This is a genomic window from Rheinheimera sp. UJ63, assembly GCF_021568285.1.
Classification (GTDB): Bacteria; Pseudomonadota; Gammaproteobacteria; order Enterobacterales; family Alteromonadaceae; genus Alishewanella; species Alishewanella maricola.
This window is the reverse complement of the sequence record NZ_JAKGTQ010000002.1, coordinates 1-115,343: the sequence shown is the minus strand read 5'-3', so window position 1 is coordinate 115,343 and position 115,343 is coordinate 1. Positions and strand designations below refer to the sequence as shown.

Sequence of the window (115,343 nt, the reverse complement as noted above, 5' to 3'; positions counted from 1 at the left end):
AATTCGTGTCGCCGCGTCACGCATTTCAGCATTCGCTAACACCGAAGCAAGCTGCACGCCCAATGTTACCAGAAAGGATTCTTCATCTTCGCTAAATACCCGTTCAGCCGCTTGTTGAATGGTCAAAACGCCGAGTACTTTACGATGATGAATAATGGGGCAACCTAAAAAGGCCGAAAAGCTGTCTTCGCTAACTTCAGGAGTGACTTTAAAGCGAGGGTGTAAATGGGCTTGTGCCAGGTTAATGGGCTCTTCACGCTGCCCCACCCAACCAATCAAACCTTCGGAAAAACCAATAGCCACTTTACCCACGGCATCTTGATTTAAGCCGTCAGTGGCCATCAACATAAAATGTTGTTGCTTATAATCCGCCAAATAAACCGAGCAACACTCGGTTTCCAACGCATGCTTAACGCTGCTAACCAAGCCAGCCATAGCTTTGTTTAGTATCGGCTCTTGTGCCACATCCTGAACAATTCGCCGCAGCTGGCCTAGCATAGTAACCTCATTTCACGTGCAGGTTTTATTTCAAGTTTTTCGTTTTATACTGTCCCGGCGAACAAACGGCAAAGCGACCGGAGCGAATTCTTTCATAACCTTGCGATACACTTCCCGTTTAAAGGAAACCACCTGCCGCACCGGATACCAATAACTGACCCATCGCCAACTATCAAACTCCGGATGACTGGTTTTCGCCAGATTGACATCCTCTTCCCGACAAATCAAACGCAGTAAAAACCACTTTTGTTTCTGTCCAATACACACAGGATTGCTGTCTTTGCGGATCAGCCGTTTCGGCAACTTATAGCGTAACCAATGTTTGGTTGTCGCAATAATTTCCACATCTTCAGGCCGCAGCCCGACTTCTTCATGCAATTCGCGAAACATGGCTTCTTCCGGTGTTTCACCGTCATCAATGCCACCCTGTGGATATTGCCAGGAATGTTGACCATATCTTTTCGCCCAAAACACCTGTCCATGGGTGTTACAAATCACTATGCCGACATTGGGCCGGAAACCCTCGGCATCGATCACACAAACCTCAAGCGATGTTAAATCTGCTATGTAGAGGATTCTTTCACAAAGTCGTCTTGGCGGCAAACGGTATTTTTCAATCACACCCCATAAGTTATCCACAGATAACGCAGCAAGCAGCGCGTGAATGTGAGCTTTTTCACAGATGCTGTGCATAAAGCTGTGACTAAGCCCCAGTTAGCCACTTAATAACTCGAAACCCGCAAATAACTTCAAACAAAACCTTGTCATTTTCTCTATATATTTCATGCAATTAATTATATTTAGCGCTTTTGAAATACCAAATACTTTTGTGCATAAGTCGGTTTGCTGCCTTTTTAAACAGCCAAAAGCCTTAAATAATGCTAGGGTAAAAGCAGTAATGTTCAAAATAGCGCAACATGTCTGCAAAACCACAATCTACTGCCGAACTTCTGACTAACTGCCAACGTATTGCCGGTTTAACGCTGGGGCAATTAGCAGCAGAATTATCGCAACCTGTCCCCAAAGATCTGCGTAAAGATAAAGGCTGGGTCGGTCAACTCATGGAATTAGCCTTAGGCGCGAGCGCAGGTTCACAGGCTTTGCCTGATTTTCCAGAGTTAGGTATTGAATTAAAAACACTGCCCATTGATCACAGCGGCAAACCACTGGAAAGTACCTATGTGTGTGTGGCGCCATTAACGGGTAACATTGGCCAACATTGGGCGGATTCTTGGGTTTGTCAGAAATTACAGCGAGTATTATGGTTGCCCATCTTGGCTGAGCGACAACTTCCCCTACATCAACGGATTATAGGCCAAGGTTTTTTATGGCAACCGAATGCTGAACAAGCGGCTATTTTGCAACAGGATTGGGAAGAGTTAATGGAGTTAATTAGCCTAGGCGGTATCGCTAATATTCGAGGGGCTCACGGTAAGGCCTTGCAATTACGGCCTAAGGCAGCCGATAGCAAAGCGCTAACGAAAGCGATCGGTGCGCATGGCGAACCGATCCAGACTTTACCGCGGGGTTTTTATCTAAAAAGTCACTTTACTCAGGCTATTTTACAGCAAGAATTTCAACTAGCGGATCGGTAATACAAATTTACTAAACATCCGATCAATATCTTCTTGAGTACGCAAAGCATTGGCTTTTTCCACTACATCACGGGTTAAGTGTGGCGCAAAGCGCTCAATAAATTCGTACATGTAGGTGCGTAAAAATGCGCCTTTTCGAAAACCAATTTTGGTGGTAGACGCTTCAAATAAATGCCCTGCTTCGATCACGACTAAATCTTTGTCTAAGTTCGGATCAATCGCCATTGAAGCGATCACGCCAACGCCCAGACCCAAACGCACGTAAGTTTTAATGACATCGGCATCGGTAGCGGTAAAGACAATATGCGGCTCTAAATTTTTCGCGGCAAAAGCGCGATCGAGCTCTGAGCGCCCGGTAAAACCAAAAACATAAGTGACGATAGGAAAACGGGCCACATCTTCAATTTGTACTTTGTGATCCAGTTGCGCAAGGGGATGATCTTTTCCCACTATAATACTGCGATTCCAATGATAACAAGGCAGCATCACCAGATCGTGGTATAAGTGCAGCGCTTCAGTGGCAATGGCAAAGTCGGCATCACCGCGTGAAGCGGCTTCAGAAATTTGCTGAGGTGTACCTTGGTGCATATGCAGCGAGACCTTGGGGAACTTCTGCATAAAATTACCAATCACCGGAGGCAACGCATAGCGGGCCTGCGTATGTGTCGTCGCAATATTGAGTTTACCTTGATCGGGTAAGGTGTGCTCTTTAGCGATGGCTTTAATATTGTCAACTTTCGCCAATATTTGCTGGGCTATTTCAATCACTTCGCGACCAGCAGGTGTAACATGCGTCAAGTGTTTACCACTACGTCCAAATACTTGAATGCCTAACTCGTCTTCTAACATCCGTACTTGCTTACTGATACCAGGCTGTGAGGTAAATAAACTTTCTGCCGTAGAAGAGACATTAAGGTTATGATTCATTACTTCGACAATATAACGCAGTTGCTGCAATTTCATTAATTGACTTCCTTACCCGGTAACGGTCAACAATCTGGATAGCCCAAATATTCCAATAGTTTTGTATAATAGCACTATCTATAACATTTTGTTTTAGCAAATAGTCGAGGTTGCTGGCTAAAAATAGCTGGCTTATGGTGCGATTTTTGCTAGTCTAAAGTTGATTTTGTAAAGCTGAGCGGAAAAATGACGCGTAGACTTATCACTACGCAGGCAACGCTGCGGCTTATCGCACCGAAAAATAGAAGGCAGAGGTATCGATGGTATTTTCCCTAATCATCACGCTAATCTTAGCACTGGTGATTATCGCCATTACAGTCAATGTGGTGCAGCAGCATAAAGAGAAAATTCAAAACTTAAAACGTGCTGAATTCACTAAATTGCGTCATGCATTAGAAGAAACAGAAGAAATTTTGTTTAACTCTACGAATGTGCCGATGTCTAACGGTATTTCCTTAATGCTGATGCGCCGGGTCAGCTATTTGTTAAAAGCCATGAAACAGCTCGAACCCGAGCAGCGGGACTTACGCCAGCGCCTAGAAGATACTGAAAACCGCATCGAAGAATTGAAAAATAATACGGGGGCTGTTGCAGATAATATCAGCCTACCTGATGATGATCAGCAATGTATCGCCATGTTCAAAGCCATTAAAAAGCTCAGAACCATGCTAAGAGCAGAGCACGCTCGAGGGAAAGTGGAAACGCAATTGGTGGTAGACGAGGACGCACGACTTGATCTGTTGCAATTACGTATTACTGTCGAGACACAAATTAAGCGCGGTAAGAGTGCCCGCACCAATAAGATGATGGGCTCGTCTCGGCAATACTATGAAAAAGCATTAAAACTACTCGCAGCAACCAATCATCAAAACGACTATGTGAGTCAGCGCCAAGCCGAAGCGCAGCAGCAGTTAGCTGAGATCACGGCAGAGTTAAAAAGCGGTAATGCCAAAGACATCGCAGAACGTAGCGATAAAGATAACAAAGATCTCGATGAGCTATTTGCTCCCAAAAAGAAATGGTAAGGCCAAGGCCTTACCATTTGCGCTTATCCATCTAACGTTTTAGTGCCCATGTTATAAGGCAAAGCATCTAAAGCTTATTTCTCTGTGACAACCCAGCGACCATTTTCATACCATGCCGCCCAACCGGTGGCTTTGCCTTCATGTTCCGTCATCACATATTGCTGCTTAGTCTTACGACTCCAGCGAACAATAGCAGGGTTACCAGCTTTATCGTTAGCAGGCGCATCAGCCAAGTAATAAAACTTCGGTGAAATACGCTCACGGAATGTTTTAAGCTCACTCACTAGCGGCGCTCGGGTTTCGCGTGATTTCGGAAAGGTTGCCGCGGCTAAAAATAAACCGGCCGCACCATCGCGCAACACAAAGTACGTATCCGACTTTTCGCACTTTAATTCAGGTAAATGAACAGGATCTTCTTTTGGTGGCGCCGCTTCACCGCTGCGTAATAATTTTCGGGTGTTTTTACAGTCTGTATTGGTACAACCGAAATATTTACCAAAACGGCCCGATTTGAGCTGCATTTGCGCGCCACATTTATCACATTCAATTTCAGGGCCTTCATAGCCTTTCAGTTTAAACTGCCCGGCCTCAACCTGATAACCATCACACTCAGGGTTATTACCACAGACATGCAATTTACGCTGCTCGTCAATCAAGTAGCTGTCCATAGCTGTACCGCATTTGCTACAACGTTTCTTCTGGCGAAGCACTTCCGTTTCAAGTTCATCGTCAGTGACATTAACCGCTTCTTCACCCGAGACTAAATTCATCGTCGTGGTGCAGCGCTCTTTTGGTGGCAAGTTATAGCCTGAGCATCCTAAGAACACCCCTGTAGATGCGGTACGAATACCCATTTTACGACCACAGGTAGGACATTCAATATCGGTTAAGACGAACTGATTCACCCGCATCCCACCCTCTTCTGGGTCAAGTTCAGCGGTTTTCAGTTTACCGGTAAAACCTTGATAGAACTGATCAAGCGTTTTACGCCAACTTAACTGCCCTTTGGCAATATCATCGAGTTTCACTTCCATGTTGGCGGTAAAGTCGTAATTCATCAGATCATCAAAGTTTTCAACTAAACGATCGGTAACGATTTCACCCATTTTTTCAGCATAAAAGCGTTTATTCTCTACCCGAACATAGCCACGATCTTGAATGGTCGAAATAATCGCAGCATAAGTCGATGGCCGGCCAATACCGCGTTTTTCTAACTCTTTAACTAAACTGGCTTCACTAAAACGCGCGGGCGGCTTAGTAAAGTGCTGCGCACCGTGCAGTTCTTTTAAAGTAAGTTGTTCACCGGTGCGCACATCCGGTAACTCATTATCTTCATCGCCTTTGCGTTTCATCGCCGGCTGAACTTTAGTCCAACCATCAAAACGTAGCACGCGCCCTTTGGCTTTTAATTCAAAATCTCCCGCTGCAACGGTAATGTTGGTCACGTCGTATTGTGCTGCAGGCATTTGGCAGGCAACAAATTGCCGCCAGATCAGCTCATATAATTTTCTGGCATCGGCTTCCATATCAGTGAGATCAGACGCCAGCACCGTGACTTCAGAAGGACGTACAGCTTCGTGCGCTTCTTGAGCATTCGCTTTACTACCATAACTGATAGGATCGGCAGGGAGGTAGGCTTTACCAAATTTTTGCTCGATATAATCACGACAATTCGCCACAGCTTCTGTGCTTAAATTGGTCGAATCGGTACGCATATAAGTAATATGCCCGCCTTCGTATAGCCGCTGCGCTAACATCATGGTTTTTTTCACACCATAACCCAGCCGCGTACTGGCCGCCTGCTGCAATGTCGAGGTAATAAACGGCGCTTGAGGTTTGCTGCTACTGGGCTTATCTTCCCGATCTAAAACCTGATACTGGGCTTTATTTAATAACGACAGGGCTTGATCCGCTTGCGCTTTGTTTACCGCCGAGAACGTTTTGCCCTGATATTTGCTGACCGCTAATTGTAAGGCTTGTTTAGAAGCCGTAATGGTGTCAGCGTCAATGCTCCAATACTCTTCTGGAACAAAGGCTTTAATTTCACGCTCGCGTTCAACCACCAAGCGCACAGCCACTGACTGCACACGGCCAGCAGATAAACCACGGGCGACCTTTTTCCATAACAGCGGTGAAACCATAAAGCCGACAACGCGATCAAGAAAACGTCGAGCTTGTTGGGCATCAACTTGGTCAACATTAAGCCGACCTGGCTGCTCAAAGGCTTGAGTAATGGCGTTTTTTGTTATTTCATTAAACACCACGCGTTTAAACTTACTTTCTTCGCCACCGATAATTTCACGAAGATGCCATGCAATGGCCTCTCCCTCACGGTCTAAGTCTGTTGCGAGATAAACGATGTCGGCTTTATCAGCCAGCGTTTTTAGCTCTTTCACGACCTTTTCTTTGCCAGGCAAAATTTCGTAGCGTGCTTTCCAGCCATGCTCGGGATCAATACCCATTCGATCAACCAGAGCTTGGTAGGCCTTTTCGTCTTTACTAAGCGTTTTATCGGTAGCCTTAGCTTTATCTTTGCTACTGCTCGTAGGTAGATCCCGAATATGACCCACGCTAGACTTGACGATAAAGTCATTGCCCAGATACTTATTAATGGTTTTTGCTTTTGCCGGTGATTCGACTATTACCAGTGATTTCGCCATTTTAAACCCAGAGATCCCCTATTACAGCACCATTTTGTGGTGCCCTTTTTTAAACGTATATCCGCAAACCGCTGTTGTGACAAGTGTCTAAACTGATTATTATGCAAATAGGCCACAATTATTCTGCGATAAGGCCTGTCACTCAGCAAAAAATGAAGCATAACATCTCGCGGTCGTAAAAATAACAAAAACAGCACCGCAACTAACAAAGGATAAGAAAAACTATGCAAGCTTATGAAGCAAATTTCGATGGGCTCGTGGGCCCGACGCACAATTATGCCGGTTTATCAGTTGGCAATGTGGCGTCTTTAAACAATGCCAAAAATCATTCAAGCCCCAAACAAGCTGCTAAACAGGGCTTGCAAAAAATGAAGGCATTACATGACCTTGGCATGGTTCAAGGGGTGCTTGCACCGCAAGAACGTCCCGATTTGGGCATGCTACGCCGCTTAGGTTTTAGTGGCAGTGATGCACAAGTTATGCAAGACGCCGCCGCAAAGGCACCTGAAATTTACCGCGCAGTGTGTTCTGCATCCAGTATGTGGACCGCCAACGCAGCAACCGTTTCACCCAGCGGCGATACGCCAGATAAAAAAATTCACTTTACCCCAGCAAACCTGACGAACAAATTTCATCGTTCACTTGAACCAACGACCACCGGTCGTATCCTGCAAGCGATGTTCAGTGACAATAAGCACTTCGCGCATCATCTGCATTTACCTGATAATGAGCACTTTGGCGATGAAGGCGCGGCTAATCATACACGTCTGTGCAGTGACTATGGGCAAAGCGGACTTGAACTCTTTGTGTATGGCCGTTATGCCTTTAATCAAAGTAAACCGGCACCACAGCGCTATCCAGCTAGGCAAACAATCGAAGCCAGTCAAGCTGTAGCACGTTTACACAGGCTAACCGAGGCTAACACCGTCTTTATGCAGCAAAACCCTGAGGTGATTGATCAGGGCGTATTTCATAATGATGTTATCGCCGTTGGTAACCGTAACGTGCTGTTTTTTCATGAGCAAGCTTTTTTGAATACAGCGGCCAGCTTACAAGAGATCAAACAAAAGTTTCCTGGTGATGCCCAGCTGCACTTTATCGAAGTCAAAAATCAACAGGTCTCGGTGGCTGATGCCATCCGTACTTATTTATTTAACACCCAATTGATTAATCTGCCGTCGGGAGAAATGGTGATTATCGCGCCAACAGAATGCCAAGAGCATGCTGGCGTGTATCGTTACCTTACTGACTTGTGCCAGCAAAATACCCCGATTAAAAACGTACATTATTTTGATGTGAAGCAAAGCATGCAAAATGGTGGTGGCCCTGCTTGCTTGCGTTTAAGAGTGGTATTGAACGAGCAAGAACGTCAAGCGGTTAACCCTGCAGTGATGATGAACGATAGCTTATTTGCTAACCTTAATAGCTGGGTTGATAAACATTACCGTGATCGGTTATCAGAAGCTGATTTAGCCGATCCACAACTCATCATCGAATCACGCACTGCCTTGGATGAATTGACGCAATTACTTAAGTTGGGTTCGGTGTATAGCTTTCAGCGATAATCGTTCAGCGTTTAACTGAGTTAAATTTTTAACTATTTTAAATAACAAATAAAAAAGGAGCCGTTAAGGCTCCTTTTTAGTTTTACGCTCTTTTATCTGTCATCACGGACAGGCACTGAAAGCGAGCTGACTAAACCAGAAGGTGATGTCACGCTAATGGTTAAGAAACCATCAAGCTTTTCATTACCTGTAGCTGGTTCTCTAGTTAAACCAAAAGAAATGCTAACAGGCACTCTGCTGGTGGTGTTCGGGAAGGTATATGAATCAGCACCCACGAACACACCATTATCTGCACTTAACGCCACCGTTGTACCTAAAGGCATTGGATTATTGTAAATATCAGAAATAAACAATCTTAAAGAAACTGAAGGCGCAGCTCCTGAAGATAGATCGATTGCTGAAACTTCACATAATTTCCGACTTGTTGGGTCAGATTGAACCTCTAAAACTTCTGGACTTAACGGATCACTATTCACCCTAACAGGAGTAGCAGTAACACCATTAATTACAGAACAATCAGCTGCATATGTCGTTAAACGGAAGAACGCTTCTGCTCCAGACATCACAATTTCTTGGTTTTGGAACACATTGACTAACTGACGAGTACATAAGCCTGCATCCGCATCTTCCTGACGACACAATAGACCATTGTATTGACCATTCGCCGCGTTGAATAAGGTGTCATTATTGAAGTCAATAAACTCTTCAAATTGATCCCCTTCCGGCGTTGCTGGTGAACAAGGGTTTGCCGTATCGTCACAGCTGCCGCCACGGAATTGACCATCTTCGTTGTTATCAATATAAGCTTCGGTTAAATCATAGGCTGCAACATATTCACCCGTATCAAAACGACCATTACCATTTAGGTCAGCAAATGATTCTTCACCAATTGAATAAGCCAATATCGTCGCTCTGCCACCTAATGGTTGATCAAAAGTCACAGTGTCATTTCTAACAATACCCAACGGACATGGCTTACCACCGTCACACTTAGCGACAATAGTATTGGCAAAACCGGTAGTAAACGGTCTTGGATTTTGACTACGCCATTTCACCGCACAACGACCATTGGTTGTGGTACAGCTTGACTCCACTGAACCGCCTTCAGTGATAAAGTTGACTGCCGTACCATCAGGCACTGGATTATTAAAGTGATCCGCTAACGACACGGTTAAATCTACTTCATTGCCATCAAAGTCTAGCGCGTGCACGTTGAATGCAGAACGCGCAACAGAAAAGCTATTTTGATCTGCCAACCCTGTGCTGACCGTCAACACATCAGAAGGCGCAGTGACAACGACAGTACCACTAGTAACCGTTTGCTCACTTCTAGCGATAACTCGGGTTGGTGTAGGTACAATACCCGAACGTACCACAGTCTGCACGATACCATCGCCGTTAGTGAAGCCATTAGCTTGAGCTAATTCTAACCCACCTAAAGCCGTTGCAAGAGTGAAGTCAACTTGTCGACCTGCTACTGGGCTGCCGTTTTCATCAATCAAGCGGAAACGTACGATAGAGGTTTCAGTACGGTTTGCACCACCAGTGCCTTTAAGGGCAATAATAGGTGCAGACACATCTAAGAACTCTAACGATCCAATAGCCGCTTCAGAAACATCCACTACCACAGTACCACTGACCGTATTACCACCGGTGATAACCGTCGCGGTAATTAAGTCACCACCTACACAGCCAGATGCTCTGTAAGTTGAACGGGCAACACCACCAATACTGGTAACAGATTGATCCATTACCGCTAAACCGGCTTGTACACAACCAGAGGTAAATTCTACTCCCAATGGCGGAATATAGGGTTGACCGTTTCTTGAGATATCAACAGAGATCAAGGTTGTTGAACCCGCCGCTAAGGTATCACCTACCGCTAAGCTTGATGACACCACAATATCGACATCTACCGCACCAATTTCAAATGCTTTAGTCCGTGTTGTCGCAAGTGCGGTAACGGAAACTTCACCCGCGCCCACATCTCTACCCGCCACTAAATCTAACAAGGCAATACCGTTTGCATCCGTAATTGCTGTGCCAGTTCTCGGACTGATAGAACCTAACGTAGTAGTCGCTGACACTAAAGTTTGCGCTAATGGCGTACTCGCACCTTCACGCAGCACTTCAATGTACAAGATACCTGGCTGTTCTGCAGAAATGCTGGTGGTCTCAATACAGTTATTAGGATCACGGTTAGTTCTGAAATCACTCGGGCAGCTTGTTAATAGCCTGAAGTTTACAGTGGCATTAACCTGATTAGGATCAACCTCATCACCACGAGTATAGAAACCAATCGACGATGTTACCGCTTCATATTGTGCCGTTACTGTACCGGCACCCTCTGCTGTACCTGCAACCAAACTAATTCTGGCCTCGCCGAGCGCATTAGTTAACGCGGTACCCGTAGATGGACGTAAACTGCCTAAAGAAGAACTAAAGCTTACAACTTTATTAACAACCGGGTTAGCATCTTTATCGCGAACGGTTGCGATAACCTGACCACCGTTAGCCGCACTGATTTCACTGGTGTCAGTTCCTGACACACTGGAAACAAGCCGTAATTCAACAGTAAAGTCAGGAGAGTCACCCGGTAGCGGCGTATCACCAGCACTCGTAAACGTAAAGGCGTCGCTCGTTATGGTCACGCCACCCGTTGTTTCAAACCGAGCCACAATCTCACCTGCACCCGCCGTGTTGCCAGCAAGCAAGTCTAGGTAAGCCACACCTGTAGCATCTGTCATCGCACGTCCTGAAGATGGATTAATCACACCAACAAAACGAGACTCAACCGTAATCAATTTGAAAGCTGCAGCTACTCCGCCTTGAGTCAACGTGACTTTAACGCGACGAGGGTTAGCAAAATCAACATCTCTGACAACAGTATCCGTTGATGCTTCTACCAATTCAGCAGTAATGCTGGTTTCAGCAGACTGATCACCGTTTGACTCAAACACATAAGGTAATGATAAGACTTGTTCATCCGCAGCTTGATAAGTTGCAGTAACGAGACCTGCTCCTGGTACAGCACCAGCAAACAGAGTAATTTGCGCTACGCCATTACTGTCTGTTCTTGCAGTACCTACTGAAGGAATGATTTCACCTACGTTATTTGCTAGCTCAAAGGTGATTAACTGGTTTTCTAAAGGAATGCCATCAAAGGTCAAGGTTGCACGCAAATTACCCTGATTATCTTTGCTTACATTACGAGTAGGATTGCCAGCACCATCAAGCATCGTCAATGTCAGTAAATATTGGCTCAGCACTTCATTACCCAGCGTAGAGAAACTTATGGTTTCTTCTACCCCTTGATAACGCGCTGTTAACGTACCCGCACCTTCTACCGTACCGGCGGTTAAGCGTACTTGCGCCACACCATTGCTATCTGTTAACGCTGTACCAAATGCCGGCTGGATACGTCCCAGCGTACTGCTGAAACTCACCACCTTGTTTACAACCGGTTGGCCATCTTTATCCACAACCGTCGCCTGCACCACACCCGGTGTCGCTTGCGAAATCTCGGTGATGGGCGCACCCGCACTGTTTGTCAGCGTTAAGCTAATCGCAAAGTCTGGTGACGTACCTGGCACCGGCGTATCACCCGCCGAAGTAAAGGTAAAGGTATCAGAGACAATCTCGGCGCCTTCGCTGTTCGTGTAACGCGCTTGCGCTTCACCAGCACTGGCAACAAAACCGGCCAGTAAATCCACCCGAGCAATACCATTCGCGTCGGTCATTGCCCGACCTGTCGTAGGATTAATCTCACCTGCGCCTTCCACGCTAAATGTCACTAAACGGAACGCCACTGGCGTACCATTTTCGGTCACTAACGCTTCTAACTTACGCGGGGTGGCATACGCTACATCGCGAACTGCTGCACCTGCTGCATCCAGCAAGCTTAATGTCAGTGCACTCACTACAGTGTCATCACCCAGTGAGTCAAAGATAAACGGCAGCGCTAATAAGCTCTCACCATTAATCACGACCTCTGCATTGACTTGACCGCTACCCGCCACTTGACCGGCTAATAAGCTCACTTCCGCCACACCATTCACATCGGTACGCGCTGTACCACTGGCCGGTGAAATCACACCCACCGCAGATGAAAGACTAAAACTAACAAGTTGATCGGCTACCGGCGTGCCGTTCTGCGTTAAAGTGACTTGCACGCGACCCGGCGCTGCCCGCGATACTTGACGCGTTGCTGCACCTGCCGCGTCCACAAGATTTAACGTCATTAGATAAGAGCTCACGCCCTCATTGCCTTGGGTACGGAAACTCAGTGTCTCTTCTACCCCTTGATAACGCGCTGTTAACGTACCCGCACCTTCTACCGTACCGGCGGTTAAGCGTACTTGCGCCACACCGTTGCTATCTGTTAACGCTGTACCAAATGCCGGCTGGATACGTCCCAGCGTACTGCTGAAACTCACCACCTTGTTCACGACCGGCTGGCCATCTTTATCCACAACCGTCGCTTGCACCACACCCGGTGTCGCTTGCGAAATCTCGGTGATGGGCGCACCCGCACTGTTTGTCAGCGTTAAGCTAATCGCAAAGTCTGGTGACGTACCTGGCACCGGCGTATCACCCGCCGAAGTAAAGGTAAAGGTATCAGAGACAATCTCGGCGCCTTCGCTGTTCGTGTAACGCGCTTGCGCTTCACCAGCACTGGCAACAAAACCGGCCAGTAAATCCACCCGAGCAATACCATTCGCGTCGGTCATTGCCCGACCTGTCGTAGGATTAATCTCACCTGCGCCTTCCACGCTAAACGTCACTAAACGGAACGCCACTGGCGTACCATTTTCTGTAACGACCGCTTGCAGGCTGCGAGGTGTTGCATAGGCCACATCACGAACGAGTTGGCCTGTGGTATCAAGTAAACTTAATGAAATAGAACTGACAACCCGGTCATCACCCAGTGAATCAAAAACAAATGGCAATGCCTGAATATTGACACCGGCAATAGTAACCACAGCACTTATCTGACCGCTACCTGCAACTTGGCCTGATAGAAGACTGAGTTCGGCTACGCCATTAGCATCTGTTCTTGCTGTACCACTGACCGGTGAAAGCTGACCAATATTTGAATTTAATGAAAAGCTGACTAACTGATCAACAACAGCTGAACCATTACGAGTAAGTGTTGCTTGGATCTTACCCGGTTGAGTTCTAGAAACTGTGCGAATATCGTTATTCGCTGTGTCTTTGAGGTTCAAAGACAATACATAAGGGCTGATAACTTCATCACCGGCACTTGTAAAGCCAAGATCTTGAGATTTTGCCTGGTAGCTTGCTTCGATTGAGCCCGCGCCACTAATCGTGCCTGCAGTAAGAGTAACCGTCGCCTGACCAAGTTCATTGGTTAATGCTGTACCAAAAGCGGGTTGAATGCGGCCTAAAGAAGAAACAAAAGAAACGACTTTATTGACGACCGGTTGGCCTAAGCTATCCCTAACGGTGGCAACAACAATACCGGGCTGTGCGTTAGAGATCTGGTTAATTGTATTACCTGCTTGATTCGTCATCGCAAGATTAATACTAAAAGCGGTTTCATCACCTTGCACAGGTGTATCTCCGGCTGTAGTAAACACAAACGGACTAGCACTCACGGTTTGCGTTGTTGTTGGAGCAAATCTCGCCGTTAATGTACCTGCGCCAGCTTCTGTACCGGCAATTACGTCTATGCGCGCAATACCATTAACATCCGTCATAGCTGAACCATTATTAGGGTTAAGTACACCCAATGAACCCAGTTCAAACTGAATAAGTTGGAATGCACCTGGCTGACCATCGATCAGCAAACGCGCTTCAGCAATGCCCGGTGAAAAATGCGATACCGAACGTGCAATAGTGCCATCATGCTTTAACAACGTCACAGAAAGCTCGGCTGACAAGCCACCTGTTACCACAGCATCGAAAACATAAGGGGCAGAAGAAACCGTTTGAGACTCAGAAGCCTGATAAGAAGCGGTTACTTGAGAAGAGCCTGCCGTTTCACCGGCTTGCAATTGAATTTCGGCTATACCGTTTTCATTGGTTCTGGCCGTTCCCTCAGTTGGGGATAACTGACCAACGTTACCATCTAACGTAAATCGAACTAATTGATTGGCTAGGGGTTGATTATTTTTTTTCAGCGTTGCCCTAAGCTTACCAGGCGCAGCAGTGGAAACTTGACGGACTTCTTGCCCTGCAGCATTAGTCAACGTTAATGCCAAAGTATAAGTGTCAGTAGCGCCGGTTCCACCAGAACCTGAACTACCACCACCACTTTCGAGCGTGCCACCACCACCACAAGCGGACAAGCCCAAACATACAAAAAGTATCCATAACAGCCGGATGTTTAACATGAAACTCTCCCTAGCACTTCTTTTATAGTTTTGTTAATTTTGCATCTTAAACCATTAATTATCCAGCTGGCAGGGTTAATTTAAAAAAAATTTCTATCTCTAGTGACCAAAGCTGGCACAAACTGGTAGTCTTAGTGCTTTATTACAACAAAAAAACCACTATATATGACGTCAAATAATAAAAAACTCAGTCTTACCTTACGTATTGTGATTGGTATGGTAGCTGGCCTTGCAGTCGGTTTCTTCTTTCAATTTTTACTGGGTGGTGCCGAAGAGCGCAATTTGGCATTGCTTGGTCTGGATATTCCCTTAAAAGCTTTTTTTGTTGACGGTATTTTTCATGTTGGCGGCGAAATATTTATTGCCAGCTTAAAAATGCTGGTGGTGCCGTTGGTATTTGTGTCCTTAGTTTGTGGAACCTGCTCGTTATCTGACACCTCTAAACTTGGGCGTTTAGGTGGTAAAGCCATCGGCTTATATATGATCACCACCGCTATCGCCATTAGCTTAGCGATTGGCGCAGCCTTGTTAACTGGCCCAGGTTTGGGTGTGGAAATGCAAAGCGATCAAACCTTTGATGTTAGCTCTGCCCCAACGTTAGCGCAGGTCTTTATCAATATCTTCCCAAGTAACCCAATAGAGTCAATGGCTTCAGGCAATATGCTGCAAATAATCGTTTTTGCCGTGTTATTTGGCCTAGCCGTGGCCTTGTCAGGCAAGCCGGGTGAGCGGATTGCCGCACAGTTTAATGATTTTAATGAAGTGATTATGAAGCTGGTCACTTTACTCATGAACTTAGCCCCCTATGGTGTGTTTTTCCTGATGGCGAAACTTTTTACCACGCTGGGTTTAGAAACTATCGGCAGCTTAGTCAAATACTTTGGCGTAGTGCTTTTTGTATTACTGTTTCATGGGTTTGTGGTTTATGCCTTGCTGTTAAAGTCACTAACGGGTTTAAACCCGATTATCTTTTTAAAGAAAATGCGCGATGCCGCGTTATTTGGCTTTAGTACTTCAAGCAGTAATGCCACGCTGCCAGTGACCATGGAAACGGTCAATAAAAAGCTCGGTGTCAATAACAGCATCAGTTCATTCACAGTACCACTAGGCGCTACTATCAATATGGACGGTACTGCCATTATGCAGGGTGTTGCCACTGTCTTTATCGCTCAGGTGTTTGGCGTCGATTTAAGTCTTGGCGATTTCTTGATGGTGATTTTAACTGCGACCTTGGCCTCAATCGGCACGGCTGGTGTGCCGGGGGTAGGTTTAATCATGCTGGCGATGGTATTACAACAAGTAGGCTTACCGGTTGAAGGTATCGCGTTAATTATTGGTGTGGATCGCTTACTGGATATGACGCGCACCGCAGTAAACGTGACCGGTGATGCGATGGTGTCCTGTGTTGTCGCTAAAAGCGAAGGAGAGTTTAATGCAGCTATCTATAACAATCCAAACGCTGGTGAGAAAGAAGAAACCATCGATTTCCATCATTTAAGAGATTAACGTTTAGCGCTACCCGCTGCTGCTGCGGGTAGCGCTTTTCCCCAACTTTATGCCTGAACTAAATACACTTTTTCACATAAACGTGATGTTTCAAAACGACGCCGAGCAAAGCCTTGCCCCGTAATATCCACTTGTTCTAGCAATTGGATCTGTCGCTTTGCAAAGTGCTGCTCTATCTCAGCGCTAGTGACACTAAAAGGTGGCCCCGCTTTTTCCTCCTCGGGGTATTCTAAGCTGATCAGCAGCAACACTGCGCCCTGCTCTAACCAGTTATCTAATTTTTCAACATAACGTTGTCGCATTTCCAAAGGCAACGCAATCAATGCTGCGCGATCGTAGATAAGGTTATTGGCGTTAACGCGACTATCAGGCAGTTGAAAGAAATCACCTTGTAATAGTTGTAACGCCTCAGCTTGAAAACGAATAAAGCCCTGCTCGGCTAATGGATGTGCGGTTGTAACAGTATGCGCCAGCTGATTTTCAGCAAAAAAAGCATGACAAGCGATATCCGACAACTCAATACCCAGAACCGGCCGCAAAGCCTGACAAAATAGCAAATCAGGGCTTTTACCACACAACGGAACCACGATTTCAGTTAGCCTAGGCTGCTCGGCCAAGATCTGCGGCAACCAACGCTGCAACAGTGGATGCGGTTGTGCTAATTGAAAGCCGAGTTTATTTTGTTGCCAACACGCCTGCCAAAATGCTGCGTCCATGTGTTACCACCAACGGCGTTGTTGCAGATTTTGCCAGATGCCACTAGCGAAGCTCGCACCACCTGCGCCCAATTTATCTGCCAAGCCTTTTTTCAATTGAAACTTCACCTGTAGTACTTTTCGCTGGGCAAACATACTACACAAGTAATCATCACTGGTTTGCAATTGATCTACCAATGCTAAAGCAAGGGCTTGATAGCCAAACCAATGCTCTCCCGTAGCCACTTTGTCGATATCCAGCACTGGCCGCTGCTGGCTGACAAAGTCTTTAAATAGCACATGGGTTTCTTCTAATTCTTGCTGAAATTTTTCACGGCCTTTTGCGGTATTTTCACCAAACAAGGTGACGGTGCGCTTGAATTCACCCGCGGTGAACTGTTCAAAATCAACATCGTTTTTCTTTAATAATTTATTGAAATTAGGTATTTGTGCAATCACACCTATAGAGCCAATAATCGCAAAAGGAGCCGCCAGTAGTTTATCGGCCACGCAGGCCATCATATAGCCACCGCTTGCGGCTACTTTATCCACGGCTATAGTGAGTGGGATCTTTTGCTGCTTAAGTCTGTCTAACTGCGAGGCGGCTAAACCATAACCATGCACCACACCACCGCCACTTTCAAGCTTTAACAACACCTCGTCTTTTGTGGTGGCTACTGCCAAAATGGCGCTGATTTCTTCGCGTAACGCATCGGTTTCTTTCGCATCCATACTGCCATTAAAATCAATGACAAAGAGTGTTGGCTGCGGTTGTTTCTTTTCTGCTGATTGGGCTTTTTGCCATTTCTTGAAGGCTTTTTTATCCATCAGTTGCTGTTGTAACAGTTGCTGATTGTGCTGATACGCTTCACTGAGATCCGTGATAGACAACTGACCTTTACGTTGACGTGTTTTCATCGCAGCGCCTGCCATAATGGCCACCACAATCGCAAACGCCACCACTAAGGTGGCAACCTTCGCCAGAAAAATACCGTATTCATACAAAAATGCCAAAGCCTGTCTCCTTACAATGAATAATAAAGGTGCATCATACCCTAAAAGCAACAGCCCGGTGCAAGTGCAACCGGGCTGTAGTTAAACGCTAAGCGAAGCTTAGTTTGCAATCACCGAAGTATCTTGAATACCAATCTGTGTACCACGACTTAAAAAGAACGTTACAGCTTGATATTGCATTTCACCGGTAGCGGCTGCACTGCTCGCAGGGCTTAAAATTGAGCTGTGTGCACCCGCGTTAAAACGGGTAATGGCATTGCCTGTTAACGCGACACCTGGCGCTTGAGCTGGCACTGAGCCTGCACTTAATAAACGTGCCAGTGGTTCTGTACCGGCTAATGCCATACGGCCATTTGCTAACGCCGTTAATGGATTAAAGAAGCCATTCGGAACAACTTGGTCTGGCAATCTATCCGCACCATTACCCACCACTTCAATCATAAAAGTGGGTGTGCCGCTGCTAACTAAGGCTTTAGCATAGTTGTTTGGATCGCCACTATCCGTTACGGTTTGCGCAGCAAAAGCAAACTGACTAAAGGTGGATGTGATAAGTGCTTGCTGTGCCGTGTTACCTGTTTGACTTAAGCTGGCAAGATACTGATTAACCACTGGTGCAGCACAAGTGGGCCAAGTAGCGGCAGTTTGTGCGGTCGGCGCACCACAATCGGTGTTAGTTGCCACGTAAGAAATAAACCCACTAGATAGTGGTTCTCCCGCACCTAACATCACACTGGCTTTAATCAGTGGGCCAAATTGTGGCGAGTCTAATAAGAAGTTGGCAATACCACCACCTGGCATTGCTAATACCGAGCTTTCAACTTTAAATGCAGCATCTAACGCCGCATTACCAGTGGTGCTATTAGCTAAAGCCACCATGCTCGCACCTGTAATGCCCCCTAACGAATGCCCTAAAAACTGTATGCGGCTTTTATCAATGGTCACACCGGTAAGGTTATTTAAAGCAAAACGCAGCGCCAACATATCCGCAATACTTTGACGTAAATTATCCCGTGTCACCAACAAATTGCTCAGATTCATATAATCAGTTGCAGAGTTAGTGGAGGCATTAAACGTTAAGTTGCCGGTCTCAGTTGCTTGGGTAAAACCACGGCTGCCATGCAACGGGTGATCAATGGCAATAGTGGCAAAACCTTGCGAAGCTAAGGCTCCTGTAACAGCGAGCATATCTTCTTTTTTAGAAGTAATACCATGCTGCAAAATCACCACTGGCCAACCGGCTTCAGGCATTGGAATAACATTACCATCAGGCACGGTCATCTGCACACCAACGGTTTCATAACTGCGGATAGCAGGGATCACGTTAAACTTAGTTAAATGACGAGCACTATCCACACCCAGATCGCGTAGCGCACCTGAAGTCACCGCCTGACAAAAACCATCATTTTCGGAGACAGGCGTGGCGGGTTTCATACTAGCAGGTAAGGCTGCAATAATAGCACCACTGTCACAACGTGCAGTCCATCGCGTGTTTAACGGCGCGGTCATGTTTGCTTCAGAAGGTTTACCTAAAAAGTACGGCAGCGTTAAGCTACCTTGATACAAACGGGTGATAGTAAAAACTGGCTGGCTGGCGAAAGCAGGGTTAAGTTGCGATACCGTCAAACCGGTGTTTTGCATAGCCAAACCGGAAGGCGCATAACCTGTTGGTGTTGGCGAGCCCATCAGTTGCTTTAAGTTAGCTAATACCGCACCCGTAGATTGCGTGGTAATGGCCGCGGAATAAATAATACTGGTTTTAGGTAAGCCTTGATCGCGCACCATCACGTTTTCAAAGCTGTTAATCACACCTTGTAAGGCACGCTGAGAATCCGTGGCCAATGGTAAAGTGCTCAGGTCTTGTTTCACTAACTCGTAAGTGGTTGAAGGTTTAATTGCTGCACCAGTGCTGTCTTTTAAACCGTTAGTTAACGCCAAAAGGTAAGTCGTGGCAGACTCAAGCGGTTTTAATGGTACTACAGCCACACTGTTACCACTGCCGGCAGAAACAAAATCAACGCCGTATTGTAATTCAGCAACAATTTTACAGGCGGCACCACGTGGTACGGCACGACAATCGGTCTCAGGAGAAGCAGGATCGCCCATTACGGCTTTAAAAATACGTACAGAGCCAGGTGCTGCCGCCGAGTCCCTATTTAACGTCACACCAGCAGGAAAGCTTAAGGCAATGGTAAACGGATTTTGCGTAGACCATCCATCTAAGGCGCCAAGGGCAGTTTCTGGGAAAGAGTAATCAACATCAGCATTATTTCTTGGCAGTCCCAAGCTGTCTCTCTCTCGTGGCATATACAGTGTTCCATCACTGTATAACTTATCTCCAAATAAGTTTTCCGAAGGAAATTGAAACAATAAATCATTCGGAACGGAAATTATACTGTTAGCGGGGTCAAATATAACCCGTGCACTCGGTGTTACCGTGCCTTCAACCGCCACATCTTGTTTGATATCTTCTATTGAATCACCACAGCCAGCTAAACCTAAAGCGGTGATTACTGCAATGCTTATTGCCAATCTCTTCATTTTATCTCCCCTGTCCATCACTGGTATTTTTTATTGCAAAGCATAAGTTTGCTTCACTTATTTTGAATTAGAGTGACTGCCCTAACGAACAGCTACGACCAGTTAAAGTTAACTCAAACTTTAGCAAATCGCTAGAGCAAAAAGACAGATAACCTGAAGTTTCATTAAGAAGAGTGCAAAAGCGGGTTTTTCCAAGTATCCTGTTGCCGTTTTTTTCAGTCAGGGGCTCCGTTAATGCAAGCACCACAACACTACTCTGCGCCCGCCGGCGCACTGCTTAATAAAGTTATTTTAGTTACTGGCGCCGGTGATGGCATTGGCAAAACCGCCGCTTTAACCTATGCCCGTTTTGGGGCGACGGTTATTTTATTAGGTAAAACCACCCATAAATTAACCGCGGTATACGATGAAATTGTGAATGCGGGATATCCTGAGCCAGCCATCATCCCGTTAGATTTAAAAGGCGCGACCGCAAAAAATTATCACGACATGGCGGCTACCATTAAAGCCGAGTTCGGTAAGCTCGATGGCGTATTACACAATGCAGGAATTTTAGGCGTGTTGTCGCCGTTCGAGCATATTAATTTAGCCAGCTGGCAAGACATTATGCAAGTCAATGTCACAGGCGCCATGCTGATGACACAGGCGTTAATGCCTGTTTTAAAGTTAAGTCAGCAAGCGTCTGTCGTGTTTACCTCTTCTGGCGTGGGTCGGCAAGGTCGAGCGTTTTGGGGGCCATACGCGGTATCAAAGTTTGCTACTGAAGGTTTAATGCAAATTATTGCCAGCGAGTATGAAGACACCACGGTACGCTGTAATTGTATTAACCCCGGTGCCACCCGTACCAGTATGCGCGCGCGTGCCTACCCAGGTGAAGATGCGGCAACGTTAAAAACACCAGAAGATTTGATGTGGTTGTATTTGTTTTTAATGTCTGACGATAGTATTGGTATTAATGGCCAATCGTTAGATGCACAGATTAAATAAACAGACATAAAAAAACCGGCAATGCCGGTTTTTTTATGTCTTATCGTTGCCGTATTAACGTGGCTCTAATATCTCAGCACCGTTTTCAGCAGCCCAAGCATTCCACACGACCACTTTACTATTAAAGTTGGCGGTAGCTTGCTCTGTGGCTTCATCTAATAACCGTTCAATATCTTTAGCGAACTTTTTGTCGACTTTATTGACCGGCACAACTTCAATACCCCGTGCTTGTAACCCTTTTTTCATAGTATGAGTACGAAGTAATTGTAATTGGCCGTCTTCAACATAGAAATACTGGCTGGCTTTGTTTAAGGTTTTAAACTTTGGTTTAACCGGACGTTTTGATTCTTTGGCTACACTGACGCTCTCTTCTGGCATCACATCTTGTACTTGCTTATAGCCAAGCTGTTCCAACGTAAATCCTTTTTCGCGGGCAAAACGTTCGATTTCACTGATGGCGTCAATTTCAGATTGGCGTTCAACCAATACTGAATTTAATGTGTCTAACACATCATTTAATTTAGCCAGCGTTAATTCTTTTGCGGCTTTCTTTAATTCACGCTTATCAAGCAATAACGACATTTTAATACTCCCAAGTAATATTACTGCTCTAGAATATCGAATAAATTAAAATAATTAAAGTAATTCTTGCTTATTCAATAAATTAATCCAAATTATTATTCAGCTGGCGTTAATAAAAGTCATCTTGAATAAATAAAACCAGCTAAATAATGTAATAGCATAAAAGTTTTAACTATTAATCTTATCATTTTGTTACTTTAACGCTTAAATACCCTTTTTAATTTCCGTGACAACGCCCCTAATAGTTGGGTAGGATCACAGCGTTCTCACTCGTATTGCCTGCTGGTCGGGCTTGTCAGCAGCAAAAAAATCGTTATTGTGGCGCATCACGCCTTCAGTTGGATTGTTTAATGCCAAATTTCAAAGAATTATTTATCAACAATCGACAATGGGCGGATCGGATTGAACGCGAGCAACCCGGCTTTTTTAAACAGTTATCAGAGCAACAAGCCCCTGAATACTTGTGGATTGGTTGCTCGGATAGTCGTGTGCCGGCGAATGAAATTGTCGGTTTGATGCCTGGTGAATTGTTTGTACACCGCAATGTTGCCAACTTAGTGGTGCATTCAGATATGAATTGCCTTTCTGTGTTGCAATACGCTATCGAAGTATTAAAAGTAAAACATATTTTAGTGGTGGGCCATTACGGCTGTGGCGGTGTGCGGGCAGCCATGATGAAACAGCGTGTTGGCTTCGTCGATAACTGGCTGCGTAATGTTAAAGATGTTTATGCCATGCATCGTGACGAACTAGATTTAATCGAGGACGAAGACCAGCGTGTCAATCGACTGATTGAGCTTAATGTGATGGAGCAGGTGCGTAACCTGTGCCACACCACCTTTGTACAAGAGGCATGGGAGCGCGATCAGGCTTTAACCGTGCATGGTTGGGTATATAGTTTGCGTAACGGTCGAGTGAAAGACTTACGAGTCAGTCACTCAAGTATTGATCAAATTGATGAGATCTATGCGCTCGATTTACATGACGATCCCAGTTTAGCAGACTAAACACCGTGCGGGCGCAGACATGCGCCCTATAAAATCACGGTTTTATTACCGTGTACAAACACCCTATCCTCTGTAATAAATTGTAGCGCCTCACTTAATGCCGCCTTTTCCACATCACGGCCGGCTTTTTCCATATCCAGTGCGCTGTAGCTGTGATCTACCGCGGCCACTTTTTGCTGAATAATTGGCCCTTCATCGAGCTGCTCATTAACAAAATGCGCGGTTGCTCCGATGATTTTCACCCCACGCTCAAAGGCTTGTTGATAGGGCTTAGCGCCAATAAAAGCCGGTAAAAAACTATGATGGATATTCACGATACGATTCGGATAATGCGCGACAAAATTGGGCGTTAAAATCCGCATAAACTTGGCGAGAATAAGATAGTCAGGCTGATAAGGTGTGATCACCTGTAACAACGCGGCTTCGTGCTCAGCTCGGCTTCGCCCTTGATGGCTAATAAAATGATACGGTAAATCAAAACGCTGCGCCAATGCGGCTAATTCAGGATGATTACCAACAACCGCCGCGATATTTAATGATAGTGAGCCATCATACACCTTCATCAAAATATCACCCAAACAATGCGCTTCTTTTGTGACCAACACGACAACTTTTTTCGCCTGCCGGCACAACAAACTGCGGCTACTGCCTGGCGGTAAAGCCCGATCCAAATCTTGTAATAAGGTTTGCTCGTTAAAAATGCCGTCTAATTCGGTACGCATAAAAAATTGACCGGTTACCGGATCAACAAATTCAGTATTACGAATAATATTCAGTTGGTGCTTGTAACAAATATTGGTGATCTGCGCGATCAGCCCTTTTGAATCGGGACACTCAGTTAATAAAATACGCTGTTCCATAATGACACTAATTCAATAATAAAAAGACCTATGTATTGTGACAACTTAAACGTCTAGCGTCAAAGCCATTTAGACTTCTGATAGTAAAGGGCAAGTTTACTTGTTGTTTTAACGGGGGGCTTGCATAATAGCTGATTGTTTTTCTGCTTATTAACCAAGATATTTCTGAAGATGGCTCAGTATCAATTTAATAGCATCGGCTATATTAAATCACCCTATAAACAAAAGTTTGCCATCCCACGGCAGCCAGGTTTAATCGCAGAAGCCTGTGGCAGTATCGAATTAGAAGCTGACTATGCCGATGAAGGGATCGTGCGAGGTATTGAAGCCTTTAGTCACCTCTGGTTAGTCTTTGTTTTTCATGAAACGGCAGACAAGGGTTGGTCGCCGTTAGTCCGCCCCCCTCGGTTAGGTGGCAACACCCGAAAAGGCGTATTTGCTACACGCGCCACCTTCCGACCTAATCCAATTGGCTTATCGGTCGTAAAACTAGATGGGGTCACTCGAAAAAATGGCAAATTACAGATTTTGATCAGCGGCTTAGATTTGTTAGATGGCACGCCGATTTTGGACATTAAACCTTATTTGCCCTATTCTGATGCGCTACCTGCTGCAAATGGTGGCTTTGCCGATGCCGCACCAGAGACCATGATGACCGTATCGATGTCAGAAAATGCTGAACAATTTTGCCAGCAACAAAAACACTATCCGCATTTACGTACTTTTATTGAAAAGGTTTTAAAACAGGATCCACGGCCACCCTATAAAAAACAACGGGCTGACATTCAACATTATGGCATGACCCTATACGAATTTAATATTAAATGGACCGTCGACGGAGAACACAACCATGTTACTGAAATCATGCAGCTACCTTAGCTTATTGGCCACCAGTTTTATTTGCTTCGCCCTGCCCGAGCTGCCTGAGCCTGTCAGTAACAATGCCGTAGCAGCCACCACAGTTCGAGGTAAAACCTATCTGCTTTCTGCAAGCGGCATAGGCCCAGCAAAAACCAGCGCACAGATCCATGATAAAGTGTGGTTACATACGCTTGGCGAATATAACTGGACAACCCTACCTATCTTACCCAATCAACAACGGCTTCAAGGCCGCATTGGGGCCAGTGCCGTGGCCTTAAACAATAATTTTTTCATTCTGGGCGGCGCTTTTGTACAAAGCGATGGTAAAACCACGACAGCAGCAGATAGCTATCGGCTCGATCCCATCACCCGTCGCTATACGCGTTTAAATGATATGCCGGTACCGGTCGATCATGCGGCCGCCGTGGCTTATCAAAATCGTTACATTTATCTCATCAGTGGTTTTAGTGAATACGGTGCCGTTAATGTGGTGCAGTTATTTGATAATTACACCCAGCGCTGGTCGCAAGCTACGCCATTTCCGGGTAAACCCGCCTTTGGTTTAGCTGCTGCTGTTGCCGCAGATCAATTGATTGTCTGTGATGGCGTAACCTTGGACTATCATCAAAGCAGCCCACAGCAACAACCGGTGGCTGAATGTTGGGCTGGAAAGCTGGGTAACAATGCCAATAGCATCGCTTGGCAAAGCATTCCCCACCCCACTGGCGATGCTCGCTACCGTTTAGCCGCGGCCACCGTTAAGATCAACGGCGAAGAAATGGCCGTGTTTATCGGCGGTAGTAATGTGCCTTATCAACTGAATGGTCGTGATTATCAAAATCTAGTTGCCAGCCCCAGTGCTGCTGTTTGGTTATATTCCCCAAAACAACAACGTTGGTTAGCTGCTGAAAATACAACGGCGATAATGGATTTAAGAGGTTTAATCGAGTTACCTGATGGTTTATACAGCCTTGGCGGCATGCTTTTAGAGCAAGAAGTCACAAATAAGCTCATTAAACATCAGATTAAACTTCTGCCCGAGTAGATCCGTTGTTAGAATGAGGGCAATTTTTTAAGTCTTTTTTACAGAGAGCCTCATGCGCACCAGTCAGTATTTATTATCTACGATGAAAGAAACGCCAGCAGATGCCGAAGTTATTAGTCACAAATTAATGCTTCGCGCCGGTATGATCCGCCGTTTATCTTCTGGTTTATACACTTATTTACCTACTGGCGTTAGAGTGTTGCGTAAGGTAGAGCAAATTGTTCGTGAAGAAATGAACAATGCCGGTGCCATTGAAGTACTGATGCCCATGGTACAACCGGCTGAACTGTGGCAGGAATCAGGCCGCTGGGAGAAAATGGACGCCGAGTTATTGCGTTTTCAAGACCGTCATCTGCGCGATTTCGTATTAGGCCCTACACATGAAGAAGTGATTACTGATCTGGTACGTCGCGAAATCACCAGCTATAAACAACTGCCGCTGAGCTTATATCAAATTCAAAACAAATTCCGCGATGAGCGTCGGCCCCGTTTTGGTGTGATGCGCGCGCGTGAGTTTTTAATGAAAGATGCTTATTCATTTCATTTAAGCCAAGACTCATTACAACAAACCTACGATGCCATGTACCGCGCTTACTGCAATATCTTTAATCGTCTTGGCTTAGATTATCGGCCTGTGCTTGCCGACACCGGCGCGATTGGCGGTAGTGTCTCGCACGAGTTTCATGTGCTGGCCTCGTCTGGCGAAGATGCCATTGCCTTCTCGGATACCAGCGATTATGCCGCGAATATCGAAATGGCCGAAGCAAAAGCGCCGGCGGGTGAACGCCCAGCCGCAACGCAAAGCATGCAAGAAGTTGCCACACCAAATGTCGGCACTGTTGCTGCCGTAGCAGAGTTATTAAACATCAGCGAACAGCAAATTGCGAAAACCTTATTTGTTGTTGGCGTTGCCAAAGATGATGCACCGGCATCCCTAGTTGCATTAGTGGTTCGCGGCGATCATGAGCTGAATGAAGTTAAAGCGGAGAAATTACCGCAAGTTGCCGTACCCCTGCAATTTGCTAACGAACAGCAAATTCGTCAACTGGTTAACGCAGCACCTGGCTCAGTAGGTCCTGTGGGTTTAACCATCCCGGTGATTGTTGACCGCAGCGCCGCACACCTTGCTGATTTTGTTGTGGGTGCCAATAAAGACGGCTACCATTTAACCGGCGTCAATTGGGATCGCGACATCACTGATTACCAGGTTGCCGACCTTCGCAATATCGTTGAAGGCGATCCCAGCCCTTGTGGTTTTGGTCACTTAGTGATTAAGCGTGGTATTGAAGTGGGTCATATCTTCCAATTGGGTGATAAATACTCTCAAGCGCTCAAAGCCGGTGTATTGAATGAAGAAGGTAAACACCAAATTATGACCATGGGCTGTTATGGTGTGGGTGTATCACGCATTGTTGCCGCCGCGATTGAACAGAACCACGACGAATACGGTATTATTTGGCCTGACGCAATAGCGCCCTTCCAAGTGGTGTTGATCCCAATGAATATGCACAAGTCAGTGCGTGTAGCTGAAGCCACTGAGCTGTTATATCAACAACTTAAAGCTGCGGGTATTGACGTACTCTTTGATGATCGTAAAGAGCGCCCGGGTGTGATGTTCGCCGACATGGAACTGATTGGTGTGCCTCACAGCATTGTGATTGGCGAGCGTAACCTCGATAACCGTCAGGCCGAATACAAAAATCGCCGCACGGGTGAAAAGCAGCTGTTAGATTTAGACCAATTAGTCAGTCAATTTACGGGGTTGCTTAAATAACACCTACAACAGCAGTTTCGACTCATGGCGGGCTGCTGTTTTATTATCGCTTGGCGAGCTTAGCGCGTGAAATACCCTAGGCTCGCATCATCACGTAGTTGTTATACTTGTTTTAAAGGTATTTTAACGTAACTCACACCATTACTTTCGGCTTGAGGCAGTTGCCCAGCGCGAATATTCACCTGTACCGAAGGATAGATCAGTCGCGGTACAGCTAAGGTTTTATCGCGTGTTTCACGTTTTTGCACAAAATCTGCTTCAACGGTGTCAGCTTTCACATGGATATTTTGCTGTTTTTGTTCTGCTATCGTCGTTTTAAAACGTAATTCACGACCATTCGGTTGATAATCATGGCAAACATAAACAACCGTTTCTGCTGGCAACTGATATAAACGCTGGATAGAACGGAACAAGATATGGGCATCACCACCCGGAAAATCACAACGTGCCGTACCGCCATCAGGCATAAACAGTGAATCACCTACAAACACATTGCCAGCAATCAAATAACTGACACTGTCGTTGGTATGGCCCGGTGTATTCATCACCGTCGCGGTAACCGAGCCGATGTTAAAAGTTTCACCATCCGCAAATAACTTATCAAAATAATCACCCGTACCTATTAATTCTGCATCAGCGATATTAAAAACCATTTTGAACGTTTGCTGAACCTTACGGATCCCCTCACCAATCGCAATGGGTGCTGCTGTTTTTTGCTTTAGATAATGCGCGGCAGAAAGATGATCAGCATGAGCGTGGGTTTCTAAAATCCACTGTAACTGCCAGCCTTGCTCAGCTAAGTACGCTAAAATGTTATCCGCTGCCTTCGTGCTAACCTGCCCTGCAGCAGCATCGTAATCTAATACTGGATCAATCACTGCCGCTTTTGCCGTTGCTTTATCGACAACCACATAACTGCAAGTTGCGCTATCATTATCAAAGAACATTTCAATATGCAGATTATCCAGGTTACTCATTTTTCAGCCCTTACTTTAGTTAATGCTAAATTTTGATTGCAGCTTAACGAAAAAGCCCATAGAATGCAATTCTGTTATATATATATTCCATAAAAGAATATAGGAGTGGCGATGTTGGTATTAATAGGTGCTTTAATCATCGGGCTTAGCTTGGGGTTATTTGGTTCAGGTGGATCGATCCTGACCGTACCGGTGTTGTTGTATTTGGTTGGCATGCCCGCCTCATTGGCCATCGCATCGTCGCTATTAATAGTAGCGCTGATCAGCTTGTTTGGTTCAATCCACAATATGTTTCGCCGTTTAATCAGTTGGCGCCATGTTTTATGGTTCGGTGTACCCGGCATGTTAGGGACTTATGGTGGCGCTTGGCTAGGCACCTTAGTGGATAGCCGCTGGCAGTTATTAGTCTTCGCGTCATTAATGGTGGTTGCGGCAATAATGATGTGGCGCAGTAAAGTCACGATCATTGATCAACCCAAAACGTTTCATCATATTAAGGTCATTGCCGATGGTTTAGTGGTCGGTGCGATCACCGGTTTTGTGGGGGTTGGAGGAGGCTTCTTAATCGTCCCCGCATTAGTATTATTGGCCGGGTTACCCCTACATATCGGCGTAGCAACCAGCTTAATGATCATTGCGTTAAAATCGTTGGTCGGTTTTGCAAAATACTACAGTGTGTTTCATGCGCAAGGCTTGGTATTTGACTGGCACGCCATCACTATCATGGTTGTGGCCGGTATTTTGGGAAGTTATGTTGGCGGTTGGCTCAATCGCAGATTACCGAAAGCGATCTTACAAAAAGGCTTTGCTGTATTCTTGGCGATCATGGCGGGTGTCGTGATTTATCAATCTGTTTTATAAACTGTTTTTGGAGGATTTATAATGAAAACAGCACAACAATTAGTGGCCGAAGCAAAAGAACGTATCAAAGAAGTCGATATTCAGCAACTGGCGGCGCAGCGAGAAAAACAGCCATCAACTCGTATTATTGATGTTCGTGAGCCTGCCGAATTTGCTCAGGCACACATCAGCAGCGCCGTTAACTATCCACGCGGTGTATTAGAAATGCAATTGGCCAACCACCCCGCCGTCGCTGCGTCAGGTTGTGCCGCAGAGTTAGCCTTAGCGCAATTAGCACAAGAGCCGTTGTATTTGATTTGCCGTTCAGGCGCTCGCTCGGCTTTAGCCGCGGAATCGTTGCAGAACATGGGCTTTACTGATGTCTACTCGGTCGCGGGTGGCATGGTTGCCTGGCAAGAAGCCGGCTTACCCGTCACACAATAAGGAGTCGTAATGGAAAATTTCACCCCGATATCTGCGCTCATTGGCGGCAGTTTAATTGGCTTTGGTGCATTGTTAATGATGACCATGTTAGGACGTATAGCGGGTATCTCTGGTATAGCCAGCCAGCTTATTTTTGAACGTGATGGTCGAGGCTGGCGGTTTGCGTTTGTGGCTGGCCTTTTAGTTGCACCACTACTGGTAAGCTTTTTTATGCAAGATCTCACCTTTACTACACCTGACTTAAACACTAAAACCTTAATTGCCGGTTTATTGGTGGGGTTAGGCACGGGCTGGGGCAGCGGTTGTACCTCAGGTCATGGTGTTTGTGGTATCGGTAGACTATCACCGCGATCGATTAGCGCTACCTTAGTCTTTATGGCAGCAGGTGTGCTGGTTGCAAGCTTATTTTAAGCAGGAGAAAATATGAAAGCATTAGTGGCATTTTTATCCGGCTTATTGTTATCTGCGGGTATCACTATTTCAATGATGATCGATCCCGCAAAAGTACTTGGTTTTCTCAATGTACTGGATAACTGGGACCCAAGCTTAGCGTTAGTCATGGGCGCGGCTTTAGTGGTTTATTCTACTGGTTTTTACTTTAGCCAAAAAAGAGCGGCCCCTTTTTTAGAAAAGGCTTTTTATCTGCCTAAGAGCACCAAAGTAGATCGCCAATTATTGTTAGGGGCACTGATTTTCGGTGTCGGTTGGGGCCTATTAGGTTATTGCCCTGGCCCTGCTATTGCCGCTTTAACCTCAGGTAGCACGGGTACCATCGGTTTTGTGCTCAGCATGGTGTTCGGTTGGTGGCTCACTCGCAAAATTAAATTTAACTAAATCGATTTCCTCTTTAACGCTGATCTTAACCACGAGTTTTTTGCTCATGGTTAAGATCTAGCGCAAAAAACCTGCAAAAAAATACCCCGCGACACAGCATGAAAAGAGTAAACTTCCCTCTTGTTAAAAATATTTCATGCCCTAAATCATAAGCCACGCAAATGGCACAACGTTTTTACGGGGCAATGGCCTTAAGCGCGTTTTTTGCTAAAGCCTTAATTCCTTAGCATGATGTTACCGCTTAAGTGCTGTGCATAATTCGCACGCTATAGCATGCACAAAAGCACAGTAACGCAACGAACTGATGCTTCCGGTTATCGGGTTAGGGGTGAGAGATAAGGTCAGTGCTATGCTTAAAGATTGGCACATACCATAAACTAGGTTATTGTTTTACATTGATAACAGCGCAAACCTACCGCCTTTGCCTTTCACGTTCTGCACTGTTACACAATACCCATGCTGGGCTAAGCCAGCATCTTTACTGGAGCGGGTTATGACACTTTACCATCTGATCGAGCAGCGATTCTTTTTTACCTTAACCCGAAAGATAGTGGGTAATGTGCTGTTTATTGCCCTGTTCTTTGCGCTGGCGATGTATCTTGCTTACCCTAGTACCGGTAACAAACAACTTTGGTGGCTGTTGCTCGTTGTTGGCAGCGCCGCTTATAGTTTTACTATCTTCTATTTGTGGCATTTAATTGTTCGCCCGGTGCAGGCTTTAGTCAAAAATTTACACGACAGTAATCGCTCTGGCGCGGATCTTAGCCAACGTTTACCCGCCTTCACCTTTGATGAGTTTCGCACCTTATCGGATGAATTTAACCAATTCGTTAGCCAACTTAGCGACGTGCTTGGCAATGTGCATCAACAGGCGCGCAATACACATGAGATCAATGAGCAGGTGTCTATTGCGGTAAAAAGTACCCGCAAAAACCTACAAGAAACCGAGCAACGCAATACCTTAATTCGCCAAGAGAGTGAACAAGTTATCGACTATTTAACGAACATCGTCCAAAGCAGCGATCAAATGGGCGAAGTAACACAACTTGCGGTAAGTAAAGCTCAAGTTGCCAGCACGCAAATGCAGCAACTTAATCAACAACTGGCGGCGATTGCTCGACTGCTTGACTCTTTTGCCGCCACTATTAATGGTCTACAAAAAAACTCAGAAAATGTTCGACAGATTTTAGTTATGGTTGAAGGCTTCTCGGATCAAACCAATTTACTGGCTTTAAACGCCGCTATCGAAGCGGCGCGAGCGGGCGATGCGGGTCGTGGTTTTGCCGTTGTTGCCGACGAAGTGCGAACACTGGCAGCCAAAGTGAATGAGGCAACAAAGCAGATTTCAGGTTTTTTGAATGATATGGAGCGCTTGGTAAAAGAAACAAAAGAAGAATCCATTAGCTTAAATCAACAAGCACAAGATGCACAAAATCAGATTAATGAAACGAATCAAGAATTTGCTTTATTGCAGCAAGAACTGCTAACGGCTCAGGGTGGTATGAAAACCATCACCGGCAGCGTATCTAATCTTGAAGAAAAATATCAACAAACCCATGAGCATTTAAGTGCGATCCAGCAGATCACCAATCAAGCTTATCAACAAATGGCTTCCATTGACGATGCCGCTAAAAGCTTGTTAGAGGGTACTGCCACCACAGAGCAACAACTCGGGCGTTTTGCGCGTAAGGCCAGCTATTGAATACGCTGCTCGCTAAGATGTTTATGCCGCTGTTTAACATGATAAAGTTGCCTGTATGAAACAAGTGTTCGGCAGGGCGAATCGTCATAAAAAATCGCTATTACTTTGCGCATTAGCCGCGTTTATTGCCAGCGCAGTATTGCTAGTCGAGTATTATCATCGTAATTACGCTGAACTGATGCAAATTCATCAGCATGAACGCCTCAGTCAGCAGTTATCCTCGGTTCGTGCCAATATTGAGTCTGAATTAAATTCCAATATTTTTTTAGCCGATAGTTTAGCCACACTGATTTCGGTTAATCCGCAATCTGATAACGAACAATGGACGCGCATGGCTGAAGCGTTATATTTAAAGTCCAGTAGTCTGCGCAATATCGCTTTAGCTCCCGATAACGTGATCCGCTTTGTCTATCCCTTAACAGGTAATGAAAGTGTTCTAGGCTTTGATTACCGCCAGTCACCCGAACAACTCCGCACTGTCGAATTAGCTAAGCAGCGACAAGAGGTTTTTATTGCCGGGCCGCTAACATTAATTCAAGGCAGCCAGGCCATTATTGCGCGGATGCCTATCTTCACCGATCCGCCGTTTAATCAGCGGTATTGGGGTACCTGTAGCGCGGTCATCGAAATAGACAAACTGTTCAAGTTAGCCGGTGTGAATGAGCTTGCTGCACAATCTCGACTGGCGATCCGAGGTAAAGATGGTTTAGGTGCTAAGGGCGAGGTGTTTTTCGGTGATGAAAGCGTGTTTGCAGAGGCTTTTAGCAGCGAAACGATCCGGTTGATCAACGGCAGCTGGTTGATAGCGATTGCCGAATTACCCGGAACATCTTACAACGGCCCTGCATTAGCGTCGTCATATATTCGTGTAATTGGGTACGGTTTTAGTTTGTTATTACTGCTGGTTTTTATAAGCTTATTTTATAGTTACCATTTAGCACGAATTAACTCGCTGCAAGATCCTTTAACCTTATTACCCAACCGGCGTTTCGCGATGAAATGGTTAGAGACGCTCATTAACTCCCGAGCTGAATTTTGTATCATTAGCTTAGACTTAGATAAATTCAAACTGATCAATGATCGCTTTGGGCATGCGGTTGGCGATCAATTTTTACAAGAAGTTGCCAGGCTACTCCAAATTAATTTACGCAGTTCTGATGTTGCTTGCCGCTTATCAGGCGATGAATTTTTAGTGATTATGCCACGCATTAGCAAGCAGCAAGATATTCAGCCTATCCTGCAAAAAATTATGACCAGCTTTAAACGCGCGACTTTTTTCGCCAATGGTCAGTCAGTTGCATTTGAGCTAAGCCTCGGCACCGCCTTTTTCCCCAGCGACGCACAGGATCTTGAGTCATTGCTTCACCAAGCCGACGTAGCCATGTATCAACAAAAAGCAAATCACAAATTGTCTCAGCACGAGTAAAGACAAACCTAGTCGCGTTGGATTGCTTAATAGCAGGCTATTGGTTCAGTACCACTCGTGCGTCACTCACGGCGGATACGTATTCGCTGATGCCAATACCCTACACAGCGTTAATTCGCTATCTATGCTTATGTGAACCATACTTAAAGGCGAGTCTAACCCTATGCGTTCCATCTTAGCGTTAATCACAATACAGTGAGCACTGGCCGATAGCACGACCACTCCACAGATTAAAATAGAGGATTTAAAGATGATTACCTTCACGACACCCAGTTGGAGTGCGCTATCTTATTTACAACAGTCCGGTGAACAGATGTTGCAAATGATGAACTGTAACACGCAAACCTATATGGCCGATTCAGCGCAGACTATTAAGAAATCTACCGGTATTATCCCTGCTGAAGACGTGGCAACGGCCATCGCGCTATTGCAACAACGTAGCCGCCTTGCTGATGAAGTCCAACAACAGCAAGATGACATGCAGCATGAATTAGCTGAATTACCTGCTGAACTACAAGAAGAACCCTTGCCTAGCGCATCAACTCGCGCCTTTCCACTGTTAGAGCTTCTCCAAGCCGCCCATAACGCGCAAGAGCCAGTTATCTGGCACCATTCTACATAACTCCACCTGCAAAACCGAACACCGCACTGTCATTGCGACAAGGCTCAATTCCAGACACAACCAAGCAGCATGATGCTGGTGACTGCTGCCTGATGATTCAAACCAGAAATTGGTGAAGTACTGATAACCCGAACACACGCCTCGCCGCCTGATGTCAAAAACCACGCAAAGTGTCCAGCCGTTTCAATTTATCGGAACAACTCGTTGTAATCTTTTACAGCACAATCTTCAAACAAAGAGGCTAGCCAATGTATTGCTGATCTTTAACTTTAATAGTCACAAGCATTTTCTTTAAAATACATACTTTTGGCGGCGCAAAAGAAAGTATCTCGCCCACAGCGAAAAGGTTAAACGCTCCGTAAAGCTTCGACTGGAGCACGCGGTAAATACATCCGTGTACGCTCCTCTTTTTCATCCCTGAAAAAGACGTCTTAAGCCAACGTTTACTTCGCTATTAACTGATCTATAGAGTCTTAATATCTGCCCCAAAGCTTACTCTGGATTTTAGTCCCCTTAGAGCGAGCCGACTGAGTATCGTTGGCCAAGGTTTTAAGAAAACGGGTGTTTGAGTGCGGCGACGAAGCATAGCGCGAGTTACGTTTTCGCCTTGGACAACGCATGAGCAGTCGGGCTTTCGAGCGGAAGTGGGAATTTTCTTTGGTGACTTTCTTTTGGCGACGCAAAAGAAAGTATCTCGCCAACGGCGAAAACGTTAAGGGTCTTGGGGGTCTTGGTATATGACCCCGAAGCTTGCTTTTATAACAGTAACCGACTGAACTACCGCTCACTTATTTGTAGGCACAAAAAAACCAGCATTAGCTGGCTGATTTAGATGAAAATGGCGGAGCGGACGGGACTCGAACCCGCGACCCCCGGCGTGACAGGCCGGTATTCTAACCGACTGAACTACCGCTCCGCACTGGAGTGAGCTTACGCTCAATGGCACACTAACTGAAATGGCGGAGCGGACGGGACTCGAACCCGCGACCCCCGGCGTGACAGGCCGGTATTCTAACCGACTGAACTACCGCTCCGGATCAGGAAGCTTTTTTGATGCTAGTGGCGGAGCGGACGGGACTCGAACCCGCGACCCCCGGCGTGACAGGCCGGTATTCTAACCGACTGAACTACCGCTCCGGAAAGCATCAAAATTGTTGGCGGAGCGGACGGGACTCGAACCCGCGACCCCCGGCGTGACAGGCCGGTATTCTAACCGACTGAACTACCGCTCCGCGCCAGCATCAAACGATTTCATTTGGGTATCGTCTGGTGCGGCGGGAATGATACGGATTACCCCAAACTCAGTCAACTTCTTTTTTGCCGCTTTTGCCTATTCCTTAGCCATCTGGCATAGAAAGATCCAATATATCTTCTCCATCTTTCTTTTTTGCTGGTTTCTTGTTCGCTGCGCTGTCCACTTTCGCCGCTGAGGCCGTCTTATTTACCGCGGCGGTAGCAGCAAGCTCGGTTTTTATGCGCCAAAACATCAAACGACTGATCTGCTTGCCAGATAACACAAACCAAATGGCTACTGCGCCTAACGCTAAAATAAACAAATTAATCAGGATGATCCAAAGCCAAGGTACTTCTGTGGCAACCGGCTCTGCCACCTCAACAGCGGCTTCGGTTGCGCTGTCGGCGGGCCCTAAGTCAGGCGCTTCCTGCGCCAGCATGGCTACTAGAAAACGTTCTTCAGGTAAATTTAATACAAACTCTCGACCATCGCGCATTTGGCCAAAAACGGCCATATTCAAAATATAACTACCATGCCCACGGTTATCGACCTGCAGTTGCTTAGTTGCGGTAGGCTCGACTAAAGAGAATGATTGCATATCGCCATCTGGGTATTGAATTTGCCCTTGGAACAGCAAAGAGTCGACGTCTACCAGCTCACTATTCGCATCCAACATAATAATATGGCTTTGCTCCGCTTTAGTTGCCATCTGTACGTTAAGCGTAATAGGCGAAGGTTCAATAATAACGGCACTTTGTTCAACTTCGCGAGTGTACAAAGGCGTACGCACAATAAAACGCGGGATCCACTCGCCTTGGCCAAACACCAAATTTAACTCACCGGTAAAAATACCGTCGCGCGCACTGATGTCATAACCACGGCCATCATCACGAAAGTTGGCCACTTCCACCATGCCTCGGCCGAAGTTCTCGTAACGTTTATCATTGGTACTGGTAAAAACCACTTGTAACGACAAGATGTCTTTAAATTCTCGCGCATTAATCGCTTTACCATCTTGCAGCATCCGCGCCGTTAATTTAAACGTTTCCCCTACCACCATCGGTTTAGGTAAAGGATCAACATCTAATTCCACATCGGTCAGCACCAAAATCTTACTTTCGGGTAAAACGCGTCCGACGGCCTGCCAAGGCCCTGGCATCGGCTGAGTAATTTCAATTAAATCGTAGGAAGGGCCATCAAACCAACGAATGTTGTGTTGCTTGGCCGTGTTATAAAACACCTTACTGCCATCGGGACGCACTAATACGATAGAAGCCGAACCCGGTCGGCGAAAAAATACCAAGGTGATAGATTCAATACCGTCATCGATTCGAAACCGATTATCTAACAAGGGAATTTGATTGCGCAGTGGCAAGTCTGCCAACATGCGCATTAATGGCTCGGGTGTTTGCGCTGAGGCCGACTCTGGCGTTGCAACAGGTAGCGTGGAATCTTGTTGTGCAGCGACAGTCAGCACAAACACATTACACAGCATAAAACACAGTAGCATTAATCTCGCCATAAACAGCTGCCCCCTTTCTTTTGCACTAAATCTAAACGATTTTGATGGGCAGTTAATTCTTGGCTGCTGGCTTTAATCACTTTTAACTTACCACTGCGCTGGATAACCAAGGGCCCCTGTTGATCCTGTTGATTGTTCGCGTCTTCCGCCGCTAAGTTTAAGCTGACCTGCCCGCCGGTCATTAATAAATAAACATCAGCCAAAATTTCGGCATCTAATAAGGCGCCGTGCAAAGTACGATGGCTATTATTGATGTCATAACGGCGGCACAGTGCATCGAGGTTATTTTTTTGGCCCGGATGCAAATCTCGCGCTAATTTAAGCGTATCAACAATGCCACAATACTCCGCCACTGGTGGGAGTTTTGGCTGCAACAGGGCAAATTCATGATCAATGAAACCGACGTCGAAAGCGGCGTTGTGAATGACTAATTCGGCCCCCTTAATGTACTCAAAAAAACCCTGTGCAATATCTCGAAACTTGGGTTCGTGTTGCAAACGTTGGTTAGTAATACCGTGCACCGCAATGGCTTCAGCTTCAATTTCCCGCTCTGGATTAATATAAACATGATAATTGTTGCCAGTAAAACGCCGATTTAGCAGCTCAACACAGCCAATTTCGATAATACGATGGCCATCTTTTGGGTTAATGCCGGTGGTTTCGGTATCTAAGATAATTTGACGTTTTAACATTGCTGCTTTCGCTGTTGCCTACTATTAGGGTAGATTATACGCCGTTTTGCTTTGAGGAAAGACTTTATGCAGAAAACTGTTACGATCTATACCGATGGATCTTGCTTGGGTAACCCTGGTCCTGGCGGCTATGGCAGTGTCTTGCTTTACAAGCAACATCGTAAGGAACTGAGTGGCGGCTTTCGGCTAACCACCAATAATCGAATGGAATTGCTCGCGGCTATTGTCAGTTTAGAATCACTGACCAGCCCCTGCCAGGTTGATTTGACCACCGACAGCCAATACGTGCGCTTGGGTATCATGCAGTGGTTAGCGGGCTGGAAACGCAATAACTGGAAAACCAGTCAAAAACAGCCGGTTAAAAATCAAGATTTATGGCAACGTTTAGATGCCGCTTGCAGCAAACATCAGATTGCTTGGCATTGGGTAAAAGGCCACAGCGGCCACCCTGAAAATGAACGCTGTGATGAGCTAGCAAGAACGGCAGCCACCGACCATGCCACCGCGATTGATAGCGCTTTTGAGCAAAGTCAGTAATTACTTTGCCGCTAGCAGTTTTTCAAGCTCAGCAATAAACTTTGGATCATCAGGGCTGGTTCGGCTACCAAAATGCACCACTTGTTGCTCGTCTTTACTGACAATATATTTATTGAAATTCCAAGACGGGCTTTCACCGGTTTTTGCAATTAAGGCTTTGAATACCGGGTTAGCGTTATCCCCGCGCACACTGCTGGTTGAAAACATTGGAAACTCAACACCGTACGTTAAATAACACACTTCAGCTGTTTTTTCTTCATCACTGTGTTCTTGCCGAAAATCGTTTGATGGGAAACCTAATACCACTAAACCTTGATCTTTGTAGTTTTGGTAAAGCGTTTCTAAGGCTTCAAACTGCGGAGTAAAGCCACACTTACTGGCAGTATTCACCACAATTAATGTTTTACCCTTGAATTCATCACATAAATCGACACTTTCACGGGTTTTGAGTTGCTGCACTGAATGGCCGAGAATATTACCGCACTGTGCGGCTAAGCTAGATACCGAAAAGGTCAGTGCTAGCACGGCCGCAAGGTTAAGTGTTTTTTTCATTTTTACTTTCTCCAAGTATTTACCGCTAAGATCGATCTTAGGTAATGACTATACGCCACCAGACGAAAAGCAGTTTATTTTGTTGAACGCTAGTTTCACAGGCAGCGAGTTATTGTTAAATGCATTAATACTACAAATTAAACAAACTAACGTTGTGTGCTCATTTAAAATAATCATTCTTAACAGCACTGCAACTTATTGCTCTATTTAAGAATTTTTCTTCAAAGCTACTGTGAGCCTAATCAGTGCTATGCTAAGATTTAAAACACTATCTCTTAATTAACTTGTTAAAGGCTCCACATCGCGTGCTGTTTAATAAAGTCAGTAAGATCATCTTACTTATCACCATAATAATTACTGCGCTTAGCGGCTTTTTCAGCTTTAATTTGGTTGAGGAACTTAAAACACAGCGTTTACAGCAACAACAGTTAATACTTAAAGAGCAAGCACAAGTTTATGCCGGTAAAATTGAACGCGAATTATTGCAGGCATCGTCTCTTAGTTACGCCATTTCGGCCTGGGTAAAACAACAGCAAGGGGCCATAGACGGCTTTGAACATTTCGCTAAGTTAATCTCGTCGTATTATCCCTACATTACCCTCGTGTCACTCGCCCCAGAAGGCATTATTAAAGCCATTTATCCTGAAGATACAGGCATAAATTTACTTGATTACAATATTCTGACTAATCCAGAACAAGGCGCTGATGCACGAAAGGCCATTAACAGCACCAAGGTGCAGTTAACCGGGCCTTATGAGTTAATTCAAGGAGGTACAGGCCTAGTGGGTCGTCTGCCCATATATTTAATGGATGGCAGTCAAAGTCGTTTCTGGGGTTTTGTGAACATTACGCTGCATATAGAAAAGTTACCCAGCTTGCTTAACTTACAAGCACTACCTGAGCAAGGAATTGATTATATAATATTTTTTGAGAGTGATATCCCACAAGATAAACCTATACTGTTTGGTAGTATTACCACGCCACGAAATGATTTTGTTGCCAGCGATATATTTCCGGCTAACACTGACTGGTCTTTGCAACTTTATCCTAAAACCGATTGGCGTCAGCCTCAACTGTATTATTACCAATTGTTTCTTGCGACTTTGTTTACCATTATGCTGGGATTATTAAGTTTTTTGTTATTAAACACACTTCGCAGCAAAAGCCAACTCGCACAGCTCGTTGCGGCAAAAACCAAAGATTTAGAAACTCAACTACAACGCAACCAATCATTTATCGCTGCCAGCAATGCTGCCAGCTGGGAATATGATCATCATACTGGCTTAATGACCTACAGCGCAGAGCATTTTGCTATGCTGGGTTATCGCAACAGTATTGCCAGCGCTCAAGAAGGTACGATAGATGATCTGTGGGTTAAAGCCTTACATCCACATGATATGGCCAGTGTTACGGCCTATTTCGACGATTACATTAATAAAACAGACGATAAATTATACGAAAATCAATTTAGGATGCGCCATAAAGATGGTCATTGGGTATGGATCCTTTCGCGTGGCCGAACCATTGTCAGCTCAGAACATAAACTCACCGTCGGTATTCATTTAGATATTACCCAACGCAAAGAAAATGAGCTTAAATTGCAATTATTGGCTCGGCTTTACCAGCAAAGCTCAGAGGGCTTAATCGTCACCAATGCTGAGCAGAAGATCGTCCAAATTAACCAAGCATTCAGTCAAATCAGTGGTTTCGATGAACAGGATGTGCTGGGTAAAAAACCGAATATATTGGCTTCGGGTCGTCATGATAAAAAGTTTTACCGCGCAATGTGGCAAGAAATTGATAATACCGGTAGCTGGAAGGGCGAAATATGGAACCGACGTAAAGATGGCAGTATCTATCCGCAGTGGCTCTCAATTAGTAAAATTGATGGAATAGAACCCGGTGACTTTTACTTTGTTGGCTTATTCAGCGACATAAGCCAATATAAAGAAGACGAAGCACAAATTCGTTTTTTAGCAGAGTTTGATCCGCTAACTTCACTGCCTAACCGCGTTTTATTGCATGATCGTACCGAGCAAGCGATCCAGATCAGCGAGCAGTACCAGCAAGCACTTGCCATGCTGGTGATTGATCTTGATCGCTTCAAGCAGATCAATGATTCACTGGGGCATCAAATTGGTGACGAAGTGTTGGTGCAAATGGCTAAACGGCTAGATTCAGTATGCCGAGCAGAAGATACCCTTAGCCGCTTGAGTAGTGACGAGTTTGTGATTATCCGCAAAAACACTGGTGCCAAGGCGGCAGCAAGTTTAGCTGAGCAAATATTGCCATTATTATTAGAGCCCTGTTTAGCAGCCGGTCATGAATTAACGTTATCAGGCTCAATTGGCATCGCTATTTATCCCACCGATGGTAAAACTTTTCATGATTTGTATCGTCATGCGGATATGGCGATGTATCAAGCCAAAGAATTAGGTCGTAATACGTTCTGTTTCTTCACTGCCAGTATGCAAACTTACCATTCGCGACATTTGATTTTAGAAAATGCATTACGCCATGCCATAGCTCGAGAAGAGTTAAATCTGGTTTACCAACCACAATATTGTATCGCAACGCAAAAAATCATTGGCTTTGAAGCACTACTTCGCTGGTATAACAGTGAGCTAGGTTTCGTATCTCCCGCCGAGTTTATTCCGCTAGCGGAGCGCTCTGGCATTATCGTACCGATCGGTACCTGGGTATTATCCGAGGCCTTTAGGCAATTAGCGGTGTGGCAAAGTAACGGGTATCAGGATTTCACTTTGGCCATTAACTTATCACCGATCCAATTTCGGCAACCCAATTTATTAGACTTAATCAAGCAGTTACTTAAGCAGCATAATGTTTCAGCCAGTAGTCTTGAGCTAGAAATAACCGAAAGTGCCATGATGGATGACCCAGAGCAAAGCGCTATTTTAATTAAACAGTTTAATGAGCTCGGTTTTAAAATTGCAGTCGATGATTTTGGTACGGGTTATTCATCATTAAGTTATTTAAAGCGTTTTGCCCTAACAAAACTAAAAATAGACCAATCTTTTATTCAAGATATTCTAAATGATAAAGACGATAAAGCGATTGTCAGTGCGATCATTAATATTGCTAAGAGTATGGATTTAATTACTATTGCTGAAGGGGTTGAAACAGTAGAGCAGCTGAAGTTACTAGAAAACATGCACTGTCATGAAATTCAGGGTTACTACTACAGCAAACCATTGAGTGCTGAAAATGCCACGACCTTTTTAGAACTGCATGGGGCTAATTGTTTAAAGCAATAAGCAATTAGCCCCGTGGTATCCCGCAACTAACGGCGGTTAGCGAGCTAAAAACTCCGCTCGGGTGCGAGCGTCATCTTTGAAAATACCGCCCAGTGCCGTAGTCTGCGTTTTAGAATTAACATCCATTACACCACGCGATTTCACACAGTAATGTACCGCATCCATGGTCACTGCAACGTTGTCTGTTTCAAGTAAGGCTTGTAACGCCACTAAGATTTGCTGGGTTAAGCGTTCTTGCACCTGAGGACGCTGTGCAAAGAAACGCACTATGCGATTAATCTTAGATAAGCCAATGATATTATCTTTAGGGATGTAAGCCACCGTAGCGCTGCCATCGATGGTGACGAAGTGATGCTCGCAAGTACTGGTAAAGCTGATGTCTTTTACTTTGACCATCTCGTTAACTTGCATTTTGTTTTCTATCAGCGCCATCTTCGGAAAGTTTTGATAATCCAAACCACCAAAGACCTCGTCAACATACATTTTAGCAATGCGATGTGGCGTTTCTCTTAAACTGTCATCGGTGAGATCAAGCCCCAAGGTGCTGACAACCTCAGTGAGTAACTGGTTAATCTTTTCGTATTTCTCATCGCGGGACAAGCCGTTATCACGCATAGGAGTCTCAAGACCACGCGTCTCAAGTGCACTACGGACTAACATTGCTGCTTCTGATAACATAGTTTTTCCAAATACTGATTTGCAATATCTGTTATACGCACTGCAAAGAAAAGCAGTTTAGCGACCAGATCATAATATTATTATTTTACACCCTTAAACGACGAAAGCCCAGCAAAGGCTGGGCTTAGGGTGTAGCACAGTGTTTAATTACTGTACAAGCGCCAGCGCTTCTAGCAATTCACGCGGCTCGACTTCAGGACCATTGAGTGATTCATCCCAGTTAGTGCCGATTAAGACGCCGTCATCGTACATCTCTTTTAACCAGCCGTCACAGAACACATCGAGTGGGATTGGCTCAGGTTTATAACTTGACCATTCTTCTGAGCAGTGCGCTTGCGCATCCGCTTTGCTTGACCAAAATGGCATTACATCTGTTTCTTCAAATTCTACCGATTCAACCACTAATAAGTCTTCACCATCAGCGAGAGTCCAGACTACGCCATGGGTTTTAGCTTCTTCGATAAAACGTTGAAAGCTTGGATCGTGTGCAAATTCAGACATAATTAACCTACTAAAAATTCTCTAATGATGTGTATTAAAACAGAGATCCGCCCACAAAAGCCAACATTATTCTAAAGCATCGCCATTCACTTTCCACCACTGGTGAAAATAACGTACAATTTGCTTCACTGTGACAGCCCTTAACGGACGGAAACTTAGTAATGGCACAATTTATTTATTCAATGTATCGGGTTTCGAAAGTGGTTCCCCCGAAACGCACCATCTTAAAAGACATCTCTTTATCTTTTTTCCCCGGCGCCAAGATTGGGGTACTTGGCTTAAACGGCTCGGGTAAATCGACGTTATTACGCATTATGGCCGGTATCGACAAAGAGTTTGAAGGCGAAGCACGGGCATTAACCGGCACAAAAATCGGTTACTTACCGCAAGAGCCGGTATTGGATAACAACAAAACAGTACGGCAGATTGTTGAAGAAGCCGTTAGTGATGTAAAAGAAGCCTTTACTCGGCTAGATGAAGTGTATGCCGCTTATGCCGATGAAAACGCCGATTTTGATGCCTTAGCGCGCGAGCAAGGTGAGTTAGAAGCATTAATACAAGCAAAAGATGGTCATAACTTAGATAACACGCTAGAGCGTGCGGCAGATTCATTACGCTTACCACCTTGGGATGCCAAAATTGAACATCTGTCGGGCGGGGAGCGTCGCCGGGTGGCGATTTGCCGCTTGGTATTAGAACGCCCCGATATGCTGTTATTAGATGAACCCACTAACCACTTGGATGCTGAATCGGTGGCTTGGTTAGAACGCTTTTTACACGATTATCCTGGTACTGTGGTGGCCATTACCCACGACCGTTATTTCCTAGACAATGTAGCCGGTTGGATCTTAGAGCTAGACCGGGGTGAAGGTATTCCGTGGCAAGGGAATTACTCTAGCTGGTTAGAACAAAAAGAAGCCCGACTAGCACAAGAAGATAAAACAGAAAGTGCTCGCCAGCGCTCAATTAAACAAGAATTAGAATGGGTTCGTACTAACCCGAAAGGCCGCCATGCAAAAAGTAAAGCGCGGATGGCACGTTTTGAAGAATTGCAAAGCCAAGATTTTCAAAAGCGTAATGAAACTAATGAGCTGTTTATTCCACCTGGACCACGTTTAGGCGATAAGGTACTGGAAGTGGGACACCTGCGCAAAACCTTTGGCGATCGTGTGTTAATCGATGATCTGAGCTTTAGCATTCCTAAAGGGGCGATTGTCGGTATTATCGGCCCGAATGGTGCGGGTAAATCAACACTGTTTAAAATGATCACCGGCGCAGAAAAAGCCGATAACGGCAGCATTGAACTTGGCGAAACGGTGCAAGTAGCAAGTGTTGATCAGTTCCGCGATAGCATGAACCCGAAAAACACGGTGTGGCAGGAAATCTCAAACGGCCAAGATATGCTGCAAATTGGCAATTTCCAGATCCCAAGCCGCGCTTATGTTGGCCGTTTTAACTTTAAAGGTAACGATCAGCAGAAGTTTATTGGCGAGTTATCGGGGGGTGAGCGTAACCGCGTGCATCTGGCGGCGCTATTAAAAGCCGGTGGCAATATGTTGTTACTCGATGAACCCACCAACGACTTAGATGTTGAAACACTGCGCGCACTCGAGAACGCCATTTTAGATTTCCCTGGTTGTGCCATGGTGATCTCGCACGACCGCTGGTTCCTCGACCGCATTGCCACGCATATCCTCGATTATCGTGATGAAGGTAAAGTGAATTTCTTTGAAGGTAACTACTCTGATTACGAAGCCTGGTTAAAACAAACTTATGGCGCGGCAGCGCTGGAGCCACATCGGATTAAATACAAGCGGATCTAACCGCTGTTAAAGGTTAATCTTATTAAAACGCCTGCCTTGTGCAGGCGTTTTTGTTGATACGTTTTAACCAGAGCAACGTATAAGAAAACGTTTTATGTTATCAGCAAAAGTGACTTGCTTTGTTGCACTGATCTGATAGCTTAATGAGAATCATTATTAACTAAGGCTTTATTATGAAAATCCTCGTTATTTCTAGCTTCATTGCATTGTGCTACTTCCCCGCAACACTCGTGCAAGCCTCAGATCGCCCTGCTCATTTCAGCGGTAAAGCGATCAGTGATGTGCAGCAAGCTAGCAAGGTGTTGTTAGAGAAAAATACCGAGTTAGCTAACTTGTTAGCCGGTGAGTTAAATCCAACCAGCGTGACGGCGATCCATCAATTAACCTACACTTTGGAAAATGCACTTGCCCTAATACCGAACGCTAATGAACAAATTAAAGCAGCATTAGAGGAAGTGCATTTAGGCTCTGAACACATGGATTATGAGCGTGTTAAGCGCAACGGAACAACTTACCTGCAACTGGCAAAATCGCTGACAGAATAAAAACGCCTGAACAATACACCGCAGTATAACAATGCTGCCTAACCCATTAATTAAAAGGCGATTGAAAAACAGCTAAGGCTTTACTCAAGCCCTTATTAAGGCTCTTAGCCGCTTGAACATGCACCTTGTTACTAACGCGAAGCTTTTTATGCTGCGCTAGATCACAGTATAATTAGCCACATCCTCAGCTTTGGGCCTATGATAATGATCATAAATTATTGGCAAATAAGTGCCTGGTGTTTGGCTATCCTTTGCATCGCACTGAGTTACCCAAAAGAGTTGTGGCCACGCTTATTACAATTACCGGGTTATCAGCATTTTGTGTTTGCCTCAGCAGTCGCCTTAACCCTACTCTGGTCTGTAAAAGCCGGCATAGTACCGGGCTTAGAGTTGTTTTTTCTAGGTATTACCACACTGGTATTGTGTCATGGCTGGCGTATCGCCATTTGGATCAGTTGTCTGCCCTTAGCTTTATTAATGCTGTTTAACAGTGTCAGCTTGGCTGAGGGTGGCGCCTTTGCATTAACTACCTTTATTTTACCTGCATTATTTAGTTATGCGGTATTTAGCTGGTCATATCATTATCTGACTCGCCATTTATTTGTGTATATCTTTATTGCGGGCTTTTTAAATGCCGCGCTGAGCATAGTGCTAAAAATTGTACTCACCTCTGGCTGGCTGTATCTGCAGCAACAACATGACTGGCATACGATTTATCACAACTACACGCAATTGGCCCTGCTCATTTGGTTTGGCGAAGCATTACTCAATGGCATGGCCATTACGCTAATGGCAGTGTATCGGCCAGAATGGCTCAGAACCTTTTATGATAATGAATACTTATCGCCTGATCGCTGAGTGTGTGATAACTAAAGGCAAGGTTAAAGAAAGAGAAAGAGAAAGAGAAAGAGAAAAAGAAAGTAGCACACAGCGCAGCATAATAAAGGTATCCAGACTCGATGCCTGGATACCCTCTGGGCGTATTTAGCCTTTTAATACCGTTGCGACGGCTTTGGCGAAATAGTCGATATTGGCATGATTCAAACCCGAAATACTGACGCGGCTAGAACCGACCATGTAGATACTGAACTCGCTGCGTAGCCGTTCAATTTGCGCTTTGTTAATGCCTAAAAAGCTGAACATACCATGCTGACGAGCAATAAAGCTGAAATCTTGGGTAATGCCTTCAGCAGTAAACTTGTCGATGATCAGCTGGCGATAGCTATTAATACGATTCCGCATTTCTGCTAATTCGTCGTGCCACAGTGCCGTTAATTCGGCGCTATCTAAAATATGGCTAACAATAATGGCACCGTGCGTAGGTGGCATTGAGTAAATACCGCGCACGACGCTGAGTAAGTTAGCGCGGACAACGTCGGTTTCTTTGCTGTTGCTTGCAACAACACTGACAGCACCAATTCGCTCGCGATATAAACCAAAGTTTTTCGAGCAAGAGCTACACAAGATCATTTCTGGCACTTGTTCAGCTAAATAGCGCAAACCTGCGGCATCTTCATCTAAACCGGCGCCAAAACCTTGGTAAGCCATATCAACTAAAGGAGTGAAACCTCGCTCTTTCGCGATCGCGGTAAAGCGTTGCCATTGTTCGAAGTTCAGATCCATACCACTGGGGTTATGACAACAGGCATGCACTAAAACAACGTCACCGGCAGGTATTTGCTCTAAATCAGCAAACATCTGCTCTACCTGCAAACCTTTGGTGTCATAATCGTAATAAGCGTATTCTTTAACTTTTAAACCCGCAGCTTGGAATAACGAGATATGGTTTGCCCACGTTGGGGTGGTCACCCAAATCGTCGCATCCGGATTCGCTCGCTTGATAAACTCCGCCGCCACACGCAGTGCCCCTGTGCCGCCAGGTGTATGCGCCGTAACAACGCGATTTGCCAGCAACACTGTATGAGTCGCACCAAAGGCTAACTTTTCAATGTGCGTATTAAAAGACGGATCACCGGCCATACCCACATAGGTTTTGCTGTCTTCATGCTTTAAACGCAGCGCTTCGGCTTCTTTTACGCATTTTAAAACCGCGGTGTGGCCTTGCTCATCTTTATAAACACCTACGCCAAGGTCAACTTTAAGAGGGTTAGGATCTTCACGATAAGCCGCCATCAGCCCCAATATGGGGTCGACAGCGACAGGCTTTAACTGAGAAAACATATTGTTCTACCTGGTTTAAGATTATAAGGAGGCAACACTAAGCGATTGCCGGTAAACACTCGGGGATGCTCAGACACACAGCCACTAACAGGGCCAATGCCTCTGCGGTAAACACCTGCTGCTTCAAATCTTCAGCGTCGATAATGCCCACTATTTTGCCCGATTGTGCAAACAGTGGCAAACAAGCTTCGGCTTTAACTTTCGGATCGCAGGTATAATATTCACCGCCTTGTTGCAAATAGGCCGCGACATCGTTAATCACACGGGCTTGGCCAGTTAAACCCACCGTACTGTTATTACTGATCTTGGCAAACTCAGTATTTAACGGAAACTCTGCCCGAGAGGCGGCGCCATAGTAGCTTAGTTTAACTAGCACCAACTGTTGCTCCAGATTAGCACGCGCTTGATAAATACCAAACCATGCTAAACCCGACTGCTGTTGATAAAATTCAGTTATTTTCGTTAAACGTGCTAAGGCTTGGTGATTAGCGCGGGTTTGACCACCCAAAATCGCGGTTAAATCATATGGCTCACTGTCCAGCACACCAAATAACGAACACGCCCCGCCCTCGCCTAACTCAGGTACTGAGTATTGCCATTGCACTTTGGCATTGCTGCTGTCGACAATATGTTGCTGTAACGCTTGATAATAGGCGGTAGTTTTTTCAGTAAAGGCTTGATCAAAAAAAGAAAATTGCTCTTTAAGGCCACTAAGCTGTAAATAGTGATTAATTTGGGTTGGAATACTCAATTTTTAGCCGTCCAGATTTCTAAAATCAAGGTGATATTCTACCAGATAACATTAAAAAACCAAGCGAGACACAGAAAAACTTGCGAGCAACGCTTGTGCTAAGTAAGCTACGGCCAACTTTTCAGGACATTTTATGATGAGCAAAAAAATTTCCTTAGCCGATTGGCAACAACAACTGACTGGCACTACCCCAGAGAGCACGAAACCGGCGAATCAGGCTGATTTGGTCTATTCCACGGCGACAGGCCGAATTGACGCAGGCAGCCCTGCTGTCTCGGTGGCTGAAGGCTTTGCTGATGGTGCCTTACGTATCCGTCGGGAAACGAAAGGTCGGGGCGGTAAGACGGTATTAACCATTTTAGGCTTAACCGTTAGCTCCAGTGAATTAAGCCAATTATGCACAGAATTAAAAAAGAAATGTGCTTGTGGTGGTTCGGTCAAAGACGGCATTATTGAGATACAAGGTGATAAACGCGAATTAGTCACCACCTTATTACAACAAAAAGGGTTTAAAGTGAAACAAGCCGGCGGTTAGGCCGGCTTGTTAACTCAAGCGATATAATCACTCGGTATCGAACGATTACGGCGTATTCGGTTCAGAGTTCTCTGTACGGCCAAATACCGTTCTGAAAAAACTGTCTTTGCGCCATAATGGCCGCGTTTTGGCATTCGCTACATCCAGCGCAATATTAAAATTAATATCGGCAAATACGGCGCCAGCATCATAACGAATAGCCCCATACTCTTTGGTTAAGCTGGCAATATCATCAGAAGGGCGATGATAATGCTTGGCAAAGAAACTGGCCCACACTTTGCCACCGGATACCTTTGGATCGGTTGAAGTAAAACCGGTCATTAAAAACACCGCAGGCACACCTTGTTGCACTAAACGATAATGATCTGAGCGCGTGAAGATAGCTTGCTCGGGCATCGGATCTTCACTTAAGGTTCTGCCCTCTTTTGCCGCGGCACGGGCAACCACATCACCTAGGGTCGAGTGATTTGCACCAAAAGCAATTAAATCGGCAAAAGAATACAGTAATACTGGCATATCTAAATTAACGTTAGCCACCATCTGCGAAATAGGCATTGGCGGTTGTTTCGCTAGATAATCTGCCCCTAATAAGCCTTTTTCTTCACCGGTAACCGCAGCAAACAAAATAGAGCGCTTTGGCGATGTCGGCAATTGCGCAAATAAACGTGCGGTCTCAAGTAAGATCGCGACACCCGCAGCGTTATCCATCGCCCCGTTATTAATTTTATCTTCGCTGCGTAAATCGTTAGAAAAACCGATATGATCAGAATGTGCAGTTAATACCACATATTCCTCTTTTAACCGCGGATCGGAACCGGGTAAGGTTGCTAACACATTCGGGCTGGTCACCTGCTGATGAGTACTTTGGCTGCTTAAGTTAACTTCGCCTTTTAACGCAAAACCTTTGGGTACCTCATCTTTTTCTAATAAAGCAAAAATATCACTCAGGTTATAACCAGCGGCAGCGAATAACAGACTGGCCGCATCAGGATGCAAAGTTGCGCCACCTTGTAATTGAGCAAAGCCCCGACCAGGGTTACCTTCGTCATCTAACCAGCTCATGCTCGGACTATTTAAATACATAAGGCTATCGGCATAGGGCCGCGTTTTTTCTTGCTGTGGCGTATGCACCGAAATAACACCGATAGCGCCCCGCTCAACTGCAAATTCGGTTTTCATACTGCCCAGATAAGCCCGCTCTTCGCTGGGTAAAAAAGCAGGTAAGCCCGACAGCATGACCACGACTTTACCTTTAACGTCTAAATTCGCATAATCGTTTAACCCAAACACCTCAGACACTAAACCATAACCAACAAACACCATTTCGCCTTGCAACGTAACGGCTTCGGTTTGCAAATTGGGCCCGGTTGTAAATTGCTGCGGGTAATCTAAAGTCAGTTGTTGCTCGGGTAAGCTAAAACTAAGCTTGGCACTTCCCGGCACAATTTGCGCTTTGCGCATAGGGACACGCTGAAAGTAGCTGCCATCAGCCGCAGCCGGCACTAAACCTAATGCTTGAAATTGCTGAGCAATATAACGTGAGGCTAATTCATGGCCTCGACTCCCCGTGTCACGGCCTTCTAACAAATCATCCGCTAAAAACGTTAGATGGCTTTCAATCACCAAAGCGCTGGCGCGCGGGGCTTTGCTGGCTGGGGTACTGCTACAACCGGCAATAGTGATTAGCGCGGCCGAACAAAGTAAAAAAAACTTTTTCATGGACTGTCTCAATAAAAAAGTGCCAGTATTCACTGGCACTGTAGATGATGTTGTAACTAAAGCTTAGTTAGCCGTTTGATAGCGTTGCTGATAACGCTGGTGTAGCTGTTTATGTTTGTTATTCAGATCAACATTGCGACCGTCAATCCATAATTGCATGATGTTATGCCCACGATAATCAAAAATATCGCCTTCAGACACCACTAAACTCGCGCTCTTACCCACCTCAATCGAGCCTAAACGATCGGCCACACCGGCAATGTGTGCCGCATCTAAGGTTAAGGCACGTAGCGCTTGCGCAGGTTCTAAACCGTAACGCGTGACATGGCCCGCAGCAAACACCAGGTTGCGGGTATCCCAGAAACCATCCAGCGATAACGCGAAACGCACACCGGCTTTTTGCAGCACACCTGGCACGCTAAAGGCTTGATCATAGGCTTCATCGGTACGCGTCGGTAAGCCATAAGGCGCGGTATAAATCACATCCACGTTATTCGCCGCCAGTTCATCTGCCATGCGCCAGCTATCGCGCCCCCCCACAATCACTAAACGGACCTTGTATTGTTTAGCTAAGCTGATGGCTTGACGCATTTGTCTTGGATCATCGGCATGAACAAATAAGGGTAAGTTACCTTCAAACAACGCTAACATGGCATGCCAGCGTGAATCACGGCCACGATTTAAGCCGGCTTGCTCAGCTAAATAATAGGCTTGTGCTTGGCTAAAGTAGCTTTGTAACTGCTCCAGTTGCTCACGTTGCCGCTCTTGCTGCTTTTCCGCACTATCGCGCACCCACCAACCGGTTTGTAAGCCCATGCGCGGCCAATTCACGTGTAAGCCCACATTGGCTTGAACTAAGGCATCTTGCCAATTCCAACCGTCTAACTGCATTAATGCTGAACGACCGGTGATTAAGCTACCATCAGGATAAATTAAGCTATGGCTAAAACCGTTGCTGCGAATAGTTGGGATCACCGCAGAATCAGCATTAAAGGCCACTTGCACTTGCAAATCCGGGTTCGTGGCTGAGGTTTCACGATCATCACGCGTGGCACGCACGGCTTCAACTTCAATTAAGCCTAATTGGTTAATCAAAGCAATAAGCCCCGGATACACATGCTTACCGGTTAAATCTTCTACTTGCGCCCCGGCAGGTGCCGTTAAGTTTGTGCCCATCGCGGCAATTTTACCATCGACCAGTAAAACATCTTGAATGGCCGGCTCGGTTACCACGGCGTGCACCGTGGCATTTTTCAATAATACTGGCACGCTTTGTTTTGGTGCAGGTACGGGGTTTACCGCTAGCACGCTGCTAGTTGCCAGCGTCAGTGCTGCGGCAAGAATAGTGGTTAATTTTTTCATTAGTGTTGCTCCCCATGGGCATGAGCATGGCTTTCTGTGGCAGAGCCAAAACCAAAGCGCAATTTCAACCAGTCATCGTTATCTTCACAATGCCAAATCGGATCATCTTGCTTATAGGCGTTGCTACTGCCGTTACGCGCAGCGTCACCTGCGGTTAAGACCTTTTGGATCAACTGTTGCCGCTCTTGCTCAAGCTGTTGCCGCTTTGCCAAGTCTTCAGCACGGTCGAAGTAACGAGCCCCTTCAATCCACGTTTGTTGTGCCACACTGTAAACGGATAATGGATGGGCATCCCATAACACGAAATCGGCTTGTTTACCGACGGCAATTGAACCGACTTTATCGTCAATTTTTAATTGTTTTGCTGGGTTTAACGTAACCATCTTCAAGGCTTCTTGCTCATCCATATTACAATACATGGTTGATTTTGAGGCCTCTTGATTCAAACGACGCAGTAAACCAGGATCATCAGAGTTAACGCTCACTAACATACCCTGCTCATGCATCAAACAGGTGTTAGTTGGAATGGCATCCGTGACTTCCATCTTAAAGCCCCACCAGTCAGCAAAGGTCGATGCACTGGCACCATGCGCTTTCATTTCACTCGCTACCTTGTAGCCTTCTAAGATGTGGGTGTAAGTATTCACTTTGAAACCCATTTCATCAGCAACTTTCATCAACATTAAAATTTCAGAAGCCACATAAGAGTGTGTATGAATATGACGTTTACCTTCTAGAATTTCGACCAAGGTATCCATCTGATAATCACGGCGAGGAGGGGCAACACGGCCTTGCTCACGCTTAGACAGTTTATTGAACGCTTGCCAAGCCGCACGGTATTCTTTAGCCGCTTGGAATTGATCGCGAATAAAGGTTTCAACACCAATACGGGTTTGCGGGTAACGGGTATTGAACTCAGAGCCCCAGTTAGATTGCTTTACGTTTTCACCTAACGCAAATTTGATACTCGGAGGTGCATCTTTAAATTTCAGCCCTTCTGCATCTTGCCCCCAGCGTAAGCTGATAATTTGCGCACGACCACCAATCGGGTTAGCACTACCATGTAGTACCTGCACTGCGGTAACACCACCGGCTAAAGCACGATAGATGTTGATATCATCTGAGTTAATCACATCACCTAAGTGCACTTCGGCAGTATTAGCATGTGAACCCTCGTTCACCCCTTGCTCGGTGGCAATATGTGAGTGCTCGTCAATAATACCTGGCGTTAAATGTAAACCCGTGGCATCGATTACCGTATAACCGCGTGGCGTAGTCAGGTTTTGGCCAATTTTCTCAAACTTACCATTGCGCACCAGCACATCACTTTCGGTTAACACACCGTCTGCTGTTGCTGTCCACACGGTCGCATTTTTGATGTGCAGGTTTTGTTGCTGCGGTAAGGCATCTAAACCAAAAGCACGATTAGGATAAGTCAGTTTCGACAACATCGCTGGCACGGCTTTAGCGGGCTTGGCATCTTTACTGCTGACTGCAACTTGCTGTTTGGCGCTGACAGCCACTTCATTACCCTGTGCATCTAACCAATAACCCTTAAGTTGTTGCTCAGACCAAACACCATTAAATTGCAGCACCGCAGCTTGTTCGGTGAGCTTTTGTAACGGCAAGCTAAATTGTAACCGCTGGTCTTGCACCATCAGGTGCGTCAGTTTTACTTTTTTATCACCCAGTGCCGCTTCACCGCTTATTTTCGGCGCCGTACCCGTTAGCGTCACGCTAAACGTTTGGTCTTGATAAGTAAGTTGATACTCACCTGCAAAAGCGGTGGGTTGCACACTGGTAAAGCGTTTTTCTTGGCCACGTAACCAGGTTGCGACAATTTCACCGTCGGTGAACAGATCGCCTCGGCTGATCACAAGATCGGCCTGATAACCGGCAGCAATTTTACCTAACCTATCGTCTAAACCCAGTAAACTGGCTGGTGTGGTGGTTAAGGCTGCGAGCGCTTGCTGTTTATCTAAGCCGTATTGAATAGCTTTGCGTAAGTTGGGTAAAAACTCGGATTTTTTAGTTAAACCATGCGTTGTGAAAGCAAAGTTTACCCCAGCTTTAGCCACTTCAGCCGGGTTAGCCGGTGCCCGCTCCCAGTGCCGTAAATCAGCAAGATTCACGTCTAAACGCTGCTCAGCCGCGCTAACCTGGGGTGCGGCGGGAAAATTCAGTGGTAGCAACACAGGTTTACCGGTCGCTTTAATTTGTGGCAAGCGGCTGTATTCATAGCCAGAGCCTAATAACAGCGCATTTTTAAGATTAAATTCGCTGAGTAATTGATTGGCGCGCAGTAATGAACGATCGTCTGTGGTATCAAACAAGATGCCCTGGCTGCTTAAACTGCTAAGCGCTTCTAAAGCCGCGTTAAACTCAACCGGCTTACCCTGAACGCTTAAATTCGGGCTAGCCGTGGCCGCTTGATACCAATTAGCATCGGACAAGGTTTGACGGATCAGCGCGATAGATCCCATCAACGAAGAAGGATAGGTTTGCTGCGAGCTGCCTTTGCTAAAAGATAAAAAATGCTGAGCGTCAGCTTTTAAAATTAAATCATTTGGTAAGCCTTCACCTAAAGAGGCAACAAAAGCGGTTCCACGAAAAATACCGTCTTGGCGGGCACTTTGTACCGTTGTAAAACCGGCTTTTAATAACTCGGTCGCCGCTTTACTGTCGGGTTTAAATTGGGTTGCCCAACGTTGCTGTGCATGAATGGCGTCGTTTGCTGCATTGCCCCCCTTTCGCGCATTTTCATAAATAGGGTTACGACCACCAAAGCGCGCACGCTCAGGCTGACTGGCAGCAGGAACACCGTATTGAGTGTAAGGGTCAATAAAACCGGGATATACAAAGTAACCTTGTAAATCAATGGTTTGATAACCGGCAGGGATCTTAGCGCTGGTTGAAACCGCTTCAATTTTACCATCACGAATTAAGATGGTTGCACCGGTAAGTTCTTTGCCCGGTTCGGTCAGAACAGTGGCATTGGTCAGAGCCACGAGATTCGGGGTTTTATCCCGGATCCCTAACTCTGGCGTGGTCTGAGCCGCATAGCTGGTCGCGCTAAGCAAAGCCAAGGTCAAAAGTGACAGGCGAGCTGATATCATAACGTTTTCCTGGTTTTGAGTGGATGTAAGGTATCACAGCGTTAGTTGCGGTCAGCGCAGGCTGTTTAGTCAATCACCCCTGCGTTTTAATGGTGTTAATCGAAACAACAATTACCCCGCACTGAACGACCGATTGATCCTGTACCCTATGTTTTTATTGTAAATGTCAGATGACTTAACTCTTGCTCTGCCAACGGCATACTGTAGTAATACCCCTGGACAATATAGCAAGCATTTTGCTTTAAGAAGTCTACCTGAGCTTCTGACTCGACCCCTTCAGCGACAACGCGTAATTGCATCTTTTGCGCCATCGCAATAATGGCAGAGACAATGTCCATATCGTTCCGATCTTCTGGAATATCTTTAACAAAAGAGCGGTCGATTTTCAGCTCGTCTACTGGGAATCGCTTCAAATAATTAAGCGATGAATAGCCTGTACCAAAGTCATCAATAGATAAAGAGACGCCGAGACGTTTTAACTGATTTAACTGTTTAATAGCCGCATCAGTATCGCCCATCAGCATACTTTCGGTAATTTCAAACACTAAATAGCTTGGATCGACACCGGTCCGCTGGATAATTTGTTCAATCATCGTCGGTAAACGATTGTCGTTAAATTGGCGCGCCGATAAGTTAATTGACAAACTAACGGCATAGCCACGGCTGTGTTGTCGAGCCAGAAAACGGCACGACTCTAGAATAATCCACTCACCAATTTTCACAATCAAGCCGGTACTTTCCGCCACCGGAATAAAGCGCGCCGGAGGCACTAGGGTATTGTCGGGTCGCAGCCAGCGGATCAAGGCCTCATAACCCACTACGGTGTCATCTTGAATATCAATTTTGGGTTGGTAATACATCAGGAATTGTTGCTCGCGGATCGCTTCACGTAACTGATTTTCAATCAATAAACGATCGGTCGCGGCTTCATTTAACTCGCGTGAGAAAAACCGGTAAGTATTTTTGCCACGCGCTTTTGCTTCATACATGGCCAAATCAGCATGTTTTATCAGAACTTCTTCTTCCGCACCGTCATCAGGCGCCACAGTAATACCAATAGAGGCACTAATGGCGACCGTATGCGTTCCTAATTGCACTGGCTGAGTAAAGGCTTGTTGTAAATTGCCGGCAATTTGCCCTGCATGCATTTTGTCTTTTATATCGCTTAAAATAACGGCAAATTCATCGCCGCCGAGCCTGGCGATAGTATCATCTTCACGCAAACGTGAGGTTAAACGCTTAGCCACTTCGATCAATAATTCATCGCCAGCGTCGTGGCCTAAAGTATCATTAATTAATTTAAATTCGTCTAAGTCAAAGTACAACAAAGCAAAGGTGTAATAACCGCGTTGCGACATGGAAATGGCTTTGCGTAATTGGTTGCGGAAATAACTGCGATTGGCCAAGCCAGTGAGTGAGTCGAAGTAAGCCAATTGCTCCATTTGCTTTTGGCTGCGCTTAATAAAAGAAATGTCTTGCATCGCCGCAACATAATGAGATAACTCACCACGCTCGTCTCGGATCGGCGCTAAGGCTAAAGTGACCCAAGCTTGTTCTGTTTCGTCTGTGGCATCTTCTTGCAATAACAACACATCACCACGCCAGTGTTGCCGCTCTGCCAATGACTGCATCATATCATTGGTCAGTTTTTGCATATCTTCAGCGAACAAACTACTTAAGGGTTTTCCCAAGATACTGGCGCTTTGAACCTTTAACAACGTCGTCAAAAATGGGTTTACATACTCAATATCAAGATGCTTATTGGTAATCACAATTCCTGAACTGGAAAAAGCGACCGCTTTACTGAGTTTACGCGCCAGCAATTCGGCTTGTTCTTTTTCGGCAATCCGCGTATCTAAACCAGTAACTAATTGATTAATTTCTTCAAACATCGCGGTAAAGGCGCGGTTTAAAATACCCAGTTCATCGTGTTTGGTATCCAATTGTAAGCCAGGATGCGCCCCGCGCCCGACCCGATTTACCGCAGAGGCTAATTTTTTCAGCCGTTTTAACAGCATTTGGTTAATGAAAAAATGCAATAACAGCGTCACGGCAATCGCCACTAACAAAGTTAAAAACAGTAGGCGAGGAACAAAAAAGTCTTGTTGTTGTAATAAAGTTCGTTTTTCTTGATAAAGCGCAAACTGCCAATCTAAACGATTAAAGGCACTTAGCGCCATCATAAAACGGCTATGACTCAAGGTTTGATTGGGCGTTTGCAGTAATTCACTTAATACAGGATCGCTCACTTTAGCGCCCTGATAAGGGCTAAACATCGGCAAATTGCGCATTGAAGACGATACGCTATCACTGATGACTTGCCCCATTCTATCGAGTAGCAAGGCATGGGTATTTGGCTTGTATTCAGCCGAGGCGCTGCGATGCTGTGTTAATTCTGAAAGAGGCAGCGTAAAACCCATTACGCCAAGAAACTGTTCTTGCTGATAGACCGGCAGCAACATACTCAGCATCCATTGTTGCCAAATACTGTCAAAATACACCGGGCTCCAGCGCAAACTGCGTTCAGGGTTTTGCTTTGGTGCTGCTAATTGAAATAAGGGGTTGTTCAATAGGGAAATATCGGCCGAGAAATCTGCCGCCCAACCTGCTGGCGTTACCTGAACATAGTTATCTTTGGCAATAAAAAACACAGCAAAGAAATCATGTTGCAACAACGGCACAGTATCGTGCCAAACCGCAGTACTGCGCTGTAATAAACTATTTTGCACATTGACCCGGGCGTCCGGCGCAATATACAGGCCAGAAAAATCATGTTGTTGGCGACGTGAACCATCGGCTAAGGTGGTTAATAAGGCTGTATTAGAACGGGTAACTGGGCGCTCGTTTAATTGCTCACTGATCAGTTGGTGAGCTCGGCGTGCTTTGATTTCTTGTTTTTCGAGGTATTTGTCTAATTGCTGATGATAAAAATCGCTATTGCGCTGCAATAGTGCTTGTTTTTTTAACTGCACTGCCTCATCAGTTTGCTGTTGATACAGGCCATAAGTAAACATCACGGTAAGACCGGCAATCAGCATAGCCAAAAACACCAGGATTGAAAATTTCAAACCCAGTGAGTTGAATCCTTTGGCATTATTATGGGTAAGATCCTTCACGAATTTGGCTCACTGCTGTTATAGTGACCTGATAGTATCCCTGTCAGGTATGCAATAAAGACGACTTGTACTTTACCATTATTTTACGACAATCGACTAGAAGAGAGTAACAATATGAAAAAAGCCCTAATTTCTTCCCTACTTTGTTTATCTATCGCTTTACCGGTCGTCGCCGCTACGGCATTTACTGACGGTAAAGATGCGGTGTCATACCGTCAAGCTAACTTTCAGATGATCCGCCATAACATGGGCGACATCCAAGATATGATCCGCGGTAATGTGGCTTTTGACGTTGAGCGCGTGCAGCGTCGCGCTGAGGCGCTAGCCTTATTATCGCAACTGCCATGGGAAACGTTTACCGTGCCTGGCACTCAAGGGGCGGGCGGTGAAGTAAAACCGGCTATTTGGGATAACTTAGCGGATGTGCAAGAGCGTGGTGAAAAACTGGCTGCAGATGCTGCCGCTTTATTAGTTGCAGCAAAGGCCGGCGAGCAAGCGGCTATTCGCAAAGCGTTTAGCGACTATGCGCGTAACTGCAAAGCTTGCCATGATAAATACAAAGCTGATTAATAAACTCAGCTTGATCAGCTGATTATTTAAAGCCCGCTGGCACGTGGTAACCGCATGCCAGCGGGCTTTTTGCTAAACGGTAAACGTTTTCAAAGAAACAAGATAAGAATACGACCTTGCCACAGATAAAAACCGAGCAGCGCCAGTAGCACGATAACAAAATAACGCCATGTTGATTTCAACTGCGGGATGGCGTTTGCAGGTACCTCATTTTTACCAGTGAACATCGACAAAATGACATTGTCGTGACGCCAGCTATGCCAAACAGCAGCAAACACATGCACAAACACCGCGATTAAAATCAGATCGATTACGGTTTTATGCACATCAGAAGCCAGCGACACCCAACTTTCAGGCAATTGTGCAACTAAAGGGCCGTCACTAATATAGCTGTTATCAAAAGTGGCTAGGCCACTGAGAATTTGCAGCGTTAATAAGCCTAACAGCGTAAAAATCATATAAGAACCGGCCGGATTATGACCAAGCACCGGTTTTGGCTGGCGTAAAAAACGCCAAGCCGCACGAGGTGAATAGCTAAAATTGCGAAAAAGCGCGGTACTACTACCAAAAAAGCCCCAATACAGGCGCCCGATTAACAGAGCCGCTAAACTGTAAGCTAACAATTGATGCTGTGCCATCAAACCTTCGGTACCGGTATACCACAGCCCAAGCAGCAGCAACACTTGCGACCAATGAAATACCCTGACGGCGAGATCCCACACTTGCATCTTTCTTAACATTGAACTTTCCTTTTGTTGTGCTAACCTTTTGATCTTATACCAGCAGGACATAAAAATGAAAATAATCAGCTGGCTGTTGTCGCTAGTCGTGGCCGTGATATTAATTGTATTGGCTGTGGCTTATTATTGGCTTAACGGCAGTTTACCCGATTATAACGGTCGCTATCAGGCCCCCATAGCACATCCGGTTAGTTTAAAGCGCGATCAACTAGGTTACTTAACCATCCACGCCACCGACCGTTCAGATACCGCTTATGCACTGGGCTTTGCGCACGCTCAAGAACGTTTCTTTCAAATGGATTTATCACGGCGCAGTGCAGCCGGTGAATTATCGGCTTTATTCGGGCAGCAAGCACTGAACACTGATATCAGCCATCGCCGCCACCTGTTTCGACAACGCGCCGAACATATCCTGACACAGCTTAAGGCGACAGATCTCGAGTTGTTAGCCGCTTACAGTCGAGGTGTTAACGATGGCTTAAACCGCTTACGCCAACCTCCTTTTGAATATCTGTTATTACAAACGACGCCCGAGCCTTGGTTAGAGCAAGATAGTCTGTTAGTCATTTACAGTATGTACCTAGATTTACAGGGTAAAATGGGGCGTGATGATTATGCGATGACCAAATTAAAAGCCGCGTTACCACAAGACTGGTATCAGTTTTTGCAACAGCATAGCCCACAGTGGCAAGCGGCCATTGATGGTAGCGAACAGCAAGCCATTGCCCTACCTAGCTCACCGTATCCCAGTGTTTTACAACAGCAATTAAGTTGTATTGAATGCACACCGGCTGACGCAGTCGATTTAGGCAGTAATAATTTTGCGGTTGCCGGCCACTTAACCGGGCATGGCGCAGCCATTTTGGCTGATGATATGCATTTATCGCTAAGGGTGCCAGGCGTCTGGTTCAAAACGCAATTAAATTGGGTTGAAGATCAGCAAACGCAACAAGTCACGGGTTTAAGTTTACCCGGTACACCGGCGATTGTGGTCGGTAGTAATGGCAAAATTGCGTGGGGTTTTACCAATAGTACAGCCGATTGGCATGATTTAATCAGCCTAACCCTGTCTGATGATAAACAGCAGTATCTCAGCCCCAACGGCTGGCAACCTCTTGAGTACATCACTGAGCGCATTACCATTCGCGACGCGCCAGCGCATTCACTATTAATCAAACAAACCGAATGGGGCCCGCTTATCCCCTTTGCGGATGGCCAACCTTATGCTCTGCGTTGGATAGCGCATGATCAGCAAGCGGTGAATCTGAACTTACGTTATTTAGAACAAGCTGAGTCTGCGGCCGAAGTGTTGCGTTTTGCTAATACTATGGGTATTCCCGCACAAAACGTGTTAGTTGCCGACCAACAAGGTCATATTGGCTGGTCTATATTTGGTCCAATGCGCAAGCGACATGTGGCCGATTGGGATACCGCTCAGGATTGGAGCAAGGGTGATAACTATTGGGGCGAGCTGTTAGAGGCGGCCGCTTATCCGCAACTCCTCAACCCAACGTCAGGTCGGTTGTGGTCTGCGAATGCTCGCACCGTAGGTGGCGAGTTTTATAAGCTGTTAGGAAATGGCGGCTATGATTTAGGCGCAAGAGGTAAACAAATAGCCGATGCGTTAACTGCACTGCCCCAAGCGGATGAATTGGCGCTACATCAAATCCAGCTGGATACCCAAGCGCATTTATTGCAGCCGTGGCAGGCGTTATTACTCGATACCCTAACGCCTGAGCGCAGTGAGCAGTATCAATTAACCGAGTTTCGCCAGCTGATTGCGCAGTCTAGCTTAAAAGCGGATGTGAATGATGTCGGTTACACTTTGCTTCGGCAATTTCGTTTAACTACGCTAGAACTGACCTTTGCGCCCCTATCAGCCTTATTAGAACACGTGGGCAGTCGCAGCAGTGATCTAAAATATTCAATGGAAACGCCATTTTGGTTAATGCTTGCGGCAAATCGCGCTGACACCTTACCGCCCAACTATCAAAGCTGGCAGGATTTACTGTTAAGCGCAGCCAAGCAAACCAAGCAGAATATCCAAGCACAATACGGTAGCTTAACCCAAGCCAACTGGGGCACGCGTAATACCAGTAAAATTAAACATCCTTTGTCTGGCGCCATTCCGCTGATTGGCCACTGGCTCAATATGGCCGATACGCCGCTATCGGGTGATAGTCATATGCCAAAGGTGCAACATCCGGCTTTTGGTCAATCGCAAAGAATGGTGGTTGCACCTGGTTTTGAAGAATTAGGCGTCTTAGTGATCAGCAGTGGTCAATCCGGTCACCCCCTTTCCCCTTTTTATCGTAGCGATCATCCTTATTGGCTAGCCGAAGTTGCTTTGCCCTTTTTACCTGGGCCAGAAAAATATCAACAACAGTTAATACCTAACCCTTGACTTTAGCCATCCAGACGGATTAAGGTGTGCAACATGAATATGATGATTTGCTCGCTCGGTTTTTTTAGCTTTACCCCCTAACATTGGGAGGTAGCTGAGCGTGCACGCACGAAAAGCCCAAAACCTCCCCACTCGGGAGGTTTTTTTTTGCAAGTTGACCCTTAAACATAGGTGTAGCACGAGGCCAAATATGGAATTAAATGAGATCCGCACTGCGATTAGTGAAACTGATCAGCAATTATTGAGCTTGCTGTCTAAACGTCGCAAGTTGGCACTGGCCGTGGCAGAAGCAAAGCTATCCCAAAATAAACCCATTCGCGATCAACAACGCGAGCAAGAATTATTATTGTCGCTGATTGAAAAAGGCAAATCGCTGGAACTCGATGCACACTATGTTACGCGGTTATTTCAAGTTGTGATTGAAGACTCGGTATTACAGCAACAAGCTAAAGTGCAAGGCCAATTAAACGGTGATAATTCCCCAGTAGTGAGAGTGGCGTTTTTAGGCGGGCAAGGCTCATACAGTTACTGGGCAACCCAAAAATACTTTACCCGTCGCGCTGAGCGTATTATCGAATTAGGCTGCGATAGCTTTAATGAAATTGTCAAAGCGGTAGAAACCGGCCATGCCGACTATGCGGTATTACCGATTGAGAATACCTCGTCAGGTTCAATTAACGAAGTGTATGACATCTTACAACATACCCGTTTATCCATTGTAGGTGAACTCACGCACCCCATTGAACATTGCTTACTCGGCTTACCGGGTACCGATCTCACGAAAATCCGCCAAGTGTGTTCTCATCCGCAAGTGATTGCGCAGTGTAGTCAGTTTTTACTCGGTTTAACGAACGTGAAAATAGACTACTGTGAAAGCTCTTCCGCCGCGTTTGCCAAAGTAAAAGAGTTACAGGATCCTAGCATTATTGCTATTGGTGGCGAAGAAGGCGGCAAACTCTATGGTTTAGAAGTACTGACACGCCAATTAGCCAATCAAAAAGCCAATATCAGCCGCTTTATCGTGGTCGCCCGTAAATCGGTCAATGTTGCCAAAGCCATCCCAGCAAAAACCACTTTTATTATGTATACCGGGCAGCAACCCGGTGCACTGGTAGAAGCCTTGCTAGTGTTAAAGCAGCATGGCATTAGTATGAGTAAATTAGAATCGCGCCCGATCAACGGCAACCCGTGGGAAGAAATGTTTTATGTGGATGTTTCTGCCAATCTGAACGACTACGCCATGACACGCGCACTAGAAGAGTTAAATAACCTGACAAAATTTATCAAGGTACTGGGTTGCTATCCAAGCGATGATATCACGCCAACGCAACCTGAAAGTTAAATGATAAAACAGCCACTTGAGCGAATGCCGAGCAGTGTAGTGTGTTATTAAACAGCATTAACTGACGGGCATTTGCAACAGTGGCTGCCTCTGCTTGTCGTAAACTCCGTTAGAAATCGAAGCTATCGCCTTTCGCCGGAATTTGCGAAGCAATACCGAGCTCGGCTAACTTTTCTTGTAAAACCAATTGCGCCTCTGGCTCACCATGGATTAAGTAAAAATCGGGTTGACCCGTAATGGCTTTAGCCCATGCTAATAACTCGCTTTGCCCTGCATGTGCCGAAAAGCCGCCAATAGTATGAACATTGGCTTTCACCACGATATCTTGCCCAAACATTTTCACACGTTTTTCGCCGTCAACCAGCCGCCGACCTAAAGTACCTCGGGCTTGAAAGCCGATAAAGATAAGGTGATTGGTATTTTTCCAGAGGTTATGTTTTAAGTGGTGCACAATACGACCACCATTACACATACCGCTTCCCGCAATAATAATCGCCCCTTGGCTGATCCGATTAATCGCCATCGAATCTTCAACGGTTTCTGATAATTTCAAAATCGGCAGTAATTGTTGCAGCGTCATGCCCGGTTTGTAACCAATTTTATCTAAATCGGCTTGATCAAGGCGATGTAAGTACTCGTTATAGATCTTGGTAATGCTAATGGCCATTGGGCTGTCTAAAAACACCATACGTTGCTTTAAACGGCCTTGTTTAAAGAGCAAGGCGAGATAATACAAAATCTCTTGCGAGCGCCCTAAAGCAAAGGCGGGGATAAAGACATTACCATTTTCGTTATAGGCTTGTTCAAGTGCTGCAGCGAGCTCTTCAATGGTATCGGCTAGTGGTTGGTGATCACGATTACCATAAGTACTTTCCATTAACACGATATCAGCTTGACCAATATCCGTAGCCGGCGGTAACAGTACCGTAGCAGGGTTGCCAAGATCGCCAGAGAACACCAACTTGCGCATGGCTTGTTTTCCCTTCAACCACAGTTGCACAATGGCCGAGCCTAAAATATGCCCCGCATCAGCAAACTCCAGCTCTACGCCATCGAGCGGGAAACCGCGTTTGCTGTAGGGTAACTCCACAATCAAATCCACCACACGCTCAACATCCTTCACCGACATCACCGGGGATTGCGGCTTTTTACCCGCACGCACCGCTTTTTTATTTTGCCATTCCAAATCTTTTAAATATAAGTTAACCGAATCTTTCAGTAGCACCGGTAAAATATCAGCCGTGCCCGGTGTGCAATAAATTTTGCCATGAAACCCTTTAGAAACTAACAAGGGTAATAAACCACTGTGATCGATGTGTGCGTGAGATAACACCACCGCATCAATGTCTTTGGCATTAAAAGGAAAACGAAACTTGTGCCATTCCTTAACCTGATCATGGCCTTGTACCATGCCACATTCGAGTAATAGCTGCTGATGAGGTAACTTGATCAGATAACAGGAGCCGGTGACTTGCTGAGCAGCACCGATGAAGGTCAAACTGGCATTAACTGGCATGACTGTGTTCCTCTTGTTCTTGTTGGGATGTCGGCCCGTCTGTTGTGGTTAGTAGCGCACCTAACGAGAGCATGGCTTTGGTCAGTTGTTGATTAAAGCGGCGTAATTCCGCAATTCGTAACAGCTGATCGCCACCATTGTCGGTACTCACGCGTTCGGTCAGTACCAATAGATACAATTGTTCTTTAATTTTTTGGCGTTGTTTCATTAAATCCCGATAGCAACTGCGCACTTTGGCGGCATCTTCTGGCCAATGCGCCTGTTGTAATTGTTGCCATAACGTTTGTTCCGGCACAAACGCAGTCGCATTGCTGGTTAATTGCTTAGCAAGCTGCGGTAGCAATTGAATCGTCATTTCTAAGCGCATTTGATTTTTAATAAGTTCATTTAACGCTTTAGACTCGGCGGCGGATAATTCACTTTTACCCAATTTTAATAAATAACTGTTCAGCTCGGTTTGTAATTGCTTGATGTTATTTAAGCCCGCACTGGCTTGAGGTGTATCAGCATGCAACATCAAGGCTTGCTGACTAATCAGTTGGCCAACATGCAGTGTTTCCATAACCAAACTTTTAATCGCAACCGACGGAATACTTAAACTAGACGCATCTAACATGCGTAATTGGCCGGGGCTGTGCTGTCGAAAACGGCCATTTAAAAAAAGCACCAAGCGAGCGGTTAAAGGCCACATTAACAGTACACCCAGCACATTAAATAGCGTATGAAACAAGGCCAAGCTGATGGCGGGGTTTGGGTCGTGAAATAACGCCTGCTGCAGTTGCAAAATAAGCCATAACAAAGGGCTGATCAGCAATACCGCAACCACACCGGTTATCACATTAAAAATCACATGCAATAGCGCTAAGCGTTTAGCCTGTGCCGTGGCCGCTAAAGTTGACATGATGGCGGTTGAAGTGGTGCCAAGGTTAGCGCCAATAACAAAAGCCGCCGCTAACGATAACGGAAGAACACCTGCAGACACTGCGGTAATCACTAAGGCAATCACCGCTATAGACGCTTGCATTAACACACTTAATAACGTGCCTAATGCCACCCCTAACAATATGCCCCATAAGCCCCATTGGCTTAACGCTGAAAATTCAATATCGAGAAAAACAGCATTAAAACCTTCTTTTAAAAACCCCAGCCCTAAAAAGAAAAAACCGAAACCGACTAACGCTTCACCCACGCCTTGCTTTTTTACTGTCTTCGTAAACAGTTTAAGCATCGCGCCTAGGCCGACTAAGGGTAACGCAAACACTTCTATCTTAAATTGTAGACCAATTAGCGCCACAAACCAGCCGGTTAATGATGTCCCCACATTACTGCCGTAAATGACAAAGGCAGCATTTTGCAAAGATAAAATACCCGCATTAACAAAACCAATGGTGGTAATGGTGATGACCGTTGAGGATTGCACCGCAACCGTAGCCGCTGTGCCAAACACTAAGCCTTGCCAAGGTTTGGTGGTCCAACGTTGTAAAAACTGCATTAATGCTGGCCCGGCTGCCGTTTTTAAACCTTTACTAAGCCAGTCCATCCCTAACAGTAAGATCCCTAGCGCACCAAAGGTCACTAAAATATCTGACCACATAGCTGTCCTAATTTTTTTATTTGTTATAACACCACTTTAACCTGTTCGCGCGGTACTATGTGTACTCTTAACAGAAAATAATTTTTCCTCAGGGGTTTTCAGTATGTCGGAAAACAGTACCTTATATAAACGCCATTTTGCCAGTGCTCAAGAATCATTAGATGCGATCACGCAATTACAAGATCATAATTCCTTTAAGCTCGCCTTCGCTGACAATGGTTTTTTAATGCAAGACGAGCTGCGCCATGTTCGTCTGCAGTTAGAATATTTAAAACCACAGATGGTACTTGAGCAGCACGGCATTAATGCCACTATCGTCGTATTTGGCAGTGCCCGTTTTCTGTCACCGAGTGTTGCAGCAAGTCAACTGGCAGAGGTTGAACAACGCTATGCGGGGCAAGAACATACCGCTGACGCTGTGAGTGCACTGCAGCAAGCGCAACGCGATGTGAGGAACAGTCAGTACTATGCAGCCTCGCAAGCATTTGCTCGCATCGTCACCACACACAATGGCAAGCATCCCGCAACAGGCTTAATGATTATCAGCGGCGGCGGCCCAGGTGTGATGGAAGCCGCCAATCGTGGTGCGATGGATGCCAATGGTAAAAGCATTGGTTTAAATATTGTTTTACCCAAAGAGCAACATCCAAACCCCTATATCACGCCTGAACTGTGTTTCCAGTTTCACTATTTTGCCATCCGCAAAATGCACTTTTTACAGCGGGCGCAGGCGTTAGTGGCCTTTCCGGGGGGCTTTGGCACTTTAGATGAGTTGTTTGAAACCCTGACACTGATTCAAACTCGTAAAGCCAAACGCGTACCGGTAATTTTATACGATAAAGCGTTTTGGCAGCGTTTAATCAATTTTGACATGCTGGCAGAAGAAGGCTTAATTAGCCCAGAAGATCTCGAGTTAATACAATTTGTAGATACACCTGAGCAGGCGTGGGAAATTATCTATCATTTTTATGGTCTGGCTAACACAGAAACATAAACCCAGCGCTAACTCGCTGGGTTCATTGGCAATTTACTGCTGTTACCTTTAGCTGCGACCATCCGCGGCTTTTTGTAACAGCTGTTTGCTCTCGTGCAAAAACTGCCCTGCTAAATCACCAAAAAACTGTTGCCCTTTGGCAAATTCGGCCATCAAACCGGCTTTATCATTGGCTTGCAACAAGGCTAATAACTGACCAAAACGCTGCTGATAGCGTGATAATAGGCTGGCAACATCACTAGATGACAGCATAATATCGGCATATAACTCGGCATTTTGTGCAAACAAACGGCCAATCATTGCCAACTCTAACCGATAAATGGGTGAGCTCATGGCCAGCAGCTGCTGCAAATCCGCTTTTTCTTCGGCTAAATGTACGCCATAAACCAAAGATGAGAAGTGACGCATCGCTTGGATCAGTTGCATAGCACTGTCATGCGCAGTGGCCTGTTCCTCGGCAAGTTCTGCACCCCAAACCGTTAATTGTTGCAGTAACCATTGATATTGCTGTTCAGCTCGGCCGTGACAGACCACCACCACTTGCTTCACTAAATTCGTAATATCCGGGCCGAACATCGGATGTAAACCCACGACAGGCCCGGCATGCTGCGTCAACATCGCTTGCAAGGGCTTGTCTTTGATACTGGTTAAGTCTGCTAGCACACAATCGCTTGGCAAAGCCGGTAATTTTGCAATCAACTGCGCCGTTAAAGTAATGGGCACCGCCATTAACACCAAGGCTGCATCAGCACATAAGCTGGCGGCTTCTGGCCAATCCTGTTGCTCTAACACCACCACTTGATAGCCAGAACGCGCAAATAAACTGACAAAACGCGCACCGAGCGCCCCAGCACCTCCGACTACCACCACCTTACCACCGCCCTGGCGACAACAAACAAAGCTGATGTCTTGTGTGGCATAAGATTCGCGCATGATGCGCCGCAGCACATCTTCAACCAGCTCGGGCGAGACCTGCTCGGCAATAGCTTGCTCGCGACGCGCCGTTAATAGTTCATGCTCGCGCTCAGGTACGTATACCGGTAAGGCGAAATGCTGCTTCACCTGCCCGACCTGCGCAGTCACTTTAGCGCGTGCCGCTAATAGCCTGACTAGTTCAGCATCAATAGTATCGATTTGCTCGCGCAACGGTTGCAGTGCTTGTTGTGCATGATTAACGGCCGTCATCTGATCTACGCCACCGCTTGCAACGGCAACATTTGCTGATGCAAACTTGCTAACAAGGTTTCGGTTGTCGCCCAATCAATACAGGCATCGGTGACTGACACACCGTAATGCTCGGCTTTACCGGCGATCAGATCTTGCCGCCCTGCTGATAAATGACTTTCTAACATTAAACCAATAATGGCATCATTGCCGGCTAAACGCTGCGCGACGACATCAGCGGCCACGAGCGGTTGTCGATTATGGTCTTTGTGCGAATTGCCATGACTGCAGTCGACCACAATACCACGTGGTAATTTTAATTTATCAATTTTTTGTAAGACATCTTGAATGCTGGCTGCATCGTAATTTGGCGCACTGCCACCCCGTAAAATGATATGCCCATCCGGATTACCGGCGGTTTGCACCAAGCTCACTTCACCTTTTTGGTTAATACCAAAGAATGTGTGGCCGCTAGCGGCAGATTGCAACGCATTGAGCGCTACATTTAAACTGCCATCGGTACCATTTTTAAAACCAACAGGCATCGACAAACCACTGGCCATTTCACGGTGCGTTTGCGATTCCACGGTGCGGGCACCAATCGCCGCCCAGCTAATTAAATCAGACATATATTGTGGGCTGATCGGATCGAGCGCTTCGGTTGCAACCGGCAATTCTAAATCGGCCATTTTTAGTAGCAATTCACGGCCCCAAGTTAAACCGGTTTCTAAGTCAAAGGAGTCATCAAGATGCGGATCGTTGATAAAGCCTTTCCAGCCCACTGTGGTACGTGGTTTTTCAAAGTACACGCGCATCACAATATATAAACTATCTTGGTAAGCTAGCTGCAGTGCTTTAAGTTTATGTGCATATTCCATCGCGGCAACGGGATCATGGATAGAACATGGCCCGGTCACCACCAGTAAACGTTTATCATGGCCATGAATAATGTTAGCAATATCATTGCGTGCTTTCGCAATAAAATCTAAACCTTGAGCTGATAGTGGCAACACTTTCTTTAACACAGCAGGTGAGATCAGGGGTTTCTGGGCGACGATACGCAAATCATCAACAATCATACTCATTTAATGGTGCTCCTGTAGCGGTATGAGTCACGGGCGGTGATTTAGCATAGATAATAATATCGTTGCCCGCTGACCTAAAATTGAGTGTAAATATTAATTTACACATCGTATTTTTTAAATTACATATTTCGCAGTTTACGGATAGACGGCTACAGCGTCAAGCCTACAAACCAATAAAATTGCCACTTACACTGAAATGCAACATAAAAATATGCCGTAAACTTTTTAATACAAAGCAATAAATCGCAGCATAAAATCAGGCTGTAGCATAGCAACACTGCAGCAAGCCAGCACTTGCCGAGGTGTTGCAACCCCTTTTAAAAGAGCGATTTAGCGTTAGAAGCGGGTCAGCAGCTTTTTATAAGCAAGAGTAATGCGGACGAAGGCTTGTTGATCACCTCCGCGATCGGGATGATGTTTTAAGGATTGTTTGCGAAAGGCTTTTTTTAATTCTACTTGAGAGCAAGGCCATTGTAGGGCTAATAAACGCAAGGCTTCATCATCGGACAGTTTTACGTCTGGTGGGCTAAGATAACGCTGTTGATAAAACTGCCAAAACTGATTTAGGCGCTCCGACAGCCCCATGGGCGTCATCCGCCAATAATTTTGCCACTCGGCATAATAGGCCGCTTTCGTGTCAGGCGTTGCCGGCAGGGCGTTTTGCCATGGCAGAATTTTAATCCGCGCTAAACCAATTTCAATATGTGCTGTTTCATTGGCAGCCCAACGCGCGGCGATACGATAAAGTAAATGGTATAACACAAAATGCACTTGAAATAACGCAAGTTGGCTATCGGCAACTTGGCTAAAAGATTTAAGCTTGAGCAGACTCAAGAGTTGTTGCTCGGTAATGTCACCATAACGACGAGACAACAGGGTTTCCAGTTCTTGTTCTAACTGTTGTAGGGCTTGCTGACTAATCGGCGGTTGCGCAGTGTGGGTAATAGACATAAAAAAGGCCGGCATAATGCCGGCCTCAAATTGCTTAGTTAAGCTTTTCGCGGATACGCGCTGATTTACCTGAACGATCGCGTAAGTAGTAAAGCTTAGCACGGCGAACTGCACCACGACGTTTCACGGTGATGCTATCGATCATTGGGCTGTGCGTTTGGAAAACACGCTCAACACCTTCGCCGTTAGAAATTTTACGGACGGTGAAGGCTGAATGCAGACCACGGTTACGCTTGGCGATAACTACGCCTTCGTAAGCCTGCAGACGGCTTTTGTCGCCTTCTTTAACTTTAACTTGAACCACTACAGTATCACCTGGAGCGAATGCTGGAACGTCTTGTTTCAACTGTTCCTGTTCAAGTTGTTTGATGATGTTTTGGCTAATTTTGCTCATAACAATCTCACTTTACCTGGAATTAACTATCTTGTAGCTGCAACGCCTGGTGTTCCTGTTGGAATTCAGCCAGTAACTTGCGTTGCTCCTTAGTCAGAGCCAGGGAATTTAACATATCCGGCCGTCTTAACCAGGTTCTACCAAGAGCCTGCTTTAGACGCCAGCGTCTAATTTCATTGTGGTGTCCGCTCAGTAAAACTGCCGGCACCTGTTTGTCTGCTAACACCTCAGGGCGCGTATAATGAGGACAATCTAACAGACCAGTTGCAAACGAATCCTGCTCTGCCGATAAATCATGCCCTAGTACACCAGGTACTAAACGCGATACGGCGTCAATTAACACCATCGCAGGCAACTCGCCCCCACTTAATACGTAATCTCCAATTGACCATTCAGCATCAATTTCGGTTTCTATTACGCGCTCGTCAATTCCTTCGTAGCGGCCAGCTACTAATAGTAACTTCGAGTGTTTTGCTAATTCAGCCACACCTTGTTGGTCTAACTTGCGACCTTGCGGTGACAAATAAACCGTGTGTACCTCACCACCTGCAGCCAGTTTAGCGGCGCGAATAGCTTCTGTTAAAGGCTGAACCATCATTAGCATACCTGGGCCACCGCCATAAGGCCGGTCATCCACTGTTCGATGCTTGTCCGTAGTAAAATCCCGCGGATTCCAGCAATCTAAAGTGATTAACCCTTGCTTTACCGCACGGCCGGTTACCCCATATTGCGTAATTGCCTGAAACATTTCTGGAAAAAGTGAGACAACGCCCACCCATCTTTGTTGTTCCTGCATTAAAACGCGGGGTCCCAGTCTACTAACATTTGCTTTGCAGTTAAGTCCACATGCTTCACAACGGTGTTGCTCAGATAAGGAATTAACCGTTCACTCTTGCCAAATGCATCGGTCCGATTGGCTTTCACCACTAACACATCGTTAGATCCGGTTTCCATTAAGTCAGTCACTTCGCCCAAGTTATAGCCTTGCACGTTCATTACGGTCAGCCCCATTAGGTCTTTCCAGTAATAATCGCCGTCTGCCAGTGCCGGTAAGGCATTAACAGGAACCGCGATATCGGCATTAACGTATAACTGCGCTTGATCTCGATCATTAACATCAGTCAGTTTGGTAATTAAACCGTTACTGTGCCGTTTCCAGCTACTGATCTGCACAGGCTGCCAGCTACCCTGAAATTTAACTTGCCAGGGTGTGTAATCAAAAATCCCTTCCGGGATATCCGTGTAAGAGTTAATTTTCAGCCAGCCATTGATACCGTAAACGGCACCAAACTTGCCAAGCACAACAAAATCTTTTTCACTCAACAGTGACAACTCCACACGCTTTGCTAATTAAGCTACTGCTTTCTTAGCTGTTTTTACCAGATTGGTTACGCGATCACTTAATGAAGCACCTTGTGCTACCCAGTGGTCAACGCGATCCAGGTCCAGACGCAGTTTCTCTTCAGTACCGCTTGCGATTGGGTTAAAGAAACCCACGCGTTCAATAAAGCGGCCATCACGAGCAAAACGGCTGTCCGCTACCACAACTTGGTAAAATGGACGCTTTTTCGCGCCACCACGTTGTAAACGAATAGTTACCATACCGTCCTCTAATTTTAATCGTTCAGGTTTTAAAAAATAACAAAACCCCCAGACAGGCTGGAGGGCTGCTGCATTGTACGGATTTCTGGCTTGAATGCAAGGCATTTCATGGCCAAGCGCTCCGTAACGCCAGAGTTAGCGTGGCGGTAACATACCCGGAGGTAATTTGCCCCCCATACCACGCATCATCTTCATTAAACCGCCTTTACCCGACATTTGCTTCATCATCTTCTGCATTTGGGTAAATTGTTTCAGTAGCTTATTAATGTCTTGTACTTCAGTGCCCGAGCCGGCGGCAATGCGCTTTTTACGCGAGCCTTTTAGTAAATCCGGAAACTCGCGCTCTTTTGGCGTCATGGAATTAATAATGGCTTCCATCCGCACAAATTGTTTTTCATCTAACTGCCCTGCGGCACCCGCCGGTAAGTTTTTCATACCTGGGAGTTTATCCATTAACGACATCATGCCGCCCATGCTGCGCATTTGGACTAACTGTTCACGGAAATCTTCTAATGAAAAGCCTTTGCCTTTCATCATTTTTTGCGCCATTTTTGCCGATTTTTCTTTATCGACTTTTTGCTCTAGCTCTTCGATGAGGCCGAGCATATCGCCCATACCCAAAATGCGCGAGGCGATACGATCAGGATGGAAAGGCTCTAAGGCATCGGTTTTTTCACCCATACCGATAAACTTAATGGGCTTACCGGTAATATGACGGATCGATAAAGCCGCACCACCGCGCGCATCACCATCCGCTTTGGTTAGGATCACACCGGTGAGTGGCAAAGCTTCGTTAAAGGCTTTTGCAGTGTTTGCGGCATCTTGGCCGGTCATCGCATCTACCACAAACAAGGTTTCGATCGGTTTGACCGCAGCGTGTAACGCTTTGATCTCATCCATCATCTCGCTATCAACGTGCAAACGACCGGCGGTATCCACTAACAACACATCGAACATGCGCGTTTTTGCATGGGTGATGGCCGCATTAACAATGCTGACCGGTGCTTGTGAAATATCGCTGGGGAAGAACTCAACGTTAATCTCTTTTGCCAGTGTTTCTAACTGCTTGATCGCCGCAGGACGATACACGTCAGCCGACACCACCAGTACTTTTTTCTTTTTACGCTCGGTTAAAAACTTGGCTAATTTGGCGACGGAGGTGGTTTTACCGGCACCTTGTAAGCCTGCCATTAAAATTACCGCTGGCGGTTGGGTATTTAAGGCTAACTCTTGGTTCGCCTCACCCATCGCTTCTTCGAGCGCCTTGCGCACAATTTTCAGGAACTCTTGACCCGGTGTCAGGCTTTTACTGACTTCTAAACCAACTGAACGCTCTTTAATTTGATTAATAAAATCGCGCACTACTGGCAAAGCCACATCGGCTTCTAACAATGCCATCCGCACTTCGCGCAAGGTTTCTTTAATATTGTCTTCAGTAAGACGGCCGCGGCCACTGATATTTTTAAGTGTGCGACTTAAACGATCTGACAGGTTTTCGAACATAACAGTTACCCGTATTCATGAATTGGGCCGATTATAGCGCACAGCAACGGCTACGTCAGCATTGAGATCTTTTGTTCGCATAGCAAAGGGAGATGCTGGGCATTCGCAAAAACTTCCCATACAATAGCCAATATAATGCTTTAAAGGAGTTAATTGAATGGCCATGATGTTACCTGGACTGGCGCTGCTGGCATATCTAATTGCTACCGTTGCAATACTGGCGCGTTTGTTCCACCCAACAGGCCCGAACTTTAAGCTCGTGTTTAGCACTGCAACACTGGCCATCGTGCTGCATATGCTCACTCTAGCCGGTGCCATTTTTACTGGCGCGGGGCAAAACTTCAGTTTGCAAAATGTGAGTTCGTTAATGTGCTGGTTGATCTCGCTGTCCGTTACGCTGACCTCACTTCGCACACCCGCCATTTTACTGTTGCCCTTAGTTTATGGCTTAACGGCCGTTACGCTGCTCGTCACCATGCTGTTACCGGCCAGCGTACAGTTACAGCATTATGAGTTAAACCCCGGCTTAATTAGTCATATCGCACTGGCGTTTATCGCTTATGTCACTTTATTGATGGCTTCGCTGTACTCTATTCAGGTGTCTTATATTAGCCATAAGTTAAAACACAAAGATTTTTCCGGTGTAACACGCTACCTTCCACCTCTAATGCAAGCAGAAAAATTACAATTTCGACTGCTCGCTGCCGGTACAGTATTATTGGCTGCGGCATTAATAAGCGGAATTCCGTTTACAACACATTGGCTTGAACACAAAACTCTGTTAAGTTCTCTAGCCTTGGGTGTTTTTGTGGTATTGTGCTGGGGTCACGCACGCTTAGGCTGGCGCGGCAAAACAGCGATATCGCTGACACTAACAGGCATTATTTTACTGACGTTGGCTTACTTTGGCAGCCGATTCGTAAAAGAGGTTTTGTTAGGTTAATTGTTAAACCCTGATTATGTTTGGCAACAAAGGTAACTGATTCTTGGACGCTATCTCGACTAGCACACTCTTTATTATATTGGGTGTATTGCTTGTTCTCTCTGCTTTCTTCTCTGGTTCTGAAACCGGAATGATGTCAGTAAACCCCTATCGCCTTAAACACCTCGAAAATGAAAATAACAGTGGCGCCAAACGCGTCAGCAAACTGCTAAAACGCCCTGATCGGTTAATCGGCTTGATCCTGATTGGCAATAACCTGGTCAACATTGCCGCAGCCACCGTTACCACACTCATAGGTCAACGACTCTATGGTGATCTGGGTTTAGCCATTGCTCCTGTCGCATTAACGTTAGTGGTGTTGATTTTTGCTGAGGTTACTCCCAAAACGCTGGCGGCCTTATATCCTGAGCGAGTAGCCTTTCCTGCCTCGATTATTTTAAACGTACTGTTGAAGATTTTTTATCCGTTTGTTTTCTTGCTGAATAAAGTCACCAACGGTTTATTAAGCTTAATGGGCGTTAGCCCAGAGAAACATCGTGGTAACAGCTTAAGTGCTGAAGAGCTGCGTACCGTGGTGCATGAAGCTGGAGCGTTAATTCCCGAGCAGCACCAAAGTATGTTAGTGGGTGTGTTAGATCTGGAAAATGTCACCGTTGAAGACATTATGGTGCCGCGTAATGAGATCCTGGGTATCGACTTTAATGACGATTGGAAAGACATTATGCGTCAGCTTGCCAATGCACAGCACAGCCGTTTGTTACTGTACCGTGACAGCATAGATGATGCGCTGGGTTTTATTCACCCACGCGATTTGGTGCGCTTACTACTCAAAGAACAATTTAACAAAGCGTCCTTATTGCGCTCGGTACATGAAATTTATTACATCCCAGAAGGTACAGCGCTCAATACGCAGCTATTGAAATTCCAAAGTACCAAAGAGCGCGTTGGTTTAGTCGTTGATGAGTACGGTGATATCCAAGGGCTAGTGACACTTGAAGATATTCTAGAAGAAGTTGTCGGTGAATTTACCACAGACGTGGTGGAAGATAGCCACGAAGAAATAGTAAAACAACCCGACGGCTCTTATTTAATTGACGGCACCATCAACTTGCGCGATCTGAATAGACAAATGCAATTGGAGTTTCCTACTGACGGCCCGAAAACCTTAAACGGCTTATTACTAGAGTACCTGGAAGAAATTCCTCAAGGCAGTTTAAGTGTAAAATTGGCCGGCTATCCGATAGAGATTATTGATGTGCAAGATAATATGATTAAAACGGTCAGATTGTTGTTGCAGCGTTAAACCTAGCCATTTTGTCATAATGGCTTAACCGAATAGCCAACGGCTAAGCCAGCCTCGCTTCAAATCCTTTTCACAGCCTTGAAGCTGCAAATGATAGATATTAGCTCGCTGCTCGACTTGGCGGGCTGTATTTTGTAACCAGGCTTTGCTGCGATAGGTACCACGCCGATACCCACCCCAACCTTCATGGTAATTTAAATACAAGGCATAGGCGTCATGCTTCGGTACTTTATTAACCTGGTGCGTTTTATCAACATACCAACCAATAAAATCTACAGCGTCATCAAAATCACTACGACTGGCAAAATACCGGCCGGTGTCTTTTAAATAGTCGTCCCAGGTATCGCTTTTGGCTTGTGAGTAACCATAAGCTGAACTGCCTCGTCCATAAGGGATAAAGCCAAGGAAATAACGCATTGGCGGCTTGGCATTGTGTTTAAAGCGGCTTTCTTGGTACATAAAACTGATGGGCACTGCGATAGGCATGCCCCACTTATCGCTGGCTTTGGCGGTTGCCTGATACCAGGCACGATGTTCGCCGAAGATTTCACAGATATTAGATTGATCGCGCGGTGGCGGCGTAGCGCACCCCGAAATGACCATCGCTAAACTCAGCAATATCAGCAGCTTATTTTTTTTTGAATATATTTGAACTATCGGCATCGGTTTGATTCTAACAGTATGAATGGATTCAACCAAGTTTTTGTTTTCCCTGGATTCTCCTTCACGGCTACTTTTGGTAGCCGTTTTTTTTGCCCGCAATTAAACTCAGCGTGACAACGAGACTGTTAATGGTCTTGCTCACAAGCCGGTACTTCTGCAAAGTATTGCTGAATATACTCAGCAAAACTGATGTCATCTGCGGCTTCAATATCAGCTTGTCGTTGCAATGAATCACTGCTAGCGGCGGTAAACTGCGCCTCACTGTATTGTTGATATGGCTCGCTGATAAGTTGCTGGCGATATTGCTCGGCTAATTCCAACATATAGCGGCCATTATCTTTGCGCTGACTAATTAAATGATTCAGCACTTTGCCAGAGAAAGTTTGTGCGGGATCCAATAACGACAAGTAATAATGACGCAAAGCCCCCTGATAACGCTCGGTTTGATAGGCTTCATCTAACCAGGCGGCAATCGGCATCATATCTGCAAAAAGCTGCTCGGCCCAATCTTGCATTAAGCGAGGTTGACCCTCTTGCAATAATTCTAAGTTGATGCGACGACCGTCCGTGACCACTTTTTTCAAGTTTTGCTCTGTAACCGTTTGCTCTGCTGCCGATAGCGTGGGGCTATCTTCTAACAAGCAATACACCAAGAACACATCGAGAAAATGCATTTGCTCAGCTGAAATACCCACCGCACTGAAGGGGTTAACATCTAACGCACGCACTTCAATATATTCAACACCGCGTTTAGCGAGTGCACAGGTAGGTCTCTCACCCGACTCCGTGGTGCGTTTTGGCCGGATTGTCGAGTAAAACTCGTTTTCGATTTGCAGCACATTGGCATTTAATTGCTGATATTCGCCCGCCACTTTAACACCAATATTTTGATATTCCGCTGAAGGTTGGCTTACCGCGGCATGCAAACCGCTAATGTATTCAGGCAAATTGTTATATGTAATATTTAAGCTCGATTGTGCACTATTGGTATACCCCAGATCGCTCATGCGCAACGAAGTAGCATAAGGTAAGTACAAACTGCCTTTACCTAAGGGCTGAAAGGCATAACGCGATTGCCGATCTTCTAAAAACGATTTGCACAGTGCCGGTGACGCGCCAAATAAATACACAATTAGCCAAGCATAGCGCTTATAGTTGCGTATTAACGCGAGATATTGCTCAGAGATAAAATCCTGACTAGCCGTGTTATCCCCTTCTAAGGCTTGATACGCTTGCCAAAAACTCTGTGGTAAAGAAAAATTGAAATGCACACCGCTGATCGCTTGCATCATGCTGCCATAGCGATTTTTTAAACCTTGTCGATACAAGGTTTTCATGCGGCCGACATTAGATTCGCCATAATAGGCCAAAGGGATTTGATCTTGTTCAGCGATATAGCAAGGCATACTGGCTGGCCAAATCCGCTCAGAGCCTAATTGGCGCATGGTAAAACGATGAATATCCGCTAATTGTTGCAAGGTAACATCGATATCAGCTTGTGCTGGGGTAATAAACTCCAGCAACGACTCAGAGAAGTCGGTGGTGATCCAAGGATGCGTTAAGGCTGAACCTAAGGCTGCAGGATGCGGGCTTTGTGATAGAGAGCCATCTTCATTAACACGTAAACACTCACGTTCAATACCACGCTTGATACCGACAATTGAGGCCAACTGGCCGTTTTCTTTAAGTGCGTTTAAGCGTTGTGTAATACTAGAAGCCAAAGTAAATCCTTAATAAACTAAATATCCCCCAGATTTTGGGGGATATGGATTAAAACTCAACCATGCCTTGCTAAATAAAGGGCAACAACACTTATCATTGCCCCATAATGTCTCGACATACTTATTCTGGCTTTTTCTGCTCAGTGCTGGTTGGTTCGCTGTTGGTTTTTTGCTCATCTAAAAAGTCAGCATCATCAGAGTCACCTACTACGTGCTCTAACTTTAATTTGCGCACACTTCTAAAAGTGGTAATAGGGCCTGAACAGGCATAGACCAAGAAAATCAAAAACAGCATTTGTGCTGGTTTAGCCGCAATCACCACAAAGATGACAACCACTAACAATATGGTTAAAAACGAAACGCGATCACGCCAATTTAGGTTTTTAAACGAATTAAAACGGAAATTACTCACCATAAGAAAACCGCAGGCAATGGTAATAAGGCCGACAACATAGCCAAATTTATCACCATCAATTTCATAGGTTGCACCATTCCATACCATGCCTGCGACTAACGCAGCAGCGGCGGGGCTGGCTAAACCTTGGAAAAAACGACCATCGGTCACGCCTAAGTTGGCATTAAAACGCGCTAAACGTAATGCGGCACAAGCCACGTAAATAAAGGCCGCTAGCCAACCAAACTTACCTAAATCGGCTAACGCCCAGTTGTAGGCGACTAAAGCCGGAGCTACACCAAACGCCAGTAAATCGGACATACTATCGTACTGCGCACCGAACTCACTTTGGGTATTGGTTAAGCGTGCAACTCGTCCATCTAAGCCATCAAAAACCATAGCGATGAAAATAGCGACAGCTGCCGCTTCAAATCTGCCATTCATTGATGATACGATGGCAAAGAAACCAGAGAACAATCCTGCAGTTGTAAGCAGGTTGGGTAATAAATAGATCCCTTTGCGCGGGCCATGTTCATTGTTTTTTAGATCTGTCATAGGGCAACTTCTGAAAAAGAGAATATACTGATTATAAGGGACATAACATAACATGGATAGAACCATGGCAAAAGCGAGTCTTATTTTTATGTTTCTGGTCAGTTTGACCAGTAGCACAGCAATGGCACAAACGGTTTATAGCTGGCAAGACGCTCGAGGTGTGACGCATTTTGGTCAGCAACCGCCGCGTGAAGGCAATTATCAGTTAGTCACCGTTCGTACTAATGCTGCATCACGATCGTCGGTGCGAGACTCACGGGGTAATCCAGTGAGTTCTGAACTCGATCCGATGCTTTGTCAAAAGGCACAAGAACAATCATTGTTATTGCGCAGTGGCCAAGAACTATTTACGCAAGACGCAAACAAAAACGAACTTCGCTTATTAACAGAAGTGGAGCGCGAGCAACAAACAATGCTCGTCAATTTTGAAATAAAAAGGCGTTGTGCCCCAACGCCTTAATCGTGTTAAACCCTGTTCGATATGGTACAGGGTTTATACTGTTTTTTAGCGATGGCTTTGCATGGTGAAAGTTTCCCCGTCATGGTCAATGACCACAGTGCAACCTGGTAAGAAATCACCTTGCAATAATGCTTGAGCTAAACGATTCTCCAAATGTTGCTGAATAGCACGTTTCAATGGGCGCGCACCAAACAAAGGATCAAAACCCACTTCAGCCAATTTTTGTAACGCAGCTTCGCTAACCTCAAGCTGATAGTCGCGTTGTTGTAAACGTTCAGCCAAACGATCCAACTGAATTTTAGCAATTTGCTGAATTTGTTTACTATCCAGAGGGTGAAACACCACGGCTTCATCCAGTCGATTTAAAAACTCTGGCCGGAATTGTTTTGCCAACACGCCCATCAACATTTCTTTCATTTGTTCATAACTGTACTCTTTATGGTGTTCTTGAATAAGATCAGAGCCCAAGTTTGAAGTCATGATAATGACCGTATTTTTAAAGTCGACAGTGCGGCCCTGTCCATCGGTTAAACGGCCGTCATCTAACACCTGCAATAGAATATTAAACACATCGGGATGGGCTTTCTCGACTTCATCGAGCAAGATAACCGAATAAGGTTTACGCCTTACCGCCTCGGTTAAATAGCCGCCCTCCTCATAACCGACATAGCCTGGCGGTGCGCCCACTAAACGTGATACCGCATGTTTTTCCATAAATTCAGACATGTCGATACGTACCATCGCATCGGGACTGTCAAATAAGAAACGCGCTAGTGATTTTGTTAATTCCGTTTTACCCACCCCTGTCGGGCCTAAGAATAAGAAAGAGCCAATCGGTTTATTCGGATCCGACAAACCGGCTCGTGAACGGCGAATGGCATTGGCGACAGCCGCTATCGCTTCATGCTGCCCCACCACACTTTGGTGCAAGGCGCTTTCCATTTGCAGCAGTTTATCGCGCTCGCCTTCCAGCATTTTACTTACCGGGATCCCCGTCGCTTTTGATAATACATCGGCAATTTCATGCTCGGTTACCCGATTTCGCAACAAGGTCATTTCTTGCATTTCGGCTTGCGATGCGAGATCCAGTTTTTTCTCAAGCTCAGGGATGCGACCATATTGCAGCTCTGACATCCGCTGCAAATCACTGGCACGACGTGCAACTTCTAAGTCTAAGCGCGCCTGCTCCAACTCTGATTTGATATGCTGTGTACCTTGCAAGGCAGCTTTTTCAGACACCCAGATCTCATCCAGCTCGTTGTAGCTGATGTCTAATTCTCGAATTTGCTCTTGAATGGAATCCCGACGTTTTTTACTGGCCTCATCGGTTTCTTTGGCTAAGGCATTATCTTCGAGTTTTAATTGAATAATACGCCGCTCTAACCGATCTAACTCTTCTGGCTTTGAGTCCATCTGCATACGGATGCTTGAGGCGGCTTCATCGATCAGGTCGATGGCTTTATCGGGAAGTTGCCGATCACTCACATAACGATGTGATAAGGTCGCCGCGGCGACAATCGCTGGATCGGTAATCTCTACCGCATGGTGCAATTCATAACGCTCTTTTAAACCACGTAAAATAGCGATGGTATCTTCCACTGACGGCTCATCCACCAAAACCTTTTGAAAACGACGCTCTAAAGCGGCATCTTTCTCAATATATTTACGGTATTCATCTAGGGTGGTTGCGCCAAGACAATGTAATTCACCACGCGCTAACGCCGGCTTTAGCATATTACCCGCATCCATTGCACCATCGGCTTTACCGGCGCCGACCATGGTATGAATTTCATCAATAAATAATATGATCTGGCCTTCTTCTTTCGACACGTCAGCCAATACGGCTTTCAAACGCTCTTCAAATTCGCCGCGGTATTTCGCGCCCGCCAATAAAGAGCCCATATCCAGAGACAATACGCGCTTATCTTTAAGCCCTTCCGGTACTTCTTTATTGATAATACGCTGCGCCAGCCCTTCAACAATGGCGGTTTTACCCACTCCCGGCTCACCAATTAACACAGGGTTATTCTTGGTGCGACGCTGTAATACTTGAATACACCGACGGATTTCTTCATCACGGCCAATTACCGGATCTAATTTGCCGGCTTCGGCTCGCGCTGTTAAATCTACCGTATATTTAGTTAACGCTTGGCGAGTATCTTCAGCGTTAGCATCTTCAACTTTTTGGCCGCCGCGGATTTGTTCAATAGCCGATACCACGTTGTCTTTGGTAACACCGAGTAATTTTAAAATACGCCCCAACTCAGACTTATCTTCGGTAGCGGCTAACACAAATAACTCACTGGAAATAAACTGATCTTTGCGTTGCTGCGCCAATTTATCGCATTGTTGTAATAACTGCGCGGTGGTACTGGCCAACTGCAAATTACTGGCATCACCTTCCACGCGAGGTAATCGCTCAATACTTTGGCTTACTTTTGAGCGGAGTTCATTAAAGTTAATCGCCAGTTTATTCAACAACTCTCGCACCGTGCCGCCTTCTTGGTTGAGAAGAGCAAACATAATGTGCACGGGTTCAATAAATTGTTGATCGCGCCCGACCGCTAACGATTGGGCATCAGCGATAGCTTCTTGGAATTTACTGGTAAATTTATCTAAGCGCATGGTCTAGCTCCTGCAGGCATAAGTATGGGTTGCTGCATATTAAGATTGGGCTAGATTGTGGAATTTTCAAGCAATAAACGTCAAAAAATTGACTTCGATCAGTTTTATGATGAATGACTGAGCCAAATGGCACTGGCCATCCGACCCGTTTGGCCATCACGACGGTATGAATAGAACTGTGCAGTGTCGTGATAAGTGCAATAGTCGCCACCAAAAATAGCAGAAACACCATAAGCCTGCAGCCGCAGTCGTGCCAGCTGATATAAGTCAGCCAGATATTTATCTTTGCTTAAGGGTTTAAAAGCGCTGGCGGCCAGCTCATTTTGCTGTACAAAGGCTTGGCGCACCTCAGCCCCCACTTCAAAGTGCTTGGGGCCAATGGCAGGGCCTAACCACACCAGTAGCTCACTTGGCTTTGCCTGAAACTGTTGTAAGGTGTTTTCAATCACGCCCGACGCTAAACCGCGCCAGCCCGCATGAATGGCGGCCACCTCAGAGCCTGCGCTATTGCACACTAATAACGGCAAGCAATCTGCCGTCATGACGACACAAACTTGCCCAGCTTGCTGGCTAAACGCAGCATCGGCTTGAGGCAATGCCGCGTTTAGCTCCGCAGTGCTCTTCGTTAAGTGCCACACTTTATTGCTATGAACTTGGTCAAGCCAACAAGGCTCTGCGGGCATAGCCGCTTGCTGTTGAAACAACGAGCGGTTTCGAGCAACCGTAGCCGCATCGTCCCCAACATGTAAGCCTAAATTTAACCCTTGAAACACGCCCTGCGAATAACCGCCGAAGCGAGTTGAGCTTACCGCCTGCACATTAGAAGGTGCAGGCCATGTTGGTTTGAGTAACAAAGGCGTCATTGGCATTTCAGGCTTACATTGTGCATTACACAAAATCCAAGCCATGCTGAGCGGTATCAGCACGTAAAGCGGCATTCAGCTGCACCATGTCATCCGGTAAAGGCGCATGCCATTCCAAAATTTGGCCGGTGATGGGATGTGCCAGTTTAAGCATGATCGCATGCAACGCCTGACGGCGGAAATTACGCATAAACACCAATAAGCTTTCCGCTGCTTGACGCGGAGGGCGTGGCCGCCCCCCATACACCGGATCGCCCACTAAAGGATGACTGATAAACGTCATATGCACACGAATTTGATGCGTTCTACCGGTTTCTAAGCGCAGACGTAACCTTGTATGAGCACGATACTTCTCCATTACCCGGTAATGCGTGACCGCAGGCTTACCGCTTTCAAGCACCGCCATTAGAGTTCTTTTGGTTGGATGCCGGCCAATAGGACGATTGACCGAGCCACCTCCGGTCATGGCACCGTAGCAAACCGCTTCATATTCACGGGTAATTTCACGTGCTTGCATGGCTTCAACTAAATGCGTTTGTGCCGGAATGGTCTTGGCAACCACCATTAAACCGGTGGTGTCTTTATCAAGGCGATGCACAATACCTGCGCGCGGCACTTCACCAATACCCGGGCAATGATGCAATAAAGCGTTTAATAAGGTGCCATCCGCATTACCGGCACCTGGGTGAACCACTAAACCTGCAGGCTTATTGATCACTAAAATATGTTCATCTTCAAAAACCACATCTAAAGCAATGGGCTCGGCCAAAAAACGTTCGTCTTCAGGCAAATCGGCTGTAATATCAATCTGCTCACCTCCGAACATCTTCTGTCTTGGCGTATTGCAAAGTTGCTGTTCAACTTGCACGGCATCAGCCAAAATCCACTCTTTTATACGTGAACGTGAATAATCAGGGAACATTTCGGCTAAAACCTGATCTAAGCGTTTACCAAAAAGATGGTCAGGAACGATTTGTGAAAGTTTTATCTGTTTTGTCATGACGGAAGCAGTTATCCTGTGTGCAACCCCTCGATATCTGGGGTAGAATCGCATTAGCGCCTATTTTAACGATTTTACGCTGGACTAGACAGCCATTTAGCTTAAGTAGTAACGGATTTTTACATGAAATTGAAATTTATACTGATAGTTTTGATGTCAATCGCCCTAACGGCCTGTGCTGGCAAACCCAAACCACAGCAAATGACTGCCACACAAACGGCTCAAGGCATGTATCAACAAGCCAAAGAAGTCTTGGATGCGGGCCTTTATAACCGAGCCATTGAATTACTCAAAGGGGTAGAAAGTCGCTATCCGTTTGGCCCCTTAGCTAAACAGGTACAACTCGACTTAATTTACGCCTATCATCAAGCCGGCGATATTCCACAAGCGTTAGCCAGCATTGACCGCTTTATTCGGTTAAACCCCAACCAGCCTGATTTAGATTATGTCTATTACATGCGGGGCCTGACCAACTTAAAAGCTGATGAAAATGCGTTTCAAGAGTTTTTTGATATAGAGCGCGCTGATCGTGATTTGAGCAGCACCCGTCAAGCGTTTGATGATTTTAAAATTTTATTAAATAGCTTTCCAAACAGCAAATACGCCGATGAAGCGCGTAACCGCATGTTGGTGATTAAAAACAAATTGGCCCAGCATGAATTAATCGTTGCCGATTACTATATGCGCCGTGGTGCTTACCTCGCTGCAGCGAATCGGGGTAAATATGTGCTGGAGTTTTACCGTGATGTACCACAAGTAGAACAAGCTCTTGAAATCATGGTGGAAAGCTATGGCCGCTTGGGTTTAGATAAATTAAAGCAAGATGCGGAACAAGTATTACGCCTTAACTTCCCGCAAAATAGCAGCATCAAATAACCGATATCTCATGACACTCACACCTCCGCTACGACGGAGGTGTTTTTTTTATGACCCTACCGACTTTCTAAATTGCTTCTAACGCTTCAGCTAATTTACTCACACCGATGACCTGCATACCCTCAATCGCCTCTTTGGGCGCATTCGCCATCGGCACGATAGCGCGACGAAAACCATGTTTTGCCGCTTCACGTAAACGTTCTTGCCCACTCGGTACCGGCCTAATTTCACCCGCCAAGCCGACTTCACCGAATACGACCAAATCATTAGGCAAGGGTTTATCACGAAAACTCGATACCAACGCCAGCAGCGTCGCTAGATCAGCACTCGTTTCGTTGACCTTAACGCCGCCGACGACATTGACAAACACATCTTGATCGGCCATTTGCAAACCACCGTGGCGATGCATAACGGCCAATAACATAGAAATACGGTTTTGCTCCATACCCAAAGTCACGCGTCGTGGATTATTCAGCGGTGAATAATCAACTAACCCTTGGATCTCGACTAATAATGGCCGCGTTCCTTCCCAAAGCACCATCACAATACTGCCTGATTGATCTTCTTTGCCGCGCGTTAAAAAAATAGCCGAAGGATTTTTCACTTCTTTCATACCCTGACCCGTCATGGCAAAGACGCCTAGCTCATTTACCGGGCCAAAGCGATTTTTATGGCCACGCATGGTGCGATAGCGGCTATCGGTATCGCCATCGAGCATTACCGAGCAGTCAATACAATGCTCAAGTACCTTAGGGCCGGCCAGCGAGCCATCTTTTGTGACATGGCCCACCATAATAATGGCGATATGATACTGCTTGGCAAAGCGTGTTAAAAAGGCCGCACTTTCTCTAACCTGCGACACACTCCCTGGGGCCGATTGCACATCAGCTAAATGCATCACTTGGATGGAGTCGATAACCATAATGCGGGGCTTTTCTTGCTGCGCTAATTGGCAAATCGTTTCGACATTGGTCTCTGCCAGCATTTTTAACGCGCCCATTGGTAAACCTAAGCGCTGAGCACGCATCGCCACTTGCTGTAAAGACTCTTCCCCAGTGACGTACAAGGCACCACCCTGTTCAGCTAAGCCACACATCATTTGTAGTAATAAGGTACTTTTACCGGCACCAGGATGCCCACCGATTAAAATAGCAGAGCCCGGCACAATACCGCCGCCTAACACGCGGTCAAACTCAACAAAGCCGGTACTAAAGCGTGGTACTTCTTGCAGATCGACTTCATCCAAGCGCATCACTTTAGCGACGGTGGTACCGGCATAACCATCCAGCCGGGTATTTTTCGTTTTGACTGCACCAAGTCTCACTTCAGTAATACAGTTCCAAGCCGAGCATTCAGAGCACTGACCTTGCCAGCGCATAAAATCGGCACCACACTCATTACATACGTAGGCGGTTTTTGTTTTTGCCATGATCTTTCCTAATTTGAATAAAAGGCACAGATATTGCTTTTCGAAATAGAACAACGTAGCTTAATCTCATTATAACCCTAAGCTGCCAAAATTTTGGCAACTGAATCAGCTGACTATGACTGCAACCGACTTTAAAGAGCAATCTGGCATTATTGAAAGGATGAAAGGACTGATCAACTCACCTGAGTTTGAGCAGACCTTTGCTAGCCTGTCTGCCAGCCTGCCTAAGTCAAAACAGTTCTTATTAAAAATGGAACTGAAGCGTCTTGCTCAGCCTTGCAACTATTACATTGATTTACGCGGCCATGTTGATGGTGATGTTAAACCTTTTGTCTATTTAGGCAAAACCCATCACCTAGATGATACCGCACGGCAGATCTTTGAAAACGGCGTTAACGATTACGGCCAGTACACCATTGGCGTTTACGAAGAAGTCATGAACGCCGATAATAACTTTCGGGTTCGTCATCGCAAAGAAACCGAAGAGCGCATTCGTAATGCGTTAGCACAACGCCGTAATGGTTTGCAGCTGCCCGACCCCGCGAACACGCAAGAAAATACCGAGCCAGCAGAAGAAACCAGCAACCCGAATAAATTGGTGCAGTTTGGCTATTATATCAGCCGCTGTGAAGAGCGCATGAATTATGGCATTGAAGTAGAAGTCCGCCATGCGGATCAGCGTTTTAGTGCCATGACCACGGATCTGTCTGTTGGTGGTTGTAAATTAAAAATACCGGCGGGGCGGCAAATTGTTGTGGGCGACACCCTCAATTTGGCTTTGCGTGGCTTAGAAAAAGAATTCACCTTGAATTTGCCTAAGGGGTTAAATTATCAAGTTTTAGAAGTTGATGAGCAGGATAAATACAACTATCTGCGGTTAAAGCGCTTGAATCCAGAACAAGAAGGCTCGTTTAATCAATTTTTACAAAGTTTTATTCATGGTAATAAACGCCGCTACAAGGTGAATTTAGATAACACCACCGACGCCGTCATTACCAAAGGCTATGAACAATACTATTTGCCGCGAATTAATACTCTACCGGTCTATTTATCGGTTGTTGATGGCCAAGTCAGTAGCCGTTTTTGCCTCACCAGTGATTACAACAAAAGTGTTTGGCATTATTTTTTGGATGAACAGCAACTCTCAGTATTAAGCCATGTACTTTCTGCCAAGCGGCTAAAACTGCTGTTGAGCCAGACCTCGACCGAACGCTCCAGTATCTTGTATTGCTTTACCCACGCAGCAAAAGGCAAATTGTATTTTTATGCTGCGACAGATCTTGAACTTGCCGAATCAAGCGCTTTACGTGAGATGTTTTTTGGGTTTGGTGCCGGCAAGCCCAGTTGGCGGGTATTCCATCTTAATTTATTAAAAACTAACGTAAGCCAAAGCATTAATGAATTTGCCATACCCGGCGCGGTCAACACACAAAAACCGTCCCCCTTGATCGCGGGCATGCTCAAAGACATGCATTATATTGCCGCACTGACTGAAATCAGTTCGGCTGAACATCGACGTTATTACTCGGGCTATACTTACCAAACCGATAAATTAGCGGCCTTAAATAAATTTGGATTAAGTAAAGCCCTTCAAGCCAAACCCTGCGAAGCGGTAGCTATTCATTATATTAATTTACGTGCTGAGTCGCGTTATTTGTATAAAACCACCGTGCTAGTTCGAAGCAAACCAGAGCAAGCCCCTATCAGCAGTTTTAGCCGAGACTTCTCAACTGGCGGTCTACAAATTGAATTTAGCCAACCTGTCGATTTTCAAAAAGGCGATATACTGCTCTTTGAATTACCTGATCTTCAAAAAATCACCAACAAACATCAATTATCGGGCTTACCTTACGAAGTAATGGCAGTGAGTAAAAGCCGCACCATTATGAATTTGAAAATTGCCAAAACCGATTCTCATATTGGTAAGGTGTTTTTTCAGCAGTTAATCCAAAGTAACCGCAGCAAATTAACCGTGGCCGAAGAAACACCAAAGTACCCTGGCTTATCGGATGCACTGCGCAATATGTATGTTAAAACGCTGAATAACTTTGCGGTTTTTATTCATCGTAAAGGCCTACGCCATGACGTAAATGTGTTAGGCCGCGGCGCCCAGCCCAATGCGATCCATAAGTTGCTGCAACTGTCGCAACAGAGCAGCAAAAGCTTGGATTTTAGTTTATTGACCAAAGAGCACGTGCTAACGCAAGAAGTCGCTAATTTTTTAAAGCAAATGAAGCGACATGATCCGTCTAAACAATTTGAGTTATATATTCGGGTTACCCCGTTAGACAATGGTCAACTGGAGTTTAGTAGCCATTATGACTTTGAGTTTAAGCAAGCGGAAGATCTGCAAATCTTTATTTTAGATGCCATTGAACATCATGTGCTGTTTAGCTTTAAACTCTATGTTTCTCGCACCGGTAAGCTCGACTCAGAATATATTGCCAAGGAAATTGGCTATATCAGTGTTTATGCTATGCACAAAGCCAAAACGTTAGAGGAAGAGTTGTGGCATGTCGAAGGGGTGGCTGATGGCGTAGAAACCTCTGCAGAGATGGTCATTCGCTATAATGCGGCTGCGGCGGCGGCTCAACAGCAAGCGCGCTTGGCTATCTTAGCGCGCGCTAAATAGCCGTTATAAGTTTTTTAGCCACTGCGCGAGTTCTTCAAAATGATCCGTTGCTGCAGCGGGATGCGTTAACATCGAAATATGATCATAGTTTTGCGAATAGCCCTGCGTTTTCCCCAATAAACTGAACTTCGCCTCACGCTGAGCGCATTCTGCGATAAAAGCTTGTACATCCTTAGGGTGACCTAGCACGCGATCATGCTCGGCGGCAAAATGCCAAATAGCTGGCCAAGCGGCTTGCTGACAAGCTTGCTGATAATCAAAACCATCTGTGCAATCTTTAAACGGTGCACCTTTGATCCAACGAATGGTATCCAACAAAAATTGTCTGGGCTCATCATCCGCCCCTAAACGCCAGCGTTTAGCAGGTAAATAACCGGGCTGCCGACTTAACCAAGGGGCCAGATTATTCCATACCATATCGATTTTCAGCCATTTTGCTAATGATCGCACACTGATCACGCGTTTTGTGCCAAAACAAACCTTAGCTTTAACTTTCTGCAGTAAATGCGGATGACGGGCTAAACTCGCCGCCGCTAACACGCCGCCCCACGAATGACACATTAAGATTAAGGGCTGTTGATGTAGGTCGTAAAAATGCTCAATTAAGCGCGGAATATCATGACAAATTAATTGTTGCTGATTTTGCTGCAAGCCAGCAGCCAGCGAGGGTTGCGATAAACCACGACCAGCAAAATCGACGGCATAACCAATAAACCCCTGATCGGCTAAGAAGCTGGCAAGGCCTTTACCTGAATGGCTGTAAAAAATGCGCCCATTCTCAATTGCACCGTGCAAATACAACACCGGCGCAAGTGAACCGTGCAGCGGTGTTAATTGCCTAACATGCAGATGATAGTCTTTTAAATCAACAAACAACGAATGTTGTTGATGCTTCACGCGGGTTCGACCAAATACAATAGCTGCAATAAGCTGCCGGAGGTGATCGCCGCTTTGGCTGCCGCCTGCACCTTGGGTTTAGCATGAAAGGCTACACCTAAGCCGGCTTGTTGCAACATTAATAAGTCATTAGCGCCATCTCCTATGGCGATGGTTTGAGCCAGTGGAATGTGATACTGCGCAGCTAACTCGGCGACAACAGCCGCTTTACGCTCTGCATCAACAATGGGTCCTAACACCTTACCCGTTAACTTACCCTCAACAATGTCTAATTGATTAGCAAAGGTTGCCGTTAAGCCCAGTTGCTGCTTTAGAGCATCAGTGAAATAGGTAAAACCGCCGGAGGCGATAGCGACCTGCCAATGATAACGCTGCAACGTTGCCACCAACTCGGTTAACCCCGGCATTAATGGTAACTTATCTAATACTTGCTGCAGCACTGATTCAGGTGCACCAGCTAAAGCCGCCACCCGCTGTTGCAAGCTTTGTGCAAAATCCAGCTCACCGTTCATCGCTCTGGCAGTAACGGCGGCCACCTGTTCACCCACACCGGCTAACTTAGCAATCTCGTCGATACATTCAATTTCAATGGCCGTCGAGTCCATATCCATCAGTAATAAACCGGGCTGCGTTAACGCGGGACGCGTTGCTAAAAATACCAGCTGGCAATCTAGCGCTGTCGCGATCTGGTTTAATCGCGCTTGCTCAGGTTGCATCAGTGCGGGGCTTTGCAACAACAGGCCGGCCGGTAAGCTAGCAAGCGGTTGATTGACACTGACGGTTAATAACATGGCAGGTAATGCCAGCGCAGCTAAAATCTGCTCAAGTTGGCTCAAACTCTGCTCGCCACCAAAGTAAATTAATACTGGGCCACTGGCAGCGCTATCAGCTGTTGCCACGCTCTGAATTTGCCCAGCTCGCCATTCTAAACACAACGGCTGCTGCGCTTCAGTTAACATCGACTCAAGCTCACGATTAAACGGAGCTAATACTTTAGAAAAATTCGACACGCTCTGCCCTATACTTAACTGAATGACCATGGCATGCTACAACACTTTAGGCAGCGACCTGCCGACGTCATTTAGCGGTTAAAAATATGCAGCACCATAGCCTATCAGGTCATCGATATTCAAGCTTTATTACCTTATTACAACTGGCATTAGCCGTATTAGGTATCTGGTTTATTTTGCATAGCTGGGGCGCAGCACGCACTGAAGGCCAGCAACTGTTGATGCAACAAAATAAACTGCTGATGCGTGAAACCTTAATTGCCATGTCTTACACCGCCGGTTATTTATTAGAAAATGACGAATTGGAAGGCTTGTCGCAATTAACTCAACATATTGCTGAAAATCCGTTCTTACATGATGTCGTGGTTTATGATGCGAATGGCGTCAGGATCAGTTGGTCAGAAGCGAATTCTGCCGCACGCTTACTGTATCGCCCCGACCAGCCTTTAGCCTTAATCCCGATGGTAGAAGAAATTCGAGTGAACAACGAATTGCTTGGCTATATCAAATTAAGTTTATTGCAGGATGAAAAGTTGTTTCCGGGCTATCATTCTTGGCAGCAATTAATGCAACAAATCTTAGGTCTGCTGCTACTTACTGGTGCGGTGGGCATGTTACTAAAACGCAATGTTAGCCTGTTAAGTCAGCGCTATCGCAAACCACCTACTCCCCAAGCCTAGTACTCTTTCCCTTAACGCTTTTCGCCGGTTAGCTTAGTCGCAAGATCTGACGACTATTTTGCCACAACGCCGCAGCGAGCTGCGTTGGGGATTCATCTCTTAATTGACATAAAGCGTCAAACACCTGCGCTAACTGCGCTGGCGTATTAACCTGCCCTTGAAAACCGCTTAGCGGCATAGCGGGTGCATCGGTCTCTAACACTAAAGCCGACAGCGGTAATTTACTGACCGCATTCCGTGTTTTTTCCGCTCGGCTATAGGTAATAGTGCCACCGATACCTAATTTGAACCCCACATCGATAAAAGCGTGCGCTTGTTGCTGACTTCCTGAAAACGCATGCAAAATGCCGCCTTCACTAAACTGCTGACGTTTAATTTCCGCTAATAACGCTGGCTGACTTTTACGATGGTGCAAGATCACCGGTAATTTATGCCGTTTGGCTAACGCTAATTGTGCTGCAAACAATTGCTGCTGTATGACAAAACTGTCCGCATCTAACGCGAAATCAAGGCCAATTTCACCAATGGCCTGCACCGATACCTCTGGCTGTTGCAACTGCAACGCCAGCAAATCAATATCCGCTAAGTGGTGTTTAATGGCCCACCAAGGATGGATACCCAAAGCAACATAAAATTGCGGGTTGGTTTGACACAGCTTCAGCAAACGCGGCCAATTTTCTTTGGCCACTGCTGGAATTAACAAGGCTTGCACCCCAGCTTGCTGTGCTAGGCGCCAATGCGCTGGCCACGCAGGCCAGAGCTCGGGTAAGTCAAGATGACAATGGGTGTCGAATAGCGGGTAAGACATCGAGCGAGCTGTTATTTGGGGGCTATTCACTCGCGCGATTCCTTCTTTACTGCCGCGTTAAGGGCACAACCGCTCAATTTGCCAGCCAAGATCCGTTTGCCGATACATAAAGCGGTCATGTAAGCGATGCTCACCGCCTTGCCAAAACTCAATTTGATAAGGCCGTACTAAAAAGCCGCCCCAAAAATCGGGTAACGACACATCACCATGCGAAAATTTCTCTTTGATTTCCGCAAATTTCTGCATCAGTGCCAATCGCGTTGACACCGGCCGACTTTGCTCCGATGCCCAAGCGGCCAACTGGCTTTCTTTGGGTCGTGATAAGAAATACTTCATTACCTGACTGGTAGGCACGCGTTCTGCCGTGCCATAAACGATCACTTGGCGCTCGAGAGGATGCCACGGAAAGTGTAAGCAAACTTTCGGATTAGCCGCTAACTCGGTAGCCTTACGGCTGCCAAGATTAGTGTAAAAGGTAAAGCCGCTCGGGCTCAGATCTTTTAACAACACCAGCCGCTGTGACGGCTGGCCCTCAGCGTCGACGCTCGCTACACACATGGCGGTCGGATCGGGCAATTCTGCCGCCACCGCATCTTTTAACCAGTGTTCAAATTGCACAATGGGATCGGCATCGAGCTTGTCGAGATCCAATTTATCTTTGGTGTAGCTGCGGCGAATCGCGTCGATTTTCATGTTACATCCGTTCCATTACTTCAATACCCAGAAGGTCCAAGCCTTTGTGTAATAACTTGGCGCTAAAAATACTCAGCATTAAACGGCTGTCACGCGTTGCTGGTTCAACACCTTCTTTTAGAATAGGACAGGCTTCATAGAACGTCATGTATAAACTGGCCAGTTCATACAAGTAATTACACAGTAAATTCGGCTGAGCTTCCTTCATCACTTGTTGCAAGGTTTCTTCAAAACGCAACAATTTAACGGCTAACAATTTTTCCTGCTCGGCGCCAATCACGATTTCAGCATGAAAATCAGCCGCAACCTCGGCTTTGCGTAAAATACTGCGTACCCGAGTATAGGCATATTGTAAGTAAGGTGCGGTAGCGCCTTCAAAGCTGAGCATCGCATCCCAGCTAAAAATATAGTCACTGGTACGGTTTTTCGATAAATCCGCATATTTTACCGCCCCAATGCCAACCTTACGGGCGATCTCAGCCATCTCAGTTGCTGATAAATCGGTCACTTTATCTTGCAATACCGCATTGGCGCGAACTACCGCTTCTTCCAGGAGTTCAGCCAGCTTTACTGTGCCGCCAGTACGCGTTTTAAAGGGTTTACCATCTTCACCCATCATGGTGCCGAACGGGCAGTGATCATAGGCTGTGCGCTCGGCTAAATAACCGGCCTTGCGTGCCACTAATTCGACTTGATTAAAGTGCAGCGCTTGCCGTGCATCCGTGAAGATAATAATGCGATCGGCGGCTAACTCGTGGCTGCGATACTGACACGCGGCTAAATCGGTGGTCGAATATAAGAAACCCCCACCGGTTTTTTGAATGATAAAAGGTGAAGGGGTACCCTCTTTATCGGCTAATTCTTGCAAAAACACCACTAAAGCACCTTGGCTTTCAACCGCGATGTCTTTTGCGACTAACTCAGCAACAATCGGTTGTAACATGGCGTTATAGGCGCTTTCAGGTTTGATATCGGCATTCGTCAGGGTGACATTCAGTTTCTGATAAACGTCGTTGCTGTGCTTAATCGAGGTATCAATAAACATCTGCCACAGTTTTTGACAATGCGCATCACCGCTTTGTAGTTTCACCACGTAATCACGTGATTTATCCGCAAAACCGCTTTCATCATCAAAACGCTTTTTCGCTTCCCGATAGAAATCTTCAAGATCGGCTAAGGCGACCGTTTCTAAATCGACACCGGCGGCGATTTTGTCTTCTAAATGCGCAATCAGCATACCAAATTGCGTGCCCCAATCGCCCATATGGTTCTGTCGGATCACGGTGTCCCCCCAGAACTCAAGGGTTCGTACAACCGCATCACCAATAATGGTTGAACGTAAATGGCCAACGTGCATTTCTTTGGCTAAGTTAGGCGCAGAATAATCCACCACCACCGTTTGCGGTGTAGGATTCACCGCAACGCCCAAACGGCTGTCGGTTGCTGCCGTCGTTAATTGCGATGCTAGCCAGTTTTTATCTAACTTCACATTGATAAAACCAGGCCCCGCTATTTCAACGCTTTCGGCCATGTCGGCAATATCGAGCAGCTCTAGTAACTGTTGAGCCAGCTGCCGCGGATTAGTTTTTAATAACTTGGCTGCCGCCATAGCGCCATTGATCTGATAATCACCAAATTCTGGCCGCGTGCTTTGCGTAACAGCCGCATTAACGTTATCGGTTAAGCCAAGCTGTTGAAAGGCGGCAAGGGTTTTCTCAGTTAAAAGGTGTTTAATATTCATACGGCAACCTGTTAATGCTCACGGGTTTTAAGGAATTTAATTTTCGGATAACGTTCAATAGCGAGGTTTAAGTTAACCATCGTGGGTGCGATATAAGTCAGGTTATCTCCGCCATCTAAGGCCAAGTTATTACTGGCTTTATTCTGGAACTCTTGCAGTGTTTTAGCATCATCACAGTAAACCCAGCGCGCGGTACTCACATTCACACTCTCGTACAGCGCGTCAACGTTGTACTCTGATTTTAAGCGATGCACGACCACATCAAACTGCAGCACCCCGACAGCACCCACAATCAAGTCATTATTATCAAGCGGACGGAACACTTGCACAGCGCCCTCTTCCGCTAACTGAACTAAGCCTTTTAACAACTGCTTTTGTTTCAATGGATCACGTAAGCGAATACGGCGAAATAACTCCGGTGCAAAATTCGGGATACCGCTAAATTGCATATTTTCACCGGTGGTGAAGGTGTCACCAATTTTGATGGTGCCATGGTTATGCAAACCGATAATATCGCCTGGGTAAGCTTCTTCTAAATGCTCGCGATCACCGGCTAAAAAGGTTAACGCTTGCGGGATCAAAACGTCTTTACCAATACGTACATGACGCACTTTCATGCCTTTTTCATACTTACCTGACACGATACGCATAAACGCGACACGGTCTCGATGCTTCGGATCCATGTTAGCTTGAATTTTAAAAACGAAGCCGCTAAAGCCGGTTTCCGTAGCTTGTACTGTACGCGTGTCTGTCGCTCGGGGTTGCGGCGTAGGCGCCCACTCGGTCAAGCCATCCAGCATATGATCCACACCGAAGTTACCCAGAGCCGTACCAAAGAACACCGGCGTCAGTTCGCCTTTTAAAAACAAATCTTGATCAAACTCGTTACTCGCACCTTGCACCAACTCCATTTCATCGCGCAGTTGCTGTGCATAATAGCCAAGCCGTTTATCCAGTTCAGGATTGTTGAGGCCTTTGATCACGTCAACGTCTTGAATAGTGTGCCCGAGGCCCGACTTATAAAAAATGACCTCGTCGCGTAAAATGTGATACACGCCTTTAAATTCTTTACCTGAGGCAATCGGCCAGGTGATTGGTGCACAAGCAATCTTTAAAACGCTTTCAACTTCATCCAATAAATCAATTGGATCGCGAATATCCCGATCCATTTTGTTCATAAAAGTGACGATCGGCGTATCGCGCAAGCGTGTCACTTCCATCAGTTTGATGGTGCGATCTTCAACCCCTTTAGCACCATCAATGACCATTAAACAGGAATCGACGGCGGTTAAGGTACGATAGGTATCTTCGGAGAAATCTTCGTGACCCGGCGTGTCTAGCAGGTTGACCAAACAATCATGATAAGGAAACTGCATGACGGAAGTTGTCACGGAAATACCGCGCTCTTTTTCCATCTCCATCCAGTCTGAAGTAGCAAACTGGCCCGATTTTTTACCTTTAACAGTACCGGCTTTTTGGATCAAGTGTCCGAACAACAACACTTTTTCAGTGATCGTCGTTTTACCGGCATCGGGGTGAGATATGATTGCAAAAGTTCTTCTAGAATTGATTTCGTTAAGAAAGTTTTGGTCTGCCATTAATAAAGTCTTTTCATTTCTGCATGGATTTCGACAAATAATTGCAGAGCCCGCAGTAGAGCCCTTCGTTTGCTAGATCCATTATGTTTAACATCATTGGTGGCTATTTTCGCTGATCCTGACGCTTTAAACAATCAATGCTTTTCATCAAGGGGTCAGGTAAGGCTAAACAGGCGCTGCAACCTGCAAAAAAACGAAAACGTTGCCCATGAAAGAAAACAAGCACTCGGCTTTATTGCCACAGCTTTTAATAAACAAAATCAGGCATAATAAGGCTTGCAGCTTTGTGAATGGGTGGCTAACTGTTAAGATAAAGCATGTGTTATTTTGCGGATAAATGCTGTGCTGTGGATCCCTTTTGCTCTGTTGGCCGCATTAATGCAAGCCTGTCGCAATGCCTTTCAAAAACAACTGAGTAAAGACGTCAGTATTGCTGGTGTTACCATGGCGCGCTTTCTTTGGGCATCCCCGTTAGTGCTGGGTTATTTGGGCTTATTGTATTACTGGCAGCCTGCGGCCATTCCCGTTTTTAACGCCAATTTTTTCATGTTTATCAGTGGTGCGGCTTTAACGCAAATTATCGCCACCGTCTTTATGGTGACCTTATTTAAGCTACGCAATTATGCTATCGGTGCGGGCTTAGCCAAAAGCGAAGCGGTCATCGCGGCCTTACTGGGCGTAGCCTTTTTTAATGAATCACTTAGTGTGTTAGGTTGGGCTGGAGTGATGCTCGGCGCGATAGCCATTTTTTTACTCAGTGGTGCCAGTTTGCGACAATTTTCTTGGCCCGTGATGTTACTAGGGTTGGGCAGTGGTTTATCGTTTTCGTTAGGCTCGTTGTGGGTACGTCAAGCCAGCTTGCAAATGGGCCTACCCTTTTTGCACGGTGCTGCCTGGGTACTGGCTGCGGTGATTTTGCTACAAAGTGCCATCATGTTTAGCTATTTACTGCTGCGCGAACCGGCAACCTTAGGCGTGTTATGGCAACGCCCAAAACTGACATTGCTGGTTAGTTTTAGCAGTTTTTTCGGCTCTTTGGGCTGGTTTACCGCCTTTAGTTTAGAATCAGTGGCGCTGGTAAAAACATTAGGACAGGTAGAGGTATTGTTTATGCTGCTGATTTCGAGCTTGTTTTTTAAAGAAAAACTGCGCATTAGTGATCACAGTGGTTTAGTGCTGATTTTGATTGCTGCTGTTGCAGTGATTTGGGCTTAAACCAGCACACCGCAACAGCATCCGTATTGCCATTACTCGCCGCGCATAAAACGGGGGATCCGCTTTTCATAAGCGCTGATCGCATCTTGCACCGTTAAGGTTAACCCGATCCGATCTAACCCAAGCAGTAAGTTTTGTTTCACCAGCGGCTCAATTGAAAAACCGATGCCAATAGCCGCTACCGTGAGTAATTCTCGCTCAAGATCGATATGAAACAAGCTATCCGGTTTAGTCGCAATGATGTCACTGAGTTTTTTGATCTGCTCTGCCGGCAAGGTAATTAATAACATCTGATTATTTACACAATTGGCGTAAAAGATGTCGGCAAAACTTTCAGCAATGATCACTTTAAAACCATAATCGGCCAATGCCCATGGAGCATGCTCTCGGCTAGAACCACAGCCGAAATTAGCACCACTTAGTAAAATCTCAGCACCTTGATGCTCAGGTTTATTGAGCACAAAGTCAGGATTTAACACAGCTTCCTTATCGTCTAAATAACGCCAATCATGAAATAAATGTTGACCAAACCCGATACGGTCAATCGCATTTAAAAATTGCTTAGGTAACAATTGATCGGTATCGATATTGTCTTGTAATAAGCTAACAGCTTGCGCCGACAGCGAAGTAAAACCGCGCATATGCCTGTGCTCCTATAAAGTACGAACGTCACATAAAGTGCCGGTTAGTGCCGATGCCGCTGCAGTAGCAGGGCTAACTAAATGCGTAAAAGAGCCTCGGCCTTGCCGCCCCTCAAAGTTACGATTGCTAGTTGAAGCGCAGCGATCATGAGGCTGCAAAGTATCGTCATTCATGCCTAAACACATTGAGCAACCGGGAAGACGCCATTCAAAACCGGCGTTTAAAAAGATCTGATGTAAGCCCTCTGCTTCAGCTTGTTTTTTTACCGCCATCGAGCCCGGTACCACAATCGCTTTAACCGTTGACGCAACCCGTCCTTTTACGGCAATCGCGGCGGCTTCGCGTAAATCTTCAATTCGGCTGTTGGTACAAGAGCCAATAAACACGTGTGAAATAGCAATATCGCCAGCACGCATGCCTTGCTTAAGCCCAACATAATGAAGCGCATTGCTCGCTGCTGCACGTTGTTTTGCATCGCTAAAGCTGGCCGGATCAGGTACAGCACCGTCTATGGCCATAACTTGACCAGGATTTGTGCCCCAAGTCACCTGCGGGGCTAAAGCGGCAACATCTATGCGAATCGTTTTATCAAAGTGGGCATCCGCGTCACTGTAAAGCGTTTGCCAGTAGTCGAGTGCTTGTTGCCAAGCGTCACCTTTTGGGGCAAAGGGCTTATCACGCAAGTAATCAAAAGTCACTTGATCCGGAGCCATCATGCCGGCCTTAGCGCCAGCTTCAATACTCATATTACAAATGGTCATACGCGCCGCCATCGATAAATGCTGCAAAGTATCACCCGCATACTCAATAACATAGCCCGTCGCGCCAGCACTGGTTAATTTCGCAATCACCGCTAAGATAATATCTTTGGCCGACACGCCTGCAGCTAACCTACCGCTTAGCTCTACACGTAAATTTTTAGCCTTAGATTGCCGTAAAGTTTGTGTCGCAAAAACATGTTCCACATCAGAGGTACCAATACCAAAAGCTAAAGTACCCAAGGCACCGTGGGTTGCGGTATGTGAGTCGCCACACACTACCGTCATCCCGGGCCAAATTAGCCCCTGCTCTGGCCCCATCACGTGCACAATACCTTGGCGACTGTCTCCGACAGGGAAAAGCATAATATTGTTATCATTGCAGTTTTTAACCAAGGTTTTTAACTGCAACGCATTTTGTGGGCCACAAGCATCAATATCAAATGAACGAGTAGAAATGCTATGGTCCATCGTCGCGATGGTTTTTTCTGGACAACGTACTCTACGGCCGTGTTGCCGCAGCCCAGCAAAAGCCTGCGGGGAAGTCACTTCATGCGCTAAATGTCGATCAATATAAAGCAAGCCATCGCCATCGATCTCGGTTACTAGATGTGCATCCCATAATTTGTCGTAAAGGGTTTTTGCCATGCTTACCTCAGGTGTTAAAGATGACTTATTATTTCAGCGCTGCGAGTCGCGTCAGCGCTTGCGGCAATGCCACCACTTCGGCGTACTTCGCTGCCATATCGTGCAAATTCGCTGCGTGAGCTTGCAAGTTACGCTCACCACAAGTTTCAGGAATCACCCATGCAGGGAAGTTGTATTGCAAGGCATCTACCACAGTGGCACGCACACAACCGCTGGTGGTTAAGCCACCAATCACCACGGAATCGACTGCCGCTGCGGCAAGTAACTCAGCTAAACCAGTATTAAAAAAAGCACTTGGCACCGTTTTCTCTACAATGACTTCATGTGGCTGCACCGCCAAACGCTGATCGATTTGCACCCAATGCGTATCAGGTCGCAACATATTCAGAACCGGCAGATGCTGGCGAAACACGCTAGAGGTATGCTCGTCATGATAAACCACCGTCGAGAAATAAATTGGCCAACCACGCTGCCGAAAGCAAGCGGCCAATTGCGCCATCGCGTCAACTTGACTATCAAAGGCCCCACCGAGGGGGCTCTCAACAGAGGTAAAACCATAACTCATGTCGACGACGATAAGTGCCGGACGATGCCCGAAGGGCACCGTCCCCGTCGCAAGATCACCGGGCTGCAGCATTAAGATGACGCCGTTCTAAATTTAGGCGTAACCGGCGCGGGCAGATGTGTTTCGGCTTCACATCGTGCTTTGATTTCTTCAATGGTACCGCCAAAATTAAACAACTCAGGCTTGCCGCGTGCAGTGCTTAGCGTTTGGCGTAACGCTGTCGTGGCCGCTTGATCAACCGCATCATCCACAATAACTACGCCATAACGGCGTGCGCCTTCAGCAGTAACCAGACCGCAGTGCACATCTTGCAACACCAAAGCCGGATCGCGCTTGAATGGATCTCCCCAGCCGCCACCGCCCCAAGTATCGAAATACAATAAGTCACCTTTTTTCACTTCGATATCGTCACACTTGGCTGGCAAGTAAGTTTCTGTGCCATCAGCTCTGACTAAACGCTTAGTCGAACGTTGTCCTGGCTCACCGCCACTGACACCCCATGGATAGGTTAACCAACGATCATCATGGATAGCGATAGTGCCATCACACAAGAAACGATAGGCCACACTTAAACCGTTGCCACCGCGGTGCATACCGGCACCACCTGAGTCGGCGATAGTTTCATAGCGTTCAACTCTTAAGGGAAAGTAGGCTTCGATAAATTCATTAGGCACGTTGGTAAAGCCTGGCCACAGTGAATGGCCATCTGGCCCATCCCCCACCGGACGCCCCGGAATTCCGCCGAAACCGATTTGGAATAACTGAAACCATTCACCTTTATCGTCATAGCCTGAATAGAATAAATGTGGCGAATCAGAAAAACCGGCTGCGTTCATCGCGTCAGGCGCACTTTGGCCGAGTAAACCGCCCATCACATCAAAGATCCGACCTAAAGCATGCGTACGCCCCGATAATGCCGCCGGAAAGTTCGGTTTTAATAAGCTGCCTTGTGGAATAAATACATCAACTAAATCATAAAAGCCGTCGTTGAACAGAATTTGTGGATCGACTAAGTTAATGGTGAAAGAACCAAAGAACATCTTGAACATGTCTTCGTTTAAATAAAAGTTAATCGAGCTAGCCGCTTGTGGATCGGTGCCGGTAAAATCAAAAAAAGCTCTGCCGTTCTCACGCCACATTTTACAGCGGATTTTATAAGGCCCCATGCCCACACCGTCATCACAGAGGTAATCTTCAAATACCCGCGGCTCTTCTGGCACGATCATATTGATGATCGCTTGCATCGCGATATGATTACGCTCCAGCATAATTTCCATGGTGGAGTAAAACACATCATCACCAAAACGCTCGGCGATATCTTTACAACGCCGCGCGGCAGTATTACAGGCAGCAACCAGCGCGTTTAAGTCAAAGCGGTTCCACTGTGGCGTGCGCACATTATGTAAAATCAGCTCTAACACATCTTTTTGCAGCTCGCCTTTTTTATACAGCTTGGTTGGCGGAATACGAATACCTTCTTGAAAGATACTATGCGCTTTGATGGGGATCGAACCCGGCACCATACCGCCGTTATCCGACATATGCCCAAACATCGCTGACCAGGCAATGTGTCGACCGTCTTTGAAGATCGGCACCAACACAATCCAATCAGGTAAATGCGACACCGCCGCATTAGTCATATAAGGGTCATTAGTTAAAATCACGTCGCCTTCTTCCAACTCACCTTTAAAGGCCTGCATAAAACCGTGGATAAAGGAGCCAAACTGCCCTACCACCATTTTGCCGTCTTTGTTAGCGATCATCGGAAAGCAGTCACCCTGCTCACGAATACCTGGGCTCATCGCGGTGCGAAATAACACGGTGTCCATTTCTTCGCGGGCATTTTTCAGCGCATTTTCAATAATATCAACCGTTACCGTATCAATGTCGACGCGCTGTAACGGGGTATGATTCGTTTGTTTAATTTTGTTATTCATCATGAGCTCCTAAGCGGGATTGATCAGCAAATTGCCGACATGGTCAACACTGGCGCGATACCCCGGTAATACCACCGTGGTCGAATCCATTTCACAAACAATCGCTGGGCCATCAACCACGAGTTGGCTATGCAGTTTTTCGCGAGCGTATATCGGTGTCGGGTGATAGCGACCTTCAAAATAGATTTCGCTGTCAGTGATTTTACAATCCGCTAAGCTCGCATCAGGTGAACCTGCTTTACGCACCGGTACCCGCTTGTTTTTCGCGGTCGCAACCGCTCGGATCATCACGACCTCATGGCCATCTTCTAAGGCAAAGGTAAATAACTGCGTATGCTCGGCATCGAATTGCGATTTTAATAATGCCGTGCCGTGTTGTGCTAACTGCGCTTCGGTAAACTCAATTGACAACTGGAATGCTTGGCCGGTGTAGCGCACATCGGCTTGATAAGTCAGCGTAATCGCCTCACTGTCTAAGCCGTCTTGTTGCAAGGTGGCTTTAGCACGGCTGGCTAAATCTTGCAGATCCGCCTTAAATTGCGCTTCGTCAACATTTTTAAGTAAGGTTACGTAGGTACGAGAGGCTTCATCTCGCACTTGCGTGGTGGCATCACCATAGGCACATAACACACCTGGCCCGGGTGGAATAATCGTTGGCCAAGCTTGGCTTAAGATACCCAAGGCATTGGCATGTAGCGGGCCTGCACCACCAAAACCGACCAATGCAAAATCACGCGGATCGAAACCTTGCTCAACGGAGACTAAGCGCAGCGCGCCAAACATGGCCTCGTTGACGATCTTCACAATACCTTCTGCCGCCTCTTCAACCGTTAAGCCCATGGCATCTGCCACTTTTTTCACGGCTGCTACGGCAGCAGCTTTATTGATCGCCATTTTACCGCCCAGTTGCACATCAGCAGGTAAATAACCGAGTACCACATTAGCGTCACACACTGTAGGCTCTTCGCCGCCTTTCATATAGGCCGCAGGGCCTGGCACCGCACCTGCAGATTCAGGACCTACCCGTAACGCTTTGGTCAGCTCGGGTACAAAGGCCAGTGAACCGCCACCGGCACCCACGGTACGAATATCGATAGAGGGTGCTCTGACCGTGACATCACCCACCCGTGTTTCACGACGGATCCGTGCTTTCGCGTCTTGGATCAGCGCCACATCGGTGGATGTCCCGCCCATATCAAAGGTAAGAATGTTGTTATGACCCGCTTCTTTACAAAAGTGGATCGCGCCAGCCACACCGCCCGCAGGGCCAGACATTAACAGGTTTACCGGGTTATCGGCTGCCGCTCGTGCAGACGCCAAACCGCCATCTGAGCGCAGAATAGACAAATGCACATCGGCGCCCATTTTATCCACGAGCGCCTGCTGTAAATTATCAACATAACGCGCGACTTCAGGACGGACATAGCTGTTTACAACCGTAGTTTGCGTGCGCTCATATTCCTGCATTTCTGGCACAATATCCGATGAAATAGAAATCGGCATATCGGGGAATATTTCCGCGGCAATTTGTTTCGCTTGCCGTTCATGCTCACCGTTAACATAAGAGTTAATAAAACAAATGGTCAGCGCCGCAAAACCGCCGCGTTTTTTCAGTTGTTGTAACGACGCGCGAAACGCATCAACGTGCAAGGGGCTAACAATCGAACCATCAGCACCAATGCGCTCATCCGCTTCAATCGTCAACTCCAGTGGCGCGAGCAATGGCTTTTTAATGTAACTGACCCAACCGCCTAAGCCACCTGGGCAAAACGAGCGGGCGACTTGCAAGACCTGTTTGTAACCTTTAGTGGTCACCAAGGCGACCTTTGAACCTTTACCGGTTAAGACCGCATTGGTTGCCACGGTAGTACCGTGCATTACTCGGGAAATCTTTGATACATCAACACCGGATTCTTCACAGATCCGCGCGATACCATTTAACACCCCGATGGAAGAATCTTGCGGCGTTGAGGGGACTTTTGCCGTAAAGGTTTCACCGGTATCTTCGTTGATTAACAGTAAGTCGGTGAACGTACCGCCTACATCTACACCTAATCGATAACTCATTGTTCCTCCCACAGCGCCGCTAACCGCGTGCATATTGTTGTTGTTCTAGCCAGTATTTTGCCTTGCCGCCTTTGGCGGTTCCGGTCAGCGCGATAGCTAAATCAGCTGCGGCTAACAGTGCAGGCATCTCAATTCCTGTTGCATAACCCATTTGTGACAACATCATCACCACATCTTCCGTAGCCACATTACCGCTGGCACCTGGTGCAAACGGGCAGCCACCTAAACCGGCGATCGAGCTGTCAAAATGCCGAATGCCGGTTTGTAACGCGGCATAAACATTGGCCAGCCCCATGGCGCGCGTATCGTGAAAATGACAAGACAGCTTGTCAGCACCAAAAGCACTGACTAATTTTGTCATCACGCTAAATGCCGCCTCAGGATTGGCTGCGCCAATGGTGTCGGCAATCACACAGCGAGCCGCACCGGCGCTGAGTAATTGATCACAAAGGTCCAGCACCGCATCTTCTTCTACGGCGCCCTCAAACGGACACCCCCATGCCGTAGCGACATAAGCCTGTACCGCTTGTTGATCTTGTTTCGCTTGTTGTAATACGTCGCGACTCACATCAAGAATGGCTGCAGTATTCATTCGAATATTTTTTTCATTCATGGTGTTAGATGCCGCAAGCACCAACGACATCATCGGGATCCCTAAGGCGTGACCATTGTCATAGCCGCGCCGATTGGGAATTAACGCCGAAAAGTCACAGTTAGCCGATGGTAACTGGCTAATGATGCTATCGGTGCCAGCCATAGCGGGTACGGCTTTGGGTGAGACTAAGGCACCCACTTCAATCGCGGGTACTTTAGCGTCGAGTAAGGCGTTGATAAGCTGTAAGCGCTGCTCCACAGTTAAATGCTTAGCTTGATTTTGTAAGCCATCTCGAGGGCCAACATCGTTGATCGTGACGTGTTTGTTTGACATCAGCAGATCACCTTAGCCGCACGTAATGCGTCGATTTGTGCTTCGGAATACCCCAGCAAGCGAGTCAGTACCGAATGAGTATGCTCACCTAAGGCTGGGGCGGCTGAGAAAGACTCTTCGCCGGTGCGCGAAAACTTAATTGGGTTACCCGGCCCTTTAGTGGTTTTGCCATCAGCCGTTTTCAGCTCCACCACCATATTGCGGAATAACACCTGTTCATCGCTCAATGCTTGCGAGAACTTATTAACGGGCGCACAAGGAATACGTGCCGCCATCAATTTATCTAACCAAAATTGGGCGGGTTGCGTCGCTAATAACTGATTTAGTTGGCTATTAATGAAATCCTGTGCCGCCCAGCGGCCGGGTTGAGTATCAAACTCCGGCTTATCCAGTTCAGGGATCTGCACCACCCCTTTTAGGTTCTGCCAGAAGTTATCCGTGATCACGGCGATGACAATAAAACCGTCTGCTACTTTAAAGGTGTTATAAGGCACATGCACAAAGTGTGAATTACCAATTGGGTAAGGATCTTTACCCGAAAGGAAGTACATGGTGGCCATATAATTAAGCATCGATATTTGGCAATCGAGCATTGAAATATCAACATCTTGCCCGATACCACTGCGTTCACGCTCCAGTAAAGCCGATTGAATACCCATCACGGCGAACATACCGCCACCAAGATCACCAATCGGAATACCGGCTCGCACAGGGTGACTCGGATCAGCGCCAGTGATCGACATACCACCGCCCGTCGCTTGCGCAACTTGATCAAAAGCCGGTCGTTGATAATTCGGCCCGGCGTTGCCAAAGCCAGTGATCGAGCAGGTAATAATGCGTGGGTTTACCGCTTTTAAATGTTCGTAATCAATACCTAAGCGTTTTGGTACACCCGCGCCAAAGTTATTTAAAACAACATCGGCTTCTTTGACTAAATCGTAAAATACTTGCAGACCTTGCGCTGATTTTAAGTCGATACAGACACTTTCTTTGTTGCGATTAAGCGTTAAGAAATAAGCCCCCATGCCACTAAGCGAGTTTTCGGGATCGTTGGCTAATAATTTGCGCGTGCCTTCCCCCTGTAACGGCTCTACCTTAATGGTATCGGCGCCCAAATCCGCTAATATCATGCCGCAGTAAGGACCTGACAGCATGTGCGTCAGGTCAATAATGCGGATCCCTGCTAACGGTTTATTTTTCATACTACAACCTTGTCTAAATTAAGCCTGAACCACTTTAGAAGCGGTAAGAAATATCCATACCATAGGCACGCAATGCTGACGGATGTAAGAAAGAACCACCGAACTCTGGTGCTGGGATCACCTCTTGCAGGTATTTTTCATCGGTTAAATTGGTTGCCCAAACCGCTAAATTCCAGTTACCCGTATCAAAGCTCACTCGCGCATTAATCGTGCTGTAAGCATCTCGAGTTGCATTGCTAAAGTTCTGTGGATGCGGTCCTGGTGGTACGCCACCGCCTAAGGTGCCAAAGAAATCCCAAATGGTGGGGGTTTGCTCACCCTGTAAGGTATGGAAATAGGTTTTACCCACATATTGATAATCTAAACGGGTCGTCATTAACACATCGCGGGTTAATTCATATTCCCATAACATGCCTAAAGTGGCCGATTGCTCCGGTGTTTGCGGTGCAACATTACCGACGGTGACCGGACGATTACGGTTTTCTTTAATTTCTGAATCAATTAACCCAACACCGCCGAATAAAGTGATGTCATCCGTCATCCGATAATTCACATCGAACTCAACACCACGAATGGAAAGTTCATCAATGGTGGTGACCGCACGCAGTAAGCCAAAAGGCCCTGCGAAAAATTCAAAGAACTGGTTATCATCCACGGTGGTATCAAATACCGCAGCGTTAATTTTTAAACGACGATCCAGCCAGCTCGATTTCATCCCCAGCTCTAAAGAGGTAGTCACCTCTTTGTCGTATTCATCACTGACCAGTAATTGCGCATCTACCGCATCACCCGGCGTGCCTAAACCCGAGGCGTTGAACCAAAAATCTAAGGTTGCTTGCGTACCAATAGAGTTAAAACCGCCACTGCGAAAACCAATGCCATAACTGGCATACCAATTCACGTTAGATGATGCTTCATAGGCTAAAGTCACTTTAGGCTGCCACTGGCTAAAGGAACGGCTGCGATCCGGAATACCGGTTGGATTGACATTAAAGGCCGGGTTAATTGGGCCTACCACACCGTTGACATAGGTATTCACGTTTAAACCGGACGCACTGACATTCGGGACATTATTCGACACATCACGGGCTTCATGATCGTAACGTAGGGCTAACGCCAGCTCCCATTTATCAGTCAGATCATATTCAACCTGACCAAAAGCAGACAAGACAGAGGTATCAAAGGTGTCATCGAATAACAGATCGGTCGGGTTTGGCCCTGTTGGCGCGACATAGGCTTGGCGTAAAAAGCCATTACCGGTATCCGCGCCATAAGCCACAACAACATCACGATTAATCTCGGCGAAATACACCCCGGCGATCCAACGTAAACTGGCTTCATTATCAATAGACGAGAAACGTAATTCGCCGCTGAAATCGCTTTGGCTGCGCTCTTGGAACTGATAACCATCACAAGAGGTGGGCGTATAAGGCCCATACACCCCAACAAAATCGACACCAGCTGGAAATACGCCAAACGGAGCAAAGAATGGGCCGAATAAATCGGTACGATCGGCACCGCCTAAGGCTGCAGGCGCATTATTTAACGTTTGCCGATCTAACTGACAGCCTGGTGTCACTTCATAACCATAAAATGAGGCACTGGTGCCATCGCTGAGTAAATATTCTTCTAGATCGTTATAAGCGACAATTGCTGTCACATCGGCCCAATCCAAGCTCCAATCGGCTTTAACAGAAAATTCGGTAGTTTGTTGTTTATTTTCACCCGGTACGTTAAAAGCAAAAATAAAATCCTGCTCGTTAACGTCTTTAAAATAAGCGGGTTGGGCGAAGGCTTGTTCAAAACTGGGTAAAGCAAAAGCCGCATTGAAATTGATGGCTCCCCCTTTTACTTCGCTGTAGGCGGCGCGCATATCCAATTTAACCATTTCAAAACCGTCATACACTAAACGGCCTCGAACCGAGGTGTCTTCCAAAAAGTCGACCGATTTAGCACCGGTAAAGTCATTACGGTAAAAGCCATCAGTTGAGCTGTGGCTTACCACCATCCGGCCAAATAAATCTTCGCCTAAAGCGCCGGTTAGCATGCCATTGATTTTTTGGGTGCCATTATTGCCCACCCCTACTTCCATTTTCCCTTCTGTAAGATCAGAGGGGCGCTTGGTGGTCACTAAGATAGCGCCTGCCACCGCGTTACGGCCATACAATGCACCTTGTGGGCCTTTTAATACTTCGATTTGTGCCACATCAAGTAAGGATTCATTGAAGCTATTTGGGTTAGTTTGTAATACCCCATCCACCACATAAGCGAAGGTTGACTCAGCATCGCGCGTTGAAATAATGCCGCGAATATTCACTTGGGTATCACCAACGTTGGCAGAATCAACAATACTGACGTTGGGGATTAACGAGATGAAATCACTGGTACGGTTGATACCGGCAGATTGGATATCGCGCTCAGATAAGGCGGTAGTAGCAATAGGAACTTGTTGAATACTCTCAGGTCGTTTCCTGGAAATACTGATCACTTCAATATTGTCTTCTGCGGCGGAGCTTTGTTGTACCGCTGCCGCCTCTTGCGCATTCACTAACGCTGAATTAGCAGAAACGGACAAGGCGAGCATAACACTAAGTGCGACTTTGGTAGTTCGTATTTCCATGAGTGACTCTCCTGGATTGTTTTAAGAATAATTAAACGCCTTTAACCTACGCCAGAGTGTGGTAGCACTGATGCCAAGGTATGCAGCGGTCTGTTTTTTGTTACCATTAAAACGCTGCAACGCAGCGCGAATCATGTCGTCTTCCGTGTGTTTAATTAAGCCATAGCTATCAACAGCCGGTTCCGCTGCGGTAAATAACTCATTAGCAATCTGGGGCATGGCTGAGGCTAAACCGTCTAAACTGTTTCGGCTATGCAACCAAGCAACCGCCCGCTCTAACACATTTTCAAGTTCTCGAATGTTGCCGGGCCAGGTGTATCCGCAAAGCAACTGTGCAATGAAAGGCAAAATTTGTGCTGCAGAAAAAGCCAAACCATACTGCTGAGCCAAGTTAGCCAGCTTAAATTCAGCGATTAATAGAATGTCGTCATGACGATCGCGCAGCGGCGGCACATCAATGTTGAACACATTTAAACGGAAATAGAGATCTTCACGAAAGGTCCCAGCTTCGACCATTTGCTTTAAAGGGCGATTGGACGCAGCGACCAGTTTTAGCGAGATATCTCGCTCTTGGTTACCGCCCAGTGGCCGGTATCGACGCTCTTGCATAAAGCGCAGTAATTTGGCTTGTTGCTCTAGTGATAACTCACTAATTTCATCTAAAAACAATAAGCCTCGGTCTGCTTCTTCAATTAAACCTTTGCGCCCACCACGTCGAGAGCCGGTATAAGCACCATCCTGATAACCAAACAGCTCACCTTCAAATAATTCGGAGGGTATGGCGCTGCAGTTCAACGCAACAAACTGTCCTTGAGCAAAAGGGCTATGCTGATGGATGGCGCGGGCGATGAGTTCTTTACCGGTTCCCGACTCACCAAAAATCAATACATTACTCGGCGAATAAGCAAAGGCTTCGATCTGTGACATCACATTAACCATTTTCGCTGAGCGGTAGACCATCCGATGGCTTTCACGTAAAGCGGCAGGCTTTGCGTTGCTATCCGCTTTTTTCGGATAGAACTGATAGACATAACAATGACGGTTATTAATAAACACATCATCTTGGTGGTACCACCAATCACGTTGATTAATCGTGCATTCACCATCTGCAGAAGGGTCTTTCTCAACGGCGCTTAGCAACGGCAACAAATCGGTATGATAATCAGCACTTAATTGCAGCTGGGATTTTGCGGCTTGATTAAAGGTGACTCGTTCATCCACCGGATCAACCCAAATAATCGGTGTTTTTGATTGATTTAATAACCAATGTGTTAGCGCTTGCTGCTCACGCTGACGACGGTATTCTTCGCCTCGTTCGAGTGCTCGATTTAACGCCGCTTCACAAGAGCTCACCGAATAGAGAAAAAAAGAAGGGATCTTATGTTGCGCTGCCAAGCCACAGACCAAACTGGCACCAACAAACACCACGTCTGATTGGGCGCGAGCAATATGAAAATATTCTCTCGCTTCATCAGCCGTTCGGTAAATATGCTCGGTAATGTCAACATCAAGCGTTTTCGCTAACAAGGGAACCGATACCGATGGCTGAGCAAAATTAATCAGTACAATGTTTTTAGACACTTTAGCGGCTTTCGTTACCGCATTGACAATATCACGCTCGCTGGTTTGGATAGACTCAACAGGCAACACGAGTGCTGAGGCTAAATAGGCCGCGTTAGACCCTGCACTGACAATCACGTCAGGATTGAAATCATCGATATATTGCTGCACACCACTGAGACTACCGACAATTTCATCCACAATTTTAAATTGGGCACGCGCTAACGTCTTAGGAAAGATACTGCTCATCAACTGGCTAAATTCTTTGTAGCCAAAGATAAGGACCTTAATCGGATCTAAAGACGTAAAGCTTGATTTCACGTTTTGTATACCCACGGTTTGCTCCTTGAACGGCACTATCATCAACGCGCTGTCAGGGGCAATTAATAAAAGATACCTAAGACATTGCAGTAGTTGTGCCAAATTGATGAAAATTTAAACGCCCCCAGTACAGCTAAGGCGTGGCGGGAAGTGATTAACCTATTTCTTATTAAGCATAGCCAAATATTGACCGAATATTGATTTCAAACTGAAATGAATTGAAAAAAACATTTCAAATTGAAACGAAGTAAGGGTATGGCAGGAAATTTGACTAAAAAACTGAAGCGGTCAAGTGCGGTTGTACTGCGGGTTTAATCTGCAATTTCAATTAAACCGCCCACATAAACAGCAGGAATGGAATAAAACACGGTTATCTAATATTTATCTACTATACTTTAAAATGAAGCTTGCCTTAATTTACCTCTTGCTACACTTTGACAGGATATGTCGTCTTAATGCCAAAAAATATTATAACTAACCAACAAGAACCTACTGATAACATCATATTAGAGACGCATGAAAAATCGCCTCAAGATACCACGGTGTTAACTGTCGTCGGTATTGGTGCTAGCGCTGGCGGTTTAGAAGCTTTGCAGCAGCTTGTTTCACACCTGCCAAAAACCAGCGGTATGAGTTTTGTTCTAGCTCAACATTTATCGCCATCATATCGCAGCATGATGGTCGAGCTACTAGAGAAAACCTCAACCATCCCCATTGAAGAGCCGAAAAATAACGAGCATATTCGTCCGAATACACTCTATATCTGCCCTCCTAACTACAATATCGAAATTAGTACCAACGACACCATTATTTTGTCAGCCACCAACGTTATTCGACACTTACCGCGTCCTTCGGTGGATATGCTGTTTGAATCGATCGCCTTTGTAAAAGGTGAAATGGCCATCGGAATTATTTTATCAGGCACCGGCTCTGACGGCTCGCGGGGCATTGGTATTATTAAAGGAGAAGGCGGTTTCAGTATTGTACAAGATCCCAATACCGCCAAGTTTGATGGGATGCCTAAATCAGCGATCAATTCTGGGAACGTTGATATTATTTTAGCGCCAAAAGACATTGCCATTGAGCTGAGTAATATCGTTAAGTTCCCTCGCATCAAATCTTCCGACATGGAAAAAAACATTTCTAAAGAGCTGTATCACAGCATTTTGAAGAAGATCAGACGCCAGCACAAAGTGGATTTCAGCCTATACAAAGAGAAAACGATTATGCGCCGCATAGAGCGTCGTATGACAGCCTTAAAAATCACTAACTTTCAAAAATATCTCGAGCATTTAGACGAAGACCAAACCGAAATTAAAGTTCTGTTCAAAGATATGTTAATTGGCGTAACCTCATTCTTTCGTGATCCACGCGCATTCAATCAACTGAGTGATGAGCTAAAAACCTATATTAAGCATAAAGACAATAAAATTATCCGCATTTGGGTGACCGCTTGCTCCACCGGTGAAGAAGCGTACACTCTAGCCATTATTTTAAATGAGATCCTAGGCACAAATGCCGAACAATTCAAAATTCAAATCTTTGCTACCGACATTGATGAAACCGCCATTGATTTTGCTCGTAATGGTGTTTATCCAGAAAGCGCCTTACGCAAAATGCCAAAACAGCTTAGGCAAAAATACTTCACGGTAAACGGTGAGAACTTAGAAATTATAAAACCGATTAAATCTTTTTTGATTTTTTCTGTACACGATATTACCCAAGACCCGCCCTTTTTAAGATTAGATCTGATTTCATGCCGCAATCTATTAATTTATTTTAATATCGAATTACAACGCGCCATTATTCCGGTTTTCCATTATGCCCTAAACCCAAGAGGCTTATTATTTTTAGGCCAATCTGAGTCTATTGGCGTCTTTCAAGAAAAATTTTGCACCCTGTCACAATCTGGCAAGGTTTATGAAGCGGTATTCATGGATAAAAAAGTACCGCTGGCACGCAAAGCGCTGAAAAACATTCATAATGAAACGCATGCAGAGTCAACGCCTACTGCCCCAGAAATTCACAGTGAACTGTTGCAGGGAGATTTATTAGCCGCGTTAATTACCTCGCAATTAAAACAGATCGCCTTACCTAACGCTGTTTTAATAAATGAAAATATGGACATTATTTACAGTAGCGGCGTTAACCCATTATTAATTAGGCCCGAAGGCCCAACGAGTAATAATATCTATAAAAATCTTCACCCTGCGCTAACCATCGATTTGCGTTCAGCACTTTATCAATTGCAAAAAAGCTCATCGACTATCTTTAGTGCATTTCAACGCATTACTTTACAAGATGCGGTCCAGTGGGTCCGTTTTATTGTAATTGACATACCACAGCAGCCAAATATCGGTAAATTAATCTTAATTTTCTTTCAAGTAGAAGACCCACTCAATTTACCTATTGCCACATTAGAAAACACAGCAAACTTAGACTCTTTAGCTAAAGAGCAAGAACGTCAACTGCTCAAAGCCAAAGAGCAACTACAAACCGTGATTGAGGAGCTAGAAACCTCTAACGAAGAAATGCAGTCGATGAATGAAGAGTTGCAAAGTGCCAATGAAGAGCTACAAAGCGCTAACGAGGAACTAGAAACCACGAATGAAGAGTTACAATCAACTAATGAAGAACTGCAAAGCGCCTATGCCGAATTACGTATGGCTTATGACGACAAAGCTACACAAGAACAGCATCTCACCAAATTATCTGAGCAACTAGAACAAGCCAATCAAATTCTGGAAGATGCAGAACGTGTTGGCCGAACCGGTTCTTGGTCATGGGAGGTTGCGAGAAACGAACTGACTTGGAGTAAAGGCGCTTTTAGCTTATTTGGGTTAACTACAGACAGTTTTACCCCGTCTTACGATGCTTTTATTAACCTTGCACATCGCGATGATCGCTTAAAACTAGAGAACTACCTCAGCTCGGTTATGTCGGGTAAAAATGGAAAACCGTTTATTTATCGTGCTTTTACTAAAACCCGTAAAGCCATTTGGCTGTCACTTGAAACCAATGTTTCTTTTACTCATTTGAAGCAGGCCGAGAAAGTTATCGGTTCATTAACAGATATCACGGAGCGGGTAAAAATAGCCGCAAAACTAGAGGTGCATAAAAAAGAAACTGAATTATTACTCAACACCACGTTAAACGGGGTTTATATCTACAATTTCAAAAAGAATATGCATACTTATGTTAATCCGGCTTACAGCAAAATATTAGGTTACACATACGATGAAATGCTCGAGATGCAAGCAGCAGATTTCCAAACCTTGATCCACCCTGATGACATAACAAAATATAAATTGCACCTTGAGCAACTCAAAAAAGGCCGGATTGGCTCGCCTATTTCGATCCAATACAGAATAAAACCAAAAGAAACATCAGATTATATCCAAGTTAATTCAAATGATATGTTATATGAAAATGACTTACTAAACGGCAATCCAACGTCAATGATTGGTTCTTTTTTTAAAAATACAGAACAACTGCATGTTTCGGATGAATCCGAACACTGATTTCGGTTCAATCCGATCACTCATTTCGGTTTAATCCGATCGCTTGTTTCGGTTTTATCCGATCACTTTTAGCCCTTTTCCGAAATAGCTGTTC

89 protein-coding genes and 4 tRNA genes (1 of these 93 running past the window's edge) are annotated in these 115,343 nt (G+C 45.9%); 34 read left to right on the top strand and 59 right to left on the bottom strand.

The genetic code is table 11. The features are described 5' to 3' along the window. Positions 1-498: the start of a phosphoenolpyruvate--protein phosphotransferase gene (gene ptsP / locus L1N97_RS06580; RefSeq protein WP_229584567.1), read on the bottom strand. 1,761 nt of this gene lie to the left of the window's left edge; only the first 498 of its 2,259 coding nucleotides appear in the window; the start codon lies at positions 496-498; the stop codon falls past the left edge of the window. Between the two features lie 30 nt (positions 499-528). Continuing rightward, the gene (gene rppH / locus L1N97_RS06575) at positions 529-1,191 is read right to left on the bottom strand and encodes an RNA pyrophosphohydrolase (protein WP_442967221.1); all 663 of its coding nucleotides are present in this window, start codon (positions 1,189-1,191) and stop codon (positions 529-531) included. A gap of 224 nt (positions 1,192-1,415) precedes the next feature. Between rppH and mutH the strand changes: the two genes are divergently transcribed. After that, positions 1,416-2,093, top strand: a complete 678-nt coding sequence (mutH, locus tag L1N97_RS06570; RefSeq protein ID WP_226752067.1) for a DNA mismatch repair endonuclease MutH — start codon at positions 1,416-1,418, stop codon at positions 2,091-2,093. On the opposite strand, the gene cysB is transcribed toward mutH, so the two are convergent. Then, positions 2,079-3,056 carry an HTH-type transcriptional regulator CysB gene (cysB, locus tag L1N97_RS06565; RefSeq protein ID WP_229584568.1) on the bottom strand — a complete coding sequence of 326 codons (978 nt, stop codon included), beginning with the start codon at positions 3,054-3,056 and terminating at the stop codon, positions 2,079-2,081. The genes mutH and cysB overlap by 15 nt on opposite strands. A gap of 260 nt (positions 3,057-3,316) precedes the next feature. Between cysB and L1N97_RS06560 the strand changes: the two genes are divergently transcribed. Then, positions 3,317-4,081 carry a hypothetical protein gene (locus tag L1N97_RS06560; protein WP_229584569.1) on the top strand — a complete coding sequence of 255 codons (765 nt, stop codon included), beginning with the start codon at positions 3,317-3,319 and terminating at the stop codon, positions 4,079-4,081. Positions 4,082-4,155: 74 nt separating this feature from the next. Here L1N97_RS06560 and topA read toward each other — a convergent pair whose 3' ends face one another. Continuing rightward, the gene (gene topA, locus L1N97_RS06555) at positions 4,156-6,741 is read right to left on the bottom strand and encodes a type I DNA topoisomerase (RefSeq protein WP_236129228.1); all 2,586 of its coding nucleotides are present in this window, start codon (positions 6,739-6,741) and stop codon (positions 4,156-4,158) included. A gap of 224 nt (positions 6,742-6,965) precedes the next feature. Here topA and astB point away from each other — a divergent pair, with 224 nt between their 5' ends. Continuing rightward, positions 6,966-8,306, top strand: coding sequence for an N-succinylarginine dihydrolase (gene astB, locus L1N97_RS06550; protein ID WP_236129227.1), 1,341 nt, complete (start codon positions 6,966-6,968; stop codon positions 8,304-8,306). A gap of 92 nt (positions 8,307-8,398) precedes the next feature. Here the strand turns inward: astB and L1N97_RS06545 are convergent, their stop codons facing one another. Beyond that, positions 8,399-14,662 (bottom strand): hypothetical protein, encoded by a 6,264-nt coding sequence (locus tag L1N97_RS06545; protein ID WP_236129226.1) that lies wholly within the window; start codon positions 14,660-14,662, stop codon positions 8,399-8,401. Positions 14,663-14,827: 165 nt separating this feature from the next. Between L1N97_RS06545 and L1N97_RS06540 the strand changes: the two genes are divergently transcribed. Further along, positions 14,828-16,168: a dicarboxylate/amino acid:cation symporter gene (locus L1N97_RS06540; RefSeq protein WP_229587836.1), complete on the top strand. Its 1,341-nt coding sequence runs from the start codon at positions 14,828-14,830 to the stop codon at positions 16,166-16,168. A 47-nt stretch (positions 16,169-16,215) separates the two neighbouring features. On the opposite strand, the gene L1N97_RS06535 is transcribed toward L1N97_RS06540, so the two are convergent. The 3 genes from L1N97_RS06535 to L1N97_RS06525 form a co-directional block, all read right to left on the bottom strand. Next, entirely contained in the window at positions 16,216-16,884 is a 669-nt protein-coding gene (locus L1N97_RS06535) for a thiopurine S-methyltransferase (RefSeq protein ID WP_236129225.1), read from the bottom strand. A 3-nt stretch (positions 16,885-16,887) separates the two neighbouring features. Further along, positions 16,888-17,877, bottom strand: a complete 990-nt coding sequence (sohB, locus tag L1N97_RS06530) for a protease SohB (RefSeq protein ID WP_236129224.1) — start codon at positions 17,875-17,877, stop codon at positions 16,888-16,890. Positions 17,878-17,976: 99 nt separating this feature from the next. After that, entirely contained in the window at positions 17,977-20,415 is a 2,439-nt protein-coding gene (locus tag L1N97_RS06525) for a VolA/Pla-1 family phospholipase (RefSeq protein ID WP_236129223.1), read from the bottom strand. 234 nt (positions 20,416-20,649) lie between these two features. Between L1N97_RS06525 and L1N97_RS06520 the strand changes: the two genes are divergently transcribed. Next, complete coding sequence (locus tag L1N97_RS06520; protein WP_236129222.1) at positions 20,650-21,402, top strand: YciK family oxidoreductase; 753 nt, start codon at positions 20,650-20,652, stop codon at positions 21,400-21,402. A 54-nt stretch (positions 21,403-21,456) separates the two neighbouring features. On the opposite strand, the gene L1N97_RS06515 is transcribed toward L1N97_RS06520, so the two are convergent. Continuing rightward, positions 21,457-21,984: an H-NS family histone-like protein gene (locus L1N97_RS06515; protein WP_226752057.1), complete on the bottom strand. Its 528-nt coding sequence runs from the start codon at positions 21,982-21,984 to the stop codon at positions 21,457-21,459. 350 nt (positions 21,985-22,334) lie between these two features. Between L1N97_RS06515 and can the strand changes: the two genes are divergently transcribed. Next, the gene (can, locus tag L1N97_RS06510; protein WP_229587845.1) at positions 22,335-22,991 is read left to right on the top strand and encodes a carbonate dehydratase; all 657 of its coding nucleotides are present in this window, start codon (positions 22,335-22,337) and stop codon (positions 22,989-22,991) included. A 26-nt stretch (positions 22,992-23,017) separates the two neighbouring features. Here can and purU read toward each other — a convergent pair whose 3' ends face one another. Continuing rightward, positions 23,018-23,851: a formyltetrahydrofolate deformylase gene (gene purU / locus L1N97_RS06505; RefSeq protein ID WP_236129221.1), complete on the bottom strand. Its 834-nt coding sequence runs from the start codon at positions 23,849-23,851 to the stop codon at positions 23,018-23,020. Positions 23,852-24,022: 171 nt separating this feature from the next. On the opposite strand from purU, the gene tsaA reads away from it, so the two are divergent. From tsaA to L1N97_RS06490, 3 genes are read left to right on the top strand one after another with little or no spacing between them, the layout of a single operon-like run. After that, positions 24,023-24,730: a tRNA (N6-threonylcarbamoyladenosine(37)-N6)-methyltransferase TrmO gene (tsaA, locus tag L1N97_RS06500; protein WP_226752054.1), complete on the top strand. Its 708-nt coding sequence runs from the start codon at positions 24,023-24,025 to the stop codon at positions 24,728-24,730. After that, positions 24,702-25,757 carry a Kelch repeat-containing protein gene (locus L1N97_RS06495; RefSeq protein WP_236129220.1) on the top strand — a complete coding sequence of 352 codons (1,056 nt, stop codon included), beginning with the start codon at positions 24,702-24,704 and terminating at the stop codon, positions 25,755-25,757. Before tsaA ends, L1N97_RS06495 begins: the two co-directional genes overlap by 29 nt. A 52-nt stretch (positions 25,758-25,809) precedes the next feature. Then, positions 25,810-27,531, top strand: a complete 1,722-nt coding sequence (locus L1N97_RS06490) for a proline--tRNA ligase (RefSeq protein ID WP_236129219.1) — start codon at positions 25,810-25,812, stop codon at positions 27,529-27,531. Between the two features lie 101 nt (positions 27,532-27,632). Here L1N97_RS06490 and L1N97_RS06485 read toward each other — a convergent pair whose 3' ends face one another. Next, entirely contained in the window at positions 27,633-28,508 is an 876-nt protein-coding gene (locus L1N97_RS06485; RefSeq protein WP_236129218.1) for an MBL fold metallo-hydrolase, read from the bottom strand. Positions 28,509-28,619: 111 nt separating this feature from the next. On the opposite strand from L1N97_RS06485, the gene L1N97_RS06480 reads away from it, so the two are divergent. The 7 genes from L1N97_RS06480 (at position 28,620) to L1N97_RS06450 (ending at position 34,376) form a co-directional block, all read left to right on the top strand. Further along, positions 28,620-29,369, top strand: coding sequence for a sulfite exporter TauE/SafE family protein (locus tag L1N97_RS06480; RefSeq protein ID WP_236129217.1), 750 nt, complete (start codon positions 28,620-28,622; stop codon positions 29,367-29,369). 21 nt (positions 29,370-29,390) lie between these two features. Then, complete coding sequence (locus L1N97_RS06475; protein WP_229587856.1) at positions 29,391-29,792, top strand: rhodanese-like domain-containing protein; 402 nt, start codon at positions 29,391-29,393, stop codon at positions 29,790-29,792. 9 nt (positions 29,793-29,801) lie between these two features. Beyond that, positions 29,802-30,203: a YeeE/YedE family protein gene (locus L1N97_RS06470; RefSeq protein ID WP_226752048.1), complete on the top strand. Its 402-nt coding sequence runs from the start codon at positions 29,802-29,804 to the stop codon at positions 30,201-30,203. A gap of 12 nt (positions 30,204-30,215) precedes the next feature. Further along, positions 30,216-30,626, top strand: a complete 411-nt coding sequence (locus L1N97_RS06465; RefSeq protein ID WP_236129216.1) for a DUF6691 family protein — start codon at positions 30,216-30,218, stop codon at positions 30,624-30,626. 493 nt (positions 30,627-31,119) lie between these two features. Beyond that, on the top strand, positions 31,120-32,328 hold the full coding sequence (locus tag L1N97_RS06460) for a methyl-accepting chemotaxis protein (protein ID WP_236129215.1): 1,209 nt from the start codon (positions 31,120-31,122) through the stop codon (positions 32,326-32,328). A 55-nt stretch (positions 32,329-32,383) separates the two neighbouring features. Then, complete coding sequence (locus tag L1N97_RS06455; RefSeq protein ID WP_236129214.1) at positions 32,384-33,754, top strand: diguanylate cyclase domain-containing protein; 1,371 nt, start codon at positions 32,384-32,386, stop codon at positions 33,752-33,754. A 250-nt stretch (positions 33,755-34,004) separates the two neighbouring features. Continuing rightward, positions 34,005-34,376 carry a DUF1840 family protein gene (locus L1N97_RS06450; protein ID WP_229587865.1) on the top strand — a complete coding sequence of 124 codons (372 nt, stop codon included), beginning with the start codon at positions 34,005-34,007 and terminating at the stop codon, positions 34,374-34,376. A gap of 839 nt (positions 34,377-35,215) precedes the next feature. Here L1N97_RS06450 and L1N97_RS06445 read toward each other — a convergent pair. The 6 genes from L1N97_RS06445 to dnaQ form a co-directional block, all read right to left on the bottom strand. Continuing rightward, positions 35,216-35,292 (bottom strand) — tRNA-Asp (locus L1N97_RS06445). Positions 35,293-35,333: 41 nt separating this feature from the next. Continuing rightward, positions 35,334-35,410: transfer RNA gene (locus L1N97_RS06440), tRNA-Asp, on the bottom strand. Positions 35,411-35,436: 26 nt separating this feature from the next. Beyond that, positions 35,437-35,513 (bottom strand) — tRNA-Asp (locus L1N97_RS06435). Between the two features lie 18 nt (positions 35,514-35,531). Next, positions 35,532-35,608 (bottom strand) — tRNA-Asp (locus L1N97_RS06430). Positions 35,609-35,713: 105 nt separating this feature from the next. Then, on the bottom strand, positions 35,714-37,132 hold the full coding sequence (locus tag L1N97_RS06425) for a TIGR03503 family protein (RefSeq protein ID WP_236129213.1): 1,419 nt from the start codon (positions 37,130-37,132) through the stop codon (positions 35,714-35,716). Beyond that, a complete protein-coding gene (dnaQ, locus tag L1N97_RS06420; RefSeq protein ID WP_229587868.1) occupies positions 37,120-37,824 on the bottom strand; it encodes a DNA polymerase III subunit epsilon in 705 nt (234 codons plus the stop codon). Before dnaQ ends, L1N97_RS06425 begins: the two co-directional genes overlap by 13 nt. Before the next feature lie 66 nt (positions 37,825-37,890). Between dnaQ and rnhA the strand changes: the two genes are divergently transcribed. After that, positions 37,891-38,361 carry a ribonuclease HI gene (gene rnhA / locus L1N97_RS06415; protein WP_229587870.1) on the top strand — a complete coding sequence of 157 codons (471 nt, stop codon included), beginning with the start codon at positions 37,891-37,893 and terminating at the stop codon, positions 38,359-38,361. Here rnhA and L1N97_RS06410 read toward each other — a convergent pair whose 3' ends face one another. Next, positions 38,362-38,913, bottom strand: a complete 552-nt coding sequence (locus tag L1N97_RS06410) for a glutathione peroxidase (RefSeq protein ID WP_229587872.1) — start codon at positions 38,911-38,913, stop codon at positions 38,362-38,364. 305 nt (positions 38,914-39,218) lie between these two features. Here L1N97_RS06410 and L1N97_RS06405 point away from each other — a divergent pair, with 305 nt between their 5' ends. Continuing rightward, entirely contained in the window at positions 39,219-42,188 is a 2,970-nt protein-coding gene (locus L1N97_RS06405) for a bifunctional diguanylate cyclase/phosphodiesterase (protein WP_236129212.1), read from the top strand. 36 nt (positions 42,189-42,224) lie between these two features. Here L1N97_RS06405 and folE read toward each other — a convergent pair whose 3' ends face one another. Both folE and L1N97_RS06395 read right to left on the bottom strand, forming a co-directional pair. After that, a complete protein-coding gene (gene folE, locus L1N97_RS06400; protein ID WP_229587876.1) occupies positions 42,225-42,866 on the bottom strand; it encodes a GTP cyclohydrolase I FolE in 642 nt (213 codons plus the stop codon). 147 nt (positions 42,867-43,013) lie between these two features. Beyond that, positions 43,014-43,367, bottom strand: coding sequence for a DUF2750 domain-containing protein (locus L1N97_RS06395; RefSeq protein WP_226752038.1), 354 nt, complete (start codon positions 43,365-43,367; stop codon positions 43,014-43,016). Between the two features lie 161 nt (positions 43,368-43,528). Here L1N97_RS06395 and ettA point away from each other — a divergent pair, with 161 nt between their 5' ends. The 3 genes from ettA (at position 43,529) to L1N97_RS06380 (ending at position 46,593) form a co-directional block, all read left to right on the top strand. Next, positions 43,529-45,190: an energy-dependent translational throttle protein EttA gene (gene ettA, locus L1N97_RS06390; protein ID WP_226752037.1), complete on the top strand. Its 1,662-nt coding sequence runs from the start codon at positions 43,529-43,531 to the stop codon at positions 45,188-45,190. A gap of 173 nt (positions 45,191-45,363) precedes the next feature. After that, a complete protein-coding gene (locus tag L1N97_RS06385) occupies positions 45,364-45,735 on the top strand; it encodes a DUF6746 family protein (RefSeq protein WP_229587878.1) in 372 nt (123 codons plus the stop codon). A 204-nt stretch (positions 45,736-45,939) separates the two neighbouring features. Then, positions 45,940-46,593 (top strand): energy-coupling factor ABC transporter permease, encoded by a 654-nt coding sequence (locus L1N97_RS06380; protein WP_229587880.1) that lies wholly within the window; start codon positions 45,940-45,942, stop codon positions 46,591-46,593. 126 nt (positions 46,594-46,719) lie between these two features. Here the strand turns inward: L1N97_RS06380 and L1N97_RS06375 are convergent, their stop codons facing one another. Continuing rightward, positions 46,720-47,916: an amino acid aminotransferase gene (locus tag L1N97_RS06375; protein ID WP_229587882.1), complete on the bottom strand. Its 1,197-nt coding sequence runs from the start codon at positions 47,914-47,916 to the stop codon at positions 46,720-46,722. 37 nt (positions 47,917-47,953) lie between these two features. Continuing rightward, positions 47,954-48,667, bottom strand: a complete 714-nt coding sequence (locus tag L1N97_RS06370) for a GAF domain-containing protein (RefSeq protein ID WP_236129211.1) — start codon at positions 48,665-48,667, stop codon at positions 47,954-47,956. Positions 48,668-48,800: 133 nt separating this feature from the next. On the opposite strand from L1N97_RS06370, the gene L1N97_RS06365 reads away from it, so the two are divergent. Then, positions 48,801-49,202 (top strand): translation initiation factor, encoded by a 402-nt coding sequence (locus tag L1N97_RS06365; RefSeq protein WP_236129210.1) that lies wholly within the window; start codon positions 48,801-48,803, stop codon positions 49,200-49,202. Between the two features lie 45 nt (positions 49,203-49,247). On the opposite strand, the gene L1N97_RS06360 is transcribed toward L1N97_RS06365, so the two are convergent. From L1N97_RS06360 to L1N97_RS06345, 4 genes are all read right to left on the bottom strand, one after another. After that, positions 49,248-50,921: a M28 family metallopeptidase gene (locus L1N97_RS06360; protein ID WP_236129209.1), complete on the bottom strand. Its 1,674-nt coding sequence runs from the start codon at positions 50,919-50,921 to the stop codon at positions 49,248-49,250. A gap of 63 nt (positions 50,922-50,984) precedes the next feature. Continuing rightward, on the bottom strand, positions 50,985-52,283 hold the full coding sequence (locus tag L1N97_RS06355) for an amidohydrolase family protein (RefSeq protein WP_236129208.1): 1,299 nt from the start codon (positions 52,281-52,283) through the stop codon (positions 50,985-50,987). Next, positions 52,283-55,399 (bottom strand): amidohydrolase family protein, encoded by a 3,117-nt coding sequence (locus L1N97_RS06350; RefSeq protein WP_236129207.1) that lies wholly within the window; start codon positions 55,397-55,399, stop codon positions 52,283-52,285. The genes L1N97_RS06355 and L1N97_RS06350 overlap by 1 nt, the downstream gene beginning before the upstream one ends. A gap of 146 nt (positions 55,400-55,545) precedes the next feature. Next, a complete protein-coding gene (locus L1N97_RS06345) occupies positions 55,546-58,467 on the bottom strand; it encodes a bifunctional diguanylate cyclase/phosphodiesterase (RefSeq protein WP_236129206.1) in 2,922 nt (973 codons plus the stop codon). 162 nt (positions 58,468-58,629) lie between these two features. Between L1N97_RS06345 and L1N97_RS06340 the strand changes: the two genes are divergently transcribed. Beyond that, a complete protein-coding gene (locus tag L1N97_RS06340; RefSeq protein WP_229587895.1) occupies positions 58,630-59,085 on the top strand; it encodes a c-type cytochrome in 456 nt (151 codons plus the stop codon). Positions 59,086-59,174: 89 nt separating this feature from the next. Here the strand turns inward: L1N97_RS06340 and L1N97_RS06335 are convergent, their stop codons facing one another. Further along, entirely contained in the window at positions 59,175-59,825 is a 651-nt protein-coding gene (locus L1N97_RS06335; RefSeq protein ID WP_236129205.1) for a cytochrome b/b6 domain-containing protein, read from the bottom strand. A 55-nt stretch (positions 59,826-59,880) separates the two neighbouring features. Here L1N97_RS06335 and L1N97_RS06330 point away from each other — a divergent pair, with 55 nt between their 5' ends. Beyond that, entirely contained in the window at positions 59,881-62,229 is a 2,349-nt protein-coding gene (locus L1N97_RS06330; protein ID WP_236129204.1) for a penicillin acylase family protein, read from the top strand. A gap of 190 nt (positions 62,230-62,419) precedes the next feature. Next, on the top strand, positions 62,420-63,571 hold the full coding sequence (locus L1N97_RS06325; protein WP_236129203.1) for a chorismate mutase: 1,152 nt from the start codon (positions 62,420-62,422) through the stop codon (positions 63,569-63,571). Between the two features lie 109 nt (positions 63,572-63,680). On the opposite strand, the gene L1N97_RS06320 is transcribed toward L1N97_RS06325, so the two are convergent. Further along, the gene (locus L1N97_RS06320) at positions 63,681-65,087 is read right to left on the bottom strand and encodes an MBL fold metallo-hydrolase RNA specificity domain-containing protein (RefSeq protein ID WP_229587903.1); all 1,407 of its coding nucleotides are present in this window, start codon (positions 65,085-65,087) and stop codon (positions 63,681-63,683) included. Continuing rightward, a complete protein-coding gene (locus L1N97_RS06315) occupies positions 65,077-66,681 on the bottom strand; it encodes a Na/Pi cotransporter family protein (protein WP_236129202.1) in 1,605 nt (534 codons plus the stop codon). The genes L1N97_RS06320 and L1N97_RS06315 overlap by 11 nt, the downstream gene beginning before the upstream one ends. Positions 66,682-66,784: 103 nt before the next feature. Here L1N97_RS06315 and L1N97_RS06310 point away from each other — a divergent pair, with 103 nt between their 5' ends. Then, positions 66,785-67,675 (top strand): TIGR00730 family Rossman fold protein, encoded by an 891-nt coding sequence (locus tag L1N97_RS06310; protein ID WP_236129201.1) that lies wholly within the window; start codon positions 66,785-66,787, stop codon positions 67,673-67,675. Positions 67,676-67,723: 48 nt separating this feature from the next. Here the strand turns inward: L1N97_RS06310 and tyrA are convergent, their stop codons facing one another. The 8 genes from tyrA to ffh form a co-directional block, all read right to left on the bottom strand. Next, complete coding sequence (tyrA, locus tag L1N97_RS06305) at positions 67,724-68,860, bottom strand: bifunctional chorismate mutase/prephenate dehydrogenase (RefSeq protein ID WP_236129200.1); 1,137 nt, start codon at positions 68,858-68,860, stop codon at positions 67,724-67,726. Between the two features lie 5 nt (positions 68,861-68,865). Further along, on the bottom strand, positions 68,866-69,924 hold the full coding sequence (locus tag L1N97_RS06300) for a 3-deoxy-7-phosphoheptulonate synthase (protein ID WP_229587910.1): 1,059 nt from the start codon (positions 69,922-69,924) through the stop codon (positions 68,866-68,868). A gap of 336 nt (positions 69,925-70,260) precedes the next feature. Beyond that, positions 70,261-70,875 carry a DNA-J related domain-containing protein gene (locus tag L1N97_RS06295; RefSeq protein ID WP_236129199.1) on the bottom strand — a complete coding sequence of 205 codons (615 nt, stop codon included), beginning with the start codon at positions 70,873-70,875 and terminating at the stop codon, positions 70,261-70,263. 34 nt (positions 70,876-70,909) lie between these two features. Continuing rightward, positions 70,910-71,269 carry a 50S ribosomal protein L19 gene (rplS, locus tag L1N97_RS06290; RefSeq protein WP_226752018.1) on the bottom strand — a complete coding sequence of 120 codons (360 nt, stop codon included), beginning with the start codon at positions 71,267-71,269 and terminating at the stop codon, positions 70,910-70,912. Between the two features lie 22 nt (positions 71,270-71,291). Continuing rightward, positions 71,292-72,065, bottom strand: a complete 774-nt coding sequence (trmD, locus tag L1N97_RS06285; RefSeq protein ID WP_226752017.1) for a tRNA (guanosine(37)-N1)-methyltransferase TrmD — start codon at positions 72,063-72,065, stop codon at positions 71,292-71,294. After that, positions 72,065-72,592: a ribosome maturation factor RimM gene (gene rimM / locus L1N97_RS06280; RefSeq protein ID WP_229587916.1), complete on the bottom strand. Its 528-nt coding sequence runs from the start codon at positions 72,590-72,592 to the stop codon at positions 72,065-72,067. The genes trmD and rimM overlap by 1 nt, the downstream gene beginning before the upstream one ends. Before the next feature lie 27 nt (positions 72,593-72,619). Continuing rightward, entirely contained in the window at positions 72,620-72,871 is a 252-nt protein-coding gene (gene rpsP, locus L1N97_RS06275; RefSeq protein ID WP_226752016.1) for a 30S ribosomal protein S16, read from the bottom strand. Between the two features lie 135 nt (positions 72,872-73,006). Beyond that, complete coding sequence (gene ffh / locus L1N97_RS06270; RefSeq protein WP_229587918.1) at positions 73,007-74,374, bottom strand: signal recognition particle protein; 1,368 nt, start codon at positions 74,372-74,374, stop codon at positions 73,007-73,009. A 157-nt stretch (positions 74,375-74,531) separates the two neighbouring features. Here ffh and L1N97_RS06265 point away from each other — a divergent pair, with 157 nt between their 5' ends. Both L1N97_RS06265 and L1N97_RS06260 read left to right on the top strand, forming a co-directional pair. Beyond that, complete coding sequence (locus tag L1N97_RS06265) at positions 74,532-75,317, top strand: cytochrome C assembly family protein (protein ID WP_229587920.1); 786 nt, start codon at positions 74,532-74,534, stop codon at positions 75,315-75,317. A 43-nt stretch (positions 75,318-75,360) separates the two neighbouring features. Continuing rightward, positions 75,361-76,620, top strand: coding sequence for an HlyC/CorC family transporter (locus L1N97_RS06260; RefSeq protein ID WP_229587922.1), 1,260 nt, complete (start codon positions 75,361-75,363; stop codon positions 76,618-76,620). A 24-nt stretch (positions 76,621-76,644) separates the two neighbouring features. Here L1N97_RS06260 and L1N97_RS06255 read toward each other — a convergent pair whose 3' ends face one another. The 3 genes from L1N97_RS06255 to pssA form a co-directional block, all read right to left on the bottom strand. Beyond that, positions 76,645-77,283: a transglycosylase SLT domain-containing protein gene (locus tag L1N97_RS06255; RefSeq protein ID WP_268964621.1), complete on the bottom strand. Its 639-nt coding sequence runs from the start codon at positions 77,281-77,283 to the stop codon at positions 76,645-76,647. Between the two features lie 125 nt (positions 77,284-77,408). Then, entirely contained in the window at positions 77,409-79,004 is a 1,596-nt protein-coding gene (gene gshA, locus L1N97_RS06250; protein ID WP_236129197.1) for a glutamate--cysteine ligase, read from the bottom strand. Between the two features lie 121 nt (positions 79,005-79,125). Next, entirely contained in the window at positions 79,126-79,953 is an 828-nt protein-coding gene (pssA, locus tag L1N97_RS06245; protein ID WP_229587928.1) for a CDP-diacylglycerol--serine O-phosphatidyltransferase, read from the bottom strand. Between the two features lie 52 nt (positions 79,954-80,005). Between pssA and L1N97_RS06240 the strand changes: the two genes are divergently transcribed. Beyond that, positions 80,006-80,413: a DUF4124 domain-containing protein gene (locus L1N97_RS06240; protein ID WP_236129196.1), complete on the top strand. Its 408-nt coding sequence runs from the start codon at positions 80,006-80,008 to the stop codon at positions 80,411-80,413. A gap of 45 nt (positions 80,414-80,458) precedes the next feature. Here L1N97_RS06240 and clpB read toward each other — a convergent pair whose 3' ends face one another. From clpB to rluD, 3 genes are all read right to left on the bottom strand, one after another. Then, complete coding sequence (gene clpB, locus L1N97_RS06235; RefSeq protein ID WP_236129195.1) at positions 80,459-83,038, bottom strand: ATP-dependent chaperone ClpB; 2,580 nt, start codon at positions 83,036-83,038, stop codon at positions 80,459-80,461. Positions 83,039-83,142: 104 nt separating this feature from the next. Then, positions 83,143-83,946, bottom strand: a complete 804-nt coding sequence (gene pgeF / locus L1N97_RS06230; RefSeq protein WP_236129194.1) for a peptidoglycan editing factor PgeF — start codon at positions 83,944-83,946, stop codon at positions 83,143-83,145. Continuing rightward, the gene (gene rluD, locus L1N97_RS06225) at positions 83,927-84,901 is read right to left on the bottom strand and encodes a 23S rRNA pseudouridine(1911/1915/1917) synthase RluD (RefSeq protein ID WP_226752007.1); all 975 of its coding nucleotides are present in this window, start codon (positions 84,899-84,901) and stop codon (positions 83,927-83,929) included. The genes pgeF and rluD overlap by 20 nt, the downstream gene beginning before the upstream one ends. 123 nt (positions 84,902-85,024) lie before the next feature. Here rluD and L1N97_RS06220 point away from each other — a divergent pair, with 123 nt between their 5' ends. Further along, positions 85,025-85,777: an outer membrane protein assembly factor BamD gene (locus tag L1N97_RS06220; RefSeq protein ID WP_229587935.1), complete on the top strand. Its 753-nt coding sequence runs from the start codon at positions 85,025-85,027 to the stop codon at positions 85,775-85,777. A 67-nt stretch (positions 85,778-85,844) separates the two neighbouring features. Here L1N97_RS06220 and radA read toward each other — a convergent pair whose 3' ends face one another. Further along, positions 85,845-87,206, bottom strand: a complete 1,362-nt coding sequence (radA, locus tag L1N97_RS06215) for a DNA repair protein RadA (protein WP_229587937.1) — start codon at positions 87,204-87,206, stop codon at positions 85,845-85,847. A 115-nt stretch (positions 87,207-87,321) separates the two neighbouring features. Here radA and L1N97_RS06210 point away from each other — a divergent pair, with 115 nt between their 5' ends. Continuing rightward, a complete protein-coding gene (locus L1N97_RS06210) occupies positions 87,322-89,838 on the top strand; it encodes a PilZ domain-containing protein (RefSeq protein WP_236129193.1) in 2,517 nt (838 codons plus the stop codon). 3 nt (positions 89,839-89,841) lie between these two features. Here the strand turns inward: L1N97_RS06210 and L1N97_RS06205 are convergent, their stop codons facing one another. Together L1N97_RS06205 and serB are read right to left on the bottom strand one after the other, a co-directional pair. Continuing rightward, positions 89,842-90,735, bottom strand: coding sequence for an alpha/beta fold hydrolase (locus L1N97_RS06205; protein ID WP_236129192.1), 894 nt, complete (start codon positions 90,733-90,735; stop codon positions 89,842-89,844). Next, positions 90,732-91,745: a phosphoserine phosphatase SerB gene (gene serB, locus L1N97_RS06200; RefSeq protein WP_236129191.1), complete on the bottom strand. Its 1,014-nt coding sequence runs from the start codon at positions 91,743-91,745 to the stop codon at positions 90,732-90,734. The genes L1N97_RS06205 and serB overlap by 4 nt, the downstream gene beginning before the upstream one ends. A gap of 86 nt (positions 91,746-91,831) precedes the next feature. On the opposite strand from serB, the gene L1N97_RS06195 reads away from it, so the two are divergent. Next, entirely contained in the window at positions 91,832-92,425 is a 594-nt protein-coding gene (locus L1N97_RS06195; RefSeq protein ID WP_229587945.1) for an AhpA/YtjB family protein, read from the top strand. A gap of 28 nt (positions 92,426-92,453) precedes the next feature. On the opposite strand, the gene L1N97_RS06190 is transcribed toward L1N97_RS06195, so the two are convergent. From L1N97_RS06190 to prfC, 4 genes are read right to left on the bottom strand one after another with little or no spacing between them, the layout of a single operon-like run. Next, positions 92,454-93,263: a TatD family hydrolase gene (locus tag L1N97_RS06190; protein ID WP_236129190.1), complete on the bottom strand. Its 810-nt coding sequence runs from the start codon at positions 93,261-93,263 to the stop codon at positions 92,454-92,456. Between the two features lie 27 nt (positions 93,264-93,290). Further along, positions 93,291-93,926: a pyridoxamine 5'-phosphate oxidase gene (pdxH, locus tag L1N97_RS06185; protein WP_229587949.1), complete on the bottom strand. Its 636-nt coding sequence runs from the start codon at positions 93,924-93,926 to the stop codon at positions 93,291-93,293. 1 nt (position 93,927) lies between these two features. Further along, positions 93,928-95,667: an arginine--tRNA ligase gene (gene argS / locus L1N97_RS06180; RefSeq protein WP_236129189.1), complete on the bottom strand. Its 1,740-nt coding sequence runs from the start codon at positions 95,665-95,667 to the stop codon at positions 93,928-93,930. Positions 95,668-95,678: 11 nt separating this feature from the next. Continuing rightward, entirely contained in the window at positions 95,679-97,265 is a 1,587-nt protein-coding gene (prfC, locus tag L1N97_RS06175; RefSeq protein WP_226751997.1) for a peptide chain release factor 3, read from the bottom strand. 342 nt (positions 97,266-97,607) lie between these two features. Here prfC and L1N97_RS06170 point away from each other — a divergent pair, with 342 nt between their 5' ends. After that, positions 97,608-98,480 (top strand): DMT family transporter, encoded by an 873-nt coding sequence (locus tag L1N97_RS06170; RefSeq protein ID WP_236129188.1) that lies wholly within the window; start codon positions 97,608-97,610, stop codon positions 98,478-98,480. Positions 98,481-98,512: 32 nt separating this feature from the next. On the opposite strand, the gene leuD is transcribed toward L1N97_RS06170, so the two are convergent. From leuD to L1N97_RS06125, 9 genes are read right to left on the bottom strand one after another with little or no spacing between them, the layout of a single operon-like run. Further along, positions 98,513-99,121: a 3-isopropylmalate dehydratase small subunit gene (gene leuD, locus L1N97_RS06165; RefSeq protein ID WP_236129187.1), complete on the bottom strand. Its 609-nt coding sequence runs from the start codon at positions 99,119-99,121 to the stop codon at positions 98,513-98,515. 12 nt (positions 99,122-99,133) lie between these two features. Next, on the bottom strand, positions 99,134-100,528 hold the full coding sequence (gene leuC, locus L1N97_RS06160) for a 3-isopropylmalate dehydratase large subunit (RefSeq protein ID WP_236129186.1): 1,395 nt from the start codon (positions 100,526-100,528) through the stop codon (positions 99,134-99,136). A 28-nt stretch (positions 100,529-100,556) separates the two neighbouring features. Further along, complete coding sequence (locus L1N97_RS06155) at positions 100,557-101,165, bottom strand: isochorismatase family protein (protein WP_236129185.1); 609 nt, start codon at positions 101,163-101,165, stop codon at positions 100,557-100,559. Beyond that, positions 101,165-103,030 carry a hydantoinase B/oxoprolinase family protein gene (locus L1N97_RS06150; RefSeq protein ID WP_236129184.1) on the bottom strand — a complete coding sequence of 622 codons (1,866 nt, stop codon included), beginning with the start codon at positions 103,028-103,030 and terminating at the stop codon, positions 101,165-101,167. Before L1N97_RS06150 ends, L1N97_RS06155 begins: the two co-directional genes overlap by 1 nt. A gap of 9 nt (positions 103,031-103,039) precedes the next feature. Then, a complete protein-coding gene (locus tag L1N97_RS06145; protein ID WP_236129183.1) occupies positions 103,040-105,097 on the bottom strand; it encodes a hydantoinase/oxoprolinase family protein in 2,058 nt (685 codons plus the stop codon). 19 nt (positions 105,098-105,116) lie between these two features. Further along, entirely contained in the window at positions 105,117-106,025 is a 909-nt protein-coding gene (locus tag L1N97_RS06140; RefSeq protein ID WP_236129182.1) for a hydroxymethylglutaryl-CoA lyase, read from the bottom strand. Continuing rightward, on the bottom strand, positions 106,025-107,227 hold the full coding sequence (locus L1N97_RS06135; protein WP_236129181.1) for a CaiB/BaiF CoA transferase family protein: 1,203 nt from the start codon (positions 107,225-107,227) through the stop codon (positions 106,025-106,027). The genes L1N97_RS06140 and L1N97_RS06135 overlap by 1 nt, the downstream gene beginning before the upstream one ends. Before the next feature lie 34 nt (positions 107,228-107,261). After that, entirely contained in the window at positions 107,262-109,847 is a 2,586-nt protein-coding gene (locus tag L1N97_RS06130; protein WP_236129180.1) for a TonB-dependent receptor, read from the bottom strand. Positions 109,848-109,868: 21 nt separating this feature from the next. After that, positions 109,869-111,743 (bottom strand): sigma 54-interacting transcriptional regulator, encoded by a 1,875-nt coding sequence (locus tag L1N97_RS06125; RefSeq protein WP_236129179.1) that lies wholly within the window; start codon positions 111,741-111,743, stop codon positions 109,869-109,871. Between the two features lie 440 nt (positions 111,744-112,183). On the opposite strand from L1N97_RS06125, the gene L1N97_RS06120 reads away from it, so the two are divergent. Further along, positions 112,184-115,249 (top strand): chemotaxis protein CheB, encoded by a 3,066-nt coding sequence (locus L1N97_RS06120; protein WP_236129178.1) that lies wholly within the window; start codon positions 112,184-112,186, stop codon positions 115,247-115,249. Positions 115,250-115,343: the final 94 nt, after the last annotated feature.

Coding starts and splice junctions, on each gene's coding strand:
- L1N97_RS06240 (WP_236129196.1), top strand. CDS start 80,006: ATGGATAGAACCATGGCAAAAGCGAGTCTTATTTTTATGTTTCTGGTC.
- L1N97_RS06560 (WP_229584569.1), top strand. CDS start 3,317: ATGGTATTTTCCCTAATCATCACGCTAATCTTAGCACTGGTGATTATC.
- tsaA (WP_226752054.1), top strand. CDS start 24,023: ATGGCTCAGTATCAATTTAATAGCATCGGCTATATTAAATCACCCTAT.
- L1N97_RS06330 (WP_236129204.1), top strand. CDS start 59,881: ATGAAAATAATCAGCTGGCTGTTGTCGCTAGTCGTGGCCGTGATATTA.
- dnaQ (WP_229587868.1), bottom strand. CDS start 37,824: ATGTTAAAACGTCAAATTATCTTAGATACCGAAACCACCGGCATTAAC.
- L1N97_RS06395 (WP_226752038.1), bottom strand. CDS start 43,367: ATGTCTGAATTTGCACACGATCCAAGCTTTCAACGTTTTATCGAAGAA.
- L1N97_RS06385 (WP_229587878.1), top strand. CDS start 45,364: ATGAAAATCCTCGTTATTTCTAGCTTCATTGCATTGTGCTACTTCCCC.
- folE (WP_229587876.1), bottom strand. CDS start 42,866: ATGTTATCAGAAGCAGCAATGTTAGTCCGTAGTGCACTTGAGACGCGT.
- L1N97_RS06410 (WP_229587872.1), bottom strand. CDS start 38,913: ATGAAAAAAACACTTAACCTTGCGGCCGTGCTAGCACTGACCTTTTCG.
- L1N97_RS06300 (WP_229587910.1), bottom strand. CDS start 69,924: ATGAGTATGATTGTTGATGATTTGCGTATCGTCGCCCAGAAACCCCTG.
- L1N97_RS06310 (WP_236129201.1), top strand. CDS start 66,785: ATGTCGGAAAACAGTACCTTATATAAACGCCATTTTGCCAGTGCTCAA.
- L1N97_RS06335 (WP_236129205.1), bottom strand. CDS start 59,825: ATGTTAAGAAAGATGCAAGTGTGGGATCTCGCCGTCAGGGTATTTCAT.
- L1N97_RS06140 (WP_236129182.1), bottom strand. CDS start 106,025: ATGTCAAACAAACACGTCACGATCAACGATGTTGGCCCTCGAGATGGC.
- leuD (WP_236129187.1), bottom strand. CDS start 99,121: ATGCGCGGTTTTACTTCGCTGTCGGCGCAAGCTGTTAGCTTATTACAA.
- topA (WP_236129228.1), bottom strand. CDS start 6,741: ATGGCGAAATCACTGGTAATAGTCGAATCACCGGCAAAAGCAAAAACC.
- L1N97_RS06425 (WP_236129213.1), bottom strand. CDS start 37,132: ATGGCGAGATTAATGCTACTGTGTTTTATGCTGTGTAATGTGTTTGTG.
- L1N97_RS06195 (WP_229587945.1), top strand. CDS start 91,832: ATGCAGCACCATAGCCTATCAGGTCATCGATATTCAAGCTTTATTACC.
- L1N97_RS06375 (WP_229587882.1), bottom strand. CDS start 47,916: ATGTTTTCTCAGTTAAAGCCTGTCGCTGTCGACCCCATATTGGGGCTG.
- purU (WP_236129221.1), bottom strand. CDS start 23,851: ATGGAACAGCGTATTTTATTAACTGAGTGTCCCGATTCAAAAGGGCTG.
- argS (WP_236129189.1), bottom strand. CDS start 95,667: ATGAATATTAAACACCTTTTAACTGAGAAAACCCTTGCCGCCTTTCAA.
- radA (WP_229587937.1), bottom strand. CDS start 87,206: ATGGCAAAAACAAAAACCGCCTACGTATGTAATGAGTGTGGTGCCGAT.
- trmD (WP_226752017.1), bottom strand. CDS start 72,065: ATGCAGGAACAACAAAGATGGGTGGGCGTTGTCTCACTTTTTCCAGAA.
- L1N97_RS06450 (WP_229587865.1), top strand. CDS start 34,005: ATGATTACCTTCACGACACCCAGTTGGAGTGCGCTATCTTATTTACAA.
- L1N97_RS06255 (WP_268964621.1), bottom strand. CDS start 77,283: ATGCCGATAGTTCAAATATATTCAAAAAAAAATAAGCTGCTGATATTG.
- L1N97_RS06360 (WP_236129209.1), bottom strand. CDS start 50,921: ATGAAAAAGTTTTTTTTACTTTGTTCGGCCGCGCTAATCACTATTGCC.
- L1N97_RS06525 (WP_236129223.1), bottom strand. CDS start 20,415: ATGAAGAGATTGGCAATAAGCATTGCAGTAATCACCGCTTTAGGTTTA.
- L1N97_RS06515 (WP_226752057.1), bottom strand. CDS start 21,984: ATGTCGTTATTGCTTGATAAGCGTGAATTAAAGAAAGCCGCAAAAGAA.
- L1N97_RS06540 (WP_229587836.1), top strand. CDS start 14,828: ATGACGTCAAATAATAAAAAACTCAGTCTTACCTTACGTATTGTGATT.
- L1N97_RS06475 (WP_229587856.1), top strand. CDS start 29,391: ATGAAAACAGCACAACAATTAGTGGCCGAAGCAAAAGAACGTATCAAA.
- L1N97_RS06145 (WP_236129183.1), bottom strand. CDS start 105,097: ATGAGTTATCGATTAGGTGTAGATGTAGGCGGTACGTTCACCGACTTA.
- L1N97_RS06350 (WP_236129207.1), bottom strand. CDS start 55,399: ATGATATCAGCTCGCCTGTCACTTTTGACCTTGGCTTTGCTTAGCGCG.
- rpsP (WP_226752016.1), bottom strand. CDS start 72,871: ATGGTAACTATTCGTTTACAACGTGGTGGCGCGAAAAAGCGTCCATTT.
- leuC (WP_236129186.1), bottom strand. CDS start 100,528: ATGGCAAAAACCCTTTACGACAAATTATGGGATGCACATCTAGTAACC.
- ffh (WP_229587918.1), bottom strand. CDS start 74,374: ATGTTCGAAAACCTGTCAGATCGTTTAAGTCGCACACTTAAAAATATC.
- L1N97_RS06485 (WP_236129218.1), bottom strand. CDS start 28,508: ATGAGTAACCTGGATAATCTGCATATTGAAATGTTCTTTGATAATGAT.
- prfC (WP_226751997.1), bottom strand. CDS start 97,265: ATGGCAGACCAAAACTTTCTTAACGAAATCAATTCTAGAAGAACTTTT.
- L1N97_RS06460 (WP_236129215.1), top strand. CDS start 31,120: ATGACACTTTACCATCTGATCGAGCAGCGATTCTTTTTTACCTTAACC.
- pgeF (WP_236129194.1), bottom strand. CDS start 83,946: ATGGCTTGGATTTTGTGTAATGCACAATGTAAGCCTGAAATGCCAATG.
- rluD (WP_226752007.1), bottom strand. CDS start 84,901: ATGACAAAACAGATAAAACTTTCACAAATCGTTCCTGACCATCTTTTT.
- L1N97_RS06155 (WP_236129185.1), bottom strand. CDS start 101,165: ATGCTGCAGCCCGGTGATCTTGCGACGGGGACGGTGCCCTTCGGGCAT.
- L1N97_RS06150 (WP_236129184.1), bottom strand. CDS start 103,030: ATGAATAACAAAATTAAACAAACGAATCATACCCCGTTACAGCGCGTC.
- L1N97_RS06470 (WP_226752048.1), top strand. CDS start 29,802: ATGGAAAATTTCACCCCGATATCTGCGCTCATTGGCGGCAGTTTAATT.
- mutH (WP_226752067.1), top strand. CDS start 1,416: ATGTCTGCAAAACCACAATCTACTGCCGAACTTCTGACTAACTGCCAA.
- L1N97_RS06295 (WP_236129199.1), bottom strand. CDS start 70,875: ATGTCTATTACCCACACTGCGCAACCGCCGATTAGTCAGCAAGCCCTA.
- L1N97_RS06325 (WP_236129203.1), top strand. CDS start 62,420: ATGGAATTAAATGAGATCCGCACTGCGATTAGTGAAACTGATCAGCAA.
- L1N97_RS06545 (WP_236129226.1), bottom strand. CDS start 14,662: ATGTTAAACATCCGGCTGTTATGGATACTTTTTGTATGTTTGGGCTTG.
- can (WP_229587845.1), top strand. CDS start 22,335: ATGCCAAATTTCAAAGAATTATTTATCAACAATCGACAATGGGCGGAT.
- L1N97_RS06535 (WP_236129225.1), bottom strand. CDS start 16,884: ATGGACGCAGCATTTTGGCAGGCGTGTTGGCAACAAAATAAACTCGGC.
- clpB (WP_236129195.1), bottom strand. CDS start 83,038: ATGCGCTTAGATAAATTTACCAGTAAATTCCAAGAAGCTATCGCTGAT.
- L1N97_RS06365 (WP_236129210.1), top strand. CDS start 48,801: ATGATGAGCAAAAAAATTTCCTTAGCCGATTGGCAACAACAACTGACT.
- rplS (WP_226752018.1), bottom strand. CDS start 71,269: ATGAGCAAAATTAGCCAAAACATCATCAAACAACTTGAACAGGAACAG.
- L1N97_RS06380 (WP_229587880.1), top strand. CDS start 45,940: ATGATCATAAATTATTGGCAAATAAGTGCCTGGTGTTTGGCTATCCTT.
- L1N97_RS06315 (WP_236129202.1), bottom strand. CDS start 66,681: ATGTGGTCAGATATTTTAGTGACCTTTGGTGCGCTAGGGATCTTACTG.
- tyrA (WP_236129200.1), bottom strand. CDS start 68,860: ATGACGGCCGTTAATCATGCACAACAAGCACTGCAACCGTTGCGCGAG.
- L1N97_RS06120 (WP_236129178.1), top strand. CDS start 112,184: ATGCCAAAAAATATTATAACTAACCAACAAGAACCTACTGATAACATC.
- L1N97_RS06455 (WP_236129214.1), top strand. CDS start 32,384: ATGAAACAAGTGTTCGGCAGGGCGAATCGTCATAAAAAATCGCTATTA.
- L1N97_RS06265 (WP_229587920.1), top strand. CDS start 74,532: ATGGCCATGATGTTACCTGGACTGGCGCTGCTGGCATATCTAATTGCT.
- L1N97_RS06340 (WP_229587895.1), top strand. CDS start 58,630: ATGAAAAAAGCCCTAATTTCTTCCCTACTTTGTTTATCTATCGCTTTA.
- L1N97_RS06135 (WP_236129181.1), bottom strand. CDS start 107,227: ATGAAAAATAAACCGTTAGCAGGGATCCGCATTATTGACCTGACGCAC.
- rnhA (WP_229587870.1), top strand. CDS start 37,891: ATGCAGAAAACTGTTACGATCTATACCGATGGATCTTGCTTGGGTAAC.
- L1N97_RS06210 (WP_236129193.1), top strand. CDS start 87,322: ATGACTGCAACCGACTTTAAAGAGCAATCTGGCATTATTGAAAGGATG.
- L1N97_RS06480 (WP_236129217.1), top strand. CDS start 28,620: ATGTTGGTATTAATAGGTGCTTTAATCATCGGGCTTAGCTTGGGGTTA.
- L1N97_RS06490 (WP_236129219.1), top strand. CDS start 25,810: ATGCGCACCAGTCAGTATTTATTATCTACGATGAAAGAAACGCCAGCA.
- L1N97_RS06520 (WP_236129222.1), top strand. CDS start 20,650: ATGCAAGCACCACAACACTACTCTGCGCCCGCCGGCGCACTGCTTAAT.
- L1N97_RS06220 (WP_229587935.1), top strand. CDS start 85,025: ATGAAATTGAAATTTATACTGATAGTTTTGATGTCAATCGCCCTAACG.
- pssA (WP_229587928.1), bottom strand. CDS start 79,953: ATGACAGATCTAAAAAACAATGAACATGGCCCGCGCAAAGGGATCTAT.
- L1N97_RS06495 (WP_236129220.1), top strand. CDS start 24,702: ATGTTACTGAAATCATGCAGCTACCTTAGCTTATTGGCCACCAGTTTT.
- L1N97_RS06465 (WP_236129216.1), top strand. CDS start 30,216: ATGAAAGCATTAGTGGCATTTTTATCCGGCTTATTGTTATCTGCGGGT.
- astB (WP_236129227.1), top strand. CDS start 6,966: ATGCAAGCTTATGAAGCAAATTTCGATGGGCTCGTGGGCCCGACGCAC.
- rppH (WP_442967221.1), bottom strand. CDS start 1,191: ATGCACAGCATCTGTGAAAAAGCTCACATTCACGCGCTGCTTGCTGCG.
- L1N97_RS06130 (WP_236129180.1), bottom strand. CDS start 109,847: ATGGAAATACGAACTACCAAAGTCGCACTTAGTGTTATGCTCGCCTTG.
- L1N97_RS06355 (WP_236129208.1), bottom strand. CDS start 52,283: ATGAAAAAATTAACCACTATTCTTGCCGCAGCACTGACGCTGGCAACT.
- cysB (WP_229584568.1), bottom strand. CDS start 3,056: ATGAAATTGCAGCAACTGCGTTATATTGTCGAAGTAATGAATCATAAC.
- L1N97_RS06320 (WP_229587903.1), bottom strand. CDS start 65,087: ATGCCAGTTAATGCCAGTTTGACCTTCATCGGTGCTGCTCAGCAAGTC.
- ettA (WP_226752037.1), top strand. CDS start 43,529: ATGGCACAATTTATTTATTCAATGTATCGGGTTTCGAAAGTGGTTCCC.
- pdxH (WP_229587949.1), bottom strand. CDS start 93,926: ATGAAAATCGACGCGATTCGCCGCAGCTACACCAAAGATAAATTGGAT.